Source organism: Dysgonomonas gadei ATCC BAA-286, assembly GCF_000213555.1.
GTDB lineage: Bacteria > Bacteroidota > Bacteroidia > Bacteroidales > Dysgonomonadaceae > Dysgonomonas > Dysgonomonas gadei.
On the sequence record NZ_GL891979.1, the window covers coordinates 63,682 to 179,024 of the forward strand.

Annotated in this window: 79 protein-coding genes and 4 tRNA genes (2 of these 83 only partly in view); 61 read left to right on the top strand and 22 right to left on the bottom strand. The window is 39.4% G+C overall.

The genetic code is table 11. The features are described from left to right. The 6 genes from HMPREF9455_RS00290 to HMPREF9455_RS00315 form a co-directional block, all read right to left on the bottom strand. Positions 1 to 392, bottom strand: the start of a protein-coding gene (locus HMPREF9455_RS00290; RefSeq protein WP_006797554.1) for an N-acetylneuraminate synthase family protein. Its footprint begins 664 nt before the window's first position; 392 of the gene's 1,056 nt are visible here — the first part of the coding sequence; its start codon is at positions 390 to 392; the stop codon falls past the left edge of the window. Beyond that, on the bottom strand, positions 389 to 1,153 hold the full coding sequence (locus HMPREF9455_RS00295; RefSeq protein WP_006797555.1) for a cytidylyltransferase domain-containing protein: 765 nt from the start codon (positions 1,151 to 1,153) through the stop codon (positions 389 to 391). Before HMPREF9455_RS00295 ends, HMPREF9455_RS00290 begins: the two co-directional genes overlap by 4 nt. Before the next feature lie 214 nt (positions 1,154 to 1,367). Next, entirely contained in the window at positions 1,368 to 2,651 is a 1,284-nt protein-coding gene (locus HMPREF9455_RS20910; protein ID WP_006797556.1) for an ABC transporter ATP-binding protein, read from the bottom strand. 18 nt (positions 2,652 to 2,669) lie between these two features. Continuing rightward, on the bottom strand, positions 2,670 to 3,533 hold the full coding sequence (locus HMPREF9455_RS00305; RefSeq protein ID WP_006797557.1) for an ABC transporter permease: 864 nt from the start codon (positions 3,531 to 3,533) through the stop codon (positions 2,670 to 2,672). Positions 3,534 to 3,711: 178 nt separating this feature from the next. Then, the gene (locus HMPREF9455_RS00310) at positions 3,712 to 3,939 is read right to left on the bottom strand and encodes a hypothetical protein (RefSeq protein WP_006797558.1); all 228 of its coding nucleotides are present in this window, start codon (positions 3,937 to 3,939) and stop codon (positions 3,712 to 3,714) included. A gap of 175 nt (positions 3,940 to 4,114) precedes the next feature. Further along, positions 4,115 to 5,782 (bottom strand): AMP-binding protein, encoded by a 1,668-nt coding sequence (locus HMPREF9455_RS00315; RefSeq protein ID WP_006797559.1) that lies wholly within the window; start codon positions 5,780 to 5,782, stop codon positions 4,115 to 4,117. 691 nt (positions 5,783 to 6,473) lie between these two features. Here HMPREF9455_RS00315 and mtaB point away from each other — a divergent pair. The 4 genes from mtaB to HMPREF9455_RS00335 all read left to right on the top strand — a co-directional run bounded on the left by mtaB (position 6,474) and on the right by HMPREF9455_RS00335 (position 10,605). After that, the gene (mtaB, locus tag HMPREF9455_RS00320) at positions 6,474 to 7,784 is read left to right on the top strand and encodes a tRNA (N(6)-L-threonylcarbamoyladenosine(37)-C(2))-methylthiotransferase MtaB (protein ID WP_006797560.1); all 1,311 of its coding nucleotides are present in this window, start codon (positions 6,474 to 6,476) and stop codon (positions 7,782 to 7,784) included. A 3-nt stretch (positions 7,785 to 7,787) separates the two neighbouring features. Beyond that, positions 7,788 to 8,696, top strand: coding sequence for a lysophospholipid acyltransferase family protein (locus tag HMPREF9455_RS00325; protein WP_006797561.1), 909 nt, complete (start codon positions 7,788 to 7,790; stop codon positions 8,694 to 8,696). After that, positions 8,693 to 9,727, top strand: a complete 1,035-nt coding sequence (locus HMPREF9455_RS00330; RefSeq protein ID WP_006797562.1) for a glycosyltransferase family 2 protein — start codon at positions 8,693 to 8,695, stop codon at positions 9,725 to 9,727. Before HMPREF9455_RS00325 ends, HMPREF9455_RS00330 begins: the two co-directional genes overlap by 4 nt. Positions 9,728 to 9,978: 251 nt before the next feature. After that, entirely contained in the window at positions 9,979 to 10,605 is a 627-nt protein-coding gene (locus HMPREF9455_RS00335) for a DUF4294 domain-containing protein (RefSeq protein ID WP_006797563.1), read from the top strand. Positions 10,606 to 10,683: 78 nt separating this feature from the next. On the opposite strand, the gene HMPREF9455_RS00340 is transcribed toward HMPREF9455_RS00335, so the two are convergent. Both HMPREF9455_RS00340 and HMPREF9455_RS00345 read right to left on the bottom strand, forming a co-directional pair. Then, positions 10,684 to 11,544 (bottom strand): sigma-70 family RNA polymerase sigma factor, encoded by an 861-nt coding sequence (locus HMPREF9455_RS00340; protein ID WP_006797564.1) that lies wholly within the window; start codon positions 11,542 to 11,544, stop codon positions 10,684 to 10,686. A gap of 232 nt (positions 11,545 to 11,776) precedes the next feature. After that, on the bottom strand, positions 11,777 to 13,309 hold the full coding sequence (locus tag HMPREF9455_RS00345; protein ID WP_006797565.1) for a Do family serine endopeptidase: 1,533 nt from the start codon (positions 13,307 to 13,309) through the stop codon (positions 11,777 to 11,779). A gap of 288 nt (positions 13,310 to 13,597) precedes the next feature. On the opposite strand from HMPREF9455_RS00345, the gene HMPREF9455_RS00350 reads away from it, so the two are divergent. Together HMPREF9455_RS00350 and HMPREF9455_RS00355 are read left to right on the top strand one after the other, a co-directional pair. Continuing rightward, positions 13,598 to 15,241 (top strand): glycosyltransferase family protein, encoded by a 1,644-nt coding sequence (locus tag HMPREF9455_RS00350; RefSeq protein WP_006797566.1) that lies wholly within the window; start codon positions 13,598 to 13,600, stop codon positions 15,239 to 15,241. A 7-nt stretch (positions 15,242 to 15,248) separates the two neighbouring features. Further along, positions 15,249 to 16,712, top strand: a complete 1,464-nt coding sequence (locus tag HMPREF9455_RS00355; protein WP_006797567.1) for a sodium:solute symporter — start codon at positions 15,249 to 15,251, stop codon at positions 16,710 to 16,712. Positions 16,713 to 16,742: 30 nt separating this feature from the next. On the opposite strand, the gene HMPREF9455_RS00360 is transcribed toward HMPREF9455_RS00355, so the two are convergent. Then, the gene (locus HMPREF9455_RS00360) at positions 16,743 to 18,794 is read right to left on the bottom strand and encodes a M48 family metalloprotease (RefSeq protein WP_006797568.1); all 2,052 of its coding nucleotides are present in this window, start codon (positions 18,792 to 18,794) and stop codon (positions 16,743 to 16,745) included. A gap of 133 nt (positions 18,795 to 18,927) precedes the next feature. After that, positions 18,928 to 21,546: an alanine--tRNA ligase gene (gene alaS, locus HMPREF9455_RS00365; protein WP_006797569.1), complete on the bottom strand. Its 2,619-nt coding sequence runs from the start codon at positions 21,544 to 21,546 to the stop codon at positions 18,928 to 18,930. 175 nt (positions 21,547 to 21,721) lie between these two features. Here alaS and HMPREF9455_RS00370 point away from each other — a divergent pair, with 175 nt between their 5' ends. Together HMPREF9455_RS00370 and HMPREF9455_RS00375 are read left to right on the top strand one after the other, a co-directional pair. Further along, positions 21,722 to 22,693, top strand: coding sequence for a M23 family metallopeptidase (locus tag HMPREF9455_RS00370; RefSeq protein WP_006797570.1), 972 nt, complete (start codon positions 21,722 to 21,724; stop codon positions 22,691 to 22,693). Positions 22,694 to 22,776: 83 nt separating this feature from the next. After that, positions 22,777 to 23,127 (top strand): MerR family transcriptional regulator, encoded by a 351-nt coding sequence (locus HMPREF9455_RS00375; protein ID WP_006797571.1) that lies wholly within the window; start codon positions 22,777 to 22,779, stop codon positions 23,125 to 23,127. Between the two features lie 5 nt (positions 23,128 to 23,132). Here the strand turns inward: HMPREF9455_RS00375 and HMPREF9455_RS00380 are convergent, their stop codons facing one another. The 8 genes from HMPREF9455_RS00380 to HMPREF9455_RS00415 all read right to left on the bottom strand — a co-directional run bounded on the left by HMPREF9455_RS00380 (position 23,133) and on the right by HMPREF9455_RS00415 (position 33,305). Further along, on the bottom strand, positions 23,133 to 23,516 hold the full coding sequence (locus tag HMPREF9455_RS00380; RefSeq protein ID WP_006797572.1) for a YybH family protein: 384 nt from the start codon (positions 23,514 to 23,516) through the stop codon (positions 23,133 to 23,135). 88 nt (positions 23,517 to 23,604) lie between these two features. Continuing rightward, entirely contained in the window at positions 23,605 to 24,474 is an 870-nt protein-coding gene (locus HMPREF9455_RS00385; protein ID WP_006797573.1) for an AraC family transcriptional regulator, read from the bottom strand. Between the two features lie 37 nt (positions 24,475 to 24,511). Then, positions 24,512 to 25,993: an MBOAT family O-acyltransferase gene (locus HMPREF9455_RS00390; protein ID WP_044215376.1), complete on the bottom strand. Its 1,482-nt coding sequence runs from the start codon at positions 25,991 to 25,993 to the stop codon at positions 24,512 to 24,514. A gap of 41 nt (positions 25,994 to 26,034) precedes the next feature. Then, positions 26,035 to 27,483 (bottom strand): LysM peptidoglycan-binding domain-containing protein, encoded by a 1,449-nt coding sequence (locus tag HMPREF9455_RS00395; RefSeq protein ID WP_006797575.1) that lies wholly within the window; start codon positions 27,481 to 27,483, stop codon positions 26,035 to 26,037. A 16-nt stretch (positions 27,484 to 27,499) separates the two neighbouring features. Continuing rightward, positions 27,500 to 28,882 (bottom strand): SGNH/GDSL hydrolase family protein, encoded by a 1,383-nt coding sequence (locus HMPREF9455_RS00400; protein ID WP_245532150.1) that lies wholly within the window; start codon positions 28,880 to 28,882, stop codon positions 27,500 to 27,502. A gap of 283 nt (positions 28,883 to 29,165) precedes the next feature. Further along, positions 29,166 to 29,645 carry a pyridoxamine 5'-phosphate oxidase family protein gene (locus HMPREF9455_RS00405; RefSeq protein WP_006797577.1) on the bottom strand — a complete coding sequence of 160 codons (480 nt, stop codon included), beginning with the start codon at positions 29,643 to 29,645 and terminating at the stop codon, positions 29,166 to 29,168. A gap of 95 nt (positions 29,646 to 29,740) precedes the next feature. Next, positions 29,741 to 30,661, bottom strand: coding sequence for a DUF3316 domain-containing protein (locus HMPREF9455_RS00410; protein WP_006797578.1), 921 nt, complete (start codon positions 30,659 to 30,661; stop codon positions 29,741 to 29,743). Continuing rightward, a complete protein-coding gene (locus tag HMPREF9455_RS00415) occupies positions 30,636 to 33,305 on the bottom strand; it encodes a DNA gyrase/topoisomerase IV subunit A (protein WP_395858087.1) in 2,670 nt (889 codons plus the stop codon). The genes HMPREF9455_RS00410 and HMPREF9455_RS00415 overlap by 26 nt, the downstream gene beginning before the upstream one ends. 726 nt (positions 33,306 to 34,031) lie before the next feature. Between HMPREF9455_RS00415 and HMPREF9455_RS00420 the strand changes: the two genes are divergently transcribed. The 10 genes from HMPREF9455_RS00420 (at position 34,032) to HMPREF9455_RS00465 (ending at position 53,408) form a co-directional block, all read left to right on the top strand. Continuing rightward, complete coding sequence (locus HMPREF9455_RS00420) at positions 34,032 to 35,183, top strand: FkbM family methyltransferase (RefSeq protein ID WP_006797580.1); 1,152 nt, start codon at positions 34,032 to 34,034, stop codon at positions 35,181 to 35,183. Between the two features lie 69 nt (positions 35,184 to 35,252). Next, the gene (locus HMPREF9455_RS00425; RefSeq protein WP_245532151.1) at positions 35,253 to 39,185 is read left to right on the top strand and encodes a hybrid sensor histidine kinase/response regulator transcription factor; all 3,933 of its coding nucleotides are present in this window, start codon (positions 35,253 to 35,255) and stop codon (positions 39,183 to 39,185) included. Between the two features lie 162 nt (positions 39,186 to 39,347). Continuing rightward, a complete protein-coding gene (locus HMPREF9455_RS00430) occupies positions 39,348 to 41,906 on the top strand; it encodes a cellulase family glycosylhydrolase (protein ID WP_006797582.1) in 2,559 nt (852 codons plus the stop codon). A gap of 56 nt (positions 41,907 to 41,962) precedes the next feature. After that, a complete protein-coding gene (locus HMPREF9455_RS00435) occupies positions 41,963 to 44,926 on the top strand; it encodes a SusC/RagA family TonB-linked outer membrane protein (RefSeq protein WP_006797583.1) in 2,964 nt (987 codons plus the stop codon). A 21-nt stretch (positions 44,927 to 44,947) separates the two neighbouring features. Then, on the top strand, positions 44,948 to 46,534 hold the full coding sequence (locus tag HMPREF9455_RS00440; protein ID WP_006797584.1) for a RagB/SusD family nutrient uptake outer membrane protein: 1,587 nt from the start codon (positions 44,948 to 44,950) through the stop codon (positions 46,532 to 46,534). A 20-nt stretch (positions 46,535 to 46,554) separates the two neighbouring features. Further along, positions 46,555 to 47,604, top strand: coding sequence for a SusE domain-containing protein (locus HMPREF9455_RS00445; protein ID WP_006797585.1), 1,050 nt, complete (start codon positions 46,555 to 46,557; stop codon positions 47,602 to 47,604). Positions 47,605 to 47,631: 27 nt separating this feature from the next. Next, on the top strand, positions 47,632 to 48,672 hold the full coding sequence (locus HMPREF9455_RS00450; RefSeq protein WP_006797586.1) for a glycoside hydrolase family 53 protein: 1,041 nt from the start codon (positions 47,632 to 47,634) through the stop codon (positions 48,670 to 48,672). Positions 48,673 to 49,305: 633 nt separating this feature from the next. Continuing rightward, on the top strand, positions 49,306 to 51,765 hold the full coding sequence (locus HMPREF9455_RS00455) for a glycoside hydrolase family 2 TIM barrel-domain containing protein (RefSeq protein WP_006797588.1): 2,460 nt from the start codon (positions 49,306 to 49,308) through the stop codon (positions 51,763 to 51,765). Positions 51,766 to 52,146: 381 nt separating this feature from the next. Continuing rightward, positions 52,147 to 52,527 carry a LytTR family transcriptional regulator DNA-binding domain-containing protein gene (locus HMPREF9455_RS00460; RefSeq protein WP_006797590.1) on the top strand — a complete coding sequence of 127 codons (381 nt, stop codon included), beginning with the start codon at positions 52,147 to 52,149 and terminating at the stop codon, positions 52,525 to 52,527. Then, the gene (locus HMPREF9455_RS00465) at positions 52,527 to 53,408 is read left to right on the top strand and encodes a hypothetical protein (RefSeq protein WP_006797592.1); all 882 of its coding nucleotides are present in this window, start codon (positions 52,527 to 52,529) and stop codon (positions 53,406 to 53,408) included. The genes HMPREF9455_RS00460 and HMPREF9455_RS00465 overlap by 1 nt, the downstream gene beginning before the upstream one ends. Before the next feature lie 16 nt (positions 53,409 to 53,424). Here HMPREF9455_RS00465 and glpE read toward each other — a convergent pair whose 3' ends face one another. Further along, positions 53,425 to 53,715 (bottom strand): thiosulfate sulfurtransferase GlpE, encoded by a 291-nt coding sequence (glpE, locus tag HMPREF9455_RS00470; protein WP_006797593.1) that lies wholly within the window; start codon positions 53,713 to 53,715, stop codon positions 53,425 to 53,427. A gap of 110 nt (positions 53,716 to 53,825) precedes the next feature. Between glpE and HMPREF9455_RS00475 the strand changes: the two genes are divergently transcribed. From HMPREF9455_RS00475 to HMPREF9455_RS00605, 27 genes are all read left to right on the top strand, one after another. Further along, on the top strand, positions 53,826 to 54,629 hold the full coding sequence (locus HMPREF9455_RS00475; RefSeq protein ID WP_006797594.1) for a hypothetical protein: 804 nt from the start codon (positions 53,826 to 53,828) through the stop codon (positions 54,627 to 54,629). A 238-nt stretch (positions 54,630 to 54,867) separates the two neighbouring features. Continuing rightward, a complete protein-coding gene (metA, locus tag HMPREF9455_RS00480; RefSeq protein WP_006797595.1) occupies positions 54,868 to 55,833 on the top strand; it encodes a homoserine O-acetyltransferase MetA in 966 nt (321 codons plus the stop codon). A gap of 23 nt (positions 55,834 to 55,856) precedes the next feature. Continuing rightward, complete coding sequence (locus HMPREF9455_RS00485; RefSeq protein WP_006797596.1) at positions 55,857 to 57,692, top strand: peptidase U32 family protein; 1,836 nt, start codon at positions 55,857 to 55,859, stop codon at positions 57,690 to 57,692. A gap of 154 nt (positions 57,693 to 57,846) precedes the next feature. Continuing rightward, entirely contained in the window at positions 57,847 to 58,266 is a 420-nt protein-coding gene (locus HMPREF9455_RS00490) for a VanZ family protein (RefSeq protein ID WP_006797597.1), read from the top strand. A gap of 38 nt (positions 58,267 to 58,304) precedes the next feature. Next, entirely contained in the window at positions 58,305 to 58,787 is a 483-nt protein-coding gene (locus HMPREF9455_RS00495) for a TlpA family protein disulfide reductase (RefSeq protein ID WP_395858089.1), read from the top strand. Positions 58,788 to 58,792: 5 nt separating this feature from the next. Further along, positions 58,793 to 59,389 (top strand): imidazole glycerol phosphate synthase subunit HisH, encoded by a 597-nt coding sequence (gene hisH / locus HMPREF9455_RS00500; RefSeq protein WP_006797599.1) that lies wholly within the window; start codon positions 58,793 to 58,795, stop codon positions 59,387 to 59,389. A 9-nt stretch (positions 59,390 to 59,398) separates the two neighbouring features. Beyond that, complete coding sequence (locus HMPREF9455_RS00505; protein WP_006797600.1) at positions 59,399 to 59,881, top strand: magnetosome magnetite crystal formation protein family; 483 nt, start codon at positions 59,399 to 59,401, stop codon at positions 59,879 to 59,881. Between the two features lie 10 nt (positions 59,882 to 59,891). Continuing rightward, the gene (hisA, locus tag HMPREF9455_RS00510) at positions 59,892 to 60,608 is read left to right on the top strand and encodes a 1-(5-phosphoribosyl)-5-[(5-phosphoribosylamino)methylideneamino]imidazole-4-carboxamide isomerase (RefSeq protein WP_006797601.1); all 717 of its coding nucleotides are present in this window, start codon (positions 59,892 to 59,894) and stop codon (positions 60,606 to 60,608) included. Between the two features lie 141 nt (positions 60,609 to 60,749). Next, positions 60,750 to 61,706: a hypothetical protein gene (locus tag HMPREF9455_RS00515; protein ID WP_006797602.1), complete on the top strand. Its 957-nt coding sequence runs from the start codon at positions 60,750 to 60,752 to the stop codon at positions 61,704 to 61,706. Between the two features lie 148 nt (positions 61,707 to 61,854). Continuing rightward, complete coding sequence (hisF, locus tag HMPREF9455_RS00520; RefSeq protein WP_044215280.1) at positions 61,855 to 62,607, top strand: imidazole glycerol phosphate synthase subunit HisF; 753 nt, start codon at positions 61,855 to 61,857, stop codon at positions 62,605 to 62,607. A 60-nt stretch (positions 62,608 to 62,667) separates the two neighbouring features. Next, on the top strand, positions 62,668 to 63,273 hold the full coding sequence (gene hisIE, locus HMPREF9455_RS00525; protein WP_006797604.1) for a bifunctional phosphoribosyl-AMP cyclohydrolase/phosphoribosyl-ATP diphosphatase HisIE: 606 nt from the start codon (positions 62,668 to 62,670) through the stop codon (positions 63,271 to 63,273). 86 nt (positions 63,274 to 63,359) lie between these two features. Then, positions 63,360 to 64,064 carry a cell division ATP-binding protein FtsE gene (locus tag HMPREF9455_RS00530; protein ID WP_044215282.1) on the top strand — a complete coding sequence of 235 codons (705 nt, stop codon included), beginning with the start codon at positions 63,360 to 63,362 and terminating at the stop codon, positions 64,062 to 64,064. A 23-nt stretch (positions 64,065 to 64,087) separates the two neighbouring features. Next, on the top strand, positions 64,088 to 64,618 hold the full coding sequence (locus HMPREF9455_RS00535; RefSeq protein ID WP_006797606.1) for a GNAT family N-acetyltransferase: 531 nt from the start codon (positions 64,088 to 64,090) through the stop codon (positions 64,616 to 64,618). A gap of 108 nt (positions 64,619 to 64,726) precedes the next feature. Further along, positions 64,727 to 64,799 (top strand) — tRNA-Gly (locus HMPREF9455_RS00540). Between the two features lie 427 nt (positions 64,800 to 65,226). Next, positions 65,227 to 65,814 (top strand): RNA polymerase sigma-70 factor, encoded by a 588-nt coding sequence (locus HMPREF9455_RS00545; protein ID WP_006797607.1) that lies wholly within the window; start codon positions 65,227 to 65,229, stop codon positions 65,812 to 65,814. A gap of 69 nt (positions 65,815 to 65,883) precedes the next feature. After that, complete coding sequence (locus HMPREF9455_RS00550; protein WP_006797608.1) at positions 65,884 to 66,837, top strand: FecR family protein; 954 nt, start codon at positions 65,884 to 65,886, stop codon at positions 66,835 to 66,837. A 171-nt stretch (positions 66,838 to 67,008) separates the two neighbouring features. Beyond that, positions 67,009 to 70,332 (top strand): SusC/RagA family TonB-linked outer membrane protein, encoded by a 3,324-nt coding sequence (locus HMPREF9455_RS00555; RefSeq protein ID WP_006797609.1) that lies wholly within the window; start codon positions 67,009 to 67,011, stop codon positions 70,330 to 70,332. A 12-nt stretch (positions 70,333 to 70,344) separates the two neighbouring features. Continuing rightward, positions 70,345 to 71,973, top strand: a complete 1,629-nt coding sequence (locus HMPREF9455_RS00560) for a SusD/RagB family nutrient-binding outer membrane lipoprotein (protein WP_006797610.1) — start codon at positions 70,345 to 70,347, stop codon at positions 71,971 to 71,973. A 22-nt stretch (positions 71,974 to 71,995) separates the two neighbouring features. Next, positions 71,996 to 73,033 carry a glycoside hydrolase family 18 gene (locus tag HMPREF9455_RS00565; protein ID WP_006797611.1) on the top strand — a complete coding sequence of 346 codons (1,038 nt, stop codon included), beginning with the start codon at positions 71,996 to 71,998 and terminating at the stop codon, positions 73,031 to 73,033. Between the two features lie 14 nt (positions 73,034 to 73,047). Next, positions 73,048 to 74,193: a DUF1735 and LamG domain-containing protein gene (locus HMPREF9455_RS00570; RefSeq protein WP_245532152.1), complete on the top strand. Its 1,146-nt coding sequence runs from the start codon at positions 73,048 to 73,050 to the stop codon at positions 74,191 to 74,193. 29 nt (positions 74,194 to 74,222) lie between these two features. Continuing rightward, positions 74,223 to 75,644, top strand: a complete 1,422-nt coding sequence (locus tag HMPREF9455_RS00575) for a BT_3987 domain-containing protein (protein WP_006797613.1) — start codon at positions 74,223 to 74,225, stop codon at positions 75,642 to 75,644. Between the two features lie 35 nt (positions 75,645 to 75,679). Further along, a complete protein-coding gene (locus tag HMPREF9455_RS00580) occupies positions 75,680 to 76,669 on the top strand; it encodes a hypothetical protein (RefSeq protein WP_006797614.1) in 990 nt (329 codons plus the stop codon). Positions 76,670 to 76,907: 238 nt separating this feature from the next. Continuing rightward, on the top strand, positions 76,908 to 78,209 hold the full coding sequence (locus HMPREF9455_RS00585) for an MFS transporter (RefSeq protein WP_006797615.1): 1,302 nt from the start codon (positions 76,908 to 76,910) through the stop codon (positions 78,207 to 78,209). 26 nt (positions 78,210 to 78,235) lie between these two features. Next, positions 78,236 to 79,237 carry a glycoside hydrolase family 130 protein gene (locus HMPREF9455_RS00590; protein ID WP_006797616.1) on the top strand — a complete coding sequence of 334 codons (1,002 nt, stop codon included), beginning with the start codon at positions 78,236 to 78,238 and terminating at the stop codon, positions 79,235 to 79,237. A 7-nt stretch (positions 79,238 to 79,244) separates the two neighbouring features. After that, a complete protein-coding gene (locus tag HMPREF9455_RS00595; protein ID WP_006797617.1) occupies positions 79,245 to 81,569 on the top strand; it encodes a GH92 family glycosyl hydrolase in 2,325 nt (774 codons plus the stop codon). A gap of 22 nt (positions 81,570 to 81,591) precedes the next feature. After that, positions 81,592 to 83,853, top strand: a complete 2,262-nt coding sequence (locus HMPREF9455_RS00600) for a GH92 family glycosyl hydrolase (protein WP_006797618.1) — start codon at positions 81,592 to 81,594, stop codon at positions 83,851 to 83,853. A 31-nt stretch (positions 83,854 to 83,884) separates the two neighbouring features. After that, complete coding sequence (locus tag HMPREF9455_RS00605; RefSeq protein ID WP_006797619.1) at positions 83,885 to 85,315, top strand: glycoside hydrolase family 125 protein; 1,431 nt, start codon at positions 83,885 to 83,887, stop codon at positions 85,313 to 85,315. Positions 85,316 to 85,633: 318 nt separating this feature from the next. On the opposite strand, the gene HMPREF9455_RS00610 is transcribed toward HMPREF9455_RS00605, so the two are convergent. Next, entirely contained in the window at positions 85,634 to 88,159 is a 2,526-nt protein-coding gene (locus tag HMPREF9455_RS00610; RefSeq protein ID WP_006797620.1) for a Kelch repeat-containing protein, read from the bottom strand. A 291-nt stretch (positions 88,160 to 88,450) separates the two neighbouring features. Here HMPREF9455_RS00610 and HMPREF9455_RS00615 point away from each other — a divergent pair, with 291 nt between their 5' ends. The 15 genes from HMPREF9455_RS00615 to HMPREF9455_RS00685 all read left to right on the top strand — a co-directional run bounded on the left by HMPREF9455_RS00615 (position 88,451) and on the right by HMPREF9455_RS00685 (position 112,048). Continuing rightward, entirely contained in the window at positions 88,451 to 90,265 is a 1,815-nt protein-coding gene (locus tag HMPREF9455_RS00615; protein WP_006797621.1) for an MSCRAMM family protein, read from the top strand. A gap of 103 nt (positions 90,266 to 90,368) precedes the next feature. Next, positions 90,369 to 91,838 (top strand): glycoside hydrolase family 76 protein, encoded by a 1,470-nt coding sequence (locus tag HMPREF9455_RS00620; protein ID WP_006797622.1) that lies wholly within the window; start codon positions 90,369 to 90,371, stop codon positions 91,836 to 91,838. Between the two features lie 21 nt (positions 91,839 to 91,859). Further along, positions 91,860 to 95,042: a SusC/RagA family TonB-linked outer membrane protein gene (locus HMPREF9455_RS00625; RefSeq protein ID WP_006797623.1), complete on the top strand. Its 3,183-nt coding sequence runs from the start codon at positions 91,860 to 91,862 to the stop codon at positions 95,040 to 95,042. A gap of 38 nt (positions 95,043 to 95,080) precedes the next feature. After that, the gene (locus HMPREF9455_RS00630; protein WP_044215381.1) at positions 95,081 to 97,135 is read left to right on the top strand and encodes a RagB/SusD family nutrient uptake outer membrane protein; all 2,055 of its coding nucleotides are present in this window, start codon (positions 95,081 to 95,083) and stop codon (positions 97,133 to 97,135) included. A gap of 23 nt (positions 97,136 to 97,158) precedes the next feature. Beyond that, positions 97,159 to 97,971: a DUF3823 domain-containing protein gene (locus HMPREF9455_RS00635; protein ID WP_006797625.1), complete on the top strand. Its 813-nt coding sequence runs from the start codon at positions 97,159 to 97,161 to the stop codon at positions 97,969 to 97,971. A gap of 261 nt (positions 97,972 to 98,232) precedes the next feature. Further along, entirely contained in the window at positions 98,233 to 100,407 is a 2,175-nt protein-coding gene (locus HMPREF9455_RS00640) for a hypothetical protein (RefSeq protein ID WP_006797626.1), read from the top strand. Positions 100,408 to 101,520: 1,113 nt separating this feature from the next. After that, entirely contained in the window at positions 101,521 to 102,096 is a 576-nt protein-coding gene (locus HMPREF9455_RS00645) for an RNA polymerase sigma factor (protein ID WP_006797627.1), read from the top strand. 40 nt (positions 102,097 to 102,136) lie between these two features. Next, positions 102,137 to 103,348, top strand: coding sequence for a FecR family protein (locus HMPREF9455_RS00650; RefSeq protein WP_052303033.1), 1,212 nt, complete (start codon positions 102,137 to 102,139; stop codon positions 103,346 to 103,348). A 154-nt stretch (positions 103,349 to 103,502) separates the two neighbouring features. Then, positions 103,503 to 106,898, top strand: a complete 3,396-nt coding sequence (locus HMPREF9455_RS00655; RefSeq protein WP_006797629.1) for a TonB-dependent receptor — start codon at positions 103,503 to 103,505, stop codon at positions 106,896 to 106,898. Between the two features lie 19 nt (positions 106,899 to 106,917). Then, on the top strand, positions 106,918 to 108,852 hold the full coding sequence (locus tag HMPREF9455_RS00660) for a RagB/SusD family nutrient uptake outer membrane protein (protein WP_006797630.1): 1,935 nt from the start codon (positions 106,918 to 106,920) through the stop codon (positions 108,850 to 108,852). A gap of 26 nt (positions 108,853 to 108,878) precedes the next feature. Next, positions 108,879 to 109,985: a SusE domain-containing protein gene (locus tag HMPREF9455_RS00665; protein WP_006797631.1), complete on the top strand. Its 1,107-nt coding sequence runs from the start codon at positions 108,879 to 108,881 to the stop codon at positions 109,983 to 109,985. 488 nt (positions 109,986 to 110,473) lie between these two features. Further along, positions 110,474 to 110,557, top strand: a tRNA-Leu gene (locus HMPREF9455_RS00670). A gap of 150 nt (positions 110,558 to 110,707) precedes the next feature. Continuing rightward, positions 110,708 to 110,780 (top strand) — tRNA-Gly (locus HMPREF9455_RS00675). 9 nt (positions 110,781 to 110,789) lie between these two features. Next, positions 110,790 to 110,872, top strand: a tRNA-Leu gene (locus tag HMPREF9455_RS00680). Between the two features lie 441 nt (positions 110,873 to 111,313). After that, positions 111,314 to 112,048 carry a hypothetical protein gene (locus HMPREF9455_RS00685; protein WP_245532154.1) on the top strand — a complete coding sequence of 245 codons (735 nt, stop codon included), beginning with the start codon at positions 111,314 to 111,316 and terminating at the stop codon, positions 112,046 to 112,048. A gap of 127 nt (positions 112,049 to 112,175) precedes the next feature. Here HMPREF9455_RS00685 and fumC read toward each other — a convergent pair whose 3' ends face one another. After that, positions 112,176 to 113,570, bottom strand: a complete 1,395-nt coding sequence (gene fumC, locus HMPREF9455_RS00690; RefSeq protein WP_006797633.1) for a class II fumarate hydratase — start codon at positions 113,568 to 113,570, stop codon at positions 112,176 to 112,178. A gap of 119 nt (positions 113,571 to 113,689) precedes the next feature. Beyond that, positions 113,690 to 114,049 carry a hypothetical protein gene (locus tag HMPREF9455_RS00695; RefSeq protein ID WP_006797634.1) on the bottom strand — a complete coding sequence of 120 codons (360 nt, stop codon included), beginning with the start codon at positions 114,047 to 114,049 and terminating at the stop codon, positions 113,690 to 113,692. 370 nt (positions 114,050 to 114,419) lie between these two features. Here HMPREF9455_RS00695 and HMPREF9455_RS00700 point away from each other — a divergent pair, with 370 nt between their 5' ends. After that, positions 114,420 to 115,343, top strand: partial view of a 2-oxoacid:acceptor oxidoreductase subunit alpha gene (locus HMPREF9455_RS00700; protein ID WP_006797635.1) — the beginning only. 924 nt of this gene lie beyond the right edge of the window; the window shows 924 of its 1,848 coding nt (coding positions 1–924); the start codon lies at positions 114,420 to 114,422; its stop codon lies off the right edge, out of view.

Here is a 115,343-nt window from a genome sequence, read left to right on the forward strand (position 1 = left end):
CTTGCAACTTTCAGGTAATCAGGAGTGAAAAGTTTCAGTAGTGATAAACAGCCAATAGAGCAGAGTGTTTCCACAAATTCGAGGTTTCGTTCTTTTGCATATTTGTATACTTCAAAATGCTCCTCGTCTGACAACTCCAATGCAGCACGGTGTTCGCCATATGTTTTTCCGAAAGAGTGGGGGGAATCGTAAATTTTATTCATTTGCGATACGGACAATTCTTCGGATAAGTCTCTTTTTGTTAATTTTACAGCATCCATAGGTTTTAAATCGATACCGAATACATCTTCCCTGACTGGACGAGAAACCAACTCCACAAGAAGTTTGGCAATATCCACCGAGCCATTATGGTTTTGTCCTATTTCGCCTATGATATAAACATGTTTTTTCATTTTTCGTTTAATTTGATTTGCTTCATCATAGAAATTTTGTATTTGGGATTTTTATCCAAAAAGTCTATTATTTCATCAATTCCAATATTTCTATACTTTGAAACTAATATTTTATAGATTTCAGATAAGAGATCAAAATCTTGTTTAGTATCCAGAGTCATTCTTATATCTTTTCTTTCACGAACTTTTTCATTCGGATCCAACAGAAAAATGCTGAATTTATCAGGATTCTCATATATGAAGTTTGTTACATGCTCATGGTAAATAGGAGAAGTTGTTATTTTTTCTATTTTTTCCAAAGTTTGAAGGGTAACAAATTCAGTCCAGAATCCAAAATGAGTTTTAATACTAGGAGTATCTTCAATTTTGAAACTTACATAATCAAAATCTTTTGTTTTTACAAAATTAATAAGACGATCTAATTCTCTTACATCAAGAAACGGGTTATCAGAGCAGACTCTAATTATATTGTTGATGTTGAATTTTCTAGCAGCTTCTATAAAGCGAGATAATACATCTGTTTCACTTCCTCTATATATTAAAACATCTTGTTTTAATGCAATTTCTTCCAGTATATCATTCTCTTTATTTAAAGAGGTTGCTAAGATTATAGGTATGCCTTGAAATTCCTTTTTCAATTTTTCTATTAATAAATCCAAAATAGATTTCTCATTCCAAAACGGTAAGATGATTTTTGATGAAAATCTAGTAGAACTTATCCGTGCTTGAATAATAAAGCTTGTATTTCGAGTCTGATTCATAAATATATTTTTAGAGCCTGTTTAAATTTTACCAAAACATTTTATTATAGTTTTTTTGTTCATTTTCAGTCCCTTTTTATCTGATTTTACCCTTTTTTCAGATTGAATAACCCGCTATTCGCGCTTCAGAAAAGAAAAAATCATTCTAAAAATCGGAACGAATAAAATTTAAACAGGCTCTTACTCTAATAGAAATAATAATACATATTCATAATCAAAGATTTTTTATATTCCATTTAGTCTCAGTATACAAATACCCAGCCCTTGTAGCCCTGATCCCAGCGAAATCTACTATTTCCATTTTCAGGATATACCCAAAATGGTTTGTTTGTCTATTGTCTTCGTTTGTTATACCGACAGAGACAGAATAAGTATCAGGCTTCAATAAAGGCTGCTCTATTGGTATGATGAATTCATATAAACCTTTTTCATGAGGAATATCCATCCCCTTGTTTACATCGTTGATATCATTAAACCATACAAACTGATCACGCATATTCTTGAAATGAAACGTAATTTTTGGAGCGTTGATTCTTTTTCTAAATTCAATTTGCAAGCGCAGGTTAAAGGCTGTGTGTACATCTATAACATTGTCTATTTTATTGCCAGACTCATCAATTAACTCGGCAGCATGTAAAATGATATCTTTATCTTTTTGAGCATTTAAATCGGCAATATAAGAAACAGATGCATCATCATCGATCATATAATCACTAACATATTTGTCTATCGCATCCTCTACATTTCCATTAAAAACAGTATATCCATTCTCTAATATTACTCCTTTATTACAAAGCTTATTAACCGAATTCATATTGTGGCTTACAAATAAAACAGTTCTTCCTTCTCCTGTGGCTACATCTTGCATTTTTCCAATAGCTTTTCTTTGAAATTCGACATCTCCAACTGCTAAAACTTCATCTACGACCATTATCTCAGGGTCTAGATGAGCCGCTATCGCAAAACCCAGACGTACAGTCATTCCTGAGGAATATCTTTTAGACGGGGTGTCTATGTACTTTTCTACTCCGGCAAACTCTATAATTTCATCCAACTTTCGAGTTATTTCAGATTTTGTCATGCCCAAAATAGATCCGTTCATGTATATATTTTCCCGACCTGTAAGTTCGGGATGAAAACCTGTACCTACCTCTAATAAGGATGCAATCCGTCCTTTTGCTTTTATCATCCCTGTCGAAGGAGTAGTCACACGCGATAATAGTTTCAAAAGGGTGGATTTTCCCGCTCCATTTCGTCCTATAATCCCAACTACATCCCCTTGTTCAACTTCAAAATTGATATCTTTCAACGCCCATACATATTGGCTTATAGCTTTAGAACTTCTGTCGTTTACCTCTCCTACTTTCAGGTATGGGTCTTCTTTTCCTCTTACAAGATGCCACCACCGGTTAAGGTCATGGCTGATAGTTCCTGTACCGACCACCCCAAGACGATATTGTTTTGATACGTTTTCAAACTTTATTGCTATATCCGACATTTTTCGTTTTATTTATTATTATACTACATCTATAAAGTTTCTCTCAACTTTATTAAAGATCCCAATCCCGGCAATCAATACAACCACGGTGACGCCAAAGCTATACGCAAGTGAAGCCCACGAGAATTCACCAGTACCCATCGTGGCAAATCTGAAGGTTTCCACAATAGGAGTTAGGGGATTCAATGCAATAATCCACTTGTATTCACTATATCTCTCTGACATTATCGACAAAGGGTATATTATAGGGGTTATATACATCCACAATGAAACCAGAAAGCCAATGAGGATACCCATATCCCTGTATTTTGTTGTCATAGAAGAGATGATGATGCCTGTTCCTATGGCGAAACAAGCTGTCATTAATATCAGAAGAGGGAATAATAATATGTATATATTGGGTGCTATATTTGTCCCTTCAGCATAATGAAAATATAGGTAGATCACTGCAAAAGTAACAACCTGTATAGCCAGTTTCAACATTGTGGATATGGCACCCGAAATAGGTACAACCATCCGGGGGAAATACACTTTGCTGAAGACGCCCGCATTGCCAAGAAATGTACCCTGAGCTCTGCCTAAGCATTCTGCAAAATAGTTCCATATCAAAATTCCCGATAAGTAAAATAAAGGCTGAGGTAAGCCGTCTGTCGGAATATTTGCAATTCCTGCAAAAACAAACATGTACATAATTGTAGTAAACAAAGGTTGAATAATGTACCAGAGAGGGCCTAAAACAGTTTGTTTATATGCTGTTACAATGTCACGATGTATGTACCTCTTTATGAGGTCTCTATACTTCCATACTTCACCGAAGTTCAAAGAGAAGCTGTTATCGCGAGGTTTTATTATTATATCCCAATGCTCTTTTTCAGATTCCATTTATTATGTTTTTGTTTGTGTTCTATTAATCAGCGTGCAAAGATAGTTATTTTTACTCAATTATTTATTAAAATAACTGCCTTTGATTGTGAATATTACCGATAAATAGTTAATAAAAAAAACCTATATGAGTCTTACTCATACAGGCTTCTGTAATCTTTAGCTGTTATAGCTCAGATTATTTCTTTGGAGCAGTAGCAGCAGCAATTGAATCTTCAATAGCTTTAGTAGCAGCAGCGATTGAATCTTCGATAGCTTTAGCTTTAGCAGCAGCTTCTTCAGCAGCTTGAACTGCAGCGATTGAGTCAGCAGTAGCTTTAGCTTTAGCTTCTTCAGCAGCTTTATTACTACATGATGCGAAAGAGATTGCAATAACAGCAACAGCAAATAATACTAATTTTTTCATTTTTTCTTTTCTATTAAAACTTAAACGGTAAATGTATTTGAGTTATTTCTGATAACACGATGCAAAGATATATATATTTCTTTACATGTTGTATAGCATAATTATGTTTTTTTTAGTGTTTTTCTTATTTTCTTCCAAAATTATGCATTTAAGTCTAATTTTGTTGAATAACTATTTAGTTTTCATAGAGATATCTTTTTATGCTTTTTTTAGGAGTTTTCTCAAACTCGCTAGGATATATCTGTATTGCTGTTATGTTTTCGTAACTGGCCAACTGCTTATTCAGGTTGTGCCTGTTTTCTTCCATGATAGCCGGAAGCATTTCCTGTTCTACATGTGCGGCATCCATTGTTTCATAATCCGGATGAGTTAATGCAACCAGCTTCCCGTTCCTTTCTACGACAAGGCTTTCGAGTACAAACGGCATATTATTCAATCGGGCTTCTATCTCCTCCGGAAATATGTTTTGTCCGCTTGGGCCTAACAACATTGTTTTGCTACGACCTCTGATAAATATCCTGTTGTTGCTGTCTATTGTGCCCAGATCGCCTGTTCGGAGCCATCCGTCTTCGGTAAATGCAGCTTTGGTTGCCTCTTCGTTTTTATAGTATCCCATCATTACATTCTCCCCTCTGACCTGTATCTCTCCCACTGTATTGTAAGGATCGTCGGAATCAATCCTTACCTCCATTATATTGTCTAATATTTTACCGCATGAGGTTGGGATAAAGTCATAATTGTGGTCATATGAAATGAGAGGCGCGCATTCGGTCATACCATAACCTACAGTAAACGGAAATTTTATCTTGTGCAGAAAGGCTTCTACTTCTTTGTTCAAAGCGGCTCCTCCTATAATAACCTCATGAAAGTTACCGCCAAGTCCTTCCATCATGCCCTTTCGTATCTTTGAATATATCTGATCTCTTACAATCGGTATTTTCAGAGCCATTTTAATGGCGGGCTTTTCTATTTTTGGAAGTATGGATTTTTTGTATATCTTTTCTATAACCAAGGGTACGGAAATAATCAGATGGGGTTTTATTTCAGCAAAGGCTTCCGCTAGTATTTTTGGAGATGGCGCTTTTCCTAATAAGGTTGTATGAGAGCCTTCGGTAAGGGAGTAAAGAAATTCGAAGGCACAGCCATAGGCATGGGCTAGAGGCAGGAATGATACTATGTTTTGTCCCCTGAATAAAAGTTTCAGATAATGGGCATGTGTGATATTCCCGGCTAGGTTGTTTGCCGAAAGCATTACTCCTTTGCTAAATCCTGTTGTACCTGAAGTGTAATTAATAAGTGCAAGTTCTGAGTTATCTACCTTGGCATATTTTACATCGTCTTTTTTATATCCGTCGGGATATTTCTTTTTCATCTTTTCGTCTAACGAATCGACAATAAGCGATAGTTTTTCGCCTTTCTGTTCATGGAGGCATTTATAACTGCTGTCGTTCACCGAGAAGACCCCTCGTATTTTGGGTAGGTGATCCTCATCGAGAGAATCCCATATCTGACTACTCGAAAATAAGAGGACGGCTTCGGAATGATTTATGATATGCTGCACACTGTCGGCATGAAAATCCTGTAAGATAGGCACTATGATGCCGCCATATGTGATGACAGCCAGGTAAGTAACGCACCAAGGTATATTGTTTTTCCCGATAAGGGCTATTTTGTCACCTTTCTTTATTTGAGCTTCTTCCAGTATAATATGTATACGGGCTATTTCATAAGCTAAGTCTTTGTAATATAATGTTTTTTGTTCTGAATAATCGGATAATCCCTTTAATTCCCAGTTGTTTTTGAAGCTATTGGCGTATAAATCGATCAGGTTCTCTTTAATCATGAAGATTGCTCATTTTAGGTGAATTTGTGCAAAAATAAATAGTCTCCTTATATTCTACAAGTATTTTATCACTAAAATTGCGACAATTGTTGTAATTTTGTACTCTTTTAAATTTCGGGTTCATTCGAATTTGGCTCTATATGATTTAATGCCAGAGGAATGTATGATTTTCACGAGATTTTATCTATATACTAAACAGCCTGATATTTTCTGCTGTTTAATTTATGGTTCTTTGAAGGTTTGGAGAAAAGTAACAAAAGAGAAATTAGTATTTGGTGTTACTTTTACATACGCTTCGCTCCTGTGACCGTTGGTTGTTACTTTTTAGCAAGTAATGAGTCTTAAGTAATAAGTAGTGAGTAAATGGGTACAAGTAGAGAAGGTACGAGATACAAGTTGATGACTGCTAACTGTAAATAGTGTTACCTTTGTTACCTTTTTTGAAAGAGGTACGAGTAGACGGGATACAAAAAAAGCTAACGGCTAATAGCTAAATACTGTTACTTTTGTTACCTTTTAACTATATATTGCAAAATAAGGTTAATTTAATGGAGGTTCTCACAGATTAATAGTTAACATGTAGGTGGCTCATAGTTTGAACCAGTTACTTTGTTTATATAAGATTTTATAGTTTTTTAGATATACAATACTGAAGCTGACAATCGATCTTGTCAGCAAAAAGCTAAATACAATGATAGATAATTCGATATTTGAAAATAAGAAAGCAGCCTATCTCACATTAGGATGTAAATTGAATTTTGCCGAGACTTCCGCTATCGGGAAGCAACTCTCGCAGGTGGGGGTTCGCAGGGCTAGAGAAGGGGAAGTTGCGGAGATATGCGTAATAAATACATGTTCGGTTACCGAGTTTGCCGACAAAAAATGCCGTCAGGCCGTTCGTAAATTGATCAAAGAAAATCCCGGGGCGTATGTTATAGTGACGGGCTGTTATGCCCAGCTTAAGCCTGAGGATATAGCTGGAATTGAGGGTGTTGATATTGTATTGGGTTCGGAGCAGAAGCTCGACGTAGTCGCGTATCTGGATGAGTTGAAGAAGAAAGACAAGGGTGTAGTGCATACATCGAAAACAAATAAAATAAAGTCCTTTGTCCCTTCCTGTTCGCAAGACGACCGTACCCGCTACTTTCTGAAAGTGCAGGACGGGTGCGATTATTTCTGTTCATTTTGTACTATACCTTTTGCACGTGGGCGTAGCCGTAACGGCACTATTGAGAGTATGGTAAAACAGGCGCAGGAAGTGGCAGCAAAAGGAGGAAAGGAAATTGTATTAACTGGAGTGAATATCGGAGACTTCGGGCGTACGACAGGGGAGACATTCTTTGATCTGATAAAGGCTTTAGACGAGGTAGATGGTATTGAACGCTACCGTATATCGTCTATTGAACCTAATTTGCTGACGGATGAGATTATAGATTTTGTGTCAAAATCGAAACGTTTTGCACCGCATTTCCATATTCCGCTGCAATCAGGCTCTGATGCTGTATTGAAGTTGATGCGCCGCCGGTATGACACGTCATTGTTTCGTCACAAAGTGGAGAAAATAAAGGCGATAATGCCTGATGCTTTTATCGGGGTGGATGTAATTGTAGGTACAAGGGGAGAGACGGATGAATACTTCGAGGAGACCAAACAGTTTCTGGAAGGTCTTGATTTTTCCCAGCTTCATGTCTTTACATATTCTGAACGCCCGAATACACAAGCCTTGAAGATAGAGCACGAGGTGGACCCGAAAACAAAACATGCCCGATGCAAAGTCTTACTGGATTTATCGGATAATAAGCTGGAAGCATTTTACCGGTCGCAACAGGGTACGCAGAGAAAAGTCCTGTTTGAGCATGCTCAGCATGATGATAGGATGTACGGATTTACCGAGAATTATGTGAAAATAGAGACGCCATATCAGGCAAGTAAGGCAAATGAAATAAAAATAGTTACCTTAGGAGACTTTAATAAAGTAAAAACAGCACTGGTAGAGAATTAAGAAATGAGCAGACTGTTATATTATATACTATATGTATGGATGTATTTGCATGCCCTATTGCCATTCAGGGTGTTGTATATATTATCCGATATACTTTATTTTTTCGTCTATAAAATAGCCGGTTATCGTTTAAAGGTAGTCAGGCACAATCTGGAAGCCAGCTTTCCGGAGAAGACCAAACATGAAAGATTGACCATAGAGCGGGAGTTCTATCATCACTTTTGTGATTATTTTGTGGAAACATTAAAACTGCTGCATATATCTGATGAAGAAATGCAAAGACGGATGCAATTTAATAATGTGGAACAAATAAAAGAGTTGATGAAAGACGGTAATTCTGCCCTGATGTATCTTGGCCATTATTGCAACTGGGAATGGGTTACATCCATAAATCTTGACTTTAAAGAAGAGGGTAAGGTTTTAGGGGAGATTTATAAACCATTGAAAAATAAAGCGATGGATGAATTGTTTCTCAAAATACGAAGCCGTTTCGGATCTCTTGCCATCTCTAAACAAGATACATTCCGGGTAATTGTAAAACTTCGCAATGAAGGACAACAGACCTTGATCGGTTTTATGGCAGACCAGACACCAGCATGGAGGAATATTCATTACTGGACTCCTTTCCTTAATCAGGATACACCTGTTTTTACCGGAGTAGAGCGTATTGCGAAGCAAACCGGATTTGCGGTTGTCTATCTGGATATGGAGAAAATAAAGAGGGGGTATTATAAAGCTACTGTTCGCCTGATTACAGATAATCCGAGGGAAGAACCCGAAAATAATATTACAGAAACATATATAAGGGCTATGGAAAAAACAATTCTTCGCAATCCGGCTTACTGGCTCTGGACTCATAAGCGTTGGAAACGGACACGCGAAGAAGTGGAAGTAATGCAACAACAAAAATGAAAAAAGTAGCAGTTGTCATTCTTAACTGGAATGGTAAGGTGCTTTTAGAGCAATTCCTGCCCTCCGTGGTACAATATACTACACATGCCAATGTGGAACTAATTGTGGCAGATAATGGTTCTACGGACGATTCTGTAGTATTTCTTCAATCTGTATATCCTCAGGTTACCCGGATCATCTTACCGGAAAATTATGGTTTTGCCGATGGATATAACAAGACCCTGAAAGAAGTGGAGGCTGAATATTATGTCTTGCTCAACTCGGACGTTGAAGTAACCGATGGTTGGCTATTGCCAATAATAGACTATCTGGATAATAATAAAGATATAGTTGCTGCCCAGCCCAAAATACTGGCTCAAAGGAATAAAGCGTGTTTTGAATATGCGGGAGCATCAGGAGGGTTTCTCGATAAATACGGTTATCCTTTTTGCCGTGGACGTATTTTTATGCATGTGGAGGAAGATAGGGCGCAATATGATGAGCCGGTCGATGTGCTTTGGGCTACCGGAGCGTGTCTGTTTATCCGTTCTAAGGATTTTTTCGAAGCCGGAGGCTTTGATGCGTCTTTCTTTGCCCATATGGAGGAAATTGATCTTTGCTGGCGTCTGAATTGCCGGGGAAAGCGAATTGTTTGCCTGCCTTCATCGGTTGTTTATCATGTAGGTGCTGCCACGTTGAAGAAAGAAAGCCCACGCAAGACTTTTCTTAATTTCCGCAACAATCTGATTATGCTCTATAAGAATTTACCGCAAGAGAATTTAAAGAGAGTAATGGTTATACGTCTCATTCTTGATTATATTGCAGCCATTCAATTCACTCTTACAGGTAAATATGCCAATGCAAAAGAGGTTATCCGGGCGCATAGAGACTTTTATGATAACAGGAAACGATATCGTCAGGCACGTTGCGAGAATCTGCAAAAAAAGGTAGCAAGGGAAGTTAAAGTGATTTATCCGAAAAGTATTCTTGCTGCATATTACCTGAAGCGAGTGAGGGCTTTTTCTAAATTGCAGGGTTTTACTGACTTATAATTATTCCGGATATCAGGATTATTTATGTGCGTTTTTTTCGAAGAATCTTTATCTATAGTTGTGAGGGTATAACTTTTATACAGGCTCGCGGTTCTTTGAAAAATTGATATATCATACCATATTGCGAAAAATAACAACTCACCACTATTATATTCTGATATAAAATAGAATATCCACGAGCTTAATTTATTCTAAAAATGATTCCTCTGTTTATTTTTCTTGTATATTTGAATGTTTTTATTTACTGAAATATGAAGAGGGTTTTATCTGTACTATGTTTGCTTTTGCTTCTTTCTGTGTCGGTTAAGTCGCAGGATGAGAAGCCTAAGACGTATATAGATATAGCCGCTATATATGAGGGTGATACTATTGCTGTGGTTCAGCTAAAACCTGTTTATATATTTGGACAAATCAAATTTAAAAACAATAAGGAGAGACAGGAATATTCCAAACTGGTGCGGGATGTGAAAATTGCATATCCTTATGCCAAAACAATAGCATACTCCATCATAGAAACCTACGAATATATGGAGACCTTGCCAACCGAAAAGGCAAAGCAAAAATATCTGGAAGATGTGCAAAAGTATATGATGGCGGAGTATAAGCCTAAGATGAAAAAGATGACCAAGAATCAGGGTAAGATATTGGTAAAGCTTATCGACCGGGAATGTAATACTCCTTCATATAACATTGTAAAAGCTCTTGTCGGCAGTTTCAAAGCGGGAGTATATAACGCTTTTGCGGGGCTTTTTGGCAACAGTCTGAAAACGAAGTATGATCCTAATGATAAGGATGCATCAATAGAAGCTATTGTTATCCAGATAGAGCAGGGGACAATAGATTATAATTACGCCCGTAATTATCACGGATTCAGATAAGACCTCAAATAAGACAAAATAAAAAGAGAGCAAGTTTCCTTACTCTCTTTATCCTTTGAACTTTCGGTTATGAACCTTTTAACCTAAGTAGCTTTTTAGTAATTTGCTTCGTGAGTTTTGACGTAGACGCTTAATTGCTTTTTCCTTGATTTGACGTACACGTTCACGTGTGAGTTGGAATTTATCACCAATTTCTTCCAGGGTCATTTCCTGATATCCGATACCGAAGAACATTTTGATAATTTCACTTTCTCTTTCTGTCAATGTTGATAATGCACGCTCGATTTCTTGTTGTAGCGATTCGTTTATCAACGTACGGTCAGCAATTGGGGCATCGTCATTTACAAGTACATCCAGCAAGCTGTTGTCCTCACCTTCAACAAAAGGTGCGTCCATAGAAATGTGTCGTCCTGAAACTTTCAGCGAATCGGCGATTTTATCAACAGGTATGTCTAATTGCTCGGCAAGCTCTTCTGCAGACGGTTTGCGCTCGTTTTCCTGCTCAAATTTGGAGAAAGCCTTGCTGATTTTGTTCAGCGAGCCCACCTGATTGAGAGGAAGGCGTACGATACGCGATTGTTCTGCTAATGCCTGCAATATAGATTGGCGAATCCACCATACTGCGTAACTGATAAATTTAAACCCTCTGGTTTCGTCGAATTTTTCTGCAGCTTTGATAAGTCCCAGATTTCCCTCATTGATTAAGTCGGGTAAGCTTAACCCCTGATTCTGGTATTGTTTTGCAACAGACACGACAAATCTAAGGTTAGCCCTCGTAAGTTTCTCAAGCGCCGCTCTATCACCTTTTTTTATGGCTTGCGCTAATTCTACTTCTTCTTCGACTGTAATCAGGTCTTCACGACCAATTTCTTGCAAATACTTGTCCAGAGATGCACTCTCACGATTTGTAATTGACTTTGTAATCTTTAACTGCCTCATATATAAGTATATATGTTAAAATGTCCCAAAAATGTTTGCAAATATAGTGAAAATAATGCTATATATGGCTATCTGTTTGGGCTTAAAGTCAGATAGCTTTAGTTAATAATACTCAATTGTTGTTTTTGCTTACTTACTTAAAGTTTATATTCAAGTTATATACAAATAAATAACGCTTAAGCAAGATGTTTAGTTTTTACTTAAGCGTTATTTGATATTTGTTAAGTTAATGTTACTCGCTCAGATCCACAGCATAATATTTTCTAGCTCCGTTAGCAGTTATTCCGGTTATGAATAACGCCTTATCCTGACTATTGGCTGTAGCTGTGATGATGCGTTCCACTTCACTGGCCGAAGATACGGGCTGGTTGTTGATTTTCTGTATAATAAATCCTTTGGCTATACCTTCTTTGTGGAATTTACCACTGTTATCTACACCTGCGACTTCCACACCATAGCTAACGCCTAAAGATTTCTTCTTTTCGGCAGTAAGGTCTTTAAATGCAGCCCCCACACTGGCAATACCGTCTTCTTTTTTCACAACGGAAGTGCTACCCGCACTATTTTTGAGAGTTACATCGAATGTCTTGGTTGAAGTTCCACGCACTACATCTACTTTAACTTTGTCTCCCGGACGGAATCTGTTTACTTGCTCCTGTAACTCGCTTACTGTTTTTACCTTCACACCATTCACTGCTGTGATGACATCGCCTTCTTCTATTCCGGCTTGTTTAGCAGGACTCATATCTGCAAATCCGCCAACATAAGCACCTTCATTTATTTTCAGGTTCTTAGTTTTTTCAGGATCAGCTTCTTTTGCCGCAGCCACTTCGCCTATCTGTACTCCAAGGACAGCACGTTGCACAGTACCATATTCCTTAATGTCAGCCACTACTTTACCGGCAATTGAAATAGGCACGGCAAATCCATATCCGGAAAAGTCACCGGTCTGAGAGTAGATGGCAGTATTGATTCCTATTAGTTCACCATTGGTGTTAACTAATGCACCACCACTGTTTCCCCGGTTGATGGCAGCGTCGGTTTGTATATATGATTGAATACTCATGTCTACTCCACCCCGGTTACCTCCACTTATGTTGCCACGACCTTTGGCGCTGACGATTCCGGCTGTAACTGTAGATGTCAGGTTGAATGGGTTTCCTACTGCCAATACCCACTCTCCAACTTTCAGATTGTCGGAGTTACCAAATGGAATATATGGAAACTCTTTGCCCTCTATCTTCAGTAAAGCTATATCGGTAACAGGGTCTGTTCCTACCAGTTTTGCAGTGTATTTACTGTTGTCGTTCAAGGTAACCTCTATTTCATCGGCCTTGTCAATAACGTGGTTGTTTGTGATTATAAACCCATCGGCAGAGATTATAACACCCGAACCAAAACCGACACTTGGCTGAGGTTGTCCGTAGCCTTGTCCGTCACGGTCACCGAATCCGAAGAAATATTCGAAGGGGTCGATCATTCGCTGACGTCCCTGTCCTTGCGAAGCTTGTGCTTTAACCGTAGACTTGATATGCACCACTGCATGGATCGAATTCTCGGCAGCTTTTGTGAAGTCGGGATAGCCATCGGCAGTCAGACTTGCCAGATGTAATCCTTTCTGATCAAATTCGGTTCCGTAATTATAGGTGTCAGCAGTGCTATACCCTCTTTTGTAATCCATGAAGCTATACATTCCATATGTAGCTCCTATACTCACTAATGCAACCACAACATAGGTTGAAATATTTTTCCAAATTTTTTTCATATGCAAGTATTGTTTTAATTGTTTATTAATTCGTTTATTTTTGTTTCAAATGTAAACACAAAAAGTGTACACTTAGTGCGGCTTAACTCCATTTTTTAACACTTTTAACCGAGATGAAAATCTTTATTGCAATTTTAACAATTCGGTCGGACTTTTTGTCAGTTTAACGTAAATGTTCTAAAGTTAAAGATGACAATCTTTTGAAAAATCGTATCTTTGCGCGCAAAATGTGAATGCGGATTTTTATCTGTCTTTAAAAGCTAATTCATTCAGCTAATGAAATTTTAAATGAAAAAGACTTTACATGCCTTTCTAATATTGATAGCAGTATTACTCATATTATTCCTGTTATCAATAATTTTTATAAAAATAGGCGCCTTTCCCGGAGGAAATCAGTCTTTCAAAGAACTTTTTCAGATAGCATATGCACTGTCAGGGTTAAATTATATTGTTTACTTAAGTATATTAACTTCTTTCATTATTCTTACTATTTGCTGTATACTAAAGATAAATATCTTGTATCCTCATACAGCATCTTTCTGTTCGTACATCGGCAGGGCGATAAAGAGTATATGGAACGATTTGAATGACAGATATGTATTGTTAATATTGCTTCCGCCCCTTATCGCATCCATCTATTTTGCTATTGTATTGCCGATATCATATGACGAGGCACTCACTTATGTTGATTTTACAAATAATCCGATCTTATATTGTATCTCGTCTTATCCCGCTCCGAATAATCATGTTTTTCATTCTATAATAACGCATATAACCAAGCATATTCCGTTTGCGGATATCTTATTCCGTTTGCGGATATCGTCGATTGTGATCTCTATACTGACATGGGCTATTGCTTATTCTTTTATCAAAAGATACTATTCGCGGAAAGTGGCGTTGTTTTCAGTTGCCATTTCGTCTATGTTGTTCATGTCTATTTACTATAGTTATATGTCGAGGGGATATGCTTTGGTAACTTTCTTCTTTGTCATTTCCTTGTATGCTACATTCAATATAATAAAGCATGGCAGTAGAAATAAAGATTGGGCTATATTCTCTATATGCAGTGTTCTTGGTTTTTATGCTGTGCCATCTTACCTCTATCCCTTTATTACTCTGAATTTCATAATCTTATTGTATAACTATAAGGATATAAAACAGCAATTCATATTCAACCTATTTATAATGCTCGCAACATTGCTCTGTTATACACCGATTATATTACATCAGGGTTTTGGAGTGTTGTCTATTACACCGGGTGATCGCATGGGGGTATTGGCTTTGTTTCCGCTTTTCTTCAGGAATACTTTCAGTGAAATTTATGGACTGCATCTTATATACACGTTTATTGCTATCGGCATACCGTTTATAATAGCCCTATTGAAAAAGAAAAAGGAGATACTTAAACTCTGGATCATATTTGGTCTGGCTCCGGTCATACTTTTAGCAATACACTCTGTGATTCCCTTTCCTCGCACATTCATATATTATGGTTTTGTAGTCTTATTCCTGATGGGTATATCTGTTTCGGAATACATAGAGAAAATCTCTGTAAAATGGCTCACTATTATACTTCTCGTGTTACAGGCCGGGCTGTTTTATAACTTCAAAAATAATATTGAGGAATACGAAAGTTTTAATATAGGTTTCCACGATGTAAGTGATAAATTTATTGAAGAAGGCAAAACTTTCTATGTACTCAGTGGACTGAATATCGAGAGCCATAAATTTGAGATGATGCTGAGAGGATACGATTACAGTAAATCAAAGTATGACAGGATATTCATCGATTTTGAAGACTTCAGATTGGTAAATACAGATACTCTCAAAGGTAATTTCGATTACATTGTCATCGACAGGGAATGGGATAGAACAGAGGTAAGGAAACCTGTATATTCCAATAAAACATTGAATGTGTATATAATGAATTGAATGCAGTATGGGTATTACTATTCTGATTATCATTTCAGTATATTTTGCTGTGTTATTACTTATCTCTCATGTTGTAAGTAAAAAAGACAGCAATAATGATGCTTTCTTTCTCGGAAACAAAAAATCCCCATGGTATATTGTCGCTATAGGTATGCTCGGAGATTCCATTTCGGGAGTCACATTCGTTTCTGTTCCCGGAATGGTGGGACAATTCGATATGACTTATATGCAGATGGTCCTGGGCTTTTTTCCCGGTTATCTCATTGTCGCCTTTGTGCTATTGCCCTTATATTATAAACTCAATCTGACTTCTATTTATGGCTACTTGCAACAGCGTTTTGGCCTGTTCTCATATAAAACAGGGGCGTCATTCTTTATATTATCGCGAATTGTAGGAGCGGCCTCTAAATTATATCTAATCGTATTGATTCTGCAGACATTGGTTTTCGATCAGTGGCATATTCCGTTTTATGTAACGGTTATTGTTATTGTAGCACTGATATGGACTTACACGCATCGAAGCGGGATGAAGACAATTGTATGGACCGATGCCCTGCAAACTATATGCCTGCTGGCGGCGTTAGGCCTTATTATCTGGCAGGTGGCTTCGAAGATGGGTTTCGATATCTCACAGGTTGCTGATACTATCCGGAGTAGCAAGCATAGCCGCATCTTTGTTTTTGATGACTGGGTGTCGAAGCAAAACTTCTTTAAGCAGTTCTTCAGCGGGATACTTATTGTGATAGTTATGACAGGTCTGGATCAGAATATGATGCAGAAAAACCTTACATGCAAGACGCTGAAAGATGCCCAAAAGAATATGGTCAGTTATGGATTTGGCTTTATTCCTATGAACTATCTGTTTTTGTCGCTGGGTATATTGTTGCTCGCATTTGCGACCCAATATGGAATTATGCTTCCAGATAATCCGGATCAGATATTACCAGTGTTAGCGACCGAATACTTAGGAATGCCTGTACTTATATGTTTTACCATAGGTATTATAGCCGCATCGTTTTCTAATGCAGATTCCGCACTAACATCTCTTACGACCTCTGTATGTGTGGATCTGCTGAATGTGGAGAAGAAGGAGGGCGAAGAGGCTAAGAAGATAAGGGGTAGGGTGCATCTGCTTGTCTGTATTGTGTTTTTACTGGTTATTTTCTTTATTGACCATATAAATCAGACCAGTATACTGGATACTATATACAAAGCGGCGTCATATACTTATGGACCTTTGCTGGGACTATTCTTCTTCGGTTTGTTTACAAAGATAAATATAAGGGACAGGTTTGTCCCTGTTGTCTGCATTTTTGCTCCACTGTTGAGCTATACCTTAGAATATACTTTACTGCATACTCTGGACTACAGGGTAGGATATGAGATACTTCTTCTGAATGGTTTATTTACTGTAGCCGGATTATTCCTTTTGTCAAGAAAAAGTAATGGAATTAAAGTCGGCTTGAATTGAAAAGGTAACAATTCGGAAAACGGTAAATTCTTAGTTTTTAAGTAATTCAATCTGGTATCTCAATAGATCAAACTTTGACAAGAAGTTACACCTCATTGTCTGTTGAATAAAATCATTTATGGACGATAGCAGGATTTGCAGATTGTCCTCTTCGTACGTATCATTGCTGAAATAAATCCAGTCATGAGACAAGTATCTTTCAAAATTATCTCTTGTCGGCTTTGACATTTCTGCCGACAGTTTGGGATTCTCTAACAGTAATTTTATACCATATTTCAATTCGGGTTCTAAATGAGATATAAGTTTAAAGTTATTCTTGATTTGTTCATAAGGGGTGGCAACTCTCATAAAATAGGTCAAGTCTTCAAATTTTTTATAAAGAGCCTTACCTTTATCACATTCCTTATCTTGCTCGAAATAGTGGATGTATATTCCTTTTAATTCATGTTCTTTACCCGTTTTATAAGCTTGATTATAAAAGAATTTGTAAATGTTTATGTCGTTATTTTCAATCTTGGATTTAAGAATTGCCATTTCTTCTTCTATTCTATCCAACACAGTTGTGCAGTCTTTCGATTTATATCGTTGTCCGTCATAGTCAAATGTTTTGATTACAATCTCTTTTCTTCGGATGGCATTCAGTATATCTTTGTCGTTCTCCAAAGCAATATAACCATATATGTTATCTATTTTATCTTTGCTGAAGATAGTATCCACGCTTTCCATCAACTCCTCTTCCATATTTGTAAAGCTCTCTATGTCGAAAGGAAGCGGGTTCTTACTGTCATAGTAACCGTTATACTCCTCCGGAAAAGCGTTTTTATTAAAGCCATCTGTAAATTCATTAATAAACTCCTCTGGTTTCATAATGGTCACAGTATCTTTATAAACGACATTTGAAAAGATATTTTCTGTAAATTTTTCTTCTGTATCATCAATATTTGGAAATAAATCAGACGCAGGATTATTACTGTTCTTCTCTTTTTGGATGTTCAACCGTTTCAATGCGGTAACTCTTTCTTCGGTCCCGGGATGGGAAGCCCACTGATCTTCTATATTGAGTTTAGATTTGTTGTATTTATTTAAATCTATGATGGATACCATTGGTAGATTATTTTTGAAAGAAATTTTGCTTTTTTCGGCAAGAAAATTCATTACAGCGAACTGTTCTTTATATATATTTTGACTTTTAATATTATTCTCTATCTTGTTGCCATAAGAATCCAAAACCAGATTATATGAGTATTGAGCTAGGGTCATTCTCAATAAAGATTCTTCGAGAGGGAGGCTGCCGGCAATATTTGCGGCTACTTGATCTGCGTGAAACTCCATTTCTCTAGAAAGGGCCATATACCTTACGTTTACAAAGCCATACATCTTTCTCAGAACCCATTGGATACCCTGTATTATCTTTACGGCAATTATGACGAAAATTGAGAAATAGCCGGAAATATTCGCCCAGCTTTGTATCATCTTGTCAAAAGATTCGTTATCGTAAAGCATATTAAAAATCACTTCATTTACATTGTAAACATAACTGCCAACACTCATGCTTCGTTGCGAGAAGTGCCCGAATTCGTGAGCCAGTATCGCTTTCAATTCCTGTTCAGTAACAGTATTAACAAGCCCTAGTCCAATTTGCAGATTTTTTCGTATAGGGAAAAACATACTCCAGAAGCTGGAATCGTAAAATACGGCGGCATTTACATCTCCTGAAAGATATACTTTTTTAGGAAATTTAGTTTTAGCTTCATTTGCGATATCCTCAATTACCTTAAAAAGCAGGGGATATTCATCACGATGAATTTCTGTCAGATGGCTTCTGTCTACCTTATGTTTTTTGAATAGAAATTTAAATAGAAATATAAGGACAAGAAACCCCAGACTAGCTAGCCCGACACCTAATAGGATAGTGAAGAATTTTGGTAGTACAATTATTAACCCTATACCTCCTAAAGCACATAAAATTGTAAGAGCGATGGCGGACACTAGTAAAAGCAAATAAACAAATATGAAAATAATGATTGCAAAAATAGCCTTAAAGGTCATTTTTTTAAAATTGTCCGATAGCTGGATATTCATAGTATTAGATAGTTTAAGTTAGTTCTGTATTTACACAGAATTTTTGCGAATATAACTATTTTGGTGAATATAAAAGAAAAATAGCCGATAAGATATTATCGGCTATTACTTCATAATATAAAGGAATGAATTTTTACTTTATTTTTTCCATTATCTCATGCAATGCATTCGACAGACCTTCCAAATTCTTTCCTCCTGCCGTGGCAAAATGAGGTTGTCCTCCTCCACCGCCTTGGATATGTTTAGCTGCGTCACGGATTATTTGAGAAGCATTTAGTTCGCGATCCTTCACCAGATCATCACTGATCATCAATGTAAGCATCGGCTTATTTTCATATTGGGTAGCCCCAACGAAAATAGAATTGACCGGGAACTGGCCTCTGATCTGGAATGCTATATCTTTTGCAATATCAGCAGGGAATGGACCTGCTAAAGAATATACATCTATACCGTTGATAACCTGTTTTTTCTTTATTAAAACATCCTTAACCTGAACAATTTTTTCCTTGACATATTCATCTACCTGTTTTTTTAGTTCTGAATTTTCTTCGAGGAATTTCTGAAGAGCCTGAGTCAGGTTAGGCGTATTGTTGAAGAACGATCTCACTTCCGTCAATACGTCCTGTTGCGTATAGAAGTAGTTTTCACACGCTTCAGCTGTAATCGCCTCTATACGGCGTATACCGGCAGCAATAGAGCTTTCATTCACAATGCGGAACGAACCGATACGGCCGGTAGATGATATATGTGTACCTCCGCAAAGCTCAACGGAATCACCGAAACGTATAACACGTACATCATCACCGTATTTTTCACCAAACAGAGCCATTGCTCCCATTGCCTTAGCTTCGGAGATAGGGACATGGCGTTTTTCATCTAGGGCAATATTTTCGCGTATTTTTGCTGTTACAAACCGCTCCACTTTACGTATCTCCTTATCCGTCAGTTTCTGGAAATGGGAGAAGTCGAAACGCAGGACACCGGGAGATACATATGAACCTTTCTGTTCCACATGGCTTCCCAGTATTTCGCGAAGGCCTTCGTGCAATAAATGTGTCGCGGTATGGTTACACTCGGTAGCTGTACGATTCTTTGTATTGATGCGTGCGATAAATGTCGCCGTCACATCTTCTGGTAATTTAGAAGAGAGGTGGACAGCCAGATTGTTCTCACGTTTTGTATCGGTGATTTCTATTTTTTCATCGTCATGTATCAGCCAGCCGCTATCGCCCACCTGTCCACCCATCTCGGCATAGAAAGGTGTACGGTTGAGTACTATCTGATAAAATTCCTGATTCTTTTGTTTTACTTTCCGGTAGCGGAGTATTTCCGTTTCACATTCAGTGAAATCGTATCCGAAGAATTCCGGGTCGCCTTCTTTCAGAACTACCCAGTCGCCTGTTTCCACAGCGGCGGCATTACGGGCACGGTCTTTTTGCTTCTGCATCTCTGCCTTAAAGCCGTCGTTGTCTACGGTCATACCGTTTTCACGAAGGATGAGTTCTGTAAGGTCGAGAGGGAAGCCGAATGTGTCGTATAGCGTGAAAGCGTCTGTACCATTAAGTTCTGTTCCGTTCTTCGCTTTTGTTTCGGATATTTGCTTATCCAGTAATTTAATACCTGTATCCAGTGTGCGCAGGAATGATTCTTCTTCTTCTTTTATCACCTTCTCTATCAACGTTTGTTGTTGGATAAGTTCCGGATAAGCCCCGCCCATAGTCTCTATCAGGGCAGGAATAAGCCTGTACATAAATGCTTTGTGCTGGTCAAGGAATGTATATCCGTAGCGGACAGCACGGCGGAGAATACGCCGGATTACATAACCTGCTTTAGCATTCGATGGTAATTGACCGTCGGTAATAGAGAACGCGATGGTGCGGATATGGTCGGCGATGACACGCATGGCGATGTCTTGTTTTTCATTCTGTCCATAAGCACTTCCGGTTAATTCGCCGATAGCTTTTATAATAGTCTGGAATACATCTGTATCATAATTGGAGATTTTCCCTTGTACTGCCATACATAGCCGCTCGAATCCCATACCGGTGTCAATTACTTTTGCAGGTAGCGGTTCCAGTGATTTGTCAGCTTTACGGTTGAACTGCATGAATACAAGGTTCCATATTTCAATCACTTGTGGGTGGCTTTCATTTACAAGTGTAAGTGCGTCCACTTTTGCTCGTTCTTCGTTGGGGCGTAAATCGATATGTATTTCCGAACATGGGCCACACGGGCCTGTATCGCCCATTTCCCAGAAATTGTCTTTCTTATTTCCGTTTATGATGCGGTCTTTGGACAGATATTGTTCCCAGTATCCGGCAGCTTCGTCGTCACGCAACAAGCCTTCTTCGGGGCTACCTTCGAATACTGTTACATATAAACGGTCTTTATCCAGTTTGATAACTTCTGTCAGATATTCCCATGCCCATTCTATAGCTTCTTTCTTGAAATAGTCGCCAAAAGACCAGTTGCCCAGCATTTCGAACATCGTATGGTGATATGTATCGTGGCCTACTTCTTCAAGGTCGTTATGCTTACCGCTAACACGAAGGCATTTCTGCGAATCCGCCACACGTGGATATTTAATAGGAGCATTTCCCAGAATAATGTCTTTGAACTGGTTCATACCCGCGTTTGTAAACATCAGAGTAGGGTCATCCTTGATAACCATCGGGGCTGACGGTACTATCTGGTGTCCTTTGGAAGCAAAGAAAGTTTTGAAAGAGTCACGAATTTCTTTAGAAGTCATCATTTTAGTTACTAGTTACGAGTAAACGTGTTACAAGTTATAATTTTTAGTTTCAACATTGGCATATTGGTACATTAACCTATTGCCGCATTAATTAAATATAAACGATTTGCAAAAATAGTTCAAAAACTTTACTTTTGTCGAACTCTCTAAACAAAATATCAGAGAAGTACTAAAAATGAAGCGAAAAGTATACTATCGTTACAATCCGCAAACTCTCACATATGAACGGATTTATCCTAGCATGAAGGATAAAGTTATCACCGTTTTCCGTCATTTGATATCGGGTATAGTGGTTGGGATAGGAGCATTGGTCGCTTTTGTCTATTTTTTTGGTACACCTTGGGGAGAAGCACAAAAGAAAGAAAACCAACTCATGCTTACTCAGTACGAAGTATTATCGAAGAGGGCAGATGAGATGTCTAAAGTTCTGAGAGATATACAACAACGTGACGATAATCTGTATAGGGCTATTTTCCATGCCGATCCTATACCTACATCTATCAGGACTTCGGGAGTAGGCGCTCCGGGCAGGTATGATTATCTGACGGAGTTGTCAAGTCCGGAACTGATAATTCAGACCACCAAGAAGATCGACTATATTTCGAAGCAGATCTATATTCAGTCGAATTCTTTCGATGAAGTACTGAGTATGGCGAAAAATCAAAAAGATCGTCTAAAGCATATACCAAGTATTCAGCCGGTTCCTGATAAATTTCTGAAACAGGTGGCATCAGGCTACGGTACACGTATAGACCCTATATATGGAACAGCCCGTTTTCATGCGGGAATGGACTTTGCATCCAACATCGGTACTCCCGTATATGTTACGGGTGACGGGGTGGTTACTCTTGCCGACTGGAAGCAAGGCTACGGAAAATGTATAATAGTTGACCATGGGTTTGGTTATCAGACCCTATATGCTCATTTAAATGACTATAAGGTACGATATGGACAGAAGGTCACACGTGGAGAGCAAATAGGTGAAGTAGGTAATACCGGAAAATCCACTGGCCCGCATCTTCATTACGAAGTGCATGTAAGGGGAGTTCCCGACAATCCGGCGAAGTATTATTTTATGGACTTATCTCCGGAAGAGTATGACAAGATGTTGCAGATAGCTGCCAACCACGGGCAGGTAATGGATTAAATCTATGTACCAATATGCCAATTTCTATGATGACAAAATTATAATGAGCTGATAGCTATCGGCTACTGGCTAAAAGCTAAAGAATGAAAATCGATTTAGAAAATAGTAACCGTTTGTACTATTCCATCAAAGAGGTTGCGACCCACTTTGGTGTAAATGAATCATTGCTTCGTTTTTGGGAGACCGAATTTAATATAATCAATCCACGTAAGACAGATGGCGGTGCCCGCCAATATACAAAAAAGAATATTGAAGATATTGCAGTTGTATATCATCTTGTAAAAGAAAAAGGGCTGACCCTCGAGGGCGCCCGTCAGACTTTAAAACAAAGAAAGGATGAGGAAACACGCAAAGTACAGGTCATACAGAAACTGGAACAGATAAAGAAGGAACTGGAAGACTTGGAGCGTGAATTCGATTCATCCTTTGACTAAAAGTTTTATACAGGTTTAATCAAAGACCAGTGATTATGGATAATCTTCCATTCATTTGCTACTAGCTTATAAACCTCGGTACAGTTCCACTTATACACCGTTTCCTCTGTATATGATATCAGATTATAAGTTAAGACTGCCATTTCGTCTGTAGCCTGTACTACAGGTTCAATAATCTCATACTTATCTACCCGGACTTTACCCCTCATCTCTTCATAAAGAGCTTCTATTTTATCGAATCCGTCTAACCTTTTCTCAAGAAATGGGTCGAAATAAGTAAAGTCCGGGGTGTATAGCTCCAGATAGCCCGACGGGTTACCGTTATTCCATTTCTCTAATGCGGCTGTTTCCAGTGCGATGATCTTTGTTGCGATGTTTTCGTGATTCATGTTTGTAATGATTTAAATTATTTCATTACAAAGGTATTGCCTCCCGGTAGAATGCCTGCGATGCATATGACGGGGGAAATAGCACTTTTTACGGTTTGTTGACGTTGCGGTATTGCAAAGGTGTATGGCCTGTTTGTTTCCTGAAAAAACGGATAAAGTATGATGTGTTTTCGTAATTGAGAGATGCAGCTATATCCGATATGGAATCGGATGTGTATAAGAGCATTTTTTTCGCTTCTTGTATAAGCTTATTCTGAATAACTTGTTTAGCGCTAATTCCCTTTGATGATTTTATCAGTTCATTCAGATAATTTGGAGTAATACAGAGTTTATCTGCATAATGACGGATAGAATGGTTTTGATTGTATTCTATGCCTACAAGTTTTATAAAAGAGTCGGCATGTCTGTTTTTTAGTTTTTCGGCATTATCGGTAGATGAATTTTTGAGAATATAAATCCTGTCCAGTGATTTCAGTGTCTGATATAGTAAGGCTCTTAATATATGCTTATCTTTTTCCTTATAAGAGTCTATTTCCTGTTTAATTTCATTTATCAGCCGGAGAGTATGCCCGGATTCTTCACCCAGACTTAATTTACTAAAAGTATGCGAGTCTCTGAAATATGATAAGTGTTGCAGAAAATCAGGATCATTGAAGAACGTGAGTAGAAATTCTTTTTCAAATATCAGTGCATAGCCATCGGTAATATTGTCTATGTCCCACCAGCGTATCTGGTTGGGTGAGGAGAATATTATATCCCCTTCCCGGACATAATAATCCTTTTCATCGATTCTAAACTTTCCATGGCCATCAGTAATCAGCGTAATATCGTGGTAGCTTAACCTATGGACAGCATCCTCTTTCAGGTATATCTTTATATCCTTCAGCCGGACAACATCAATCAACAGCTCTTCGCCGTATTTGATCTTGTGGAAGGCGTATTGTTTGATCCGGTGCATAGGATACACATTTTTTTTAAGACTTTTGTGATACCGTTTAAAACTGGAAATAGATAAACGGCTGAGGACCACTCGACATTGTAGCATACACCAACCAGAAGACTAATCCTGCCAATCCTGCTTTGAACACCAACGGAGTATTGTTGAATCCGGTTTTCACTTTGTTCACAAACTTTTCAGGTAAGAAATGCATAACATATCCTATGGCGACGAGGATAAATACGTTCTTGTATCCTTCGAGTACAACCAGCCAGTCGTGTGGGGCAAATGTCAGATTACCGATACTCATAATCACGTCACCGGCCAGTTCGAAACTACCTGCGCGGAAGAATATCCAGCAAAAGGCTACGAAGTGGAATGTGAATAGTATGCAGATAATACGGGTAAAACGGTTGTCCGGTATTTTTATAAATTGTTTGAAGAAACGTTCTACCACCAATATTCCTCCATGCAGTCCCCCCCAAATAACGAATTTCCATGATGCCCCATGCCAAAGACCTCCTATCAGCATTGTGAGGAAAAGGTTTACATAGGTTCTTATTTTCCCCTTACGGTTCCCTCCTAATGAAATGTATAGATAGTCGCGTAGCCATGATGACAATGAAATATGCCAGCGACGCCAAAACTCGGTGATGGATTGTGATTTATACGGAGTCAGGAAGTTGGGTGGAATGGTGAATCCCATCAATAAGGCCAGTCCGATTGCCATATCCGAATATCCCGAAAAGTCACAATATATCTGCAATGTGTAGCCATATACAGCCATCAGGTTTTCGAATGCCGTATAACTCAATGGAGAATCGAATACCCGGTCGACAAAGTTGGTAGATATATAGTCCGATATAACAGCCTTTTTTATCAGACCTATCAGTATAAGGAATATGGCGGTACTGGTCTCCTCCCTGGTCAAATGCAGTTTTTTGTACATCTGCGGAAGAAAATCTTTTGCCCTGATGATGGGTCCTGCTACCAGTTTAGGGAAAAAACTGATGTAGAAGCAGAAGTCGAGGGTAGACCTGGCCGGTTCCATCTGTTTGCGGTAAAGATCCACGGCATAACTAATGGCCTCGAATACGAAGAATGAAATACCGATAGGCAATATTATATTCTGGAACGATAAATCGCCGTGGAATATAGCGTTAATATTATCAATGAGGAAGTTTGTGTATTTATAATACGACAGCATTCCCAAATTGGCTATGATGATGAGCGCAAGTAACAGTTTCCGGGAAGAGGGCTTCTCTATCTCATACATCTTTTTTGATAACAGGTGGGTGACGACCGCACAAATGACCAATAGTATATAGTAATTTCCACCTGCTTTATAATAGAAGAATAGTGAGAAAACAATAATATATATCTTACGGAAAAGCTCAAGTTTCTGCGACTTTGTGAGCACATATATAATATAGAATACAAGGAAAAGCCCCAGGAACAACGGACTATTGAATAGTAAAGGGTGCTCGGGATTATATACAAACCACGAATGAATATCCAGTTCTCCAAATAGCCTGGAGATGTAATCGGGAAGATATATATCAGTTATGTTTAACAGTGCTTTCAATTTATCTTTTTCTTCTTAAAATTATTATATGCGTCAATAAAGTCGGAAGCAAATAACTGTCCTTGAGCCTCATATCCACCAGTGGTGTAATGGACTTTGTCGCGGGCAATCAGACGCGCATACTCTCCTTTGGGCGCGATACCGGATGCTCCACCCATACGTGTATATAAATCCCATACAGGCAGATTACTCAGTCCCATGAGGGCATTACTATAGTCGGTTATATAAGTATTTACGCGGCGCCGGCGAAACATGGATGGAGGCGGGGTCATAACCAATACCATTGCGAAGGGGTTGAGCCTTTTTATATTTTCTACGAATTCCTGTATCTGATAAATATATTCCGTATCCGATAGCTTTCCGAACGACTCATTTGTGCCAAATGACAAGATTACGAGATCGGGGTGGAGGATAGGCAATTGTTCGAAAAACAACGGATATTTATTATAATCCGATAGTTTTGCTCCATTAACACCTATCGAGTGGTATATGACACCCGGTTTGTCATTTTCTATAACAAATCCGTTGAGATTATACATTGGTTGTTTTTCGGCCGGTAAGATAGTAATACGGCTCATCAATGTATCGCTGGTATAGGATGAGTAATAGGGTTTAGTAACCATACTCACATAGTCTATACTGTCTTTCGCTATATTGGATGTCTGGGCTTTAGCCTGTACAGGCTTGGTGCTTCTCGTCCCTGCTTTTACCGGGATCTTAAGCCTCTGTTTCGGTCTTATCATATTCGACTTCATTCCATTGGCTTTCTTTATCTGCGCTACGGTAACCCCATATTTACGCCCTATTACCGATAAGCTTTCCCCACTTTTTACAGTGTGGTATCTCATCCCTATAGTAGATGCGGTGACAGTGCCCGATGACGAAACCTGTAATGGCTCGGCTGTTACGGACATCCTGTATTGAGGCTCTTTCGTAGGGTAGATGATTTTTATTTTATTAAATTCATATCCTTCCTGTGTAGATAGTTGCAGGACAAAATCTTCGGCCGAGGTATACAGTGCTATCCCGCTCAGACCCACACCCACATCGGCAACAGGATATACATTCAACAGGCTCTGCCATGTGGCATTACATGCATATTTTACATAACGGGGACCGTTCGTCCTTACCAAGCTGTAAGGGAATGTAAATCCGAATCCTCCATTTCCGAACTTAAACTGTAAAGCCTCTCGGATTGCATTGGTGAAAAAATCAGCCTGAATATGTGAATCGCCTATATGCACTATATTTACTTTGCCTTGCTTGTTTTTCTCTAAATTGTATAATTTCTCAAAAACGGCTGACAGTAATGCCTGATTAGCAAAAATATTATCACCGCTATCCGTTGTTTCCTTGCTATTGTATCTGCCCTTGGCAGATAGCATGATTGCAGGCAATAATAAAAACAGGAAGAATAGGGGTAGTATTTTCTTTGCAAACTTCATCAGCAGGTTATTTTCTTTATTGTTTCGCTTTAAATTTCGTATATCCTTTATCTATTTCAGTATATATCAGTTTAGCCACCTTTTTTGAGCCTGAGCCATTGAAGTGGGTATAATCCTTATTGGCCAGTTTATTATCTACCCAGGTTACCATCGAACCTTTACCTCCCATCACTTCATACAGGGATATAAAGCCGGAATTAGTTTTACGCGCATAATTCCGTTGCGCATTGGCCAGAGGTACCACAGCAGGATCGGTTTGCATAGTCCCATCTATCTTTAATGCTCTGTCGGCTGTGGAAATGACTAATATATCGGCATTCGGGAAACATTCATGCAGATTGTTCACTACTGTTGTCATATTCCGTTCGTACCAATTGTAATTTAATGAACCATAGCCTAATACATTTGCTCCATAATGAAGGATTATTAAATCATAATTTAATACCTTGTCGAAAGCGTTCATTAATGCCGGGTTTAGAATGGATAGGGGCAGACCCGAATTACCACGCGTAGAAAAATTATCCACATGCACGCCTTCTCCGTTATCGAAATTGAATCCGTAGATAGGTATGGAATCTGCATTATGGAAATTGACCTGTATCGATTTGGCATTGTGGGACGAAAGGGATAATGTATTTAATAGATTTACCGGATTCAGGCTCTTGCTGGAAACCGAATCTTTATCTGCCGCGACCGTAACGTAGGCTTTGCTATTATTCCCCCTGCCGTATAATAATACAGGATTATTCAGTTGTGTAGAATGCTTCTGCGACTGAGCTTTATACCTGACCCAATATGCTTGCGCAGGATCTTTTGCAAAGAAAACCTGCCCGTCTATACCGAATGGCTTCATCGGTTTTTTCACCTTTATAAATGATTGGGAGAACCAGTTTTTAGAATACTGGTGCGATATGGATCCTCTGGCTCCTGCCGAAAGTGAAGATACTGCTACATAGCCGACACCTTCTCCTCCATAATTTTCCTGAAACTCGCTGCGTACATCTTGTACTATGTAGTCTCCGTCATTCATAGAGTCTCCGAAATAAGCAATTCTTACTTTGCCTGTTTTCGTTTCTTGCAGTTCGCGTAGTTTAGTATAGAAACGATTGAGGTTTTGATATCCGTCGGCTGCTAATGCGGGGTTGAAATTGGCATCTACTTCCTCGTAGGCCTGGGCTTTTGCACTGTCCGATTCTACTATAGCAGGGGTGTCATGTATTTCTGTCGTATCACTCTGAGCCATAAGCGCCATGCTATCCATCAGGATATTTTCGTTTGCTTCCACGTGTTCCGAAAACAAGCGTTCCGGCAAAACTTCCTTGAAAACTAAAAAGGCTGCTATAGATAAGGCTACGAATAAGATCGCCTTACCAAAATACGAATTATTAGATGTACTCACAATCAACAATTTAATCTAATGTTTTATTTGATTCTGAAACTATTTTTCTAAAGTTGTGCAAAGCTACTTACTTTTCGCTAAAATATATTATGAGAGAATATATTTTAGTGATATTTTACTTTTATGTCAACGTATTCAGTCCCAACAATCACATAAAACAATGGTTGTTTACTGAGACAAAAGTATATTCTATCTTTTATATTTTGTAATTGTTTTAGTACGTTTGTACCAAATACGGCGTTTACTGTATGAAATTTAGATTTCTAGTGGTGAAATAGTCCCGTTAATATTTTGCTTTTGCAGTAATGTGTTCTATTTCTATTTTGAATGTGGCTGTCCGGCTCCATGATTTATCCATGTACTTTTCACCGAGCTCTTGATACTCCGGGGAATATTTTCGTACCAGCAATCGCAAGGCTTTTCGTTTTTCATCATCAGACAAATCCATATTGACTTTGCCGAATACGATAACACTTTCGAAGAGAGTTGTGAATTGTTCGGCGATGGGTTTGGTAATGCCAACCACGCAGAATGAAACTTTATTATTTCCTCTTAATATATCGAGTTTCTGCCCCTCCGGCGCACAATGGAAATAGATGTTGTTACCCTCCTTATCAAATGCGTAGCTGATAGGTATGCCATAAGCATAACCATTCTCGGTTGTTCCTAAACTGAGGAATCCGTATTCGGAAGTTTGCAGTAGTTCGGTTATGCGAACCTCGTCTTCCAGTATTCTGTTTTGTCGTCTTATTTCTCTAAACATTTGGCCTCCCCAACCCCTCCAAAGGAGGGGCCTTTGGTTTATATTTATAAATTACCCACTCTGTTCACCACCCTTTCGGAAGGTTGGGAGGGGGCTTAGTCTCCGTTCCAATAATTATTCTTAGCTTTCTCTCTTGGTCTTTTCACACTCTCGATAGGGAAACCGATTACGAAACTATTGGTATAGTGGTGAGTTTGTATATCATGTACTTTCGTCTGATACCACGAACCAAGATAACCTATGCGGATAGTATATTTATGTATTGGTACATCTACTGTCAGGTAATTGCGCAATGCCCGCTGATTATGTAATGAAGCGAAATTGACTACCCCGACAGAGTTTCCTAATGAAATCTCATAATAAGATTGTCCGTATCTGGGAGAGAACAGCATGCCCATAAAGGGCGTATCCATTTGCCAGCGTACTGCAAACCATTTGAATTTATAGGATGCTGTAAGCGACAGGTTCAGATTGGTGTATCCGCGTGCTGTGGCTGGATTATTCCCGTTGCGTTCATTATAAAGCACGCCTGCATTGATGTCCCACAGTCCGCCGACACCGAAGCGGAATGCATCGGTATTATACAGACTGTAATGCCCGCCGATACGGTAATTTGCCAAAGCCCAGTATTCAGTGGCGTTCTTTGCCGGATTGTCCCCTTTGGAAAAATCCAGTTGAAAGACCTGCTGTTTATAGAATTTATAATTGAACCATGTGGTGTGTCGCATTTGCTCATACATCAGATGTATGGAAAATCCTTTGTATCCTAATGGAGACAAGTATGTATCATACATATTGGCAGAGCCAATGGATGCAGTGATGGTGTTGTTGGTGATAAGAGGTTTTGGTATACTTAGACTAGAGTCATCGATAATTATCGTTCTCTTCTGTGGAGCATAACCTTCAATCACTACAGCTTTTAGAGAGTCTTCCTTTATTTGGGCAGATATACTGCTGCAAAAAAGTAAATAAGATAATATCCATATAATTTTACTCTTCACCCTCCTTATCTCCATCTTTAAACAATGATTGTTGCCCTGTTATTTCATCTATGATATCTGATATAGGCCGGTTGTCGATTTCGTCATCGTCGTCATCTATTTGTACTTCAAATTTCTTTTCTTCTTCCTCTACCACTTCGGGGAAGCGGATCGGTTCCAGTTCCCTGATTTCTCCGATTTCGAATGTCGACAGGCGTTTCCCTTTTGCTTTAAAGCCTTTTACTGCAATGAATTCATCGGCATCTATTTCCAATGCTTCACGATAACTGTCACGACCGCCGAATGTAACCTGTATCCGAGGATAAACAATGTCGGTCAGTATATGTAATTTCGATTCATGATTTTCTCCAAGGAAATTCTGTTTCTTGGCTGAGGCCTCGAATACAAAACGTTTCAGATACATAAACTGCTGATCAGCATCAAACAGTACGGCTGTCCAGATCTTATTCGCGTCGAATTTTTCTATACGGATAATACCTGCTTCGTAGTGATTGGTCACATCGAAATTTGAAGTGTAAAATTCACCATTTTGGTTTACAATGAGTATCTGGTCGTCGCTTTGGAACTCTCCGAGGAATTTGCCCCGTCCGTCATAATTAAGGCGCAGCACGTCTTGGTCGAACCATACTTTACGTCCTCCGAGGGTAGAGCCGCCTTTTTGTTTTAATGATATTTTATGTACTTCGGCTTTTGTCAGAATATTACCCATCGACTGGCGTCCTTTGATGGCTATATCGCTGAAGTCTTTTTCGAAAACAAGTATCTTCTGGCGTGGTTTCGGTTTCAGTATTACACGTATTGTTTCTGCCTCTCCATTAGGATTTGCGCTGAAATATACAATCCGTGAACCTTCCTTTCCCTGTGTTACATCGTACTCCTTATCACGGGTGATACCGGTTACTGCAAAGCGTTTGATATAATCGGGCCCATGTTTTCCATGACGGTATACCACATTGTAAATTGTACGATTGTCGTTACGGCGGAAGACATAAAGATACAGTACGTTTTTGCCGACGAACATTTTGTCACTGACTTTTACAATCTTATACTTTCCGTCTTTATAGAAAATAATGATGTCGTCGATGTCGGAGCAATTGCATACATATTCATCTTTCTTGAGTGCCGTACCGATAAATCCTTCCTCGCGGTTGATGTAAAGTTTTTCGTTGGCTTCCACAACCTTTGTGGCCTCAATGGTATCGAAACTCCGTATTTCGGTTTTACGGGGATAATTCTTACCGTATTTTTCCTTCAACATCACATACCATGAAATAGTGTAATCTGTGATATTTTCGATATTGTGCTTTATTTCTTCTATTTCTTCTTTGTATCGGGCTATCAGTTCATCCGCCTTGTCGGAATTGAACTTGAGGATGCGTCCCATCCTGATTTCCATCAGTTTCATGATGTCTTCACGGGTTACCTCGCGGATAAACAATTTGGCAAATTTGGCCAAACGCTTGTCTATATGCTCAACAGCTGCATCCATATTCACCGCATTCTCAAATTCTTTATCTTTATAGATACGCTCTTCGATAAATATTTTTTCGAGAGAGGAGAAATGAAGTGTTTCTTCCAGTTCGCTCTTTTGTATCTCCAGTTCAAGTTTGAGGAGCCTTCGGGTATTCTCGGTTGTATCTCTGAGTATTCTGCTTACAGTAAGGAAATACGGCTTGTTATCTTCAATCACACAGCAGTTTGGAGAGATACTTATCTCACAATCGGTAAATGCATATAGCGCGTCTATTGTTTTATCAGACGAAACGCCGGCAGCTAAGTGTACATGGATTTCGACATTCTGGGCGGTAATATCGTCTACCTTACGGATTTTTATCTTGCCTTTGTCATTTGCCTTCAGAATAGACTCTACGACAGAAGAAGAGGTTCTTCCATAAGGAATATCGCTTATGACAAGAGTTTTGTTGTCTAGTTTCGATATTTTGGCGCGTACTTTTACCGAACCGCCACGTTCTCCATCATTATATTTGCTTACGTCTATATAACCCCCTGTCTGAAAATCTGGATATAAAGTGAACTCTTCACCTTGCAGATGTGCTACGGCGGCATCGCATAATTCGTTGAAGTTATGAGGGAGTATTTTTGAAGAAAGACCTACGGCAATACCTTCGGCACCCTGTGCCAGCAATAAAGGGAATTTTACGGGCAGGGTAATCGGTTCTTTATTACGCCCGTCATATGATGGTTTCCATTCGGTTGTTTTAGGATTGAAGAGTACCTCCAACGCAAATTTGGAAAGGCGGGCTTCTATATAACGGGGTGCGGCAGCACCGTCTCCGGTAAAGACATTTCCCCAGTTTCCCTGACAGTCGACGAGTAGATCTTTTTGTCCCAGCTGTACCAGGGCGTCACCGATAGATGCATCTCCATGCGGGTGGAACTGCATGGTGTGTCCTATAATGTTTGCCACCTTGTTGTAACGCCCGTCATCCATGCGTTTCATTGAATGCATAATGCGGCGTTGAACCGGTTTCAGACCGTCGGTAATATGCGGTACGGCACGTTCGAGTATGACATAAGAAGCATAATCCAGAAACCAATTCTGGAACATGCCTGACAGATGCAGTTGATTGTCTCCCGAGTCTTTTACTGGTACTTTATAATCGGAATGACTGCTGTCATTTTCCGATTCTTCATCCATAACGGGCTCTTCGTTCTCTAAATTCTCTGGTTCGTCGATAATATCTTCGGGGAACATGTGTAATATCTGATTTTTAAGTAAAAGATAGAATTTAATGATACATTTCGGATTGCACCTTGTTTCTTGTTTCTTTGCTTCGCAAAGTATAAATAGGTTTGCGATCCTGGCTATTTCAAAACTCGTTCAAAGATAGTTTTTTTTGGTCTGAAATCAAAATTGGGATTTGAAATAATCTGAGAGCCTTTTTTATAATTAGGGCAAACCTGAAATTTATTTTTTTGAATAAATTTATCTATGTAGTTAGAGCCGATAGCCTTTAGCTGTTAGCTTATAGTATTCTTTGAAATTTTGATTAGCAGATTTACCTCGTCTTCACTTCGGTGAACGTTGTTTGTAAATTAGCATATTAGCAAATGAGTGATAAGTGTTACCTTTGTTACCTTTTAACAAAAGCTTCAGTGAAACTCAGTGTCTTCTCAGTAGTTCTCAGTGTAACATAAAAAGATTGTTGCCTTTTAACAAAATATAGTTAATGAATATGAAATACACAAGATGAAAGCAATGAAAAAACTGTCAGATATGTCAGGTTTTAACAAAATATGGTTAACGAATGTGAAATAAGCAAATGACTATAACTTACAATTTTTCGAGCGTTTACCATATTTTATAATAAATACAGATGTTGCATGCTTTTTTTCTTACTTTTGTTCTAGAAAAAACGTATTTATGATAATAGATAATAACTATCTGGTTCAGCGCATTGAAACGCTGATAAAAGAGAAGCAGCAAAGCAGTCGTATCGAACAAAAAGAGAGTAATCGGTTGTATCAGATAAAGCTCCGTTTTCCGCAATGGCTTAGAAATATAATTTTTCATCCTTTTAATCCTGTGTATTCGATTTACCTCCAAAGAAAAGCGAGTATAAGAAAGTCAAAAGAGAATTATATTCCTTTAGAATCCTTGCATCCGTTAGCAGTAGAATTTGCCAGATATTGCTTCTCACAGAAAGTCAATTTTGATTCAAATATATATTATCCTCATGAAGATGAAGCTGAAATAATATCTTTTATCGATAATAGACTAAAATCGGTCATTGCCGGATATAGCTGTTTGAATATGACAGAAAGACAGAAGGATATAATAGAGAAAAGAAAATTGATACAAGCTAAAACAAAAAAACTGAGCGACGGATATTCTTTAGATCTGGATGGGCTGAGTTATTTTCTACCAAGCGATTCTTTTCAAGAGCACACGTATATTCATGATTATGGTTTGAAATATCTTCCCGGATATGTGCATGAATATATTAAGGGGAAAGATTTTCTCGATGTGGGTGCATACCTAGGGGATACTTCTATCTTACTTTTGAAAAAATATAATCCGGAAAGGATCTTTGCATATGAGCCTGTCGGAAAGAATGCAGAGCAGCTAAAAGAAACTGTCCGGAAAAATAATGCAGATAAAATTATAGTTGTAAATAAAGGTCTGGGAGATAAAGAAGAGGAAGTTGATATTTATATAAATCCGGAACAGCTATCGAGTTGTACAACAAATGATTCGATCGCCGGCGCTTCAGCTATAAAAGAGATTATACATATTACTACCATTGATAAAGAATGCAGAGACCGTAATGTGGGACTGATAAAAATGGATATAGAAGGAGCCGAATACTCATCTATTCAGGGTGCACTGGAAACTATAAAAAGAGATAAGCCTGTGCTGCTCATATCACTCTATCATACCGGAAAGGATTTTTTTGAAATACCTCCTGTGCTGAAAGCGGCTGTCCCTGATTACCAATTCCGGTTTTTTAATATAGAAATTGTTAATCCTATTTCAGAAAAAATACTTGTAGCATATCCTGCCGGACACGTATAAGAAATTTGTAAACTTACTGTAGAAGCTATTAAAATCTTATATTTGTATCTGGATAGTATGAAAATTACGATGATACATATTAGATTTCTATATACTTTTCTATTCCTTCTGTCCACTCTTTTAGTGGCAGGGCAAAAGGTGAACTATCAGACTTTCAGTAATATCAATCTTAATTCGGAAGCCTCGAGTATCAATTGTTTTGCACAGGATGCTCAAGGCCTGATATGGATAGGCTCTAATAAAGGGCTTTTCAGTTATGACGGATACACAGCCCAGCAACACTTTTCATTCGACAGCAAGACTAATACGCAGATATATTGTATTCTGGTACTCGATGATACATACTTATGTCTGGGGACTGATAACGGCATACTATTTTATAATTACAAGACCGATAGTTATAAAAATACCGATCTGAAGTTTCCACCTGATGTAAGGGCTATGGTATTAAAGAATGGTATTTTATGGATTGGTTCTCTTGATGGACTTTACAGATACAATATTAAGACAAAGCAGATCGAGAACCTTAGCGAAAAAGAAAATAGCGGCCTTCCCCACAGAACAGTCTATTCCATTATAAATACAAAAGATAACGATTTATATATCGGTACTTATAATGGACTATGTAAATACATTCCGGCAACAGATAAATTCATTATTATCAATTTGCCCGCCAATATAAAACGAAATAATCAGTTTGTAAATTCATTATTAGAAGATACCGCCCGTGGATGTATATGGATTGGCACTGAAGGAGCATTACTAAAATATACGCCGGGGTATAATACAGTAGAAGAGATCAGCTTTTTCCATGATAATTCTATTAAATCCCTTGAGACAGATTCTAATAATAATCTGCTTTTGGGAACAGATAACGGTCTTTATGTATACAGTGAATCTACAAAAGATATACAACATGTGGTTCATGACTCCCGCAATGAAAAATCTTTATCCAATAATATCGTGTGGGGGATATTTGCAGATCGGGAGAAAAATATATGGTTAGGTACCGATTATGGGATATCCTTATCGCGCTATAACAAAGTGTTTCAGATTGTTCCTATTTCTCAAATAACAGGGATCGGCGACGGTAACAGATTCCATGCCATATTTAGAGATTCGCGTAATAACTTCTGGTTCGGGGGAACCAACGGCCTTATCTTATCCCTGTCTTTTACAAATAACCCTGAAAACTCTGTCTGGTACAGGATGGGAGACCGACGTTATCCTATTTCGCACAATCGTATCAGACATATCTATGAAGATAAAGAGCAAAACCTTTGGGTGGCAACAGATGGGAGCATCAACCGGTATGATTATGACAAAAAGCAATTTATACATTACAGCATTGTCGACAGTACGCATACGCTCAATTCCAACTGGGCATATCATATCTTCGAAGATGATAAAGACCACCTTTGGATAGCAACTTGTCTGGGTGGAATATTCGTTGTGGATAAACAAAAACTGATTCAGTCTTCGCCATCCGCTAATTATGTAGCGGACTATAATTATTCTACACGTAATGGATTGTCAGGTAATTTCATTAATCAGATTGTGCCTGACCACAAAGGCAATGTTTGGGTATTGCTTTATAACAATGGAATCAATAAGATAGATACAAAACTGAATAGCGTGACAAAGATCCCGATAGAATCGGGAACCAATAATGAAAATCCGAACTATATAATATGCGACCATGAAGGCTTTATCTGGGCAGGATTCCGGGGCGGGCTGGTACGTATAAATCCCGAAAACGATGAATCCCGTTTCATTAAGTTCGATGCTTTCAGTAATAGTGAAATACTATCATTGGTAGAAGAAGGGCAACATATATGGATATCCACAAGCGATGGTGCATGGGTACTGAATAAGCAGAACTATAATGTGCAGCGTTTGAATATAACAAATAAAGCCTATACCAGCGGCTTCTTCGACAGATTCTCAGATAAGATTTATTTAGGCGGAAGCGATGAATTAGCTGTTTTTTCACCGGCCATGTTGCAGGAAGTACGCCCCGATCTGCCTGTTGTGCTTACTGCCTTGTATGTAAATGATAAGTTATATCAGTCCGGCATAGACTACAAAGGTTATAGTATCCGCTATCTGGACAAAATAGAATTGAATTATAAGCAGAATAATCTGGGGTTTGAGTTTTCGGATTTGATGTATTCGCAAGAGGAAGGGAGTAAATTTGTATACAGGCTTGAAGGAATAGACAAGGACTGGAATATACTGAAACAAAATTCGGGTCGTATAACTTATCCCAACCTGGAGTATGGAAAATACAGCCTTATTATAAGTAAGCTCGACTCGTCAGGCAAACCATCAGATAAAATATATACATTTTTCATTCAGATCAATCCGCCGTGGTATTATACGGTCTGGGCGAAATGTATTTATGCTTTTTTATTATTATGCCTGTTACTTTGGATAATGAATTTTTTCAGGGTGAGGAACAATTTGAAAATAGAGCGGATAGAAAAGGAAAAGACGTTGGAATTATCTAACCTCAAGATAGATTTTTTTACGAATGTATCGCATGAGTTCAAGACGCCGCTGAGCTTGATTATAGCTCCGGTAAGCCGTCTTTTGTTGGAAACAAAAGATCCGTATAAGAAAAAACAACTTGAAGCGGTACAGCGAAATGCTTTAAAATTGAACTCTCTCATCCGTCAGGTCCTTGATTTTAACAGGATAGATAGTAATACGAATGCAAACCTGATATTATCGAGAGTCGAGTTCGTGGAATTTGCCCGGAGCCTGTACTCGGTTTATGAAGAAGGGTATAAAGAGAAGAATCTGAAGTTCTCATTTCATACCAATAGAGAGAAAATCCATATAAATATAGATGTATTGAAAATAGAATCGGTACTGAATAACCTTATAGTCAATGCCTGCAAATATACCAGAGAAAATGGAGACGTAAACTTTAATCTCGTAGCAAACGATACGGACAAAATATTGGAAATAACTGTTTCGGATACAGGTATAGGTATACCTCAGCGGGATATTCCTTATATATTCGAACGTTTTTACCAGTCATCAAAAACTTCGAAAGAGAAGGAGGGGACAGGCATCGGCCTTTATCTGGCAAAGACATACAGCGAACAGCACGGAGGCGCGGTTACTGTTTCGTCTGAAGAAGATAAGGGAACCCGGATTGTTATTACTCTGCCTCTGGACGACAATGAGGCTGAAGCAGATATTGTATCTCAAAGAAGAGATGCAAATAATAATGGGAATAAGCCGCTTGTATTGGTTGTCGATGATAATCCCGAAATAGCGGATTTCATATGTCAGACACTCGTGTCCAAATACAGGTATGAAGTGGCTCATAATGGTAAAATGGGACTGGAAATGGCTTTAAATCTTAATCCCTCCCTGATAGTAGCCGACATCATGATGCCTGTGATGGACGGATTGGAAATGAGCCGCCGTATACGCAGGAATATACCGACTTCTACGATACCTATTATCTTGCTTACAGCTAAAGATGATAAGACCACCGAGCTGGAAAGTATAAATCTGAATGTAGATGCATTCATATCCAAGCCATTCGATCCTGAAATCCTTTTGTCCCGTATCGAACAATTGTTGAAGAGTAAGCAACAGCTGGAAGACAAACTGCGGATAGAAACTATAGCTGCCCCGAAAGCAATAGAAGCTACATCTCCCGATGAGAAGTTCCTCTCCGAGATAACAACGATTATAGAAGATAAGATTGCTGACCCCGATCTGAACGTAAATGCGCTCAGTGATATTTCGGGTGTCGGATCCAAACAGATTTATCGCAAAATAAAACAATTGACCGGACTCTCGCCTGTTGAGTTTATACGCTCGGTACGTTTGAAAAAAGCAGCGATGCTCCTTTCCCAAAATAAGTTTTCCATTGCTGAGGTGATGTATATGGTCGGATTCTCTAACCGTTCGTATTTTTCGAAAAGCTTTCAGGCTGAATTTGGAAAAACCCCGCGCGAGTTTATGGAGAGTGAAAGTTAACGTGTTTATTTGTAGGTGTTTACTGATTTGTTCGGAATAAGTTAAACTCTTCCATTGTCCTGTTTGTGTTCTCATCTGTCTAATTTGTGCATAGTGTAAATCATTCATTGGGTATAAATTTGCTGTTGTCCTTAAAAGGAAAAACAGTTAAATATAAATACCATGAGATTACTTTTCACAATACTATGCAGCTTGCTGTTCTCTTTATCTGTTTTCGCTCAGAAGAAAGCAGATATTCCTACAATTTATATAGACAAAAGCGGTGTGATGCGCTGGTCGGATACCCGTCAGGAAGCTTCTTTCTACGGGGTAAATTATACAATGCCTTTTGCCCATGCTTACCGTGCGGTCAATTATATAGGGAAGAATCATAAAGAAGCCATCGACAGGGATGTATACCATTTCGCGCGACTAGGTTTCAATGCTTACCGTATCCATGTATGGGATGTGGAAATATCCGATGCAAAAGGCAATCTGATAGAGAACGATCATCTCGACCTGCTGGACTATCTGATAGCAAAGCTGAGGGAACGCAATATACGCGTATTGATTACAACAATGACAAATTTCGGAAATGGTTATCCCGAAAGGAATCAGAATACAGGGGCATTTTCTTATCTGTATGATAAATGTAAGATACATAGTACTGAAGAAGCTATTGTTGCTCAAGAAAATTATATAAATAGTTTTGTAAAACATGTAAATCCTTATACACGCCTATCTTATAAAGACGACCCGTATATTGTAGGCTTTGAAATAAATAACGAACCTTGCCATGCAGATACTCCGCAGCAGACCGAAAGCTACATTAACAGGATGCTGTCTGCTATTAAAAAGGCAGGCAACAATAAGCCTGTGTTTTATAATGTGAGCCACAATCTGGGGCATGTACAGGCCTATTTCAATACAGCTATCCAGGGTACTACCTACCAGTGGTATCCTATCGGGCTGGTTGCAGGACATACGCGCAAAGGTAATTTTCTGCCGTATGTGGATGATTATGGCATACCGTTCTTTAATGTGAAAGGCTTCGATACAAAAGCGAAAGCCGTCTATGAATACGATCCTGCCGACATCACTTATTCTTATATGTACCCGGCAATGACCCGCGCATTCCGCACGCAGGGATTCCAGTGGATTACCCAGTTTGCTTATGATCCTATCGATATAGCATGGGCAAATACCGAATATCAGACTCATTTCCTTAATCTGGCATATACCCCCAATAAGGCAATCAGTATGAAGATTGCAGCGGAAGTGGCGTATAAGGTGCCGATGTATCAGAAATATGCAAAATATCCGAATGATACGGTATTCACCGATTTTCATGTCAGCTATGCACAGGATCTAAGTGAGTTGAACAGTACGGACAAGTTCTTTTATTCGAATAATACGGCATCTTCACCTGTTATGCCAGAACAGTTACAGTCGGTAGCAGGTTGCGGAAGTTCACCAATAGTAAAATATGAAGGTACAGGCGCTTATTTTCTGGACAAGCTGGAAAATGGGTTATGGAGATTGGAGGTTATGCCCGATGCCGTGCAGATAGAAGATCCGTTCAGTAAGCCGTCTCTGAAAAAAGAGGTGGTTACTATCGCATGGAATACATGGGCTATGGAAGTTAGGTTGCCCGGTTTAGGTGAGAATTTCACTGTCACAGCTATCAATGATGGGAATGCTTATAATGGTTTATCAAAGGGTGCGGGCATTTCTGTAAAACCGGGCGTCTATCTTCTGAAAAATGTAAGCTATACACCAAGTGCCGAATGGGGTAAAAATACCAGATGGAATGATATTCTGTTAGGGGAGTTTGTTGCGCCGGAGGCTCATGCAAAAACATTTTCAGTAGTACATCAGCCTGCAAAGGTAATTGAAAGCGGCAAGCCTTTACCGGTAGAAGCACAGATCGTAGGACCGTCGTTTCCCGATTCGGTCATTATTTATACAGACAAAGTTTCTTTCTGGTCGGATAAGAACCCGTCTGTGAAAATGAAACGTATACATGGGTATACTTACGGAGCGGAAATACCTGCCGATATGATAAATGAAGGGCTTTTCAGGTATAATATAATAGTATGCAAGGATAATAAGAATTATACTTACCCTGCTAAAACGGAAGGTAATCCCTTGGATTGGGACTATACCTGTTCTGAATACTGGGAGAGTGCGGTTGTAAGAGCTGAAGACCCTTTGGTATTGCTAAAGATAACGGACGAATACAGCGATGTAGAGGCATATGGCATTCCGGAAACGTCTTATGTATTACGAAACTTTGTAACAGATTTAACAAGCGCGAACTCTTTGAAATTCAGATTTAAGGTAACGGATGCAGATGCCCGCTTCTTTTGGAGAAAATATATCAGGGATTATGTCAGCAAAAGGAAAGATAGGCTGGAAAAATCAAAATACCTATGTGTCAATCTGAAAAATACAAAAGGGATCACTAAACTGAATCTGGGTTTTGTTACCTCCGACGGATTTACTTATACTTCGGTAGTAAATCTCGATAAAGACGGACTTTACAAAGTTTCCTTATCAGACTTGCGACAGGTGAAGACGGCTCTGTTGCCATCTCCGTATCCGACTTTTCTCGAGAGATATTTCGAGCCTGACATACAGATACCATTCGCTATAGAAAAAATAGAGATGTTAGAAATGTCAACCGTAGATGATATAATAAATGATGCGAACTTAGATTTAGGCAGTGTATGGCTGGAATGAAAAATAAATTAGAATATGAACAAACGAAATAATCACCTTATTAAATATTTAAAACCATGAAAAAATACGATAGTTGTAAGAAATTTACTTATTTCCGCTTCGTAATAGCTTTGGCTTTATTGTTGCTCGCGCCCCTGATGGCTGCGGCACAGTCAAAGACGATTACGGGAACAGTAGTAGACGAAACAAACGAGCCGGTTATCGGAGCCGTTGTGAAAGTTTCGGAAACCACATTGGGTACTACCACCGATATAGATGGTAAATACTCGATTGATCTGCCGGAAGGGCGCAACCAACTGGAATTCTCTTTTCTCGGATATGAAACACAAATAGTTATGGTTACTGACAACCGGGTTGTAAACATAAAGCTGGAACCCAAAGCGCAGCTAATGACCGAAGTCGTTGTAATAGGCTATGGTACCCAGCTGAAAAAAGACCTGACAGGGACAGTATCCAGTGTGAGCAGTAAAGACTTTAACCAGGGGCTTATCGGTTCTCCCGAACAACTGATAAACGGAAAGGTCGCCGGAGTGCAGATTATGTCGAATAATGGTTCGCCTACATCGGGAAGCACTATCCGTATCCGTGGGGGAGCATCACTAAATGCGAGTAACGATCCGTTAATCGTTCTTGACGGTGTGCCTTTGGAAAGCGGAGGTATCAGCGGTAACAGCAGTAATTTCCTTAGCCTTATCAATCCGAACGATATAGAGAGTATGACGGTACTGAAAGATGCTTCTTCCACAGCCATCTATGGCTCAAGGGCTTCGAACGGGGTAATCATCATCACTACTAAAAAAGGAAGTTCCGACAAACTGAATATCAGTTTCAATACGACATTCTCTCTGCAAAATAAGACAAAAGTAGCAGAAACCCTTTCTGCTCAGGAGTTCCGTGATCTGATAACCAGCAAAGGCAACGACCAGCAAAAGGCGTTATTAGGTGAATCCAATACAAATTGGAATGATGAGATATATCAAACCGCAGTTGGTACGGATAATAACCTGAGCGTAGCCGGAAACTTCTCCAAAACAGTTCCGTTCAGGGTGTCGGCAGGTTACTATAACCAGGAAGGTATTTTGAAAACCGATAATGCAAAACGTTATACCGGAAGTATCGTTGTAAGTCCTACTTTTTTCGACAATCACTTAAAATTTGACTTCAACCTGAAAGGCTCGATAAATAAAAACAGTTTTGCCAATACCGATGCTATCTGGAATGCGACGGTCTTTAATCCTACGCAACCTGTTTATTCCGGTAATTCAAATTTCGGAGGATATTACGAAAGCCTCGACAATGCAGGTGTTCCCGCAACAGGAGCATTGCTCAATCCTGTCGGTTTATTGAAGCAGGAACAACATGAGAGTACAGTGAAACGCAGTATCGGGAATATGGATGTGGACTATAAATTCCATTTTCTGCCTGAACTGAAAGCGCATCTGACATTAGGCTATGATTATGCCAAAGGTGAAGGTACAAACTATATCCCTGCTGAGGCAGCCAATGTATATCAGATTGGCGGTACAGATAATGAATATTCGCAGGAAAAAACAAACAAGCTGTTTACAAGTTATCTGAATTACTCGAAATTCTTTAAGAACATAAAAAGCAATCTGGACGCTACTGTCGGTTATGATTACCAGCACTGGAGAGCTAAAACTCCCGTATTTATAGATAAGAACATTGCAGGCGAAACGGTAAGCACCTCTCCTGCACAGGATCAGACTCACGTTTTATTATCGTTCTACGGGCGTGTGAATTATTCTTATGATTCCAGGTATATGCTGACGGCAACTGTTCGTCGCGACGGATCGTCCCGCTTCAATCCGGATAACCGTTGGGGAACTTTCCCGTCGGTAGCACTGGCATGGAGAATATCGCAGGAGTCATTCCTGAGAGATAATAATGTAATCAGCGATTTGAAACTTCGTTTAAGCTATGGGGTGACAGGCCAACAAGATGGTATCGGGAACTACTCATTCCTACCTGTTTATACATTGAGTAACGAATATGCACAATACCGTTTCGGAGATAAGTATTACTACCTCTATCGTCCGTCGACCTATGTTGCCGACTTGAAATGGGAAACAACAGATTCGTATAATGCAGGATTCGATTTCGGATTCCTCAATAACCGTATCAATGGTACATTCGATTACTATAACCGCAAAACAAAGGATTTGCTTGCTACAGTATCAGTTCCGGCAGGTACAAACTTCGCAGAGAAAGCAACCACTAATGTGGGTAATATAGAAAGCAACGGTCTTGAGTTTGCTATTAATGCGACTCCTATAGACACAAAAGATATAACCTGGACACTCGGCTTTAATGCGACATACCAGAAAGTGAAGATTACAAACCTGTCATTGGTTAAGAACGAAAATTCTCCGGGATCTTATACGGGCCCTGAAGTCGGTGGACAAGGCTTACAAATTCTGACAGAAGGATATACTCCTTATATGTTCTATGTCTACAAACAGGTGTATGATGATGCGGGCAAACCAATTGAAGGGATGTATGCCGACCTCAACGATGATGGAGTTATCAATGAAAAAGACCTGTACCGTTACCATTCACCGATGCCTGATTACCTGTTGGGATTCAATTCACAGTTCAGATATAAGAACTGGTCATTGGGCTTTGCCTTGAGAGCAAGTTTCGGTAACTATGTTTACAACAATATGGCAGCCAATGCAGGAGCATGGGAAACGATGCAATACATTCCGTATGCAATCAATAATATGTCGAGAGACTTCCTGAATACAGGATTCCAGTCACGCCAGTTCCGTTCCGATTATTACGTGCAAAACGCATCATTCCTCAAAATGGACAATATTTCGGTAGGGTACAATGTAGGGAAAGTATTCAATGGTCCTAACCTCAGAGTAGGTGCTTTGGTTCAGAATGTATTTACTATTACCAAATACGATGGAGTAGATCCTGAAATAACAAATGGTTTCGATAGTTCCTTCTATCCTCGTCCGAGAATATTCTCTTTGAGTCTGAATCTTGATTTCTAATACATTATAAAATCTACAAAAATGAAAAAGATAAAATATATATACATTCTTTTGGTGTCGATGACCTTAGGTCTGTTTACATCATGTCTGGGCGACCTTGACCAGATACCCAAAATAGAAGCTACACCCGAAACGGTTTACAATACACCCGAAGGTTATAAATCCGTTTTGGCAAAACTATATGCATCCCTTGCTATTGCCGGACAGGAAAAAGGGGACGGGAACACCGACCTCGGAGGTAAAACATATTGGGGCTACCTGCGTATTTTCTACAATTTGCAGGAACTACCTACCGATGAGGCCATTTACACATGGGGTGGGGGTGATGCTTTGAACGGTATCCAGTTTATGACATGGAATTCTTCGGACGAATGGACTTCGGCGATGTATTACCGTATCTATTATACAGTGGCCATCTGTAATGAGTTTTTACGCAATGCGACGGATGATAAACTGGCAGGTTTCAACGACAACGACAGGGAACAGATAAAGGTTTACCGCAGCGAAGCCCGTTTCCTGAGAGCTTTGGTTTATTATCATGCGTTGGATTTTTACGGAAATGTACCTTTTGTAACCGAGGCGGACCCTGTGGGAGCATTCTTCCCTCCGCGTATTACACGATCAGAATTGTTTAATTATGTAGAATCAGAGTTGAAGGGTATAGAAGAGGAATTACCTCTGCCGTTGCAGAACGAATACGGGCGGGTGAGCCGTGCGGCAGCATGGTCATTATTAGCAAAACTATATCTGAATGCTAAAGTATACACAGGTACGGAAAAGAATACGGAATGTATTACTTACAGTAAGAAAGTAATAGACGGAGGTTATGCGTTGGAAAATACATATGCCAATCTGTTCAATGCTGATAACGATTTACGCACAAATGAAATTATCTTCCCTATAGAAGCCGACGGACAGCATACCACTACATGGGGTGGCAGTACCTATCTGGTTTGCGGACCTATAGTAGGCTCTATGGTAGCTACCGATTACGGAGTGCAATCCGGTTGGGGCAGTATCCGTACCAGAAAGGAATTTGTGAAACTTTTCAAAGATATTACAGGGGCGACAGATAAACGTGCAGCATTCTATACTGATGGGCAGAGTCTCGATATTGAAGACCCTACTATCGGTACTCAAGGCTATTCTATCGTAAAATACATTAATAAGACATCGGCAGGACAGAACGGCTCAAACTTTTCAGAAGGATTGGTCGATACTGATTTCCCGATGATACGCCTTGCCGATGTGTATCTGATGTATGCCGAAGCTGTAGTAAGAGGTGGTACAGGTGGAAGTAAGAGCCTTGCAGCTGAATACATAAATCTGATACGCAAAAGAGCTTACGGTAATGAGACCGGAAAGGTTAGTGAAGATGAACTGACTCTCGATTTTATTCTGGCCGAAAGAGGACGTGAATTATACTGGGAAGGCACCCGCCGTACCGACCTTATCCGTTTCGGAAAATTCACAGGCTCGTCTTATGTGTGGCAATGGAAAGGTGGAACAATGGATGGTACGGGGACAGATAGCAAATTCAATTTGTATCCGCTTCCTCCGGCCGATCTGGCAGCTAATCCTAATCTGAAACAAAACGAAGGGTATTAATCTTTAAGATATAGAATAGTATGAAAACAATAAATAAATATATATTCCTGTTCCTTCTGGCTATAATGGCCGCGTCATGTAACAGTGACGGGGATGAAGTGGTGCTTTCGGGTTTTCAGGAAGGAGAATTGAAGGCGACAGCATCGGAAGTCGTATTGACGAATGATAACAGCGGAAAACTGGTTCTGTCCTTTATGTGGAACGCCGGAGAGTTGGCGAATACATATTCGCAAAAGTATGGGCTTCCTGCCGATGCATTGAAGACAACACTCCAGTTCGATACACAGAGTTCATTTGCCAGTGCAAAAGATGTGGTGGAAACTGCCAGTGCGAAATCCTATACAGGCAAGGCTTTGAATTCGCTGGCGCTGAGTATGGGCTTGGAAACAGCGCAGGCTGCAAAACTTTATGTACGCATGAAGTCTACCATTGCGGCTAATGTAGATCCTCTCTACAGTAATGTAGTAGAAGTGACCGTTACTCCTTACGAAGAAATAGCATTTTTATATATGCCAGGCGACCTGAGCGGCGGATGGGATAAATACACAACACGCTTATGCTCACGCAATGGAAATGGCGAATATGAAGGATTTGTAAATGCTAAGGAATGGAATAACTTTAAATTTACGACCGAAATGAGCAGCACTTCGGGAGTAACTTACGGTTCTAATCCGAATGATTTATATACGTTGGATGATAGTAGTGCCCAGTGGAACATATGGTTCGAAGAGGGCGGATATTTCTTACTGAAAGCGAATACCAATACGATGAAATGGAGTAAGACGAAAATTACTGCCTTTGCTGTTACCGGAGAGTTCAATGCATGGAGCCTTGCTACTGATGTGATGACTTACGATGCTGTAAATCAAGTGTGGAAAGTGACTTGTAATATCTCAAACACATTGTATGGTATTCAGATAATTGCCAATAACGACTGGAATTCGAAGTACGGAGGCAGTAACGGAGAGATTACTCTGGGCGGAGCGAATATAGAAATTGCCACACCGGGTACTTATACTATTACAATGAATCTGAGCAATCCTGAGAAGTATACGTATACAATCGAATGATTAATCCATTAAAAACAAAATTATAGTATGAAATTATATATAAAACATTTGATTATAGCACTTTCATTTATTGTTTCCCTCGGGTTTATTTCCTGTAGCGACGATGATGATAACGGAGCAACCAATCCTGACTTATCGGCCGGAACTTTTGCCAAAGGGGCTGATGTGAGCTGGATAACCCAGATGGAAGCATCGGGAAAGAAATTCTACAATGCGGCAGGAGCTGAAATGGAAGGTATAAGGCTGTTGAGAAATCTTGGTATGAACTCTGTCCGCCTGCGTGTATGGGTCGATCCTGTAGACGGGTGGTGCAATACCGAAGATTTATTGGTAAAAGCATATAGGGCCAAAAATCTGGGTATGCGTATTATGGTGGATTTCCATTACAGCGATACTTGGGCAGACCCGTCGAAACAAGTAAAGCCGGCGGCATGGACTAATCTCAGCTTCACAGAACTGAAGAGTGCCGTAGCGAATCATACGACAGAAGTGTTGAATGTGTTGAAAACAAACGGCATCACTCCGGAATGGGTACAGGTGGGTAATGAGACAGGCAACGGGATGTTATGGGATGATGGAAAAGCAGAAGACAATATGAAAAACTATGCTGATCTTAATAATGCAGGCTATGATGCCGTCAAAGCTGTTTTCCCTGATGCGAAAGTGATTGTTCATCTGCAAAACGGTCAGGATAACGGACTGTTCCGTTGGTTGTTCGACGGGCTGAAAAGTAACAATGGAAAATGGGATGTAATAGGTATGTCTTTGTACCCGTCTGCCGATGATTGGAAAACGATGAACAACGATTGCCTTGTCAATATGAAAGATATGATAGAGCGTTATGGTTCGGAAATAATGCTTTGTGAAGTGGGAATGAGCTGGGATGAAGCGGAAGCATCAAAAGCCTTTCTGACCGATTTGACAGAAAAAACAAAGTCATTACCAAATGACAAAGGTTTAGGTGTATTCTATTGGGAACCGCAGGCATATGGTAGCTGGAACGCATATACACTCGGTGCATTTGACGATTCGGGAAAACCTACTGCTGCTTTGGATGCATTTAAATAATATTTATCTATACTATAAGCTGATGGACTTTAGTCGTCAGCTTATAGCTCTTTGAGGTGTTGATTAGCAGATTTGTAAATTAGCATATTAGCAAATGATTGAAATAGTGTTACGTTTGTTACTTTTTGGGGAAAAGATGTTTGGTCCCTACAAAAGCTATAAAATCCGTTACCTTTGTTACCTTTTAGCTATATGTGGTTAATAAATGTAAAAATTGTAAATGGGAGATAGTGAAAAATATGCACAGTACATGACTTATATAAGCGCAAGTTTAACGCAGTGTAACTTGTGCTGTAAATGTTTACAGTTTGTAACTGTAAGGGGGTGTGTCAAAAGTAATATTGCGTTAGCAAAGTGTTATACCCTATTGTCATTCTGAACGGAGTGAAGAATCTCGACCCTGAGAAACGAGATGTTTCACTCCGTTCAACATGACAAATAGATAGTAAAAATTACTTTTGACACACCCTCACATGTTTAGACACAAGTTACGTTACACTAAACTTGCGTCATTTCAGTGTAAAAAAGTAACAGGAGAGAAATACGCAGAATGTGTTACTTTTGTTACCTTTTGAATAATATAAACTCATTGTTAACTGTTGACTGCTAACTGTTAACTGAAAGAATTTTATAATGAAAAGAAAATTTATAACTTTTATTTTAGCCATACTGTTTTGTTGCAATGCCACCATTCAGTCGCAGACAAAAAGAGTAGAGTTCTTATTAGAAAAGAATTGGAAATTCAGCAAAGGCGATTATCCGGATGCTGTCAAAACAGGTTTTGATGATAAAAACTGGGAGACGGTAACTGTTCCCCACGATTGGGCTATATTCGGGCCTTTCGATCGTGAACACGATTTGCAGGAAGTGGCTGTTACTCAGAACGGAGAAAAAGTAGCAACTGTAAAAACCGGGCGTACGGGAGGATTACCCTATGTCGGTATAGGCTGGTACAGGAATACGTTTAATGTAGGTAATTTCGAGAAAGGGAAAAAACGTGTCACTCTGCTTTTCGACGGAGCTATGAGTGAAGCGCGTGTGTATGTAAATGGAAAAGAAGCTTGTTTCTGGCCTTTCGGTTACAACTCTTTTCATTGCGATGTAACGGATTTGCTGAATACTGATGGTAAAAACAATACACTGGCAGTACGGCTCGAAAACAAACCGCAGTCGTCGCGTTGGTATCCGGGCGCGGGTCTTTACCGTAATGTACATGTAGTAGTGACCGAAGAAATACATGTGCCTGTATGGGGTACTTATATTACTACGCCTTTTGTCTCGGAAGAATACGCTTCGGTGAAGCTGAAAACTGAAATCAGCAATTCGGATAACGCGGACGTACGGATAGTTACCGAAATAAAAGATGCATCGGGAAATGTCGTTGCTAAAAAAGATAATACACTCAAAATAAACCACGGCCAGCCTTTCGAGCAGAATCTTATTGTGGATAAACCACAACTGTGGTCACCAGAGACGCCATATCTATATAATGCAGTATCGAAAGTATATATAAAAGATACACAGGTTGACGAATATACCACACGTTTCGGTATAAGGGATATAAAGCTGATTGCCGATAAAGGATTTTTTCTGAATGGTAAAAGACGTAAGTTCCAAGGGGTTTGTAATCATCACGACCTCGGCCCTCTGGGAGCAGCTATTAATGTAGCGGCATTGCGTCGCCAGCTGTCTATGCTGAAAGATATGGGTTGCGATGCCATACGCACGGCACATAATATGCCGGCACCGGAACTGGTTGCCCTATGTGATGAGATGGGCTTTATGATGATGATAGAACCGTTCGATGAATGGGATATTGCTAAGTGCAAGAATGGCTATCACCGTTTCTTTAACGAATGGGCAGAAAAGGATATGGTAAATATGTTGCGCAACTACCGCAACAATGCCAGTGTGGTGATGTGGAGTATTGGCAATGAGGTGCCTACCCAGTGCAGCGACCAAGGATACAAGGTGGCTTCTTTCTTACAGGATATCTGCCATCGTGAAGATCCTACCCGTCCTGTAACCTGTGGAATGGACCAGATTAGTTGCGTGTTGAATAACGGTTTTGCAGCTATGCTGGATGTTCCGGGATTCAATTACCGTGCCCATCGTTATCTGGAAGGTTACGAAAAACTGCCTCAAAATCTGGTGCTTGGGGCTGAAACGTCATCGACTGTAAGTTCGCGGGGAGTATATAAATTCCCTGTTGAGAAGAAAGCGGACGCCATATATGATGATCACCAGTCTTCATCTTACGATTTCGAATATTGCGCATGGTCAAATCTGCCGGATGATGATTTTGCTTTGGCAGATGATTATGAATGGACTATGGGGCAATTCGTATGGACAGGGTTCGATTATCTGGGTGAACCTTCTCCCTATGATACGGATGCATGGCCGAATCATAGTTCTATGTTCGGTATTATAGATCTGGCAAGTATTCCTAAAGACAGGTATTACCTGTATCGTAGCCTGTGGAATAAAAATGAGAGTACATTACACATCTTGCCTCACTGGAATTGGAAAGGGCGTGAAGGAGAGAAAACTCCTGTATTTGTTTATACCAGCTATCCGTCAGCCGAGCTTTTTATCAATGGTAAAAGCTATGGAAAACAGAGTAAAAATAATACTACCGTGCAGAACCGTTACCGTCTGATGTGGATGGATGCCATATACGAACCGGGCGAAGTGAAAGTCGTTGCATACGATGCACAGGGTAAAATTGCAGAGGAAAAGATTGTGCGTACGGCAGGTAAGCCACACCATATAGAACTTGTAGCCGACAGAATGCAGTTAGCTTCTGACGGTAAAGATCTGGCCTATATAAATGTAAGAATAGTGGATAAAGACGGTAATCTATGCCCTGATGATCAGCGTCAGATAACTTTCTCCGTAACGGGAGACGGCAGCTACAAAGCATCGGCAAATGGTGATCCTACTTCCCTCGAACTATTTCATCTGCTGCGGATGCAGGTCTTTAACGGACAGTTGACTTCGATAGTACAATCGGGTGAAAAAGCCGGAAAGCTGGTTTTTGAAGCAAAAGCAAAAGGTTTGCAGGCGGGAAGGATAGAAGTGATAGTAAAATGAATTAGTTGACAGTTGAAAATTGAGAGTTGAAAATTTTTAAGGGCTTTGCATTACTAGTGCGTCAGCATCTGCGCATTAGTTCCGCAGGCGGGGTACCCAATCCGGTAAAGATGGCATAGAATCAAATGGGGCGATAGCCCATTTATTTGATTCAGCCATCGAGGCGGTTTTGGGTCGCCGAGGAATGAAGCGCTAGCCTTTTGATTCGTTTTGGGCAATGCCAAAATGAACATAAATAAATCTTTAATAGAGATGATCGGTTCTCTTTCGTTCTTTGACATACATATTTCGTACAACAGACAAGCTATTTAGTACATAAAATGCCTTTAGATAGCGGATTATATCAGGAATAACCTATTTTTGTATTAAATTAATGAGGTAATGCAGAGATATCTTGTATTGGCAAACAGTAACGACTTGGTGAGGGTCTCTCCCGAGAGGATAGTTTATATATCCTCCGACGGGAATTACTCCACGATGGTGCTGGTCAATAAGGAAGAACATCTGTTTTCTTTCAATCTGGGTACTTTCGAAAGGGTTATTGAGCAGCAGTTGTCCAATGATGCAGGTACTTTTATCCGCTTGGGTAAAAGCTTGATTATAAATGCGCAATATATCTATTACGTGAACGTTTCCAAGCAGCAGATTATTCTTTCAGATATCAGCTTTCCCCATAAATTTGCACTCTCTGCTTCGAAAGAAGCATTGAAAGCATTGAAGACAGTATTGGAAGATAGTATAAAAAGCAGGAGAACCGAATAATGAGCAAGAAAGATATACAAACAGAAAACGAAGTCTACTTTCTTGGCTCAAAAGAAAGTAGGGACAAAAAGCCCGCCTCCAAAAAGTGGTGGTGGCTGATAGCTGCGGCTTGTATTGTGGTGGTGATAATAGCGGTATTGCTGATATTGCTATTGCGGAAACCGGATGCCGGCTATTACTTCGAACCTGAAATCGAAGAGGCTGTGCATACGGCAGGTGTAACTTCCGATACTATAAAAGCTATACCCGGTGATACTATAAAAGGATATGTGGAAATATTGGAAGAAACGGTGAACGATGTACCCATGTTTGTTTATGTACCTCGTCATGCAACACTGTCATTGTCTGTAGGTATGCCGGATAAGTCCGATTCAACGATTATTTTCATAACACAGGCAGCCGATATCAGGGGCGATAATTATGAGATAGTAGGCGATTTTGTCCTTGCCGGGGAAAAATTATCGAGGGGTGTTGCAAAAACAGGATTTTGCGCGGTCATTGACGGTGAAGTTATTATCGGAGTTTCAGATAATACTCCATTGTTGCAAAAAGCGATTGAGTCGAAAGGCTATTTTTTCAGGCAATACCCATTGGTAGATGATGGAGTACTGGTGGAAAACAATCCGAAGAATAAATCGATTCGCAGAGCACTAGCTACACGTTCCGGGAAGGTAATAATGGTGGAAAGCCGCAGCGCCGAGTCATTCCATGATTTTGCGCAGGCGCTGGTCGATATAGGGGTAAATGATGCGATATACCTGGTAGGAAGCAATACTGCATTTGGCTGGTACTATGACAAAGACCATATAAAGACTGAATACGGAACTATCCAGTCTGAACAGCTTCAGAATATATCTTATATCGTTTGGCGTTCGGAATGAGATACCTGTACGGAAATCACTCCCATCCCTCATACCCGCCGTCGATGCTGTATACATCTTCAAAACCCTGCTCTGCAAGGAATTGGGCTACCATTTGGCTGCTATTTCCATGATAGCACATGACTAATATAGGATAGGTTTTATTTGTCATTGTCACAAACCCGGGCAGGCTCAGGTGGGTAAGGTGTGTCGCTCCTTTTACATGTCCTTGCCGGAAACTTTCTTCATCTCTGATATCTACCAGTATTGTTTCGGGATTCGATAGTTTTTCTTTGGCTTGATGCAGTGTAATTCTCTTTAACGGCATTCTTTTCTATTGTTATTAGTTTATTCTATATATTATTTGATGTTATAGATTGAACAAATTCAACTGGTTTTTGTTTTTAGTCTTAAAAATCACAAATAAAGGACACTGACGTGCAAAAGAAACTATTACTTGCCTTATTGGCAATTATTCAATCATCACTGATATTCGCTCAAGCCGAACCTGCCTATAAGAAAGGAACATTCTTCGCCCTGTGGGGCTGGAACAGGGATGCCTATACAAACTCCGATATTCATTTCAAGGGTAATGATTATGACTTTACTCTTCATAAAGTGAAAGCATCTGATAAACAAAATAAGATCAGCTATTTCAATTACCTCCGCCTCGATCGGATAACCATTCCTCAAACAAACTTGCGTGTGGGGTATTTTATAAAAGATAATATGGCTATAACTTTAGGTGTAGATCATATGAAATACGTTATGGATCAGAATCAGACGGTAAATATAGGTGGACATGTAAAACCTGAATACCAGTCTCATGTAAATGACGACGGTTCTATAAAACTGACAGACGATTTCCTTACATTTGAGCATACCGACGGGCTGAACTATATAAATGCAGAACTGGAATATTATAAGAATTTCTTCCATAAAGGTATCCTTAACGTGAACGGCCTGATTGGTGGTGGAGCCGGATTCCTTATGCCCCGTAGTAATGTTATGATGATGGGAAATGAACGGCACGATGCTTTTCATCTTGCGGGATTCGGACTGAATGCAAAAGGCGGATTGGATGTAAACTTGTGGAACTTGTTTTTCGTCCGTTCCGAAGTGAAAGAAGGGTATATCAATATGCCAAGTATAAGGACGACCGAATCGCCGGACGATCAAGCGCATCAGGCTTTCTGGTTTGCTGAACTGACTTATACATTCGGTTTTAACTGGCATTTTTGAAGATATAAAAGTTTATCTATATAATAGATTCAGGTATACTCAGTGCAGTATTTAAAAAGTGTTTGTTGATTTTAGAGTAATCAGTAGTAAGTATTAAGTGTCTGATAACCGATTACTGTTAACAGTATCCCCCTTCCGGGCCTTGGGGGACTGTTAACTTAAAAAAATCATAACTCATAACCTATAACTCATAACTAAATCATAACTTTGCATACTTGATTTGTAAAAGTTATAGACCATGCCAGTTAATATACCTAACAATCTTCCGGCGATTGAGATTCTGAAGAAAGAGAACATCTTTGTAATGAACCAACTCAGAGCTAACGAACAGGATATACGTCCTCTTCGTGTGCTTATTCTCAATCTGATGCCTATAAAGATAATGACGGAGACTGATTTGATAAGGTTATTATCAAACAATCCGTTGCAGGTAGAAGTTGAGTTTCTGAAACTGGAAACCCATACTTCTAAGAACACTTCGGAAGAGCACCTTGAAATGTTTTACAAGAACTTCAGTCAGGTAAAAGATGATTTCTATGATGGTATGATAATAACAGGTGCACCAGTCGAACTGTATGAATTTGAAGAAGTGACTTACTGGCCCGAAATATCTTCTATATTTGATTGGGCACGTACTCATGTGACTTCCACATTGTATATATGCTGGGCTGCACAGGCTGCCATGTATCATTTCTACGGGGTGAAAAAATATCCGTTACCGGAGAAAATGTTCGGTGTATTCAAGCATATTGCCCATGATAAGAAGTTCCCGTTGTTCAGGGGATTCGACGATGAGTTTTATATTCCTCATAGCCGCCATACAACAGTGAGGAGGGAAGATGTACTTCGGCATCATGAGTTGAAAATACTGTCGGAGTCGGATGATTCCGGTGTCGGAATAGTTGCATCCCGTGGAGGACGTGAATTTTACCTGACAGGACATTCCGAATATGCACCATATACACTTCATAACGAATATATACGGGATGCGGAAAAAGGCTTACCTATAAAGATTCCGCTCAATTATTATAAAAATGACAATCCTGAGAACGGGCCGGTGGTGCGCTGGTCGGGTCATGGTAATCTCTTATTTAATAATTGGCTCAACTACTTTGTCTATCAGGAAACTCCGTATGATAAAACGAAGATCAAAGATCTGGGTAATATAGATCCTATGAATGAGGGATATATGTACCATATCTAAGTAACATTATAACAAGGTAATCTTTGCTTAAAGCACGCAAAATAGAACTACTTGCCCCTGCTAAGAATCTGGAATGTGGTATTGAGGCTATCAATCACGGGGCGGACGCAGTGTACATCGGCGCACCGAAATTCAGTGCGCGTGCAGCCGCCGGAAATACACTTGATGATATTAAGTCGCTGGCGGAGCACGCACATCAGTTCGGCGCAAAAGTATATGTTGCCCTGAATACCATACTGACGGATAGTGAATTGCATGACGCGGAAAAACTCATATGGCAGTTATATACCGATGCCACAGTAGACGCACTCATAATTCAGGATATGGGTATCACTATGCTCAATCTGCCACCGGTTGCATTGCATGCAAGCACACAAATGGATAACCGGAGTGCGGAGAAGGCGAAGTTTCTTGAAAATGCAGGATTTAAGCAAATCGTATTACCCCGGGAATTGACAATAGGTGAAATAGGCGAAATTGCCGCCCAGGTAAAAACTCCTCTCGAAGTCTTTGTTCATGGCGCATTATGCGTATGCTACAGCGGGCAGTGTTATCTCAGTCAGGCCTTGTCGGGACGAAGTGCGAACAAAGGGGCATGCGCCCAGTATTGCCGTTTACCATACACGCTGGTTGACGCAGACGGGGAAGAGATAATACAGAAGAAGCATTTTCTGTCGATGAAGGATCTCAATCTGTCGGATAATTTGGAAGAATTACTGGAGGCTGGCGTCAGTTCTCTCAAGATAGAAGGGCGGTTGAAAGATGTTTCCTATGTGAAGAATGTGGTAGCTTATTATCGATTGAAATTGGATGCGATTTTGAAGAGAAATCCTCAGTATATAAGGGCATCGTCGGGGACATCAGTATATACATTCGAACCCAATCCGGAAAAAAGCTTTAATCGTGGCTTTACCAAATACTTTCTGCACGAGCGCAGTAGTAATATGTGGTCGGTAGACTCACCCAAATCGATAGGTGAACCAATTGGGAAAATAACAGAGATCACAACAAAGTATATAAAAGTCAATAGCGCTGTAAAGATACACAACGGCGATGGTCTTTGCTATTTCAATAATAAAAAAGAGCTGGAGGGTATCCATGTTAACCGTGTAGAAGGAGACCTTATCTTCCCGGCAACGATTCCCGATGTAAAGCGTGGTGCTTTTGTTTACCGTAACTATGATCATGAGTTTGAAAAGTTGTTGTCGAAGAAATCGGCGGAACGCCGTATAAGCACGACCATTGAACTGAATGAAATTCCGTTCGGCTTTTCTTTAAAGATTACCGATGAAGACGACAATTATGCCATTCTCAATTTTGAAACGGAGAAGCAAACAGCTCTGAAAGACCAAACTGAAAATATCCGGAATAATCTGAGCAAGACGGGTAATACGATATTTAAAGTGGAGCAGGTCAATACAAATTGGAGCGATAGTTGGTTTGTCCCGGTGTCGCTGTTGTCGGAATGGAGAAGACAACTGACAGATAAACTGTTATCTGTAAGAAAAATCAGATATCAACAGGAAGTTGCCCTGCATAAACAGACCTCGCATGCTTTTCCTGTTAAAGATATTACATATCTGGGGAATGTGATGAATGAAAAGGGCAAGCAATTTTATATGCAACATCAATCGTCGGTGATACAGCCTGCGTTTGAAAAACAGGCTCAAAAGGATGCCCCTCTGATGTTTACACGTCATTGTATCAAACAGTCATTAGGTTGGTGCCCGAAAGAAGGGACTGAAAAACATCCTTACAAAGAACCTTTCTTTTTGATATATAACAATACAAAATTGCGTCTTTCGTTCGATTGCCGGAATTGTGAGATGAAAGTATTTAACGATTCGTACGCAGAATAATATACATATTGATATTTTCTGTATCTTTGAACCTATATTGGAAATACCTGATATGAGTAATGCATGCAGTTCAATGGGATATTCTCAAGTCTTAACCTGCTATTGCTGTTTTACTTATCATTGTAATAAATAGGTCCGCGACCTTATTCATCCTATGCTGAAAAGAATTGTAAGATATACCTGGCCCCCTGCGGTCATTGCTGTTATCATTTTTTATTTATGTTGTCTTATCCCTACAGATGATATACCTGATGTCGGGTTTCAATTCTTTATCCCCGCCGATAAGATTGTGCATTTCCTGATGTATTTCGGTTTGGCCGGAGTGGCATCGTTCAATTATATCTTTTACAAAAAAGGACACATCATAATATTGAAACTTGTAGTTTTTGCTATACTGGTCCCAATTATTTACGGGGGAGTGATAGAAATTATACAAGCAGAATATTTTCCGGGAAGGAGTGGTGACTGGTACGATTTTCTGGCTGATGCGCTGGGTGTACTGGCATCCCTGCCTATTTCCCTCTGGTTTAGGCGTTTTATGTTAAACAGGCAATTACAGGAAGAAGACATATGAAAAAGTCAATCATTATTTTGTTCGCGTTATTTTTCTCAATGAGTATATTTTCTCAGGAAGAGAATTATCAATATAAAGTAAAAGTGGGAGATATTGCTCCCGATTTTGAAATGAGTCTACCTTCGGGGCAAAAGGTGAAATTATCCTCTCTGCGGGGTAAGGTTGTTATGTTACAGTTCACTGCCAGCTGGTGTGGCGTTTGCCGCAAAGAGATGCCCCATATAGAGAAAGAGATATGGCAGAAGCATAAGGATAATCCTAATTTTGCGTTATATGGTATAGACCGCGAAGAACCGGCCGAAACAGTCTTGAAATTTGCCAAAGCCACAGGAGTGACTTATCCTATAGGTTTAGACCCGAAAGCAGATATATTTGGTACATACGCGGAAAAAGAAGCGGGGATCACAAGGAATATCATCATTGATAAAAATGGAAAGATAGTAATGCTTACCCGGCTTTTCAAGATGGAGGAGTTTAACGAAATGGTTGCCTTGATTGATTCTTTAGTAGAGAAAAAATAATACAGATGAGTATCGTTATTATAAAGTATAATGCAGGGAATATCTTTTCGGTAGAGCATGCTTTTAAACGTCTGGGTGTAGAAGCTATTGTGACTGCTGACAAAGAATTGATAAGGACTGCTGACAAAGTGATTTTTCCGGGGGTGGGAGAGGCCAGTTCCACGATGCACCATTTGCGTCAAACAGGATTGGATAAGCTTATTCCCGATCTAAGGCAACCGGTCTTGGGCATATGTCTGGGCATGCAGCTGATGTGCGCCCATTCCGAAGAAGGCGATGTGAACTGTTTGAATATATTTGATGCAAAAGTAAAACGGTTTGTTTCTGAAAGACATGAAGATAAAGTGCCTCATATGGGATGGAATACGATAACCAATCTAAAGAGTGAGATTTTTGACGATTCACTGGAGGGGGAATTTGTATATTTTGTACATAGTTATTATGTATCCGGTTGCAAGCATACAGCAGCAACAACAAACTATATCCTTCCATTTAGTGCGGCAATCCATAAAGATAATTTTTATGCAACCCAGTTCCACCCCGAAAAGAGTGGAGGAGCGGGTGAAAAGATATTAAAGAACTTTTTGTCGAACACTAAATAATAATTTATCATGGATAAGTACGATGAATTAAGAAAGCTGGAAGAGCTTAGGGCTCAGGGAGCAATTTCGGAAGAAGAATTTCAGCAGGAAAAGCATAGAATATTGAATCCCGGCAGCTATGGTAACGATAGAAGAGGATTGGGCGGCATACAGAAAGATACATATATCGTACTGATGCATCTGTCTCAGTTTGCAGGATTCCTGATTCCGGGATTAGGCTTTATTCTTCCCATAGTGTTATGGCTGGTAAATGCAAAAGAATATCCTGAGGTAGACAGGCATGGAAAGAATATCGCGAATTTCATGATAAGTATGCTTATTTATGCGACAATAGCCGGTATTTTCTGCATCACGATAATAGGAATTGTAATAGGTCTTCCGATGCTTATCATAATTGCGATACTTGAAATCGTATTCATAATCATTGCAGCAATAAAGGCCAGCAACGGAGAATATTGGAAGTATCCGTTATCAATCACTTTTTTTTCTTAAATAACAGAGCATGATAGAGATTATCCCTGCTATAGATATTATTGACGGTAAGTGTGTTCGTCTGTCACAAGGCGATTATAATGCAAAGAAAGTATATAACGAAGATCCGCTGGAGGTAGCGAAAATGTTTGAAGGCGCGGGTATCCGCCGTCTTCATCTCGTCGACCTCGATGGGGCGAAGGCAAAAAGAGTAGTCAATCAGGCTGTTCTGAAAAAGATTGCGTCGAATACATCCCTCGTTATTGATTTTGGCGGAGGGGTACAGAGCGATTCCGATCTGGATATTGTTTTCGAATCAGGAGCTTCTATGGTTACCGGAGGGAGTATTGCGGTGAGGGATAGGGATTTATTTACCTCCTGGATAGAGAAATACGGCAGTGAAAAGATCATCTTGGGGGCTGATTGTAAGGACGGTAAGATTGCTGTTTCCGGTTGGCAAGAATCTACATCGGTTGATATTATTCCTTTCATAAAAGATTATAAAACAGAGGGCATAAATAAAGTTGTCTGTACGGATATCAGCAAGGATGGCATGCTTCAAGGTCCGTCTATTGACTTGTATAAGGAAATCCTGAAATCTTTTCCGGATCTCTATTTAATTGCAAGTGGCGGAGTCAGTAGTTTTCAGGATATACTCGATTTGGAGCGCGAGGGTGTACCTGCTGTTATTTTAGGAAAAGCGATTTATGAAGAACGGGTGACGTTGGACGAATTGAGTCGTAAGTAAGTTACGAGTTATGAGTAGTCGTTGAATAATCTTATGCGTCAGTTACTTTTTACGTACAGAAGTATCTTTCATTTTGGCAACTCAAGATTTAATTATTAATTTAGGAAACAATAAGATCATTATATCCAAGAAAACAAAACTATGATAAGAAGCATAATATCGATAATGCTACCATTCGCAATATATTGTAGTTGTAGTACTAACGTGCAGATAAATAATGAACGAGTGATAGAATCTGGAGAAGTTGAGTTCAGTGACTCGGTTAAGAGACCTTTTACCAAATATGTTTATGACGATAAGGGAATACTTATAAGTTCTGTTATTATCTCTTACGGGAAAGACAGTGTTGGGAACATTAAAGAGCAATATATCAGAACCAGTAATTATACACATTTAGGACGAACTATTAATATTGACGGTGTAGAAAAAATAATAGATATAAATACTGGTGATTCTCATAATAAGGACATAAAAGTGATACTAAAATGCAATGGTTCGGGCAAGATTGTTAAACGTATAGAGCACCCCGAAGGATATGTGCTACCCATTATAGATGAATTTGAATGGGAGGGTAATTGCATCAAAAGAAAAATACGCTATTATGATGGGGAGTTAGCGAATGGAAGTTATGAAGATATTGTAGAATATAAATACCGCGATGGGAATATGGTGTCGGCCAATATGAAAACCTTAATAGTAGTAAATGATGTTAGAACCACAATAACCGGAACTATAAAATGCGAATACGACACAACACATTTAAGTTACCAGACCAATCCTGACGAATCAGTTCTAATAGTAAACCACAACCTAGAGTTATTCGCAGCAAAACATTCGGCTAATCAACTAACATCTTATATTTGGGAATCTACACTTCAAGAATTGGATATGGTAAAAAGAATAAAAATCCAGAACATATATAGTACAGATACATCGTTGATAAAAATAGACAGATATGATGAAAAAGATTATCCGATCATTAGCAATTATACAAGAAAAGTTAAATCAAAACTTGATTCATATATAGACCCTCAACAGAGTAAAAAAACGGAAGAAAACATAAATTTTATTGTTTTTACAAAATATACGAATCTGTAGTTGAACGTAATGTATAATATCAATATTTGCCTATCATAAATCCAGTTTGCGCAATTCTTCCTTCGCAGAAGAGGAGTGTAACTCATGTCTAAGATTTTCAATGATTGATTCACATAACTTATAAACATATAATTTTTAATTAAAACACGTGTTAGCGAAAAGAATAATACCTTGTCTTGATGTAAAAGATGGGATGACTGTGAAAGGTACCAATTTTGTAAACCTCCGGGAAGCCGGAGATCCGGTGGAACTTGGTGTGCGTTACAGTGAACAGGGAGCCGACGAACTGGTATTTCTTGATATTACGGCATCACACGAGGAGCGTAAGACATTTACCGAATTGGTAAAACGTATTGCCGCAAATATAAATATACCTTTTACCATCGGTGGAGGTATCAATGAATTATCGGATGTAGACCGCTTGTTGAATGCCGGAGCAGATAAGGTTTCTGTAAATTCTACAGCCATAAGAAATCCGAAGATAATTGAGGAGATAGCCAAAAACTTCGGTTCACAGGTTTGTGTTTGCGCAATAGATGCTAACTTTGAAGACGGGATATGGTCATGTTACACCAGCGGTGGACGTAACAAAACAGATAAAGAACTTTTCTCCTGGGCTAAGGAAGCTGAAAACCTCGGTGCGGGCGAAATCCTTTTTACCAGTATGAACCATGACGGAGTCAAAACCGGGTATGCGAATGCGGCATTGTGCCGATTATCCGAAATATTAAATATCCCTGTTATTGCCTCCGGCGGGGCCGGGAATATGAAACATTTTCGCGATGTGTTTGTTAATGGTAAAGCAGACGCAGCCTTGGCTGCCAGCGTTTTTCATTTTGGCGAGATAGCGATAAAAGATTTGAAGGATTATTTGAAAAAAGAGAATATAAATGTGAGATAATTATAAATTATGAGTTATGGATTGTAGCTCGTAATTTATAACTCGTAACTTGTAACTATAATGGAACTCGATTTCGACAAAGTAGGTGGGTTAATACCTGCCATTATACAGGATAATGAGACAAACAAAGTGTTGATGCTTGGCTATATGAATACTGAGGCGTTGCAGAAAACACAGGAAACAGGAAAGGTGACATTCTTTAGCCGTACAAAACAGCGGCTTTGGACAAAAGGTGAAGAAAGCGGGAACTTTCTGAACGTAATCAGTATAAAGGAAGATTGCGATAAGGATACACTCCTCATTAAGGTAAATCCGGTTGGCCCGGTTTGCCATACAGGAGCAGATACTTGCTTCGAAGAAGAGAATAAAGAAGATATCCTGTTTTTGAAATATCTTCAGCATTTTATTGAAAAACGTTACAAAGAGATGCCGGAAGGCTCTTATACGACATCACTCTTCGAATCTGGTATAAACCGCATGGCCCAAAAAGTGGGCGAAGAGGCACTGGAATCGGTAATAGAGGCCTGTAATGGTACCGACGACCGTTTGATATATGAATCGGCGGATATGCTTTATCACCTGATTGTATTATTAACATCGAAAGGCCTAAGTCTCGAAGACCTCGCTAGGGAGCTTCAAAAGCGTCATAAAAAAACTAAAAACTAAAAGTGAAGAGTGAAAAATGTTTATCAATCTCCATTTTTAATTTTTCACTTTTCGTTCTTCACTTTTCACTTTATACTGACATAGTTATGGATAAGGATGTAATTATAAAATATGAAGGAGTTGATTTGGACAGGGATGGTAATAACATCCTTAGTGATATCAACATCTCAATAAATGAAGGTGAATTTATATACCTTATAGGGAAGGTTGGTTCGGGAAAAAGTACATTCCTGAAAAGTCTTTATTATGAGATACCTATAGAGAAAGGTCATGGACGTATCTTCGATTATGAACTGGAAAGTATAAAGAAAAAACAAATTCCATTTTTGAGACGGAAGGTGGGGATTGTATTTCAGGATTTTCAATTGCTTATCGACCGTACTGCGGCTAAGAACCTTGAATTTGTCCTTCGTGCTACCGGATGGAAGAATAAAGATCTGATAGATATACGGATCGGGGAAGTGCTTACACAGGTTGGTATGCAGAATAAAGGCTATAAAATGCCTCATGAGCTATCGGGAGGAGAACAGCAACGTATCGTTATAGCGCGTGCGCTTCTTAATTCACCTGAAATTATACTAGCCGACGAGCCGACGGGGAATTTGGATCCTGAAACAGGAAATCAGATTGTACAACTCTTGCATACGATATCGGAAGGAAATACAGCCGTTATAATGTCAACTCACAACTATGCAGTTGTTCAGAAATATCCGGGAAGAATCATCAAGTGTGAGGATGGGCATCTGAAAGATGTGAAGATGGGAAATCAGATTCAATCACAGAATCACTAAATAAAAATATAATAGAGGGAATTATGGAAATAAGAAAATTAGATTTAACAAAGAATAATGAGGTTTCATTTATTGAAAACCTTTATATCGAATCTTTTCCGTTGAGCGAGCGCCGCCCGGTGGAAACAATGCTCGATTTATATAAAGGGAATTCACCTTTTGTAATTGCCATAACCCTCGAAGACGATAATATAGTGGGCTTCCTAACTTACTGGGATCTGGATGAATTTATATTTGCCGAGCATTTTGCTATTTCGCCCGAGTTTCGCAATGGGGGATATGGGCGTAAAGTGATGGATCTATTTATAAAAGATGTCATCAAGCCTATTATACTAGAGGTGGAATTGCCTACCACTATACTGTCGGAGCGCCGTATTGGATTTTATCAACGTATAGGATTCAGATTGTGGGAAAATGTACAATATCAGCAACCGGCTTATCATAAAGACGGTATTGCCATTCCTATGAAGTTGATGACATACGGAAGTTTGGATGTAGAGAAGAATTTAATCGATATCAGAAGCAAGCTGTACAGTGTGGTCTATAATTGCTAAATAAGGATAGATACCAGATTTATTGTGCAAAAAAACATCTTTTGGTTGAAAATAATAAGCAAAAATTTTGAAAAATTAAAAATAGCCTATATATTTGCATTCGCAATTGCGAAAGTAGCTCAGTTGGTAGAGCACGACCTTGCCAAGGTCGGGGTCGCGGGTTCGAATCCCGTCTTTCGCTCATAATCTGAAAGTATCAGATAGAAAATAAGAATACTTTCCAATCTTTTGATCTGGAAGGTATTTTTTTTGATGCCTATTTTAATGTATAGGTTGAAGGCTCTTTTTGATCTATTTTAATTTTTATGAGAATCCTCTGCTTTTCTGTAGTAAGCAGGTGTCCAATGAATACTTAAAGGGGGTAGGAGTATGTATGGATTCAAATGTACCTGAGTTTTTTAGAGAAAACGACCATTTCATAAAACCAAATCCCAATTTAAATAAGCTATAAGTTTGCTATCAAAAAATATAAAATTTATATTTGATTACAAATAGCGTTGACTTATGTGTCTTTATATATACAACATATAATCTAAATATTCAGAAAACACAAAAGTCTGATTCTGATTACTAAAGTAATCATAGTAAGACTATAAATTTGATTGAGGATGTCTCAGGATTCATTTACACAAATAACCTCTGCTGAATTTGGAAAGTTATTTGAACAGTATAAGTCACAATTTGTGATAGTTGCTCGTTCATATGTCCGGGATGCTATGGTTGCAGAAGATTTGGTTATGGATTGCTTCATTTCTTTCTGGGAAAACAGAAACAAAACAGAAATAGTTCACAATATACCTTCATATATATTAATTTCGATAAAACGTCGCTGTCTAAACTGGTTGCGGGATCAGAGTATACATTTAAAAGCGCAAGAAGATATCCATTCAACGGCATTACGCGTAATATCGTCGCGTATAGCGACTATTGAGACAAACGATCCAAATGGCCTTTATGTGGATGAAATAGCTGCTATTATAAAGCAGGAATTGACAAACATGCCTAAACAAACACGTAAGGTATTCCTTGCCAATCGCTTTGATAATATGACTTATAAAGAAATCGGAGAAAAATTTGGCTTGTCTTTTAATCAGGTCAATTTTGAAATCCGGAAAGCAACCCAAATTCTTAGGTTATCATTGAGAGATTATCTACCATTACTTATGATGCTGGGTATTAGACAGTTCTTTTTATAAAATCTTCGTAAAATAAAAAAAACTCTTTTTAATTGCAAACAACCAACCATTAAGTGTCTTTATTATAGTATGGAAAAAGAATTACTTATAAAGTTTTTAAAATGTGAAACGACACCGGAAGAAGAAAAGCTTTTGGTTGATTGGCTGGAAGCAGATCCTGAACATCGTAAGGAATTAGATTCGATGCAATTGATAATGGAGGGCATGGCCTTGTGTGTCCCAGAATTGCAGAATATGGATTCAGACAAAACTTCACATCGTGTTTCGCTATTTACAAAACTTACAAAAATATCTGTAGCTGCTTCAATAGCAATAATTATTGCAGCAGGTATAGGCTATAGTTACATTTCAGATAAATTGGATAACTTGTCTAACCAAAAGACAATGGTAGAAGTACCCGGAGGACAACGGATATGTATAACATTAGGTGATGGCACTGAAGTTTGGCTTAATTCGAGTGCAAAGCTGGAATACCCATCTGTTTTTTCAGGTAATCAACGCATTGTAAAATTATCAGGTGAGGCAATGTTCAATGTTAAACACGATGAGAAACATCCTTTTATAGTAGAAACTTACGCTTGTAATATTGAGGTGCTTGGCACAAGATTTAATGTTAATGCCAATGAATCATTAAACAGTTTTTCTACCGCACTAATGGCTGGTTCAATAAAACTAACGAACAAGCTTAATCCTGAGAGTTCTATTATAATGAAGGTTAATGAAGAAGTAACCCTTAAAGACGGATACTTACAACTGGAAAACATTAAAAATCACGATGAATACCTTTGGCCTGAGGGAATTATAAGTATCCATGATACAACATTTGAAGAGCTTATGGCCAAATTTGAACAAATATTTAATGTCCAGATAGAAATACGAAGTAAAAAAATCCCGAGTATTAATTATAATCGTGGTAAAATTCGAGTTTCTGATGGGATCGATCATGCTTTAAAAATATTACAATTGTCATCAGACTTTACTTATAAAAGAGATACGGAGACAGGGGTAATAACAATTCTATAATGATTTTATCAACAAAACCTTAATATGCCTATGGAATAAAAAAGAGAAACCTAACCAGAATCTGCCATTTACATAATAAAAACCTGCCAATGCTGTAACATCGACAGGTCGTGGATCGCAGTTAATTAACTTTAAAGTTCTAACTACTAATGATTCTTATTTCACAAAGTTATGGATAAAAAAAGTATTCAGCAAAAAAAATGGATTTTTACCACAATCTTAGCCATTTGTTTTTTTCTGATCAATCAACAATCTATTCTTGCACAAAATATCCGGGTGACTATAAATATGCAGAATGTCCCGATGGAAAGTGTAATGAATGAAATCGAAAAACAAACCAAATACCTCTTTATATCAGATAAAGAAGTAGATATCAAACAAAATGTAAGCGTTAACACGCAAAATAAGCCACTTAGTGAAGCTCTGTCGCAAATGGTAAAAGGAACAGATATTACTTATAAAATAAGTAGCTCTAACATCCTTTTATCTAAGCAAGTCGTCCCGGTTGATAAAGTTGAAACTCTATCAGGGATTGTATATGATGAGTACGGAGAACCCGTTATCGGAGCCTCTGTTGCAATAGACGGCACTACAAACGGGACTCTGACAGATATAGATGGTGCTTTCTCCTTACGGGCTTCCATTTCCGGAAACACATCCCTGCGAGTTTCTTTTGTAGGTTATGAACCTGTTATAGTATCAGTTGGTAATAAAACTCAGTTCAACGTTACACTTCAGGGAAAGGATAATATTTTAGATGCTGTAGTTGTCACAGCTTTGGGTATCAAGCGTTCGGAAAAAGCGTTGAGTTACAATGTAACGCAGATAGATGCCGAGTCCGCGTTGACTGTGAAAAGTGCCAATTTTATCAACTCTCTGAGTGGTAAAGTTGCCGGTTTGAACATCAATGCGTCCTCTTCCGGTATTGGCGGTGCCAGTAAGGTTGTGATGCGCGGTTCTCGTGGAATCGAGCAGTCTAGCAATGCTCTTTATGTAATAGATGGCATCCCTATGTACAATCTTAGTGCCGCAGGAGGAAGCGAGGAATTCCAATCGCAAGGATCCAGTGAAGCCATCGCCGATATCAATCCCGAAGATATTGAATCCATGTCTGTTTTGTCGGGTGCAGCTGCTGCAGCTCTTTATGGTAGCAATGCTTCGAATGGAGCTATCCTTATTACAACAAAAAAAGGGCATATAGGCCGTACTACAGTTACTGTATCAAGCAATACAGAGATGTTGAATCCTTTTGTCATGCATAAGTTTCAGGATAGGTACGGAACTTCCGGCACGGAAGCCAGTTGGGGCGCACGCCTGAACGCAGGCAACTACTATGGATACAACCCGAAAGATGATTATTTCCAAACAGGCCTTATTGGCACGGAAACAGTTACGCTGTCCACAGGTTCTCAGCAAAATCAGACTTATCTGTCAGTTGCTGCTGTAAATTCACGGGGAATAGTGCCTAATAATAAATACGATCGTTATAATTTCACATTCCGTAATACGACATCTTTCCTGAATGATAAAATGAAACTTGATGTGGGTATGCAGTATATCATACAGAAAGACGATAATATGGTGAACCAGGGAGTATATGCCAATCCGCTGGCATCTGCTTATTTGTTTCCGCGGGGAAACGACTGGGAAGAATATAAAATGTTCGAACGTTTCGACCCTGCCCGTAATTTATATACTCAGTATTGGCCTCAGGGCGGCGGTTCGTTTCGTTTGCAAAACCCATACTGGATAAATTATCGCAACTTGCGTGAGAATGATAAAGACCGTTACATGCTTAGTGCCGCACTGTCTTATGATATTCTAAGTTGGTTAAATGTATCCGGACGGGTTCGCGTGGATAACTCTACAAATACATATAAACAGAAATATTATGCCAGTACCGAACCTGTTATCGCCGAAGGTTCGCAAAACGGTTACTATGGTGTAACCAATACGGGTGACAAACAAACATATGCAGATATCCTAATGAATGTCAACAAGCATTTTGGAGAAGATTGGTCATTAACAGCGAATGTCGGTGCTTCATACTCCGATAATCGCTCAGATGCTCTCTCTGTTTCGGGGCCTATACCTGCAGATGGACTTGCCAATTATTTCACTATTGCCCAGCTAGACAAAGCGACAACTAAACGGTCGGAAAACGGTTACCATGAACAAACTCAATCTGTTTTTGCTTCGGCTGAAGTCGGTTACCAGAGTACATATTATCTGACGCTCACCGGACGTAACGATTGGCCTTCACAGCTTGCCGGTCCCCGTTCTGCGCAAAAATCGTTCTTCTACCCATCTGTAGGAGGCTCGATTATTTTATCTGAACTTTTGACCTTACCTCAAGATATATCCTATCTGAAACTACGCAGTTCATGGGCATCGGTAGGTCTTCCGTTCGCACGTTTTCTGGCTTATCCTACTTTTTCGTGGGATGATTCAAAAGGGGGCTTTACTTCACAATCAGCTTATCCGTTGTATAACCTGAAACCGGAACGGACGAATTCCTGGGAGATAGGTCTTACTACCCATTTCTTTAAGAATTTTAATCTGGATGTGTCATATTATAATACAAAAACCTATAATCAAACGATGAATGCTAATTTGTCTCCTACAGGTGGTTATAGTACATTCTATGCGCAAACTGGTGATGTAAGCAATCATGGTATAGAACTTTCTTTGGGTTACAAAAACACATGGAATAAATTTACCTGGAGTTCCAACTATACTTTTAGCGCCAATAAGAATAAGATTAATAACCTGATAGATGGATACATACATCCGTTGACCGGAGAAACAATCACAAAGGAAGAAATGAATGTAGGCGGTTTGTCTAAAGCACGCTTCATTTTGAAGAAAGGTGGTTCGTTAGGAGATTTATATTCTATGGCCGATTTGAAACGTGATGCAAACAACAATATTTATGTAGATGCAAACGGTGCTGTAAAGGTGAATGACCTGGCAGAAGGTATCTATCTGGGTTCTGTTTTTCCTAAATCAAATATGGCATGGCGCAATGATTTCTCGTTGGGTAATTTCGGATTAGGATTCCTCGTTTCAGCGCGCTTTGGAGGCGTCGTTTATTCAGCAACACAAGCTGTACTAGACTCTTACGGAGTATCTGAAGCAACAGGAAATGCCCGCGACAACGGGGGGGTAGTTATCAATGGTAATGATGTATTGGATGCACAACAATGGTACTCATTAATTGGTGCCGACAGTGGCATTCCTTTATTCTACACTTATAGCGCTACGAATATACGTTTACAGGAAGCTTCTTTCAGCTATACGATCCCTCGTGCAAAGATTAATAATATTGCAGATGTTACACTTTCATTGGTAGGTCGCAACCTGTTTATGTTCTATTGCAAGGCTCCGTTCGATCCTGAGGCTGTTGCCACCACCGGTAATTACTATCAGGGTATTGACTATTTTATGATGCCAAGTTTGCGCAGCATAGGACTCAATGTAAAACTTAAATTCTAAAACTCAGAAAGTATGGAATTACATAAAACCATAGCAAAGTTTATCATGATCGGCGCAATCCTTTTTGGTATAGCCGCTTGCACATCGAATTTCGAAGATTATAATAAGAATCCTTACGAACCGGATGTTGACGATATGATGGCAGACGGGTACTTAGTCAGAGCACTTGTATTGAATATGCAGGATGTGATGATGCCCGAGAATGAGAATTTCTCTCAATATGTAGACTGTCTGATGCCAGGTGGATTTTCCGGATATATAGCCGATTCTAATCTGGGTACCGGCTGGTCAGGACGTTTTGCGACTTACAACCCATCGGAAAACTGGTCGAGAGTTCCTTTTGGAGATTTCTATGAAAAGTTCTATCCTGATTATTTTCAGTTAGTAAACCAGAGCGAAGATGAACTTTTTCTTTCATTGGCCGAATTGTATCGCATTGCTGTAATGCTTCGCGTAACTGATACTTACGGCCCTATCCCTTACTCAAAAGTGGGTGTCGACAATGCTATTAAGTCTCCTTACGATTCGCAAAAAGACATATATACGAAAATGTTCGAAGACCTGGATAATACCATTACAGTACTCACCAGATTGTCCACCCAACAGTTCAATGCAGGAGCAGACCGCATCTTTGGAGGTAATATCGCTTCCTGGGCAAAGTTTGCGAATTCGCTGAAACTTCGTATGGCTATGCGTATCGTGTACGCTGATGCAGCCTTGGCAAAAACAAAAGCAGAAGAAGCTGTAAATTCTGAATTGGGTGTAATGACAGTATCTACTGATGGTGCTTTCCGCAAAGTAGCCGATCATAATCCGTGGGAACGCTTCATGCCTAACTGGTCTGATGCCCGTATTTCCGCCGATTTGGTTTGCTACATGAATGGATTTAACGATCCTCGTCGTACGGTATATTATAACAAGTCGACCTTTGGTACGACTTCGAATGGAGGTTACACTGATGCGGAAGACTATGTAGGTTTACGTCGTGGTATCAGACAGGGAGAATTTAATTCATGGTCTCATGGCTATTCTTGCATGAATGTTACCACTGAAGATGATATCCTCGTTTTTCCGGCATCAGAAGCCACTTTTTTGCGTGCTGAAGGTGCTCTTCGAGGATGGAATATGGGAGGTACTGCACAGGCTCTCTACGAGGAAGGTATCCGTATGTCGTTCGCTGAACGGAATGCTACAGGGGTAGATGCTTATATCGCAAATGCTACGGGAAAAGTAACAGCATACAGAGACCCTCTAGCCAGAAAATCCGGACAAATCTATGATTATTCCGGCTCTATAGTGTCCAATGTGACTGTTGCATGGGATGAGAGCTTTGATTTTGAGACAAAACTGGAGAAAATAATTACCCAAAAGTGGATAGCTATATTCCCTAATTGTATGGAAGCCTGGTCGGAATACCGCCGTACAGGATATCCTAAGTTGATGCCGATGGCAGTCAACCTGAGCGGAGGAATCGTCAATGATGCTGAAGGGATAGCCCGTCTGGCTTATCCTACGAATGAGTATCGGGAAAACAGGGAAAATGTAGAAGCTGCGGTTAGCTTGTTGACAAAGGAATCGAACAACAAAAAGGGAGATTCTATGGCTACCCGTGTATGGTGGGATTGCAAACCTGGTAAATAATCCGTTTTAACTAAGAATAATTATGAAAAAATATAAGAAAAGTAATATTTCTCTAATGCTGTTATCCATACTGGCAGCCATACTGATGGTATCCTGCGATGATTGGACAGAGGTAGAAACAATCGATCTCAATAAGGCGGATGTAGCAGAAGAGAACCCGGAGCTTTATGCCCAATACCTGGAAAACCTGAGAGAGTATAAAGAATCAGATCATGTTTTGGTATATGCCTGGGTTGATAACAGTGAAAAGAAACCTTACAGCCGGGCACATCACATCACCGACCTTCCCGACAGCGTAGACATAATTGGGCTTATGCATCCCGACAAACTCGCCAGCTGGGAGTTGGAAGATATAAACAAAGTGCGTAGCGAGAAGGGAACAAAGGTTATCTACACGATAGACTTTGAAACAATCAAAGCCGCATATAACGCCAAGCTTGAATTAGCCACCGAAGAAGAACCTGTTGCATTGGAATTTCTTGACTTTCTGACCGATTCTTTGGAATATTCGCTCAGTCTGGTGAATAAATACAACTATGATGGTATTTGTGTCGGTTATGCCGGAAAATCACGGATTCATATGCGTCCTGATGAATTGAAACAATATATCGAAAACGAAACTGCTTTCATCAATATTATGAGGGATTGGAAAAGACGTAATCCGGGGAAAATAACAATATACGAAGGAAAGCCTCAAAACCTGATAGATTCTTCATTACTCGATGATTGCCTGTCTATCCTTATTTCAGGAAAAACGGCGACAGCAAAGGATGAATTGACTTATACATTGCTACTTGCCAACATAGATAATATTGCAAAAGATCGCTTTGGAATGGTCGTAATGGCTATTGACCTGAATGATCCGAACAAAACTATTGGATATTTTGCTGACGGAACAGTGACGATGGAAGGACTCGCCGATTGGGCACCGGTTTCGCACGGAGGAATAAAAGTAAATGCTGTGGGTGTTTACAATGTATCTACCGATTACCATACCACTGTAAAGGATTATTACTATCTGAGAAAAATTATTTCGAGCGTTAATCCATCCGTAAAATAAAAGAAGAAATGATTATGAAAAACAGAATCAATAATTTAGTACTTTCATTTTTTGTAGCGTTCTTGGCTTGCGGTGCGTTGACATCCTGCGGAGACGATGCGGAAAATTATGATAATAAAGCTTTCACCACTTCGGAGAAAGTTGGTTCTATACTGCTGATGGGAACTAATGAAACAGAGAGCAGAACCATTCAGACTTCTATTGCCAAGCCTGAAGGATCTGATATTGTGGTGACCTATAAAGTGGATGAGTCTTTGGTGAGCCAATATAATATGACATATGTAGATAATGCCATTATCCTTCCTGGTGAATATTATGAACTTACAGAGGCAGTATCCACCATCGCAGCTGGTACGGTGAAAGGTAATGATGTGGAAATAAGTTTCAAAAATCTTTCCGGCTTAGATCGTGATTTAGTTTATGTATTACCAATAACCGTAGCTAACTCAAATATTGAATTCCTGAAAAGCGCCCGTAATACTTACTTTGTAATTAGAGGTGCTGCCCTGATTAATACTGTAGCCGATATTACAGAAAATTACCTTTCGCTACAGAATCCGGGGACTTCTTCCCTGAAAGGTATGAATGAAGTATCCATAGAAGCATTGTTATATATAAATAAGTTTGGTAAACTAATTAGTACAGTGATGGGTATCGAAGGAAGTTTTCTTTTCCGTGTTGGTGATGCGGGACTTCCTGACAATCAGCTCCAGTTAGCTACTTCCAGTGGAAATATTACAGATGCAGCCTGGCAGTTGCCGACCAATGTATGGGTACATCTCGCTGCCACTTACAATTCGGCCGACGGTGCTGTGAATGTTTATATCAATGGTGTCAAAAAAGGAGATACTAAAACAACAAATTATCGGAACAGCGTAAACTGGGCTACATCAAGTTTCTATGTGGGAAAATCGTATGACGACAATCGTTACATGGAAGGAACTATATCCGAGTGCCGAGTGTGGAACCGTGTACTTACTGCAGATGAAATTCAAGGGAAAGATCATTTCTATGTAGTAGCGGCTGACAGTCCGGGTTTAGCTGCATACTGGAAGTTCAACGAAGGGAGCGGACAGATAATAGCCGATCATACAGGTAATGAGAATACCATAGTTGCAAATAAGACAATTACATGGATGTCGGTCTCGTTGCCTAAATAATAGTTCTATAACTTTTAAGGAAAGAAATTATGAAATATTTAAAATCTAAATATTGGATTGCAGCCTTTATACTGGCAGGCGGTCTGCTCACAGCCTGCTCCGAAGATATTACTGTAGGAACTCTCGATGAAAACAGATATTCTACAGGGGATGGTTCTGTAATGGGCTACATTAGCGACAACAATGGGAAGCGGATGTTATCCAATGTAGAATTCCGCGATGCAGGCGATATGTACCTGCAACTGAAGACGACAGCAAAACTTGTATCGGAAGCTACAGTAACCGTAAGTTATGATGAAACTGTACTTACCGAATATAATAATACCTACGGTACTACATACGAGGCTTTTCCTCAGGCAAAAGTAACATTGGCTGATGGTGGAACCATTAATCTGAATAAAGATTCGGAGCAATCTGCAGCCATGAAAGTATCATATACTTCTGATGGTAGTCTTTCTACCGACAAAAGCTATGTTATTCCTTTACGAATGAAAGTAACCTCAGGTGATTTTAAATTGGCGGAAGCCGATCAAACCCGAATGATATTCGTAAAAGACCTGACCGGAATTCCTGATTGTACCAAATACATAGATGGTGCCCCGGGTGTTAAAGTATTCAGCTGTATGGAGGTTAATGATACCAATCCGCTAAACAATCTTAGCTTTACATTAGCCAGTAATGGTAAACCATTAGTAGATGCTTTGATTCTTTTCTCTGCGAATATCAACTATAACGAAGAAACCGGACGGGTATATATCTTCAACAATGAAAATGTAAAAGCCATTCTGGATAATCGTGAGAAATACCTGAAGCCATTACAGGAAAGAGGTATAAAGATTATATTAGGGCTTTTAGGGAACCATGACCGGTCAGGTATTGCAAATATGAGTAAAGAAACAGCTCAGGAGTTTGCCAGGGAAGTAAAAGCAATGTGTGATGCTTACCAGCTGGATGGAATTTTTGTAGATGATGAATATTCAAAATATGAGACTAGTAATATAACTCCCGGATTTGTATATCCAGGCAAGGAGCCGGCAGCACGCCTCTGCTATGAGGTAAAGAAAATACAACCCGAGCGATGGGTGGTTGCCTATGCTTATAGCACAACATACGGCCTGCCCGCTATTGATGGTATGAATTCCGGCGAATTTGTTGATTATGCATTACATGATTATGGTGGTTCTTCGGATTTAACCTCTTATTTCCCAGGAATGCCTAAAGCTAATATGGGCCTGTATTCACAAGAGTTTTCGCAAGGACGTACAGCAAGCGAAACCAACCTGAAAAGAATGCGCGACAATGGGTATTTGTCACATATGATCTTTGCTATGGATCCTAACCGTTCCAACTTTAACTCATCACAGCTACCCGCAATGCAAAGAATGGCAAGAGCATTCTATGACGATGAACTGGTATTCGATGGTATTAAATATCCGAAAGACTGGAGATAGGAAACCGTACTAATCATTTAAATGTAAAATGAATTATGAAAACCATAAATAAAATAATACAGATGTTGCTCGTAGTCGTGTTGTTACCCATTGGGTTTGCAGGATGCAGCGACGACGATGAAACGATAAATCCCGGAGGTGAAACCGAAGTTCCCACATTTACACTTGGACAGGAATCCATCAGGGTAAAAGTAGGCGCTGAAAATAAAATAACTGTGGATATAAAAGAAGGAGGAGGAGAATACGATGCATTTATATTGAATGCAGATATAGCCAAGGCTGAGACTGTAGACGGAGTAGTGAAAGTAGAAGGAGTTGCTAATGGGCAGACCTCATTGATCGTTTCTGATAAGTATAACCGCTATCGTAAAGTACCGGTTAGTGTGTACACCACCGATAAGCTCCAGCTAAGCCATGAAACTTTTGACTTGACAACCGTATTGGGTAATTCGAAGACTCTGACAGCTAATGTAGTGTTAGGCAACGGCGGATACGAAGTGGCATCAGACAATCCAGCCGTAACAGTCAGTGTGAATGAAGAAGGGGTTATCAGTATGACTGCCGTTTCCAAGAAAATAGAATTTACAGCTATAGTTACAGTAACGGACTGTACCGGGTTGTCGGAGGATATCGCGGTTACAGTAACGGCATCTATGAATCCTTTTACGGATGCAGAGTTGGAAACTATCATGCTTGACAATACCCGACGTTATTTTTATAACGGTTCTAGAACGGATTCCTCATATTATACATATCTGAATGAAGTAACCAGCCAAGGTAAGCAAAGATATGGCTGGGATTACTATTCATATTATTGGTATAAACTGGAATTTAAGGGCGGTAAGGATGTAGGAACCAAAGAAGACGCTGTGTTTGATTATTACTATTATAGTACCGGCTCTGTCAGTGCTCCTGTCGCAATGAAAATCATCAAAAACGATGGAGTCAATATTTGGGGAGTATTCTCATACGTAAATGACGAGCAGGAGAAATTATATACAGGATACTTCTGTTCACCTATATAAAAAGGGTAATCTAAAGTATTATAAACAATAAAGAGCCGCACAGGCGAAGGAGGATAACCTTTGTCCGTGCGGCTTCCTTTAGATAATAAAACTATCGAATCCATGAAATGTTTTTTGTGGCCTGTAGGTCTTATACCTTAACCAATCTGAAAAGGAAACATAATAAATTGCTATAAACGCTATTTTGTATTGTACATCAGGAGTTCGATAGCTTTATTTTAAAACTCATTTGAATGACATGAAATATTCTATATCTAAGGCTGGATCTCCTCTGTTTTGGGTTCCTACGGTTTATTTTGGAATGGGCTTACCGTTCGTTATGGTACAGCTTGTGTCGGTAATCATGTTTTCCGAAATGGGGATATCTGACGCCACAGTTGCTTTCTGGACATCGCTCGTTATACTTCCGTGGAGTTTGAAACCTTTATGGAGTCCTTTTCTGGAAATGTTTAAAACAAAGAAATACTTTGTGGTCGGAACCCAACTGATCACCGGGCTTTGTTTTGCCTTGGTAGCTCTGAGTCTTCCTCTGCCCGATTTCTTTACCTATACCATTGCTCTGATGGGAATGATCGCATTTAGCGGGGCTACACACGATATAGCTACCGATGGGGTATATATGACAGAGTTGGATACAAAGACTCAGGCTAAATATATCGGATGGCAGGGTGCTTTCTTCAATATAGCAAAGGTTGTAGCTAACGGAGGATTGGTATTCCTTGCCGGAACACTGAAAAATACAATGGGGGTTGTCAATGCGTGGATGCTTATAATGGGAGTAGTTGCTGCCATAATGATTCTTCTGAGCTTGTGGCATAGTCGTATGCTTCCGTCCGGAGGAGTTTCTGCAACTAAAATTAATTCAGTCAGAGAGGGATGGAATTCTTTTAAGAATGTATTTGTAACATTCTTCCAGAAGAAGAACATTGCTTATTATATCATATTTATCATATTATACAGGCTGGCCGAAGGTCTGGCTATTAAGATATTACCACTCTTTCTGAAAGCTCCTGTAGAAAATGGAGGTCTGGGCCTTGAAGTAAGCCGGATAGGGCTTATAAACGGTACATTCGGAACGGTGGCATTTATTCTGGGTTCGATACTTGCAGGGTATTACATCTCCCGTAAAGGATTACAAAAAACATTATTCATACTTTGTTGTGCTATTAATTTGCCATTCCTTATTTATTTGCTGTTGGCCATATTCCAACCTTCAAATATATTCCTCATAGGCTCGGCCGTTATATGTGAATACTTTGGCTATGGTTTTGGTTTTGTTGGCCTCACTCTGTTTATGATGCAACAGGTAGCACCGGGAGCGCACAAAATGGCGCATTATGCTTTTGCATCGGGAGTAATGAACCTTGGGTACATGTGTGCCGGGATGGTCAGCGGTATATTAAGCGACTGGTTGGGATACAAGCAATTCTTTGTGATTGTAGCCGTTGCAATGGTACCGGCTTTGGTTATTTCCCGCATAATTCCGTTTAAATACCCGGATAGAAAGGAAAGTGAGGGCGAAATATTAACAGAAGAATAAATCTACGATAAAATAATAATACAATTATGTCAAGTGAATTAAAAATAGAAGGTCAATCTTTACCCGGTATGCCTTGGGAAGAACGTCCGGCAGGATGTAAAGATGTGATGTGGCGTTATTCTGCCAACCCGATTATTGGCCGTGATGCCCTTAGTACGTCGAACAGTATTTTCAATAGCGCCGTTGTGCCTTTCGGCGATGGTTATGCCGGAGTATTCCGTTGCGATGATACTAATCGCCGGATGAGGCTTCATGCCGGGTTCAGTAAAGACGGGATCAATTGGGACATTAAAGAAGAAGATATCGCATTTACCGGAGCCGATGTCGAGATTGGTGAATGGGTTTATGGCTACGATCCTCGCGTGGTCTGGATCGAAGACCGTTATTATGTGACATGGTGTAACGGCTATCACGGGCCTACTATTGGTTGTGCATGGACGAAAGATTTCAAAACATTTCACCAACTGGAGAATGCTTTTATACCATTCAACCGCAATGGGGTAATGTTTCCGCGTAAGATAAACGGACGTTTTGCCATGCTTAGCCGTCCGAGCGATAACGGGCACACAGCTTTCGGCGATATATTCTACAGTGAATCTCCCGACATGGAGTTCTGGGGACGTCACAGGCATGTTATGTCACCCGCCGCATTCGAACACAGTGCCTGGCAGTGTATGAAAATAGGAGCCGGTCCTATTCCTATCGAAACATCAGAGGGCTGGCTGATGATATATCATGGTGTGTTGCGTTCGTGTAACGGCTATGTTTACAGCTTTGGGTCAGCATTATTGGATAAGGATGAGCCGTGGAAAGTAATCGCCCGTAGCGGCGCATACCTTATTGCTCCACGGGAATTGTACGAATTGACAGGCGATGTGCCTAATGTTACATTCCCTTGTGCAGCATTGCACGACTCCGAGACCAGGCGCATTGCTGTATATTACGGATGTGCTGATACCGTTACCGGGTTGGCATTTGGCTATATAGACGGAATAATAGAATTTACGAAACAAACAAATATTCTATAATATTGTAATGAAAAGACGTGTCACTCTAATAATAATATTCACCATTGTCGCAGCTTCCTTATATCCACAGGAAAAACAGCCTGTCGATTGGGTCGATCCCTTCATTGGAACAACAAATTTCGGTACTACCAACCCCGGGGCTGTTGTTCCCAATGGAATGATGTCCGTTGTACCTTTCAATGTAATGGGGAGTAAAGACAATGCATTCGATAAAGATACACGCTGGTGGTCGACTCCGTATGAATATAACAATGTTTTTTTTACAGGCTACTCACATGTAAACCTGAGTGGAGTAGGCTGTCCGGACTTAGGGTCATTATTGATAATGCCAACAATGGGGGAACTGGATGTGGATTATCATCATTATGGTAGTCGCTACATCAGGGAGGAAGCTACACCGGGATATTATTCCAATCGGTTGACAAAATATGATATTCTAACAGAAGTTACATCTACAACCCGTGTGGGCGTACACCGTTATACATTTCCAAAAGGGCAAGCGAATATATTACTCAATCTGGGGCAGGGACTAACCAATGAATCAGGAGCTTTTGTCCGTTTCAATGGGAGTGACGAAGTAGAAGGAATGAAAATGTTGGGTACATTCTGCTATAATTCGCAAGCTGTTTTTCCTGTCTATTTTGTGATGCGTATTGCAAAAACTCCTTCTCAAAGCGGATTATGGAAAAAACAACGTCTGATGGACGGAGTTAAAGCCCAATGGGACCCTGATCATGGGAGGTACAAAATATATGATGGATACCAAAAGGATATTGCAGGAGATGATGTCGGTGCATGGTTTAGTTTCGATTTACCGGAAGAAGAACAAATAGAAGTACAAATAGGTGTTTCATTTGTCAGTATAGAAAATGCCCGGCTTAATCTTGATAAGGAGACTAAAGATAAAAATTTTGATACCATATATGCCGGAGCCAGAGAGAAATGGAATAATGATTTGTCTCGAATTTTGGTTGAAGGCGGGACAGATGAACAAAAGACAGTTTTTTACACAGCCCTTTATCATACGTTGATACATCCGAATGTGCTGAACGATGTGAATGGAGAATATCCCGCTATGGAGGGTAATAAGATACTGAAGACTGATAATACCCGTTATACGGTTTTTTCTCTTTGGGATACCTACCGCAACCTGCACCAACTGATGACTCTTGTCTGGCCTGACCGTCAGATGGATATGGTACGGTCTATGATAGATATGTACAAAGAATGGGGGTGGATGCCAAAATGGGAACTATACGGGCGTGAGACCTGGACGATGGAAGGAGACCCTTCAATTCCTGTTATCACAGACACGTGGCTGAAAGGGTTACGTGATTTTGATATTGAAACAGCATATAAAGCCTTCTATAAATCGGCAACTATGGAGGGTATATCTTATTCTACCGATACAATACGGAAAGGAGGGGCACTACCTGATTCTTACTATGCATCATTAAAAGGAGATTTTAATCGTATGCGCCCCGATAATAGTGATTATATGCGGTTAGGGTATGTTCCTCTACGAAGTGAGTTTGACAATTCGGTATCCCATGCCTTGGAATATTATGTAGCCGATCATTTGCTGTCCCGTTTGGCTGAAGCCCTTGACAAAAAGGAAGATGCTGACCTCTTCAGAGAACGTTCTTTAGGCTACAAGAACTATTACTCATCCGAATATGGAACTTTCCGTCCTAAGCTTGTGAATGAGACTTTCTTATATCCTTTCAATCCTGATCAGGGTATGAATTTTGAGGAAAATCCGGGCTTCCATGAAGGAAGCGCATGGAATTATACTTTTTATGTACCGCATGATGTAGAAGGGCTTGCAAAACTTATGGGCGGAAAAAGAAAGTTTATAGATAAACTTGAAATGGTCTTTGATAAAGGTTATTACGATCCTGCTAATGAGCCGGACATTGCATACCCTTATCTTTTCAGTTATTTTAAAGGAGAGGAGTGGCGCACACAACGTCATGTGCGTCGCCTGTTAGATAAACACTATACCACTAAGCCTGACGGGATTCCGGGAAATGACGATGCCGGCACCATGTCTGCGTGGGCGGTGTTTAGTATGATGGGTTTTTATCCGGACTGTCCAGGCGAGCCTTCTTATACACTGACAAGTCCTGTGTTTGACAGGATAACAATAAAGCTTGACGAACGCTATTGGAAGCAGGGAGAGCTGGTTATAGAATCGAATCGCAATAATGAGTCAGCTATATATATAAAGAATATAGCTGTAGGAGGAAAACCATTTGGAAATTACCGTATATCTCATCAGGAACTCATAAATGCGGGGAAAATTACTCTTAACCTGAAGCAAGAAAAATAAATAAAAAAAATCAGATCAGAAAATGAAAGGAAATCATATTCAGATAAAGAAGTTTGGAGTATTAGGCTATGTATTGTTTGGTTTGGCTGTGCTTGCCTCTTCCTGTAAAAATATAGATCAACACATTGAAGAAAATGATTTTGCAAAATATGTTGATCAGCGTATTGGCACTGGCGGGCACGGCCATGTTTTTATGGGGGCGAATGTCCCTTTCGGATTGGTACAATTGGGACCGATAAGTATTCCTCAAACATGGGACTGGACATCCGGTTATCATATATCCGACACAACGGTTATCGGATTCAGCCATTTGCATCTGAGTGGCACCGGTATAGGAGACCTGAGTGATATCGTACTGATGCCTGCAACAGGCACAGTAAATCATAACCGTGGCTCACACGATAGTTATGATACGGGAATGTGGTCTTACTTCAGTCATGCTAATGAACGTTTTGCTCCCGGTTATTACGCCACATTCCTTGATCGCTACAATGTAAATGTAGAGCTGACAGCGACTCAAAGAGTGGGATTCCACAAATATACTTTTGAAGAGGGAACCAACAATGCCCGTATTGTCATAGATATGGAAAACGGGACATGCTGGGATAGCCCGGTAGAAGGAAACCTGACAGTATTAAATAATAGCACCGTTGCCGGATACCGGTATTCGAAAGGCTGGGCTAATGATCAGCGGATATACTTTGTTGTGGAATTTTCCCGCCCTTTTAATAAATTCCAACTCTATGATAAAAATGTACTGAAAGAAGATAAATCATTTACCTCGAAGCAAGTATATGGGGAAGCAATGTATGGAAATATAGGTTCAGAACCACTTTTTGTTAAAGTGGCTTTATCTCCGGTAAGTATCGAGAATGCAATGCTGAATATGAAGGCTGAACTTCCTGCATGGGATTTCGACCAAGTAAAACAAAATGCCTATAATACATGGAACGGTGAATTGTCGAAAATAAAGATAAAAAACGAAGATGAGAATGTAAAGAAGATATTTTATACTGCGTTTTACCATACAATGATTGCCCCGTCGATTTTTAATGATGTAAATGGTGATTACCGCGGAGCTGATGGTAAATCTCATCGGGATGCCGGATTTACCAATTATACTACCTTTTCGTTGTGGGATACATACCGTGCGGCACATCCATTGATGACAATAATCCATCCTGAAAAAGTGCCTGATATAATAAATACGATGCTACATATATATAAACAACAGGGCAAGCTTCCGGTTTGGCATCTGATGGGATGCGAAACTAACTGTATGGTTGGCAATCCGGCTATTCCGGTTGTTGCAGATGCCATATTAAAGAATTTTACCGGATTTGATCACGATCTGGCATATGACGCCATGAAGATATCGGCCACGTTGGATGAACGGGGATTGGACTTATACAAAAAGTATGGTTATATCCCGTTTGATAAATACAATGAATCGGTAGCGACATGTCTCGAATATGCATTGGCTGACTGGTCCTTAGCTCAGGTGGCACAAAAAAATGATAAGAAAATGGACTACCAATACTTTAATAACAGAAGCAAAGCATATCGGTATTATTTTGATACGCAAAGTCATTTTTTAAGAGGACTTTCTTCTGATGGTAAATGGCGTACTCCATTCAATCCTATTCATTCTACCCATAGGGAAGACGACTATACCGAAGGTAATGCATGGCAGTATACATGGCTGGTACCTCACGACATAGAGGGACTTGCCGGACTATTCGGCTCTCGTGAGAATTTTCATCAGAAACTCGATTCTTTGTTTATCATCGAAGGGGATATGGGAGAAGAAGCATCCCCCGATATCAGTGGACTAATAGGACAATATGCCCATGGTAACGAACCTAGCCATCATGTGCTTTACCTATATACAATGACAGGACAACCATGGAAAACAGCCGATTTAGTAAGACGGGTACTGGCGGAACTTTACCATAATCAACCGGATGGATTATCTGGGAATGAGGATGTAGGTCAAATGTCGGCTTGGTATATCTTATCTGCTCTCGGATTTTATCAGGTCGAACCTGCCGGTGGTCGTTATTATTTTGGGTCGCCAATAGTTGATGAGGCTATATTGAATGTAGGAAAGGATAGATCGTTTACCATTATCGCCCATAATAACTCAACAGAAAATAAATATATTCAATCTTTGAAACTTAATGGAAAGCCATATCGGTTGCCATATATTAATTTTTCCGACATATCGAATGGAGGAAAACTGGAATTTGAAATGGGTACAAAACCTGCTGTATGGTTTGAGTAACAGGGAAATTAACTATAAATAAACAGACAAAATGAACCCGAGACTATTTATATTATTTTTATTGTTTTCAACATTAGGAGCTCTTTCATTAAAGGCTCAAATTTCATCTGATTATGTTTCTCAACGGAAACCATTGGAAAAGAGGTTTTTCACATCACAGGCGATAGAGGATGAAATAATCCGGATAACAAATTTATTAACCAATCCTAAGTTGAGATGGATGTTTGAGAACTGTTTTCCCAATACACTGGAGACTACAGTTCATTTCCGGATGACAGACAGTATACCCGACACATTTGTGTATACAGGCGACATTCATGCTATGTGGCTACGTGATTCGGGGGCTCAGGTATGGCCTTATGTACAATTTGCCAACCGTGACCCGAAACTTAAACAGATGCTTGCCGGGGTTATCAACCGCCAGTTTATTTGCCTTACTATAGATCCATATGCTAATGCTTTCAACGATGGTCCGGTGAAAAACAGCCGTTGGGCAAGCGATGTAACTAACGAACCGGCAAACCCTCTTGTTTACGAACGTAAATGGGAGATAGACTCACACTGTTATCCTATCCGCTTAGCCTATGAGTACTGGAAAACCACAGGAGATACGGATATTTTCGGTGAGACTTGGATAAGGGCAATGGAAAATGTATTGAAAACAATGAAAGAACAGCAGCGCAAAGAAGATCCTGGAGAATATTTCTTTTTACGAATAACCGACCGTCAGCTCGATACTAAGAACAACCGGGGTTGGGGAAATCCGGTAAAACCTGTTGGACTGATCGCTTCATCTTTTCGTCCGTCAGACGATGCCACATCTTATGAGTTTCTTATTCCATCCAATTTTATGGCGGTAACAACATTACGTAGAGCAGCCGAGATACTTGTATCTGTAAACAAGAATAGCGATCTGGCTGGGCAATGTAAAGCCTTGGCTGACGAAGTTGAAACTGCATTGGAAAAATATGCCGTATATGAACATCCGAAATATGGACCGATATATGCGTATGAAGTAGATGGTTTTGGAAATTATAGCCTTATGGATGATCCGAATGTCCCAAGCCTGTTGGCAATGCCCTATCTTGGCGATGTAGATATCAATAATCCTGTTTATCAGAATACCCGCCGTTTTATATGGAGTGATGATAATCCATATTTTTTCAAAGGAAGAGCCGGGGAAGGAATCGGTAGTCCACATATAGGACGATATGACATGATATGGCCCATGAGCATTATGATGAAAGCCTTCACCTCTCGGGATGACCTCGAAATTAAGATGTGTATAGAATCTCTCCTGAATACAGATGCCGGAAAAGGATTTATACACGAATCGTTCCATAAAGATGATCCTAATGAATTTACCCGCGAATGGTTCGCTTGGCAGAATACGCTTTTCGGAGAACTAATTATAAAAATTATTAACGATGGAAAACTTAATATTCTCAACTCAATAGATTAATTATTCAAAGAAAATATTCTGTATATATTATTGGTTATTGTATATAAATGTATCTTGTATTAAAACAATAAATATAGAATAAGAAAGAAGATACCTGCCTGATAATACATGTACTAACGGAGGTATCCCGGATAATTTCTGTAATAGGGATGCTTCTTTCTATTTACGAAATACTATAGAGCATTTAAGCGATCTGTTAGTGAACGTTAATATGAGTCTTGGAAAGATATTTAATGTCAATATTCAATTATAATCCTTTAACATCTGAGATATAATAACATACATCCATTACGCCTGAATAAATACTCTATAGCTGAATTAAATTAAATTCTTATAAGGATGTGGATAGTCACTACCCATTGCCTTTTTATATTCCGTAATAAAAGCTTGATATCTGATCCGGGCTTCGTCATTCATTTTTAGTTTCTGTAAGGCTTTAGTCTGGTAGACTAGCGCTTCGTCATTCAATGGATCTATAGAGAATAAGATATCTGTAAGGTCGATCGTTACCTGATAGGTTTCTGCTATGAAACTTTTTTCTACCTCTCTTAACAATGCAGGCTCTAGCTTTTGTTCCATTTCTACTTTAAATGGATCAAACACGGCCTCATCCGAAGATTTCAAAAACTTTCCACGTGTTAATATGGCTATCAGTTCTTCCCTGTTCTCATCTATTTTATTTGCTGAAATGATATCAAAACACTTTACAAAATCACAATAGCATTCCTGCTCTAATACGATTTTGAAAAAACCTTTATCATGAATAAATTCAATACCATCAAGTTCTCCCAGAGCTTTGCGTAAATGATTAATAGTCACATTTCTGGAGTTTTTAACCTTATCCTTGGGTCTGTCGGGCCATAATATATCGCTGAGTCGCTGCGATGTGATACCACCTTCCATACTATATTGGAGAATCAGGCAAAACATTTGTTTCAGCCGTACCGAAAACATGTAGGTTATATCCTTACCCGATCTGTCCCGTACAGTAAAATCACCGAACAGGTAAATCGAATTAGGCCGAAGGATTGTTTGTCCTGCTTTCTTATTATTGGGCTGATGTTTTATATTGTGTACTTTTTTATAAGATTTTCGCTTAAAAAACAGAATGGTAATAGTTATAATTACCACACAGGATATAACGATTATAAGTATTGCACTTTTTTCAGTATAATGATTATAACTGACCAGATCTTCAGCTGTTATAGGCGGAAATGCAAGAGAATAAACCTTCAGGTCGGAAACAATATCATCATCAAATTCCTGAACAATGGCATACAGGCAATTGAGTTGCTTGTCATAATACAGATTGGCATTTGTGGTAATACGGTCCGAATGTATTGGGATTGAATTACCGAGAATCTTATAACTCCCGTCTTTCAGTGAGAACTGATAAAGCCTGAGGTATGAGTCGGAAAAATGTTCCGGATAACATAATGTATAAAAACAGGAATCATTGAGTATTACCATTCCCCTCACAGGGACCACGTTATCTTCAGTCCATGGTATTTCCCAGCGCTTTATAACCCGGTTTGTGGTCAGGTTAATCTCATGCAGATCATAAAAATATTTCCGCCCTACGACTTGTTCCCCGGATTCATTTCCCATACCTCCGAATATATATATGGAATTTGTTTTCTCCAGATATCCAAGTGATGAGAAATACCGTGGAAAGATAGTATCTCCTTTAAAATCTTCAAGTATTTCCCATTTTCTGGAATTTAAATCGAAAGAATAAAAATTCTTACTATAATGCATATTACCGAATCCCCCGAATATTGTATACCGGGAAGTGGAAGGATCTAAATAAGAATCATGATGATGTAGCTGAGACAGAAGTTCGTCTGTAGATTCAGTTTCCCAGTTCTCAAGATTGGTTAAATCTACGCTCGCCATGGTCACCTCCTCCGGCACTCTCTCGTTGTATACTTCGTATGCGTATAGTCTGTTATTATCCGTATTAATAAAATTTGTCCCTAAAGCCAGCCGTACCGGGCATTTGTTACTGAAAGCCCTCATACTTGTCTTTCTAGATCTCACATTATATATATAAATAGAATCCCGGTTAAAATAATATATTTCTTTCTTTTCTCTATTATAATTAGCCCCGGCTACGGTTTTAGATTTAAATGATGCTAAAAATGACCAATGGTACGAGTCATTGATCAACCATCTTGGATTTGAAACTTCACCTAAAGCCTTACCATTCGAATCATGGACAATATTACCTTCGTTCTCCTTTAATGGAAAAGAATACATTTCCTGATTTCCCGCCGCCAGGTCTTTAATAGCAAAAGAGGGTACATCAATAATGTGATCACTCTTACCGAAGACAATGACAGGATAATACTTATCAGGGAGATTCGCATTTCCTATACCAAATGTATGATTATGGATGGTGAGCTTTATCGAATCATTTTTCAGGTCAAAGAATATTTTCATTTTAAACCAGTGAACATTGAGGAGTTCATCCATGTCTATCTCGGCAGTTATGAGACTACTCTTTCCTTCTTCATTAAATCGGAAAATATGGTTTTGACCCTGACCGTCATAAAACAGATTATAGATTTTATTGCTATTCTCATTCTTGATCCGTATAATATATCCTATTTGTGTATCAGGATAAAGAGATAAATTACACTCAATATTAAAATATTGTGAAAATTCGACAGCTTTATTACTAAAGACATTATACGATGTGCGTTTATCTATTGGTACTTCTCCGCCACTAAATTTCAGCCCTTGAGAAAATGTTTCAGGCGAAATTAAATAACCTAAAATGAGGAATATATAACACAGATATTTGCAAAGAGAAGTTTTTGCGACTGCTATTATTTTTATCATGGCTATGTAATAACTGAAATCAGAAATTGATTTTAGCGATAAAGATATTAAAAATCCTTTAAATCGAAAGAACTGAATATAGCCTTATACAAATGGAAAGTGTAAAATAGGCAGGTTAATGATTTTTTGTGGTTAATAACCCACTTTTAACCCAAAAATTAACCATTGAGCTATAATATTTGACGCAAAAATACTATGTAGCTGACTTCGGCTAATTCTAAACTGAAAACTAAAACGCATTGTATCTAATACTTTATTTTTTTAATCAACTCCTTATATTAAGTGAATAACATGAAACTAGTGAAAATTTTAAGAGTTTTTATGTTTATCGTCTTGCTTGGTACTATAACTAGTGCTTGTAGCAATGATGACGAACAGGTTAATATCGGTGCAGGTACTGTTACCGGTATTGTAACGGACGAGACAGGGTCTCCTATCGCCGGGGTCACGGTTGCCGTATCCGGTAAAGATGAGACTGTGAGCAGTGGTATCGATGGAAAATACACAATTCAGAATGTATCGATGGAATCCCATGCCGTAGTTTTTGTTAAAACGGGATGGCAAACAATCAGTGCAACAGTTACAGCGAAAAAATTTGTTAGTAGTGTAGCCACTGTAAACATTACAATGGTGAATGCTTCTGCAAAGATCAGTGGTATCATTACCGATGCTAAAAATGGCGGAGTTCCTCTCTCTGGAGTTACAGTAAGCATTGGTCCGGCAGGTACGGTTACCACAGGAACCGACGGGAAATACCTCTTCGAAAATCTGGTCGCCGATGAGTATACTGTGACTTTTACCAAAGCAAATTATGTAACTATCACCAAAACGGTGACTAAGGCCAGTTTTGAAGATGGGGCAGTGATTCTGGATTTACAGATGGGTGGAACTGAACTTTTGCGCGGATTGACCAGGGACGATCTGTTAAATGCTGATAAGTGGTACTACAATGAGTACCGTGGTGGAGGTAATGCTGATGCATATCCTCATTGGGACTGGGCTTGTGACTATATGTGTTCTCTCAGTTTCTGGGGCAATTGGGAAGAGCAATGGGAAGGAACCACATTGCGTACTCGTAATGATGAAGCAGACCGGAAGAATCCTGCCGACCTTAATGTATTTGATTCGTATACATGGGGTAGTAAAAAAATTACAGCGGACAATAAGATTCTTTCGCTGAGAGTGCGTACACATGATGCCGATGCATCTGCTCCTGCATATTTCGGTGTACAGGTAGTCGATCTTTCTGCAGCTGAGCCTGTGACCGAAAAAATTGGAGATGTAAGGACTCATGGTTCCGGGAATTATGCAGATTATCATTTCGATCTGAGTCAGTATATTGGCAAAGAAGTGATCGTCGCTATTGGTATTTATCGTAATGCGACAGGAAACTACTGGAAGCAGCTGGTACTTCGCCGTGTTGCTTTTGCTCAGGAAAATGTAACCAATTGGGATTGGATTCCGGGAAATGAAGTGATAGACGGCTGGAAACTGACTCACGAAATGGTTCGTTCCACGATGATACATACCAAAAAGTCATTTACAGGAATCAGCCCTATCAGTGCAGGACGTGATGTGAATATGACAACCGGTTATCCGGCAGCATACAGGGCTTGGCGAAATGTAGCACATATAGGACATGAATGGGCATTTGTACCATTACATAAAGACCCCGAAGTATTTCCATCCGAAGGTTACCTTATCAAGACCAGAGGCAGTGGTACTCAGGTGAACACTAAGGAGCCGGAAGCATATTTCTACTCTAAATTTGCTATCGCACCGGGTAGTAACCAATTAACGCTGAAGACCCGAAATTTCGGAAGCAATTACACTTTCTTCAAATTGACAGCAATAAAAGAAGACGGTACGATTGTGCATGTAGCTCCAAAATCGAATACAGCTCAGGACGCTGCCGCTGCTGCCGATGGTTGCTGGAAATTTAAGCACGGTTCGGGTGGAGCAGGAGACCCGGATGGATATGCTTCATTTGTATATGACCTGTCTCAATTTAACGGAAACGATGTGATGTTGATATTTGGTGTGTACAAAGGAGAAAGTAATGGAGATGAGAGTAAACTTGTATTCTATAATATTAACCTGAATTAAAAAACGAAAAAACTGCGCCCTTAGTGAATCCTCTGCATATCTCGATACTTCAGTATGTATTGTATATGCAGCGGATACACAGAGGGACAGGAATAAGAATGAAATGAAAAAAATATTTACAACTATTTTTTGTACACTCTTAGTGGTGACTGTTGCATGTAGTGATAATAATGAAGTAGATGGCAACGGAGGCGGCAATAATTCCGGAATTATCAAAACTGATAACCTTGCGGAGCAAAATATCCTTCGGTCGATGCAGTTGGTTGACAGTGCGGTGTCCTACCACTTTAAGGGAGAAGGTATGGCAATGTCAAGATATTACAATCCTTATACAAATTCGAATGTGAATAAGGAGGGAGCTGATGAGAAAGGCAGTGTATGGATGTACACAAGTTCTATCGAAGCTGTGAATGCAATCCTGCATGGGCTGAAAGCTCATAAGGAAAAAGGCAAAGCAGAGCTTTATGACAAGCACTTTAGCCGTTACACAGCCCTGTTAGCCAAATTGTATGATAATATTGCATATTATAGGGGCACGTTTCGTCTTACATCGTATACTCAAACGAAAGATTGGTCCGTATATGGAGTAGATAGGGGAAATGCCAAAGGTACAGCATTGGTAGAAGGTATACATAATGTATATGACGACCAGCAATGGCTGATCAGAGAACTTATCGAAGCCTATAAACTGACAGGTAGCAATACCTATCTGACCGAAGCGGAATATCTGGCGGATTATGTGTTGGATGGATGGGATTGTGTACTCGATGCCAATGGAAAAGAATACGGAGGTATTCCATGGGGACCGGGCTATGTGACAAAGCATTCATGTAGCAACGGGCCTGTAGTAAGTCCACTGGTATGGTTACACGAACTATATAAAGGTAAGAATGACGAAATTTCTTATAAATATATAGCAACTGATGGTAGCCGCAAAACCGCTACGCTAAAGAAAAGCGACTATTACCTAAAATTTGCAAAGGCTGTTTATGCTTGGCAAAAGACGAATTTGTTACGCGAGGATGGAGTATATCACGACATGATGGGAGGCTGTGATCCTGACTGCAATGTAGCGTATGAAACCGTTAACGGCGTAACATACCGCAAGCACACCAATCTGCGTGACCGTGTGGGTACTGCCTATTCTTACAATTGTGGCTCTATGCTTTCCGGTGCGGCTGACCTGTATCGTGCAACGGGAGAGAATACATATGTGGAAGATGCCAAAAAATTGTCGGATGCCAGTTTCAAATATTTTGCTAAACTGGGAGTAAACAAGCCCGGGTATTATACATATGATATAATAGGCTTCAACAACTGGTTTAACGGAGTGCTGATGCGCGCATATGTCGATGTATATCCTTCATACAATAATGCGTCTGCATACGTCGATAGCTTCCAGAAGAATCTTGATTACGGGTATGAAAACTTTTTCTACAGAGGATTTCTTCCTCCCAATTTATTAGTAGGTTGGAGTCGTGAAAATGGCAATAACAGAGTGGAAGGTATGTTCACTTTTGCCTTTGCTGCCGAATACGCTACTCTGGCGCGATACGAATTGGAAAAACAATAACTAACTTAAATTTATATCGTTATGATAAAAACACATTGTGCAAAAAAGATGCGATCCTTGCATTCTTGCATGTTAATGATGCTCTTTGTTGTTTTGATACCTATGTCTTTATGGGCGCAAAACAAGACCATTACCGGAATAGTTGCGGACGAAACCAATGAACCGGTAGCCGGAGCAAGTGTCGTGATTAAAAATACCACTGTTGGTACTATTACAGATATCGACGGTAAATATACTATTCAGGCACCGGACAATGCTACCCTGGTATTTACATTTTTGGGATATAGTCCTAAAGAAGAAAAAGTAAGCGGACGCAGCCAGATCAATGTTTCACTGACTTTAGATGAGACTACGCTCGATGATGTGGTAGTTGTCGGATATGGTGTACAGAAAAAAGTAACACTAACCGGGGCTGTAGCCGGAGTTAAGGGATCGGAAATGATAAAGACCAAGAATGAGAATCCGCAGAATATGCTTACCGGTAAAATTGCAGGTGTGCGTGTATGGCAAAAAAGTGCAGAACCAGGTACATTTAATAATAATTTCGATATTCGTGGTTTGGGCGCTCCGTTGGTAGTTATCGATGGTATTCCCCGTACTACAGCCGATTTTCAACGTTTGAACGCTAATGATATCGATGATATTTCTGTCCTGAAGGATGCATCAGCCGCCATATACGGTGTACGGGCAGCTAACGGGGTTGTACTCGTAACTACTAAGAAAGGATCGAAAGACGGGAAAACCTCAGTTTCCTATAATGGTACATATACATTCCAAAAACCTTCGGGTATGCCTGTCCTTGCCGATCCGTATCAGACAATGACATTGTACAACGAACAGGCGATGAATAATATAAGTGGGGGAAGCATCATATATAAAGAATCTGATTTTGAAGCTTTCCGCAACGGTACCCGTCGCACTACAGATTGGACAAATCTGGTATTTTCAGATTATGCTCCGCAAACCCAGCATGATTTAAGCATTACGGGAGGAAACGATAAGACCCAGTATTACATAGGTATGGGATACTTCTATCAGGAAGGTTTTTTCAAATCGGGAGACCTTAATTATGATAAATATAATCTGCGTGCCAATATAACTACTAAAATTGTAAACGGATTAACATTTGATATTAATCTGAGCGGCGTAGCTGATGAGCGCAACAATCCGTACACAAGTGCGGTTGACATTATACGCACATATTGGAGACAAGGTGTATTGTATCCCGCATATGCCGATCCGGATAATACAATGCTCAATTATCAGGGGCTTGAATTACAGGAAAATGCAGTGGCTCAGATGAGTTCTGATGTATCCGGATACAGGAAATATCAGCAAAAATATTTTCAGTCATCGGCATCTCTTAATTACGATCTGGGTGTAATAACACCGGTATTAAAAGGTTTATCGGCAAAAGCTCTGGTTAGTTATGACTACCGCACCGATAATAATACAGCCTATCGTAAAGAGTATTACCAATATGCTTATAATGAACTGACCGATTCTTACGATCAGGCATTATTCAATACGAGTTCACCAAGCAGATTGCGCCGTGAAACATATAATAAACAGCAAATCCTGAGCCAGTTATTACTCAATTATAATCGTAGTTTCGGTGAGCATACTGTTAGTGGAGTTGTTGGTCTGGAAACTCAGAAGCGGACAGGAGATAACTTCTATGCACAGCGTGAGCTTGCTTTTTCTACAGATTATCTCTTTGCAGGTGTTGATGAAAATCAACTGGGAAGCATGAATATAGGAAATAATGACCTTTATGAAGAAGCTAACTCTGCAATGATAGGCAGGGTAAATTATGCTTATGCAAATCGTTACCTGCTTGAAGCTCAATTCCGTTACGACGGATCATCAAAGTTTGCAAAAGGGCATCAGTGGGGTTTCTTCCCATCTGTATCGGCAGGTTGGCGTGTATCCGAAGAGCCTTTCTTTAAATCTGTTTCAGCCCTTTCTTTTGTCGACCAGCTAAAACTGCGTGCCAGCTATGGGGTATTGGGAGATGATTTGGCAAACGACTGGAATTATGAATGGGCAAACGGCTATAACTATCCAGCGACAAATTCAAACGGGGGAAGCGGATATTATAATCAATATGCACCGGGATTTATCTTCGGAGATAAGTATGTTTCTGCTGCTGCTACCAAGCCACTGCCTAACATTGCAATTTCGTGGTACGAATCACGTACGCTTGACCTTGGGGTAGATTTTGAGGGATGGAATGGATTGTTCGGTTTTTCTTTAGACTATTTTGATCGCCGTCGTACAGGTATGTTTGCCCGCCGCAAAGGAGACCTTCCTACTGTAGTAGGTGCTGAGGCTCCTAACGAAAATCTGGATAGCGACCGTCACTTCGGTATGGACCTTGAACTTACGCATCGTAATAAAATAAATGATTTTTCTTATAGGATAAAGGCAATCGGTACAATTACGCGTCAGAAACATATGGTTGCTTCGGAAAAAGGACCATGGGGCAACTCTTACGACAGATGGCGTAATGATAACCTTACCGACCGTTATCAAGGAGTACAATTCGGATATACTGGTGCCGGACGTTATCAAAGCTGGAAAGATATATGGTCGTACCCGATTTATAAAGACCGTGGAATTTTGCCGGGGGATTATAAATATGAAGACTGGAACGGCGACGGTGAAATTAACGGACAGGATATGCATCCTTATGCTTTTGACCAGACTCCATGGTTGAATTATAGTATAAATTTTGACTTCGCATATAAGAATTTCGACCTGAACATACTATTGCAAGGATCGGCTCTCGGCTCAATGAAATATGAAGAACCGTTATATGCAATTTGGGGAAGTAACGGTGGAGGTACGCTGGTACAATTCCTGGACCGCTGGCATCCGGTAGATCCTACAGCAGATCCTTACGATCCTGCTACAGAATGGGTGAGTGGTTATTATGGCTATACAGGACATTATCCTGATGCAAATTCATCTTTCAACCGTGTGAGTACGGCTTATCTCCGTCTCAAAAGTATAGAACTTGGCTATACACTGCCTCGGATAAAGGCCTTATCGTCTATGAACCTGCGAGTATTTGCCAATGCGTATAATATGTTTACTATAACAGGAGTGAAATTCGTGGACCCGGAACATCCGGATAGCGATAATGGAAGGTTATATCCACTTAATAAAACTTACACCATAGGTATGTCTCTTACATTCTAATAATTAGTGTCAGTTACGAAATAATAAATATGAAAAATATGAAAAAAATAATAATACTGTCCTTGCTAAGCATTTTTCTTTTCTCTGCTTGCAACGATCTGGATATTGCACCTAAGAATCTGATTACTGATGAGGATATTCTGACTAACGAGTCCGGTATGGAAATTTATATGGCAACAATGTACAGTAATATGCCATTTGAAGATTTCAAATATATGGGCGAATGGGGTGTCGAGTTTAACGCATGGTTGGGTTCGATGGGTATAGAAGGTACGGGGGAAGCTCTGAACCGTGATGGAATTTGTAAGACTTTTACAGGTGAGAGAACTGCATATTGGGGTAATGCCTTTTCTCTGTTGCGTAAAGCAAACTATTTACTGGAAACATTGCCGCAGTATCAAGGTTCTTTCCAGGAACAAAGCTATAACCATTATTTAGGAGAAGCTTACTTTGTACGTGCTTTTGTATTTTATGCCATGGCCCGACGTTTTGGAGGAGTACCTTTAGTGACCAAAGTCATTCAATATCCTAACGATAAAGAAGCATTGGAAGTACCGCGTGCCAGTGAAGAGGAAACATGGAATCAGGTACTTGCCGATTTTGATAAGGCAGCCGGTCTGTTGAGCCCGACCAGCCCTAAATCGGGTTATTCTAATAAATATGTAGCTTTGGCTTTTAAAGCGGAAGCCATGTTATATGCCGGAAGTGTGGCTAAATATAATGAGACAGTGACAGGTCGCCTGACAGGATTGGGACAAAAGACCGGAATACGGGTAATTGGCTTTGGTGCAGATTCTTGGCAGGCTGCATCCAAGAAGTATTTCACTGAAGCATATAAAGCTGCGCGTGAAGTGATGGAAAGTGGGAAGTATTCACTCTATAAGAAAAAGTGGTCGGCAACAGACCGTGATGCACAATATCAGAATATGGTAGATATGTTTAGTGATTTGAGTAGTCCCGAGAATATTTATGTGAGACAATATGTATATCCTACGCTGACACATGGCTATGATGCATATAGTGCACCATTTATTTTCCGCGCGCCGTTATCTTCAGGGACATGTCCTACTCTTGACTTTCTAGAGCTTTTCGATGGCTTTGACCGCTATGCGGATGGAACCGTGAAAGTTACAAGCGGGACGTCGAATACTACAGGAGATTATCTGCTGTATGACAAGCCGATGGATTTCTTCAAGAACGCCGAACCGCGTTTGCGCGCTTATGTGATTTTCCCCGGAGATATGTTTAAAGGTAAAGAGATTGAGATACGTGCCGGTGTATATACCGGATCAACACCAGTCAAGCCATTCTTTAAGGACTATTCCTATGCTAATGCCGAAACATATTACCAACATTTGGATGCTTATACTCAAAAACCAAAAACATTGTATCTGAGCCCGAAATCAGAAAATGTGGAAACTGTTGATTACAACGGACAAAAGATGAATGCGTCCGGAGCAAACGGTCCGTTCTATGATCAGGGAGAATCAGCAATGGCAGGATTTTATGGACGGAAATGGCTTAATTCAAATCCGGCATTTGTTGCGGCAGAAGGAAAATCTGAGCAGCCATTCATCCTGATGCGTTACGCTGATGTATTGCTTAATGCAGCAGAGGCAGCTGTAGAATTATCTCTGGCCGGAGCCGCTTCTCCTGATGGGGCCGATCTGTTGCAGGTAGCTACCGATGCAGTGAACGAAATCCGTGAACGTGCAGGGGCAACGCAACTTACAAGTAAAATTGCATCGACAGAAACAGGGCGTAATATTGTACGTAAAGAACGTCGTAAAGAGCTTGCTTTTGAACATAAGACAAAATGGGATTTGAGACGCTGGCGTGTTCAACATTATGACGGACGTGACGGATTCTGGGGCGAAGCACGTAATAAAGATGCATTTAGTAATAATTCGCGCTACCGTTTCCGCGGCTTATATCCGTTCTTTTCTACTACTACAGGAAAATATTTCTTCGATGCTCATTTCCAAATGGTAGGCCTCAAGACTTTTGAATATAATCCGATTGATTATTATTTTGAAATTCCGGGCGGTGAAGTATCTAAGAGCCTGGTAATCGACCAACAACCAAATAGATAATGAATAATAATAAAACACAGAATATGAAAAAAATAGTATTTTATTCTTTAATGTGTGCGTTGCTTTCTTTCAGCTCCTGCGATTTGTTTAAAGTAGATAACTATGAAGAACCGGAAGAAACATTGGAAGGAGCAGTAGTGGATGTGGCTACCGGAGAACCTGTACTCACAGATCAGGGTAGTGAAGGTATTCGCGTACGTCTGACAGAGCTTAGCTGGGGTGAAAATGTTACACATAACCCAGATTTTTATTGTATGCCTGACGGTACATTCAAAAATACCAAGTTATTTAAAGGTAATTATAATATCCGTATCGATGGGCCATTCATTCCACTTGTTCGCGAATCAGATGGTATGCTCCTTGCCGATGATACTCAAACAATGGATATTAAAGGGACGACTAAGGTTAAGTTCGAAGTACAACCTTTCCTTAAAGTGGAATGGATAGGAGAACCGACGGTTTCTAATGGTAAAGTGAAAGCCCAGGTGCGGGTTACACGTGCTGTGTCTGAAGATGATTTCCGCAATAAAATAGAGCCAATGGGCGGTTATAATAGTAGTTTTCTGAATATGACAGATATACAGTTGTTTGTCAGCTATTCATCTACAGTGGGTTACCGTGCCCGTGACGAAAGGTGGTCGAATGAGATTCAATATACAGGTTCGGCGTTCAACTCTTTGTTTGGACAAACAATCACCATCGAATCTAAAGGAACTATTCCTGCCGGACGTACGGTGTTTATCCGTGCTGCTGCGCGTATAAACTACGATACTCCGAAAGGTAGTGGTACCCGCAGGTGGAATTATAACGAGGCTATGGAGGTAATGGTTCCATAATATTGATAATAAAATAGTTTTTAAGGTTTAGAGCTATTACCTTGCTGTTTTAGCTTTAAACCTTAATTTTTATTTTAAGGCTTTGTCATTAGTAAAAATGCAATTAAATTTAAGGAGAAAACCGGATCGGCAGTACATTAAGGACAAATTGTGTCTGTCATACCATGAATGAAGAAGAGTCTTTAATGTATAAAAGACATTTATCATCGGTGATATTTTTGTATTAATCCGGAACGACTAAGAATAAAATAGGATATAGTTATGAAAAAAAGTGTATTAATCTTATTCCTTTGTGGGCTCACTCTTCTGCCAAAAGCCCAGGTCAAAGACAATGTTAAAACTACATTCCAGACTTCACGCGAGTGGAGGCCGACAATAGATAACAGGGCAGATGCTGTTATGGTATATGGAGTAGGTGGAAATCCTTCCGACAAATCAAAAAGAATACCCTTCGAAGAACGTGTACAGTCTTGGCGCGACAGAGGCTATACAGTCCATTTCATGACAGGAATAGCATGGGGTGAATATCAGGAATACTTTACCGGCCAGTGGGATGGAAAAATGCATCTGGACGAAGGGCAAGTACAACAAAACGGTGATACAATATGGCACGGACATATGGTGCCTTATATTGTTCCCACTGAAAATTACCTGAAATACATAAAAGAAAAACATGTGAAACGGGTGATTGATGCCGGTATAGATGCCATCTTTATGGAAGAACCGGAGTTCTGGGCCCGTGCAGGTTATAGTGAGGCCTTTAAACGGGAATGGAAAAGTTACTATGGCTTTGACTGGAGGCCACAGCATGAGTCTCCCGAAAATACCTATTTGTCCAGTAAACTGAAATACCAACTATATTATAATGCTTTGAAAGAAGTATTTACATATGCCAAAGAATACGGTAAGAGCAAAGGAATGGATGTGAAGTGTTATGTGCCTACACATTCTCTTGTAAACTATTCGCAATGGATGATTGTTAGTCCCGAAGCCAGTTTAGCGTCTCTGTCGTGTGTCGATGGATATATAGCGCAGGTGTGGACAGGTACGTCGCGCGAACCAAACTACTATAATGGTAAGGCAAAAGAAAGGGTTTTCGAAACAGCTTTTCTGGAATATGGATCAATGGAATCCATGACAGCTCCCACAGGTCGTAAAATGTTTTTCCTGACCGATCCTATCGAAGATTGGCCTAGAGACTGGGCTGACTACAAAAAGAACTATCAGGCAACCTTTACGGCACAATTATTATATCCCAATATAGCCGATTATGAAATAATGCCCTGGCCCGAACGCATTTATGAAGGACTTTACAGGACTAGCCCGGATAGTGACAAGAGGGAAAGGATACCGAGACATTATTCTACCCAGATGCAGGTAATGATAAACTCTCTGAATCATATGCCTTTGTCGGACAATAAGGTAACGGGTTCAGCAGGGATAAGTGTGTTGATGGCTAATTCGCTCATGTTTCAACGGTTTCCTACACATGTAGGGTACGAAGATCCTCAATTGTCGAACTTCTACGGACAGGCTCTGCCTTTCCTGAAACGGGGAGTACCTGTAAAAACAGTTCATATTGAAAATTTAGGCTATAAAGAGGCTTTGGCCGATACCAAGGTATTACTTATGACTTATTCCAATATGAAACCATTGTCGCCGGAAGCTCATACGCACATCGCCCAATGGGTAAAAGATGGTGGTATACTGGTGTATAGCGGACTCGACAGTGATCCGTTCCAGACTGTACTGGAGTGGTGGAACACGGGCGGTAACAACTATGCAGCACCTTCCGACCATTTGTTTAAGCAGATGAACATTGCAGCATCCTCTAAAGAAGGAGAATATAGCTACGGGAAGGGTACTGTATATATTATCAGGACTGACCCGAAGAATTTTGTGCTGGAAAATGATAATGACAAGCAACTGATTGAAGTTGTGAGAAAAATGTATGAACAGAAGGCGAAAGCGGGTAAGTTGCTCTTCAAGAATAATTTTTATCTTCAACGAGGAGTTTATGATCTGGTTGCTGTTCTGGACGAGAGTGTAGGTAATGAGTCATATCTGATAAAAGGTACCCTTATAGATCTCTTTGATCCTAAGTTACCGGTATACAAGTCTAAAATGATACAGCCCGGTGAACAGGCATTTTTCTTAAATGTAGACAGGGTTCCTGATAAACAAAAACCGCAGGTTCTTGCCGCGGCATCCCGGGTTTATGAAGAAAAAACGGAAAAGGATTCTTATTCGTTTGCAGCAAAGAGTCCGGTCAATACCACAAATATATCGAGGATTTTACTTCCGCGTAAACCGGTGAGTGTGCAGGTTGATGGTAAAGAAGAACTGGTTTCCGGATCTTGGGATCAGCAGTCCAAAACTTATTTGCTGGAATTTGAAAATAATCCCGAAGGTGTATCGGTAAATATAAAATGGTAACTTATATAGAATACACAGAGAAAATTAAATAAGGTACGTTACTCTATATGAAATAAGGAAAGATAGACAGAACAAATAATAGTGAGCAGAATATATTTTACTTTGTCGTCCGTGAGCTAAGGAGGCAGACTGAAGTATGTTCTGCTCTATGTTTTTATACGGAATAGGGTCATATTTCATACTCACCGGAGATTTGAAGAAATATAACTATAGCTCGATCCAATGCACCAAAAGAGAAAATATAATAGTAAACCAGATTAATAAAAGGAATAGTTCTACTGATAAGACACGAAAATTAGCAGTTGTAATTGTTGGTCTAATTTGCATATATTGACTAAGTTTAGTTAAAACCTGACACTTCTTACAGAATTTTCATTGTTTTCATCTCTCAATTTTTACACTAATTAACTATGTGTGATTAAAAGGTAACAAAGGTAACAGTCTTTACAGTAAACAGTAATACAATTTTCTCAACTTAGTACTTATTACTCAAAACTCATTACTTGTTAAAAGGTAACACAGGTAACACGGAAAACAATTAAGAATTAAGAATGAATAATTAATAATTAGCTTGCTGAGTAGAGCGAAGACTCTCACCAGTGAACAGTCGTCAGTTAGCAGCTTGTATCTCGTGTCTTGTTTACTCGTATCTCATATAACTTTCAACTTAGTACCTAAAACTTACTACTTATCCCAATACTTCAAAGAACTACAAGCTAACAGCTAAAGGCTATCCGCTATATATAGATAAATTTTTTCAGAAAATAAATTACAATAAGTTTAAATTCTTATTTTTGCATGCAAACAATTTCAGATTTAGAATATTATAGAAGAAGCGACAGTTAAGAGAAACGGTAAGCCGTAACAAAATATTCTGGATGAGATTGTAGAACCTGATTGCTAATGGTCCAATTTTTTTTGGTGTTATTCACCTTTGCCTATGTATTTGCGGCAAAAAGATTGTTTGTTTAACAGAGAATACATGATATTCTGTAGATATTTACTCACCATATCTTTATTCCTATTTGTTGTTTCCAACGATTGTTACCAATAGCAAGATATATACGAGTTCAACAGACTCGAAGTTGAATGTAAGAACTATTTTCATTTTTAATGAGAGACCCTATTGATAATTTTGTAGATGATTCTTCCTTATGGAAAAGCTTTCTGGCCGGAAATGATATCGCATTTACGCATATTTATAAAAAATATGTCCAGACTTTGTTTCACTATGGTATGCAATTTTCATCAGATAGGGAGCTTGTAAAAGATTGCATTCAGGATATCTTCATTAGTTTGTATGATAATAAAGAAAAGATAGGTTTTACCGATAACATAAAATTTTATCTTTTCAGAATTTTGAAAAACCATCTGATAAATACTCTAAAACGTCATCAAACTCATATAGCGTTTATTGATTCTCAGGAAAAGCAGGTAGAAACCTATACGGAAGACACAGCCGAGACATTGTTGATAGATATGGAAGTGGATATGTCTGTTAAAGCAACTGTAGACAACGTGATGTCCCTGCTCACCACCAGGCAGAGGGAGATTATATATTATCGTTTTGTAGAGAACATGAGTATTGATGAAATCAGTATTCTTACGGAAATGAATTATCAGTCTGTAGCGAATGTTATACAACGGTCATTAAAAAAAATAAGAAGTTTTTATAAAAAATCAGAATAAAACTGAGTATAAAAAGAAGGTACGTTTGTTTATTTACTAAATGAACGAAAAAAGTATGCCTGAGAATACTCAAAAATCAGATTATTTAAACTATTCATTTGAAGATTTCCTTCAAGACGATTTCTTTATTTCTTCAGTCAAAGAACCATCCGAAGAATCTGAAATTTTTTGGACTGATTTTCAAAACAGGAAGCCTGATAATATTCAAGAGTATATACAGGCAAAACAATATCTCCAATCTATAGCTGTTCAGACCGACCCTCTGTCTGATGATGAGATATCGCATATGTGGAACAATATTTCTTCACATAGAGAGGAGAATAAGAAACATAAGAGAGGAAAGTTGCTGTTTATTACCATCGGAGTGGCAGCAAGCATAGCTGTACTTGCTATCTCATTCCCTTTTCTTTCGAATATATTTTCCGATAAAAATACATCAGATATAGTTGCTTACGCGGATAAAAATAAAGTGGAAGTACCCGATAATTCCGAAATACAACTCGTTATATCCGATAATAAGACTATACTTTTTGAAGAAAAAGAAGCGACGATCACTTACGAACAAAATGAGATAAAAACAGAAAAAGGAGTTCTGGAAAAAGAAGAGTCTGTAACTATACATCAATTGATTATACCAAAAGGCAAACGCTCCGTACTTACCTTGTCCGATGGCTCTAAGCTATGGGCTAATGCCGGTTCGAGGGTTGTTTATCCAAGCGAATTCGGTAAAGATAAAAGAGAGATATATGTCGATGGCGAGATATTTGTAGAAGTTGCTAAGGATGCGAGTAAGCCTTTTTTTGTCAGGACAAAAGATATGAGTGTGCAGGCCCTGGGTACAAGTTTCAATGTAATGGCTTATGAGTCTGATGCGTTGAAAAGGGTTGTTTTAGTTTCAGGTATAGTAAAAGTAGAAACTAAGGAATCGAAAGGTGCGATATTGAATCCCAATACAATGTTCCAGTTTCAGGGAGGCGATGAGAAAATAATTCCAGTCGAAGCGGATACGTATATCTCATGGATAAAAGGACTTTATTTGTTCCGGAATGAGAGATTGGGAGTCGTATTCGAACGGTTGTCCCGATATTATGGAATGCAAATAGAATGCAGTCCGGAAGCTGCGATGATAAGATGTTCCGGGAAACTCGATTTGAAAGATAACATCGAGGAAATAATGAAAGGATTGTCTTTCGACGGGAAAATCATTTATTCGAAGGAAGGAAATGTATATAAAATAAATAAAAACCAGTGAAAAAGTACCATTTAAAATAAATATTAACCTTAAATCAGTAAAACGCCTATGTAAAGAAACTTACAAAAAAATTGGATGGTAGTACCAGTACCATCCAATAGAATTTAAACTGTTAAAACTGTACGAAGTCTAACCTTTAAATCATAACAAATGTATGATAAAAAAACGTTTTTTTAGCATAAAAGATGCTAATATTAGAAAAACATTGCGGATTATGAGACTGATTATATGTTTCCTGCTACTAGGAATAAATCTGTCATATGCCGTGGAAAGTTATTCTCAGACAACAAGAATCTCCGTTAATTTAAAGAATACACCCCTAAAAGAAATTTTCTCGGAAATAGAAAAGAACACTGAATATGTTTTTTTCTACTATGATGAATCTGTGGATTTGAATAAAAGTATGACCATAGACATGAAAGGTCAGACTATCGACAAAGTATTGAAAGAGCTTTTTAAATCCACTGATTATATTTACACAGTATCCGACAGGCAGGTATTTGTGTCCAGAAAGCCGGCATCTGCTACCACCCAGCAAAATCAGAATAAAATTACTATCAGGGGGAATGTAACGGATATGAAAGGTGAGCCTTTGATCGGGGTTTCTATCATTGTCAAGAGTAATCCAAGTACAGGCACAGTAACAGATACCGACGGAAATTATTCGATAAATGTACCCGATAAATATACCGTGCTACAATACAAATACATAGGCTTTCTACCTAAAGACGAAACCGTAGGTGAGCGCAAAATAATAAATGTAATAATGCAGGAAGATGTCGGGCAGCTGGACGAGGTCGTAGTTGTCGGGTACAGTACGCAGAAAAAAGAATCTGTAGTAGGTTCCATCTCTACTATCGAGCCCGGAAAACTAGCCGCCGGAACCACCCGCTCGATGAGTAATAACCTTGCAGGACAATTGGCCGGGGTTATTGGCGTGCAACGCTCGGGAGAGCCCGGTTATGACAATTCCAACTTCTGGATACGTGGTATCAGTACATTCCAGGGCAATCGTACACCATTAGTGCTTATCGATGGTATTGAACGTTCATTGAATAATATCGACCCTGAAGAGATCGAATCTTTTTCTGTGTTGAAAGATGCGTCTGCCAGTGCCGTATATGGGGTGAGAGGCGCAAATGGAGTAATACTTATCAATACAAAGCGCGGGCGTGTGGGTAAGCCAACTGTTTCTTTCAAGATGGAGCAGGCAATCACACAACCGACTAAGATTCCTGAATTTGTCGGTGCCGCCGATTACCTCGAAGTAATGAACAGTATACGTCATGAGAGTGGGAAAGAGCCGATGTATAGCCAGCAGCATATCGATAATATAAGGAATGGGGTAGACCCTGATCTATATCCGAGTGTGGACTGGATGGATGCGATACTTAGAGACTATGGCACTAATACCAGAGCTTCTATCGATATTAACGGGGGATCGGAGGTATTACGCTATTCTTTTGTCGGAGCCTTTTATCACGAAGGGGGAATTCTTGAAAGAGATAAAAATCAGGGATGGAATTCTTCTCTCAGGCTGAACAGGTATAACATGCGCTCTAATGTGGATATAAACCTGACACCTACTACTTTGGTAAGGTTCAATATCGGAGGTTATATGCAGGAACGTACATCTCCGCCGCAGAGTATTGATAACCTTTTTGCAATGGCTTATCAGACACCTCCATACCAGCATCCTACGCGCTATTCCACAGGTGAGATTCCGCAAGTACCACAACGGGTAAATCCCTGGGCATTACTTACACAAACCGGCTATGAGCGGATTGTACAGAGTAAGATTGAATCTCTGTTTGTTGTGGAACAGGATTTGAAAATGTTCCTTCCCGGATTGAAAATCAAAGGAACATTCTCCTTTGATAATTATTCCGACAATAGTGTGAAAAGAGGTAAGAGTCCCGATTATTATAATCCTGCTACAGGGAGAGACGCCGAAACAGGCCAATTGGAGCTTGTTGTATCTTCATACGGGCAGGAATTCCTGGATCATTCTGTAGGAGCTAATTTTGGTAATAAAAATACCTATCTGGAAGGTACGCTTACATATGACAATACATTCGGCGACCATACCGTAAATGCTTTATTCCTCTATAATCAACGAAACTACGATGACGGAGGCAAATTACCGTTCCGTTTTCAGGGAATAGCGGGTCGCTTGTCGTACACGATGAAAGGAAGGTATATAGGTGAGTTTAATTTTGGTTATAATGGTTCCGAAAACTTTGCTAAAGGCAAGCGTTATGGTTTCTTCCCTTCGGTTGCTGCCGGATGGATTTTATCGGAAGAACCCTTTATGCAAGGAGTAAGAAATACCCTGTCTAAAGTAAAATTCAGAGGATCGTGGGGGCTTGTAGGAAATGACCGTTTTAAGATAGGTGATACAGAATACCGATTCCCGTATATTTCTACCATAAACAATACAGATGGTTATGTATGGGGGTATAACAGGGATGAATTCGGGAGAGCCGGACGCTGGGAAGGAAATATCGCGAATACAGGCTTGAAGTGGGAAACTGTAGCCAAGACAAACTTAGGTTTAGAACTAGGCCTGTTCAATACAATCGAATTACAGGTGGATTACTTTATGGAAAAACGAAGGGATATTTTCATGCGTCGTACCACGATGCCGGCTTCTGCCGGATTTGTCGATATGCCTTTTGCCAATTTCGGTAAAGTAGACAATAAAGGTGTGGATATGGTGCTGGATGTCAATAAACAAATCAATAAAGATTGGTTTGTATCGGCAAGAGGTACATTCACATATGCAAAAAATAAGATTATAGAACAGGATGAATCATTAGGAATAATCGGTACAAACCGTTCGTCTACAGGGCTTCCGGTAGGACAGATATTCGGATTGGTAGCCGAAAGGTTATTCACTGATGATGATTTTGCGGATGTGGAAAACGGTATTCTCAAAGACGATATACCGACGCCAACTTTTACCTCGTCGGTACGCCCGGGAGATATTAAATATGTTGATGTTAACGGCGATAACAGAATCGATGCTCTGGACAGGACAAATCTCGGTGGAACTGTCGATCCTCAGATTGTATACGGATTTGGAGCCAACCTCAGGTATAAAAATATCGATTTCGGCTTTTTCTTTCAGGGAAACGGTCATACTTACCGTATGATTGGCCGTGAAGCTTATTTTATTCCCGGCTCAGGTCTGGGTGGAGTAGGTAACTTCTTTACAAATGTCGGAGACAGGTGGACTATCGAAAATCCAAGACAGGATGTTTTCTATCCGAGACTTTATGAGGGGCTGAACGAAAACAACTATCAAGAGTCTACATGGTGGATGAAGAATATGAAAATGCTGCGCCTGAAAAATATCGAACTCGGCTATAATTTCCCTGTAAAGATGGTTCGTAAATTCGGATCATCTGGAGCAAGGATATTCGGTCGAGGGACTAATATACTGACTATGTCCGACTTTAAGTTATGGGATCCTGAAATCGATTCTGACAGGGGGAGTAAATACCCGCTGGTGAAATCATATTCTATCGGTCTAAATATCAGTTTCTGAAACATCAAAATCGAAAATTATGAAAAAAACAATATATAGATTTCTTTATCTTTCGCTTATCCTCCTTTTAGCAGGAGGTATGAGCTCCTGCTCAGACTTTTTGGATAAAGAGCCTGACGACCAGTTGACTCTGGATATGATATTCAAAGACAAGACCAGAACCGAAGACTGGCTGGCCGGGGTATATTCCAATATCCCTGATACATACTGGACATATGCCAGAGGAATGGATCCTTTGGGAGACGACCTGGCTCCATCTACGGGATGGCTTCAGTTTGGATGGAATATTATCGGGAAGCAACAGGGAAACTGGAATCCTACTTCTGACTGGGTGCCGAATTACTTCAATCAGCTTCCGAAAAGAATCCGTGCCGCTTATATCTTTATTGATAATGTAAGGGCAAATGAAGCTCAATTGGTTACTGAACAAGAGGTACAATATATGAAAGCTGAAGCGCGCTTTCTCATAGCATATTATTACTATTTGTTATTGAATTATTACGGATCTATACCTTTGCAGTTAGGTTTGGTGGATGTAAATGCTCCGGCATCGGAACTGATGATACCTCAGAAGCCTTTCGATGAAGTAGTTGACTGGATAGATCAGGAACTGGTTGCGGTGTCAAAAATTTTGCCTCCATACTACAATGAATCAAAAAAATATGGAAGGGTCACATCTATTGCATGTCTGGCGGTAAGAGCGCGGATGCTGTTATTTGCAGCAAGTCCTTTAGTAAATGGAAACTCCGACTATGCCAATTATACAAACAGTGAAGGCACTCCTATATTTAATTCTACCCCTGATGCTTCTAAATGGGCAAAAGCGGTAAAAGCAAACATGGATCTGATAGAACTGGCCGAGAAAAACGGACATGCTCTGTATTACGAATATCTGAATAATGGCGAAATCGATCCATTCCTTTCGTATCAAAATATGTTGTTCCGCAAATTCAACGAAGGTAATAAAGAGATCTTATTTGCCAGAAATCCAGCGGAAACATGGGAATATGACAGGCACGCACAGCCTCGTGGAACCGGTGGTAATGGCGGAATGGGTGTAACTCAGTCTTTGGTCGATGCTTTCTTTATGAAAAATGGTTTACCGGCTATAACTGGATACAATGCAAACGGATCTCCAATTATAAATACGGCATCGGGTTATACTGAAACAGGCTTTTCAACGGCAGAAGAAAAACGGAATACAAAATGGATCGAAGTAAAAGGAAATCGTGATTCGGACTCTAATCCAGTTACTCTTGCTGACACTTATAATATGTATTGTAACCGTGAGCCACGGTTCTATATATCGGTGCTTTATAATGAATGTTGGTTCAGACGAGAGAACAGGACTACCCGTTTTTATAGCGGGGCATGGGATGGCGGACCTACGCACGATGCACCTCAGAACGGATACCTTGTAAGAAAGAAAGTACATCCTGACCACGACCCGCGTAATAATGTGAATCCATACCGTCCAGGTATTTTATTCAGGCTGGGAGAATTTTATCTTAATTATGCAGAGGCATTAAATGAATCAGAACCGTCTAAGACTACGGAAATCTTATTTTACCTGAATAAGATAAGAGAAAGGGCAGGTATACCAATGTATGGTGCTGGTGAAGGACAAATTGCAGTGCCAAGCGGACAGGATGCAATGCGTGAAGCTATTCGCCGCGAGCGCAGGGTAGAGCTCAATTGCGAAAATGGAACCAGATGGGATGATATCAGGAGATGGAAACTAGGGGAGAAGTTACTAAATGGTGATTTCTGGGGAATGAATTTCTCCGGTACGGACAAGAGTGACGATAAGAATAACGATAAAGCTTTCTTTGTAAGAAAAGTCTATCAGAAGCGTGTGTTTACCAAGAAAAATTATTGGGTTCCGATACCACAAGACCAGATAGACAAGAATCCGAATCTGCGTCAATTACCATTTTGGGAAACATCAGAATAATTCTAACCCGTGAAAATGATATAACTATGCAAAAGCAATTATTATATATATCGATAATATTTTTAGCTGTACTTTGTTTTGCAGCTTGTAGTGATGATGATAAGGACAATAATGGGGATGCTTTATCGCTGAAGGCATCAAGTGAGTCTATCGTATTAGACGAAGCCAAGGGCAATGATGTGGTAGTTTCCTTTACATGGAATAAGGGAAAAGATCAGGGGCCGGAGAATACATTGGTATATTTTTTCAGGCTTGATATTTGGGGTGCCGATTTCAAAACTTCCACCGATCCGGTAGAATTTGCTCCGGATGAAGAGTTTAAGGTTGAATATACCAATAAAGAACTGAATGATTTGATTCTGAATAAATGGGGGCAAATACCGGGCTCTGATGTGAAGATACAAGCCAGAGTAGTTGCAAAGGTTATTGGGCCTAAGTTTGTATATCCTGAAATCTCTATCATTACTCTCGAAGTAAAGAGCTATGTGCCAACGCCTGAGACCTTGTTTCTTACAGGGAATGCCTCTCCTGCAGGGACAGACCTCACAAAGGCTGTTAAAATGACAGAGGTCGAAGCCGGTAATATTTATCAATGGCAGGGCGTTCTGAAACCGGGAAATTTTAAATTCATAAGCATATTGGGTGAATCTTTACCTTCACTGAATAAAGGTGCAGGAGATAATGTATTGGTCAACAGAGCTCTGGATAGCGAACCTGACAATATGTTTGAAATCAGTATTGAGAGCATCTATAATATAGAGGTGAGAAAGGATAATATGACGCTGAAATGTGAAATAAATGTTCCATATCCGAATCTCTATCTTGTAGGTAATGCCGGTACCGGATGGGGAATTCCGCAGGACCTCCATAAGTTTATGATGAAAGCTGATAATCATAATTTATTCGAACTGGATATAAATCTTAATCCTGGTGAATTTAAGATACTTAGTGCTGAAAATTATGACGATTACACCCTCAGGCCGATGATAGCAAGTGCTCCTGTCACCGATGACAGGATGCAGGCTAATAAAGGAGGGGAAGACATTAAATGGGTAATAAAAGAGGGAGAAAGCGGACATTATAAAATAACACTGGATGTATATAAAATGAAGATAAAGTTCGAAAAACAATAGTTAATCCATTTTTCTGATCATACATTACAGAAATGCCGACAGACCGTATTATATATAATGATAATATGGTCTGTCTTTTTTTATTATTTGTAAAAAGTTTTGATTTAGAGCTGCTCTGGCCTTTTATTTTTCATATAAGATGCCCAAACTTTCATCTGTTGCATCTTTTCTAAATGTTATATCTATAAATATGAAAGATGTATCGATAGTTTATATCTGTATATGAAAAGGGAAAAGGTGAAGGATAAATAGAATCGCAAAGATTTGGCTAATTAAAAAAAAGAAACTACTTTTGAATCCGAAAAGAAGAGCAGGTTGTCAGAGGACACTTATGGAATAATTTTAGACGTAAAAAGTGCTGACCGATGGTTAGTCTTTATATTTATTTTTGAAAAAATGTATTCTCAAAGATACAGTGAATAAAAGTCTAAAGTTCTGTCTTTCGCTCGAATGTGACAAAGGTCACATTTTTTGTTTAAAGTAATTATACACACGTGGTGGAATTGGTAGACATGCTACTTTGAGGGGGTAGTGTCCGCAAGGACGTGTGAGTTCGAATCTCATCGTGTGTACGTGTAAGGGTTGGCTATAACGGCCAGCCTTTTTTTGTTTAATTTCTGCTATTTCGCTTTTCTGGTAAAAAAAAAATGTCAATTATTTTGAAATAAGAATCAAAGCTTTGATTTATTCTGAAAAAATGTATTAATTTTGCATCACCAATTGCGAAAGTAGCTCAGTTGGTAGAGCACAACCTTCCCAAGGTTGGGGTCGCGGGTTCGAGCCCCGTTTTTCGCTCGAATAAATGCGCATGTGGCGTAATTGGTAGCCGCGCTGTCTTCAGGTGGCAGTGACCTACGGTCGTGGGGGTTCGAGTCCCTTCATGCGCACGAATCAATTTTAAAACCCTCTGATTTTCAGTAGATTTTCGGAGGGTTTTTGTTTTGATAGGAACGTTTGTCTTATTCCTCATTATTCATCAATACATTACTAGCCTCAAAATTTGATAAAGTAATCTCTTGTTTCAAAAATAGAGTCTCTTGCAGTTGTTTGTGCAAATAAACTTTTATCTTATTATTTTGTATACTATTTTTCGATAGAGTATATGTAATGTATTTATATCGTTTAAATCTAGTGTTTTATGTGTTGTTGTATGAAGTTGAGATAAATATCACTTTCATATGCAGCTTTCCATAAATAAATCTCATCATATAATATATAAAGCAATATTAACCCTAGACTTTTTTATTATGAGAAATCCTAATTTGTATTTTAAGTTATGCCTTGTTTTTGTATTTCTATTCATGGTTGCATGTTCTGATGAAAATAGTATGCATAATTTTCCAGGAGGAACTTCGGCCAGATTGTTACCTGTTAAAGTCTCAGGAGAAAAGAATGGAGGACAGACTATATTGATTTATGATAATTATAATCGTCTTGTAAACTGTAGTTATTATCTGAAGTCGGGAGGAGGATTGTCCAAATATAGCGAACTTAAAATAGAATACGATACAGATGGTTGTATTAAAAAAGCCGTTGAGCAGATTTCAGGAGGAGAAGATAATGCCTATTTGTTTACCTACGAGGGAGCTAAGATCATAATACAAGATAAATATTATACACGGTATATTGATGCCGACGCACAGGGCAGAATATTGGAAATGAAACAATTTTATAACAATGACCGGAACACATCGGTTGTATATAATTATAGTTACGACCAAAAAGGTAATATAGCAAAGTATGATTTGAACAATAATTATTATTCTTATGTATATGATAATTATAACGGTATATATAGTTATGTAAATACACCTCAATGGTTTTTAGTAATCATGCTGGATAAATCCAATTTTGTTTATAATAATTGTACCGAAATATATACATATTCTTTAGATGAAAACGGTAAGGAGTTCGCTCCTGTAACTTTTAAGATAACCCTCATTTACAACGATAATGGCTATCCGGTTAAATATCATATTCCTAATATGACATTTTGTGGAACACCTCCTTTGCCTGAGAGTGACTTTAAGATAGAATATCAGGAGGCTAAAAATATTAAATAGAATATTACTAATTATAATTTGTTATTTATTATATAAGGACAACCTTGGTTGTCCTTATATTTGTTATTGATAATATCTGTATCCGATATTGATAAGCTGTGTGTAAAGAGTAAAAAGATACATTAATTTACTTCAAACTCCCGACCATATCTTCCGGGCGAACCCATTTGTCGAACTCTTCGGCGGTAAGGAATCCCGATTTAATTGCTTCTTCTCTTAATGTTGTTCCGTTTTTATGTGCAGCTTTTGCTATAGCAGCAGCTTTTTCATAACCAATATGAGTATTAAGTGCGGTCACAAGCATAAGAGAATTATTCACCAATTCCTTTATCCGTTTGAGGTTAGGCTCTATGCCTGCAACGCAGTGGTCATTAAACGATTTGCTCGCATCGCCTAATAGCTGTGCTGATTGCAGGATATTAGCCGCGATAACGGGCTTGAAAACATTGAGCTCATAGTTACCCTGTGAGCCTGCTAGCGAAATTGTTGTATTATTTCCCATAACCTGCACGCAAACCATTGTGATGGCTTCGTTTTGAGTAGGATTTATCTTTCCCGGCATAATTGACGATCCTGGTTCATTTTCGGGTAATATCAATTCTCCAATCCCTGAACGTGGACCTGAACCCAGTAACCGGATATCCTGTGCTATTTTGAATAGTGCCACTGCCATTTGATTCAAAGCCCCATGTGTGCCGACAATGGCATCGTGTGAGGCAAGTGCTTCAAACTTATTAGGCGCGGTAACAAAAGGCAGACCTGTAAATTTAGCAATGTATTCGGCTACCTTCACATCATATCCGTCAGGTGTATTCAGGCCTGTTCCCACAGCTGTACCCCCCAGTGCTAGTTGAGATAAATGCTTCAATGTTGCTTTAGTAGCCTCGATGGCATATTGTAATTGGACTGCATAACCGGAAAACTCCTGGCCTAAGGTTAGTGGTGTTGCATCTTGCAGATGTGTCCGGCCTATTTTGACTATATCTTTAAAGTCATAGGCCTTACTGCTTAAGCTCTCTTGTAGTGCACGGACTTTAGGAATCGTTTGTTCTACTATTTTTTTATATGCGGCAATATGTAATGCGGTAGGGAAAGTATCATTTGAAGACTGTGATTTATTTACGTCATCATTCGGATGGATAGGGCTTTTCTCTCCAAGCTTACCCCCGCTTAATACCAATGCCCGGTTGGATATAACTTCGTTTACATTCATGTTTGATTGTGTACCCGATCCGGTTTGCCATATTACGAGCGGAAACTGGTCGTCGAGTTTACCTCCCAATATTTCATCACATACCTTGGCTATCAGGTCCCTTTTCGATGCCTCCAATACTCCCAGATCGGTATTGGCATATGCCGCTGCCTTTTTCAGATACGCAAATGCATAAATAATCTCTTTAGGCATAGATGCTTCCGGCCCTATTTTGAAGTTGTTTCTTGAGCGTTCTGTCTGCGCTCCCCAGTATTTGTCAGCAGGGACTTTTACTTCCCCCATTGTATCTTTTTCTATGCGATATTCCATTTTGTATATTTAATTTATTGGTATGAAGTTCGGAATAATTATGATAAAAGTCAAAATCTATTGTACTAAATTTAGATACAAAGGATTATCGTGAGGTAGAGATAATAGGTATGATAGCTTTATATGACTATAATTGTGGTAATACCACCCAATATTGCAATTACTCCCAGAATATTCTGATATTGGAAAAACTTTTTATCTGAATCAGCATACTTTCTTATTTTTAGATATCTGTAAATAAACAATAAACCAATCAGTATTTCTATTACACTACCGCAAATGAGAAAGAACCAATAGACCGCATTATCCTGAATAACACTGTATCGTATTGTACTTAATATTACGATGCCTGCAACACCCCAAATGATAATTAGCGGTGCAATACAGGCGAACCGTAAAGCCGTTTTTTTTATAATAGGGTACTGATTGAATAATAAAGATATTAATCCGAAGATTATCAAAATAATAGCATATATCATGTTGGATTTATTTAAAGTGAACTCAAATATATCTATACTTTTTCTGATTATCTATATTTATCTATGAAGAAAGGTGTTGTATCAAAATAATCTATCTGTTATAGACGGTTTTTAACAGGATATCGATAAAATATTTCACTATATAATTCTTCGTCACATTCCTTCTTTAATTCATACTTTTTTAATTAAAAGATACGGACTCAATCAATAATTGAAGAAATATGCTTGAGTTCTTTTTAACGAAACTATGTAACCCGAAGTAAAAAGTGTTATTTTGGCATTTTTTTATTCAATTTAGTTTGTTTATTCATTAATACTTTTTTCCTTTGTTTATGATTTAATATACTATCTGTTATTTATAGAATTAGTAATGCAAAACACAGTAAAAATTAAGGACGTAAAGGACATAGTCATACGTTTTTCAGGTGATTCGGGGGATGGCATGCAGTTAACCGGAACCATCTTCTCAAACCTTTCAGCAATCTTTGGGAATCAAATCTCCACCTTCCCTGATTATCCGGCAGAAATCAGAGCTCCTCAAGGTACTCTTTCCGGTGTTTCCGGATTTCAGGTACATTTAGGAAACCAGATTTACAATTCCGGAGATAAGGCGGATGTATTAGTAGCGATGAATCCGGCAGCATTGAAAGTAAATGCCAATTTTCTGAAAAAAGATTCTGTTATTGTTATCGATACGGACTCTTTCTCGAAAAGAGATATGGAGAAGGCACTGTTTTCCACAGAAGATCCTTTTGTAGAGCTGGGACTTACCACTCAACAAATAATCTCAGTTCCTATTACTTCATTGACTAAAAGTAGTTTGGAAGGAATGGAAATGGATATGAAATCGCGTATCCGTAGTAAAAATATGTTTGCTCTGGGTTTGGTTTGCTGGTTATTTAACCGGCCTCTCGATGTTGCTAACCATATGCTATCAGCTAAATTCGCCAAGAAACCCGTATTGGTGGAAGCGAATCTGAAAGTATTGGCCGATGGTTTTAATTATGGACAGAATACCGACACTACCATATCATCATATCGTGTAGAAACTGTAAATGTGGATAAAGGTTATTATCTGGATGTAAATGGTAATACAGCTACTGCTTACGGGCTGATTGCCGCTTCAGAAAATTCAGGCAAGCCACTTTTCTTAGGTTCATATCCGATTACACCTGCCACCGACATATTGCATGAACTCGTTAAATTTAAACAGTTAGGTGTAAAGGCCATTCAGGTCGAAGATGAAATAGCAGGAGTGTGTACAGCTATCGGTGCCAGTTTTGCAGGAAGCCTT

Coding starts and splice junctions, on each gene's coding strand:
- HMPREF9455_RS00655 (WP_006797629.1), top strand. CDS start 103,503: ATGATAAAAAAACGTTTTTTTAGCATAAAAGATGCTAATATTAGAAAA.
- HMPREF9455_RS00515 (WP_006797602.1), top strand. CDS start 60,750: ATGATAAGAAGCATAATATCGATAATGCTACCATTCGCAATATATTGT.
- HMPREF9455_RS00325 (WP_006797561.1), top strand. CDS start 7,788: ATGAGCAGACTGTTATATTATATACTATATGTATGGATGTATTTGCAT.
- HMPREF9455_RS00665 (WP_006797631.1), top strand. CDS start 108,879: ATGCAAAAGCAATTATTATATATATCGATAATATTTTTAGCTGTACTT.
- HMPREF9455_RS00465 (WP_006797592.1), top strand. CDS start 52,527: ATGAGCAAGAAAGATATACAAACAGAAAACGAAGTCTACTTTCTTGGC.
- HMPREF9455_RS00555 (WP_006797609.1), top strand. CDS start 67,009: ATGGATAAAAAAAGTATTCAGCAAAAAAAATGGATTTTTACCACAATC.
- HMPREF9455_RS00335 (WP_006797563.1), top strand. CDS start 9,979: ATGAAGAGGGTTTTATCTGTACTATGTTTGCTTTTGCTTCTTTCTGTG.
- HMPREF9455_RS00345 (WP_006797565.1), bottom strand. CDS start 13,309: ATGAAAAAAATTTGGAAAAATATTTCAACCTATGTTGTGGTTGCATTA.
- HMPREF9455_RS00600 (WP_006797618.1), top strand. CDS start 81,592: ATGAAAGGAAATCATATTCAGATAAAGAAGTTTGGAGTATTAGGCTAT.
- HMPREF9455_RS00530 (WP_044215282.1), top strand. CDS start 63,360: ATGGATAAGGATGTAATTATAAAATATGAAGGAGTTGATTTGGACAGG.
- mtaB (WP_006797560.1), top strand. CDS start 6,474: ATGATAGATAATTCGATATTTGAAAATAAGAAAGCAGCCTATCTCACA.
- HMPREF9455_RS00315 (WP_006797559.1), bottom strand. CDS start 5,782: ATGATTAAAGAGAACCTGATCGATTTATACGCCAATAGCTTCAAAAAC.
- HMPREF9455_RS00435 (WP_006797583.1), top strand. CDS start 41,963: ATGAAAAAATACGATAGTTGTAAGAAATTTACTTATTTCCGCTTCGTA.
- HMPREF9455_RS00395 (WP_006797575.1), bottom strand. CDS start 27,483: ATGAAGTTTGCAAAGAAAATACTACCCCTATTCTTCCTGTTTTTATTA.
- fumC (WP_006797633.1), bottom strand. CDS start 113,570: ATGGAATATCGCATAGAAAAAGATACAATGGGGGAAGTAAAAGTCCCT.
- HMPREF9455_RS00615 (WP_006797621.1), top strand. CDS start 88,451: ATGAAACTAGTGAAAATTTTAAGAGTTTTTATGTTTATCGTCTTGCTT.
- HMPREF9455_RS00350 (WP_006797566.1), top strand. CDS start 13,598: ATGAAAAAGACTTTACATGCCTTTCTAATATTGATAGCAGTATTACTC.
- HMPREF9455_RS00505 (WP_006797600.1), top strand. CDS start 59,399: ATGGATAAGTACGATGAATTAAGAAAGCTGGAAGAGCTTAGGGCTCAG.
- hisA (WP_006797601.1), top strand. CDS start 59,892: ATGATAGAGATTATCCCTGCTATAGATATTATTGACGGTAAGTGTGTT.
- HMPREF9455_RS00310 (WP_006797558.1), bottom strand. CDS start 3,939: ATGAAAAAATTAGTATTATTTGCTGTTGCTGTTATTGCAATCTCTTTC.
- HMPREF9455_RS00330 (WP_006797562.1), top strand. CDS start 8,693: ATGAAAAAAGTAGCAGTTGTCATTCTTAACTGGAATGGTAAGGTGCTT.
- HMPREF9455_RS00605 (WP_006797619.1), top strand. CDS start 83,885: ATGAACCCGAGACTATTTATATTATTTTTATTGTTTTCAACATTAGGA.
- HMPREF9455_RS00415 (WP_395858087.1), bottom strand. CDS start 33,305: ATGGATGAAGAATCGGAAAATGACAGCAGTCATTCCGATTATAAAGTA.
- HMPREF9455_RS00590 (WP_006797616.1), top strand. CDS start 78,236: ATGTCAAGTGAATTAAAAATAGAAGGTCAATCTTTACCCGGTATGCCT.
- HMPREF9455_RS00580 (WP_006797614.1), top strand. CDS start 75,680: ATGAAAACCATAAATAAAATAATACAGATGTTGCTCGTAGTCGTGTTG.
- HMPREF9455_RS00410 (WP_006797578.1), bottom strand. CDS start 30,661: ATGGAGATAAGGAGGGTGAAGAGTAAAATTATATGGATATTATCTTAT.
- HMPREF9455_RS00640 (WP_006797626.1), top strand. CDS start 98,233: ATGAAAAAAAGTGTATTAATCTTATTCCTTTGTGGGCTCACTCTTCTG.
- HMPREF9455_RS00545 (WP_006797607.1), top strand. CDS start 65,227: ATGTCTCAGGATTCATTTACACAAATAACCTCTGCTGAATTTGGAAAG.
- HMPREF9455_RS00455 (WP_006797588.1), top strand. CDS start 49,306: ATGAAAAGAAAATTTATAACTTTTATTTTAGCCATACTGTTTTGTTGC.
- HMPREF9455_RS00380 (WP_006797572.1), bottom strand. CDS start 23,516: ATGAATCACGAAAACATCGCAACAAAGATCATCGCACTGGAAACAGCC.
- HMPREF9455_RS00440 (WP_006797584.1), top strand. CDS start 44,948: ATGAAAAAGATAAAATATATATACATTCTTTTGGTGTCGATGACCTTA.
- metA (WP_006797595.1), top strand. CDS start 54,868: ATGCCAGTTAATATACCTAACAATCTTCCGGCGATTGAGATTCTGAAG.
- HMPREF9455_RS00370 (WP_006797570.1), top strand. CDS start 21,722: ATGAAGCGAAAAGTATACTATCGTTACAATCCGCAAACTCTCACATAT.
- HMPREF9455_RS00450 (WP_006797586.1), top strand. CDS start 47,632: ATGAAATTATATATAAAACATTTGATTATAGCACTTTCATTTATTGTT.
- HMPREF9455_RS00575 (WP_006797613.1), top strand. CDS start 74,223: ATGAAATATTTAAAATCTAAATATTGGATTGCAGCCTTTATACTGGCA.
- HMPREF9455_RS00695 (WP_006797634.1), bottom strand. CDS start 114,049: ATGATATATGCTATTATTTTGATAATCTTCGGATTAATATCTTTATTA.
- HMPREF9455_RS00570 (WP_245532152.1), top strand. CDS start 73,048: ATGAAAAACAGAATCAATAATTTAGTACTTTCATTTTTTGTAGCGTTC.
- HMPREF9455_RS00550 (WP_006797608.1), top strand. CDS start 65,884: ATGGAAAAAGAATTACTTATAAAGTTTTTAAAATGTGAAACGACACCG.
- alaS (WP_006797569.1), bottom strand. CDS start 21,546: ATGATGACTTCTAAAGAAATTCGTGACTCTTTCAAAACTTTCTTTGCT.
- HMPREF9455_RS00535 (WP_006797606.1), top strand. CDS start 64,088: ATGGAAATAAGAAAATTAGATTTAACAAAGAATAATGAGGTTTCATTT.
- glpE (WP_006797593.1), bottom strand. CDS start 53,715: ATGCCGTTAAAGAGAATTACACTGCATCAAGCCAAAGAAAAACTATCG.
- HMPREF9455_RS00385 (WP_006797573.1), bottom strand. CDS start 24,474: ATGCACCGGATCAAACAATACGCCTTCCACAAGATCAAATACGGCGAA.
- HMPREF9455_RS00430 (WP_006797582.1), top strand. CDS start 39,348: ATGAGATTACTTTTCACAATACTATGCAGCTTGCTGTTCTCTTTATCT.
- HMPREF9455_RS00560 (WP_006797610.1), top strand. CDS start 70,345: ATGGAATTACATAAAACCATAGCAAAGTTTATCATGATCGGCGCAATC.
- HMPREF9455_RS00620 (WP_006797622.1), top strand. CDS start 90,369: ATGAAAAAAATATTTACAACTATTTTTTGTACACTCTTAGTGGTGACT.
- HMPREF9455_RS00305 (WP_006797557.1), bottom strand. CDS start 3,533: ATGGAATCTGAAAAAGAGCATTGGGATATAATAATAAAACCTCGCGAT.
- HMPREF9455_RS20910 (WP_006797556.1), bottom strand. CDS start 2,651: ATGTCGGATATAGCAATAAAGTTTGAAAACGTATCAAAACAATATCGT.
- HMPREF9455_RS00595 (WP_006797617.1), top strand. CDS start 79,245: ATGAAAAGACGTGTCACTCTAATAATAATATTCACCATTGTCGCAGCT.
- HMPREF9455_RS00650 (WP_052303033.1), top strand. CDS start 102,137: ATGAACGAAAAAAGTATGCCTGAGAATACTCAAAAATCAGATTATTTA.
- HMPREF9455_RS00420 (WP_006797580.1), top strand. CDS start 34,032: ATGATAATAGATAATAACTATCTGGTTCAGCGCATTGAAACGCTGATA.
- HMPREF9455_RS00610 (WP_006797620.1), bottom strand. CDS start 88,159: ATGATAAAAATAATAGCAGTCGCAAAAACTTCTCTTTGCAAATATCTG.
- HMPREF9455_RS00375 (WP_006797571.1), top strand. CDS start 22,777: ATGAAAATCGATTTAGAAAATAGTAACCGTTTGTACTATTCCATCAAA.
- HMPREF9455_RS00360 (WP_006797568.1), bottom strand. CDS start 18,794: ATGAATATCCAGCTATCGGACAATTTTAAAAAAATGACCTTTAAGGCT.
- HMPREF9455_RS00585 (WP_006797615.1), top strand. CDS start 76,908: ATGAAATATTCTATATCTAAGGCTGGATCTCCTCTGTTTTGGGTTCCT.
- HMPREF9455_RS00635 (WP_006797625.1), top strand. CDS start 97,159: ATGAAAAAAATAGTATTTTATTCTTTAATGTGTGCGTTGCTTTCTTTC.
- hisH (WP_006797599.1), top strand. CDS start 58,793: ATGAGTATCGTTATTATAAAGTATAATGCAGGGAATATCTTTTCGGTA.
- HMPREF9455_RS00340 (WP_006797564.1), bottom strand. CDS start 11,544: ATGAGGCAGTTAAAGATTACAAAGTCAATTACAAATCGTGAGAGTGCA.
- HMPREF9455_RS00495 (WP_395858089.1), top strand. CDS start 58,305: ATGAGTATATTTTCTCAGGAAGAGAATTATCAATATAAAGTAAAAGTG.
- HMPREF9455_RS00625 (WP_006797623.1), top strand. CDS start 91,860: ATGATAAAAACACATTGTGCAAAAAAGATGCGATCCTTGCATTCTTGC.
- HMPREF9455_RS00645 (WP_006797627.1), top strand. CDS start 101,521: ATGAGAGACCCTATTGATAATTTTGTAGATGATTCTTCCTTATGGAAA.
- HMPREF9455_RS00425 (WP_245532151.1), top strand. CDS start 35,253: ATGATACATATTAGATTTCTATATACTTTTCTATTCCTTCTGTCCACT.
- HMPREF9455_RS00460 (WP_006797590.1), top strand. CDS start 52,147: ATGCAGAGATATCTTGTATTGGCAAACAGTAACGACTTGGTGAGGGTC.
- HMPREF9455_RS00405 (WP_006797577.1), bottom strand. CDS start 29,645: ATGTTTAGAGAAATAAGACGACAAAACAGAATACTGGAAGACGAGGTT.
- HMPREF9455_RS00565 (WP_006797611.1), top strand. CDS start 71,996: ATGAAAAAATATAAGAAAAGTAATATTTCTCTAATGCTGTTATCCATA.
- hisIE (WP_006797604.1), top strand. CDS start 62,668: ATGGAACTCGATTTCGACAAAGTAGGTGGGTTAATACCTGCCATTATA.
- HMPREF9455_RS00295 (WP_006797555.1), bottom strand. CDS start 1,153: ATGAATCAGACTCGAAATACAAGCTTTATTATTCAAGCACGGATAAGT.
- HMPREF9455_RS00355 (WP_006797567.1), top strand. CDS start 15,249: ATGGGTATTACTATTCTGATTATCATTTCAGTATATTTTGCTGTGTTA.
- HMPREF9455_RS00630 (WP_044215381.1), top strand. CDS start 95,081: ATGAAAAAAATAATAATACTGTCCTTGCTAAGCATTTTTCTTTTCTCT.
- HMPREF9455_RS00445 (WP_006797585.1), top strand. CDS start 46,555: ATGAAAACAATAAATAAATATATATTCCTGTTCCTTCTGGCTATAATG.
- HMPREF9455_RS00660 (WP_006797630.1), top strand. CDS start 106,918: ATGAAAAAAACAATATATAGATTTCTTTATCTTTCGCTTATCCTCCTT.
- HMPREF9455_RS00490 (WP_006797597.1), top strand. CDS start 57,847: ATGCTGAAAAGAATTGTAAGATATACCTGGCCCCCTGCGGTCATTGCT.
- HMPREF9455_RS00685 (WP_245532154.1), top strand. CDS start 111,314: ATGCATAATTTTCCAGGAGGAACTTCGGCCAGATTGTTACCTGTTAAA.